Here is a 92,386-nt window from a genome sequence, read left to right as displayed (position 1 = left end):
AGCGACGAGCGGCAGCGCTCCGTGCAATGCGGGAACACGACATCTCGCAGCGCCGGGTCTGCCGTCTTGTTGGTGTCGATCCCAAAACTGTCAGGCGCGACCGTCCGCCGGACAATCCCGAGATCCGCAAGGAGATGAAGGCTATTGCGAACACGCGCCGCCGATTTGGCTACCGGCGGATCGGCGTGATGTTGGAACGCAAGGGAATGATCATGAATCACAAGAAGCTGTATCGACTCTATACGGAGGAAAAGCTTGGCGTCAGGCGACGACGGGGCCGCAAACGGGCCCGTGGGTCACGAACACCGATGCCTGAGGCCCTCAAGCCTGGTGAGCGCTGGTCGCTGGACTTCTTGTCCGACACGTTCGGGGCATCGCGCAGGTTCCGCATTCTGGCTGTGAACGATGATTGCTGCCGTGAGAACCTGTGCCTGATGGCCGACACCGGCATCTCAGGGGCGCGCGTCGCCCGGGAGTTAGATGCCCTTGTCCGCATCTATGGGAAACCCGCCAGCATTGTCAGTGACAATGGGACGGAGTTCACCAGTCGGGCGATCCTGAAATGGGCCAACGACAATGGCGTGGACTGGCATTACATCGACCCGGGCAAGCCGCAGCAGAATGCCTTTATCGAAAGCTTCAATGGCAGTTTGCGCGACGAGCTGCTGAACGAGGAGATGTTCGACAGCCTGGAGGATGCCCGCCGAAAACTGGCGCTCTGGCGTTACGACTACAACAACGTCAGGCCGCACTCATCTCTTGCGAACCAAACACCCGTAGAAGCGCGTCGAGCGCTTGAGAAATTTGAAGGCTCCGCGCCCGACGCGCTTGCCCAAACCGAAACCGAGGAATATGAAATCCGAACCCGCAAACTCTCGTTATGAACGCGGGAGCCTCGGGGGGCAGGTCACGAAAAAGCTCGGTTTTGCTAGAGAAAACGCGAAAGGGGTAGGATTCTGACCTTCCCTAGGAGGTACCAGAGGTCACGAATGGGAGTGCTTTTTCCAGTTGCGAAGTCTGTTTCCTATCGCTGTTCTGTGTCCTATCAGCACAGGCTTGGCGGTGCAGACCTCAACCTCTAGAACGGATAATGGTAAAGCAGGAAAGGTAAAAACGCGCCTTATTTTCAGGCGCTAAGCTCCAAGGCTTTTTCGAGGTTTGGAACATCTGTGTAATTTTTCTATCGAACAGAAACGTTTTCGGAAACTGACGTGATATTTCGAGTTTCGTTTCAACCTGATTTCGATGTTGGCGAAAGCCCGTCGAGTGCACGCTTTGTCCGCACCGCGGCCTACCAACCTTCGCTGCACCTCTCACAAGTTACTGCGTCTCACGCGGCGTCGCAGCGGTAGATGGCTGTGTGTCCAGGGCGAAGGGCAGACTTTGCAAAGTCTGCTTTCTGCGCATAGCCGCCGTTGCCCATGCGCCGTGATTGTCATGCGAACCTTCAAGAACCGTAGATGACTGCTGTCAGCCCAAAGTGACCGTTGCGAAGGGAGGCTGGCTCTCGTTGCCGCACATGCAAAAATCGCGTCTCGACTTCCCAGAACCGGACATTCAAGCTGTCAAACGTGGCTTTTTGCCCTCAATGTCGGCAGTGAGCCCAAATCGTCACTTTCGGAACGCGCGGCTCGACACCTGAATCGAGTTCCTAGACGGGTCTTTGGCATTGGCAAATTCATATCCGCCAGCCTTGTGGATCTTGCCAAAATCAAGCCCGTCACCCTTAGCAACTTCGCAAAAAGCCGCTACGTTCTCAACGTCGAAAACGAGCTTCACCAAAACCTGCCCTTCTTTCTGCTTGGCCGCTGCTGGATGCAAAAGCAATGATATACCTGAGGTTTGCGCCCTTAACTCAACGATGCGATCGCCTTCAGTCCGCAACACAGAGAAACCAAAGTGCTTGGCGTAAAATTGCACCATCTGATCGATCTTGCTTGTGTATATCACCAACCGCCCGAGTGATGTTTCCATTTTTGCGCCTTCGGAAAGTTCCGTGTCAGGAGATCTTAGCACGGCAGCGAGCAAGACGGCAGCTTCGTCCGCTCTGCCGACCTTGACTAATTGCCTCAGTACCGTGTTGGCGTGCTGGTGCGGAGAACGGCGGCTGTGAGCCCAGAGTGCACAAATCAAAAACCGCAGAAAACGATACAGGGATAAGTTAGGTTCCGAGTTTCTTGAGTTGTAACACGTCTGACGACGAGACGACCTCGACAGCCGTTCCAACTTTGAACCTCGCTATCTCATCGAGGAATGCATCAGCGATGCTAGCGTTTTGTTCCGCAGAATGATGCCGAGTTCCTTCACATGCCTTCATCCTTTCCTGCAGAAACTCAGATGTAACTGGACCTGTCGCGTTTTAGTGCCGCCCCAAGTGCTCGTTTAAGCCACCTTTCGTTCGAAGGCGACAGGGCTTTTCCAGCCCAGTGCTGAGTGACGGCGGCGTGGATTGTAGAACCCGTTTATGTATTCGAAGATCGCCATTTCAGCCTTCCGACGGGTCTCCCAAGGATGCCGCCAGATCAGTTCAGCTTTGATGGTCTTGAAGAACGTCTCGACGGCGGCGTTGTCGTAACAATTACCCTTACCGCTCATCGATACTTTGAAGCCGTTCTGGCGCAGGATTTTCTGGTAGTCATGGGAACAATATTGCGACCCGCGATCCGTATGATGGATGCAGCCTTTGGGCGGCTGCCGGAACGCGATGGCCATATTCAACGCCCGGATCGCCAAGTCGCGTTTCATCCGATTGCTCACGGCCCAGCCGATAACACGCCTTGAATGCAGATCGAGGATCACGGCCAGATACAGCCAGCCTTCGCGGGTCCAGACATAGCTGATATCCCCCGCCCACTTTTGATTTGGCAGGTCAGCTGAGAAGTTTCGATCCAGCAAGTTCGGCGCGATATTGAACTTGTGGTCACTGTCTGTCGTGACCTTGTGTTTGCGTGTTCTGACAACAGATATCCCGTTCTGGCGCATCAACCTGCCAACACGACGGTGGCCCACGTTCAAACCGATCTCCTTCAACTCTTCGGTCATTCGTGGGCGGCCATAGCTCCCCAAACTAAGCCGCGACTGCTCTTTGATATGAGCCAGCGTGACCAGATCAGATCGCTGCCTACGACTGGCTGGGCGACTGCGGAATGCGCGTAACCCGCGTGCGCTGACACCGACGACCTCGCACAACCGGGCGGCTGGAAAGCTGCCCCTGTGTTCTTCGACAAACCTAAATCTCATTGCTTTAGGCCCGCAAAGAACTGGGTGGCTTTTTTTAAGATCTCCCTCTCCTCCTTCAGGAGCCGGTTCTCCCGTCGAAGTCGATCATTCTCTTGAGCCAGGCTCAAATCCTCTTTGGAAACCACGTCTGTGTCTCGGTGTGCAGTGATCCATTTGTTCAACGTCGACATGCCAACACCCAGATCGTCAGCCACCTGCTTACGCGTCAGCCCACTGGTTAATGCGATGCGCACCGCATCTTGTCGAAATTCGTCTGTCCGTTTCAGTCCCATAGTTCATCTCCTTTGTTGCAGTAAATGCTATCAAAGGAGCGGCATCAAACCGTGACAGGTCCAAACTGATTTTCCTGTGTAAACCACGCCTGCCGCATCTGATACTTCGCCGGAACGTTCAGTCACAAGCTGGAAAATGTCCATTTGGGCAGGCAACACGAACTCACTTTTTGTCGTGAACTTGCCATCCCTCAAGGCGACTAAGGCTTTCTTGGTCATGCGTCGAAACTACCCTTCCATGATTACTTTGAGCGAATAGCTAGAGCTGTTGTAGCGTTTGCTGCATCCATATGCAAAGAAGGTCTGCTTTGTCCGCACTGCTGCCGTCCAACCCCAGAAAATCGCCGCACCTTGCATCAATGACCGCTTCTCACGCGGCACCGCAGCGGTCGAGGGCTGTGTTCCCAGGCCGAAAGGCGAACTTTGCAAAGGTCGCTAACTGCGCATAGCCGACGTAGCAGGGCTGCGCGGCTGGCGCCGATCCGTCCAGGTTGCGGATGACTGCTGTCAACCCTAAGCGGGCACTGACATGGCGTGCTTCGCTCTCATTGCTGCGTCTGCGAGATCTGAAGGTCAGTTTCCCGAAAGCAGACCTTCTGCGGTTTCAGGCTGCCCGATCGGATGCTGCGACGGCAGCTATACGCAGAGTGCGGCCTTGGCAATTTATTACAGATTTCCCGAAGCAGACATTAGGATAGGCATCGACGATGGTCGCTATGAGCTCATTGCGACCGGTGCCGCGCTTAATCTTAAAGGCCGATCAGTGTTGGAAAGCTGACTTCGATTGCACATTAAGACTGTTGCACTGAGCCTAGCCTTGCCGAAATCCAACGGTTTTGCCACTCTGCATTGGACCAACAGGATGGTCCTAACTTACGTCTGAGCTGTAAACTTGCCGATAAAATACACTGACATCTACCCGTCTGAACCACTACTCAACAGCGATGCCGTGGCCCGCCCTTCGGCTGCAGGACTTATGTCTGTGCGGTATTTCCAGGCCGCTCCGAACCAGATGCCTGAGGACGAATTTGACGAGCATCACGTGCTTCTGAACCTCAATCGAAATGTTCATCGCGTTCAGAATTGGCGAGATGGGGAACTACGCGATTTCATGTTTCACAAGGACGAGATCGTTGTGACGCCAGCGGGGATGCGGTCCGGTTGGCGGTGGCACGGCACGTCGGATGTGATCGTTATTACGCTGGACCCTGTCAAGGTTGCTCAATTTGCGCAATCCGAGCTGGGCATCTTGCTGGACCCTCAGCAATTTTGCGATTTGCCACAGTTTTCTGACCCCGACCTGTGTGCCGCCGGAGTCATTCTTCGTGATGCCCTGGAAACTGATGATATGTCTTCGGCGGTGATGTTTGAGGCGATGAGCCGCGTGTTTCTGGTCAAGCTGTTACAGAAATACGGGAAGCGCCGTGCGGAGGAGGTGGATTTGTCTGCGCGTTTCACGTCCCGGCATTACCAAAGTGTCCTGTTCTATATTCAGACCCGGCTGGATCGGACCATCACCGTTGATCAACTGGCTGCCGAGGCGGGGATGAGCTCGTCTCATTTTGCGCGCTTGTTCAAGGAAACGCTTGGCTCAACACCCATGCAATATGTCATGGCCTATCGGATCGAGCAGGCGATCAGGATGATGGAGGACACAGCACGCCCGCTGGGTGATATCGCGCTGGCCTGTGGGTTTGCGGATCAGGCGCACTTTACTCGCAGCTTCAAACAGGTGGTGGGGCAAACACCGCGGACGCATCGCGTGGCAAAACCCGCCTGAGCAGGATTCTACAAAAACGCGGCAGGCAGGTGCAATTTTTCCGAAAGAAAGCGGCGTATCTTTTGGGTCACCGGGCAAGACGCCCCCCAGATGCACCAACGGAGATACCGCCATGAAATCCCTTGCTCTGACCACGGCTGCCGCACTGATGGCCTCTACCGCTGTTATTGCTCAGGTCGAAACCCGCACCGTGACTTTCGAAAACGAAGGAGCGGTGCTTTCAGGCACGCTCTACCTGCCTGAAGACCGCGGCGAAGGCCCGCTGCCCACCGTGGTTGTGACCGGAGCTTGGACGTCCGTTCAGGAACAGATGCCAGCCAACTATGCTCGTGAAATGGCGGAACGTGGCTTTGCTGCCTTGACCTTTGATTTCCGCGGCTGGGGCAAGTCGGGCGACCTGCCGAACAACGTACGTTTCGTGGAAAGCCCCGAGGCCAAAACCTCTGACATCAAGGCCGCGTTTGAATTTGTCGCAACCCTGTCTGAGGTCGATGCGGATCACATTAACGGTCTGGGGATCTGTGCTTCGGCGGGCTATATGGTTGACGCTGTGGCGGATAACCCGCTGGTGGATCGCCTTGGTCTGGTAGCCCCGTGGCTGCACAACAAAGAGATCGCCGAATCCGTTTATGGCGGTAAAGAGGGCGTCGCGGGCCTGATCGAAATCTCTCATGCTGCCCAAGCCAAAGGGGGCGAGCTGATCCCAGCCGCTGGTCCCGAAGGTGCAGAAGGCGTGCTGATGCCCATTGGTGGCTACTACTTTGAGGTCGACCGTGGGGCGATCCCGGAATATGACAACAAGTGGAACAATGCAGGCTGGGAAGGCTGGCTGACCTATCATCCTGCTGACAATGCGCAGCGTTTGGACAAACCGCTGGCCATCGTTCACTCGGAAAGCGCCGCGATCCCGCAGGGGGTGCAGACCTTCCTGGCAGGCCTTGCCGGTGAGGCCACCGCACAGTGGCTGGAAGGCGTCACCCAGTTTGACTTCTACGACAACCCTGAGGATGTGGCCCGTGCTGCCGACACCGTGGCAAACCACTTCCGAAACGGCCTGAATGGCTGAACCAAACTGGTAAGTGCCGGGCCCAAAGGCCCGGCATCCCTTCACGGAGGACATCCGATGACCCGCATATTTCTCACAACTCTCGCAACCGCAAGCCTGATTGGAGGCATGGCCATGGCTGAAACACCCGAGGACAACATGAAAGTCGTCCAGGACTTCTTTGCTGCTTACGGTGCAAATGACCTAGACGGGATCGCAGCCGTCATGGATGAAAATGTGAAATGGCACATTCCCGGTCGCCACCCATTAAGCGGAACCAAGAAGGGTCGCGACGAGGTCCTAGCCTTTTTTGCCCAGCTGGGCCTGGCCGGTTTCCAAGCAGATCCGATTTATTTTGGTGCCGACGACACCCATGTGGTCGATATCTATCGGGGCTGGTCCAACGCAGATGGCAAGCCGAACGTCGATACGACCTGGGCGCTGGTTTACCGGATCGAGAATGGCAAGATCGTCGAGGCGACGAACCTCAGCGCCGATCAGGACGCCGCCAACACTTTCTTCTGGTCGCAATATCAGCTGGCCCCGGTGCCCGACCGTTTGGCGAACGAGTGAAGCGACTCTGCCATTCGATGAAAGGACACTGAAATGACTCCTAAACTTCTCATATCCTTCACAACCGCTACCCTGCTCGGAGGCACAGCCATGGCCGACATGATCTCCGCCGACACCGCCCAAAGCATTAGCCGAGCCATCACCGACATCGCCGCGGGAGCAGACCGTCACGATTGGACGCGCGTGCGTGACGCCTTTGCCGACAGCATCACCACCGACTACACCGGATTGTGGGGCGGCGATCCCGTGACTCAGCCCGCTGATGACCTAGTCGCGGGTTGGGCCGCCTTCCTACCCGGCTTCGAGATCACCCATCACGTGGTTACCAACCACACAATCTCCGAACTGACCGACGCAACAGCCAAGGCCGAAGCCGATTTCACCGCCACCCACCGGATCAAGGACGGGTTTTGGGTGCTGGGCGGGCGCTATAGCTATGATTTGGTGAAGGACGAGAATGACTGGAAAGTCACCTCAATGACCATGACACCGCTGAGGGAGACCGGCGACCGGTTCCTCGTTGCTTAAGCGGGCGAACGTGCTGCAGCGGCGAACTGAGCTTCAGCACAACACATGCCTGGAGCCCCCATTCTGGCAGGCCTCGTTGCCCATTGCTACTATGGCCGATTCGCCCCGCACCTCTCATCAATGACCGCTTCTAACGCGGCATCGCATCGATTACAGGCTGTGTTCCTGGGCCAAAAGACAGACTTTGCAAAGGGCTCTCTCTGCGCATAGCCGCCGCTTGTGCAAACCTCAGGGAATGCAGGCTCAGTTGTACATCTGGTGGAACTCTCGGCGAGCTTCAGCACGCTTTGCATCTAGGTAGTCAGCCAAGTCTTGAAGGTGGACACCCTTGGCAGATTTTTGACTGGCTTCAATCCGAACTAGAGGTAGGGCCAGTTGTCCTTCATTAATCTTTCTGATGAATTTGGGCAGTGTGAGGTGAGAAAAAAAGTCCTCCCGAACTTTGTCGGCAGGTATTACGGCCTGGCCGTTGTACTGGGCCATCAAGAAGAATGTGGTGTTCATTTTGGATTCCATCAAATGGGGGTGGGGTTTCGGGTTGGTCTCGGGGGTATTTGGAGTTGGGCTTGTTGAGGTTGTTGCGGATTGCGCCTGCAATCATCAGCCCATAATCTCGGTCTTCTGGCATCCGTGCTGCACGTGCTTCCGCCTCGATCCGTGTGGCCATTTCTTGGGCCGTTTCTTTCATGACAGCGCCTCTGGGAACTGTGTCCAACCGCTAAAATCCAGAACGCGACCAGCAGGTTTCTTGCCGACTTTGAAGGCCAGCATCGCTCCTGTCCCCCACGATCCGAGTTCGTCCGGGGCGCTGTGGTTTCCGCCGAGTTGTAGGCACGAGGTCGCGACCTTGCAGGTTTTTCCATAAAGATCGTCAATGACTTCTTGATCCTGATGAGGCTTCGCTTTGTGGGGGGGAGCGGTAGAGTGGGGCGATTTCGATATCATCCAATTGCGATATGGATTTCCACTCACCCCACTGTTTGAACAGGAAGGGGGTTTTAGCTGCCTTGCATTGGTCGCGCAGGGACTGGACCCATGCTGGGTGCATATGGCGCGCTTCTGGACCGCTCTCACCTCCGCAGGTCTGCCCAGTCTATTGCAAACAACGAAGGCATCCTTCATCGCTTGTGGATCTAGGGGAATGCCCCAGGCGGGCCGAGTCAGCGCAAAAACGGCGGCTAGATGGGATAGATTGTTGCCCGCAGTCGAGGGTTCTCGCGCTGCGCTTAGTTCTTTGGCAAACTGGACGGTGTCTGGGCTTTGGATTTCATTTCAGGGCATGCTCGCTATGTCGTATTCTCGGATAGAGCGAAGAACCTGTGCCTTGGTCTTTCCAATTTTCTTACTGCTTTCAGTTGTGTAGCGGTCAATTGCTGCGGCTAGGGTTCGATCTTTACTCTTGATTGCTGAGAGATCGTCACCGGCAGCTTTGATTTCTTTCATCCGCTTCTCATACCAAGCTGCTGCAGATGAGTGCTTGTCAAACGTGCGGGACTCTCGGTGTGCCCATTTACCGTTTCGTCTGATGTTTATTTGTGCGACATAGGCGGTGGAACCACTTTTGCGCTTTCGTTCAACTATCTGGGCCATATCTGAACAACATTTTGGGTCAATTTGAGCTACACATATTGTTCAAAAAGGAAAGAATGGGCAAAAACAAGCATAAATGCGCAACCATAAGGTGAGAGCTGCGGAGACCATTTTGATCATTAAGTCAGATAAAATAGATACTTACAGGTCTGCACGCCTATCCGTTGCTCCCATGATGGAATGGACTGATCGCCATTGTAGATACTTTCATCGGCTGCTCAGTCAGGAGGCGCTGTTGTATACAGAAATGGTGACAGCTCCAGCCCTGGTTCGGGGCCAGGCTCTGCATCTGCTTGAGTATAACGCCGAAGAACATCCTGTGGCTTTGCAACTGGGAGGGTCCGATCCTCAAGAGCTGGGGCTGGCCGCGCAGTTGGGCGGCGAGGCAGGCTATGATGAAATCAATCTCAACTGCGGCTGCCCCAGTGATCGGGTACAGTCTGGCGCCTTTGGTGCAGTCTTGATGCAAAGCCCGGACCTGGTGGCTGACTGTATCGCCGAAATGCGGGCCAAGGTTGCTGTAGAGGTCACGGTGAAGTGCCGCATAGGGGTGGATGAGCAGGAACCGCGCGAAATTCTGCCGGTTTTTTTGGAAAAAATTCGCGCGGCCGGCTGTCAGCGGGTTACGATACATGCGCGTAAAGCCTGGCTTAAGGGCCTGTCACCAAAAGAAAACCGCGATATTCCTCCGTTGGACTATGATCTTGTACATGAGATGAAACGCGCCTTTTGTGATATGCATATCTCGATCAATGGGGGGCTCGACACGCTGGATGCGGCGATTGCCCACTTGGAACAGGGGCTGGACGGGGTCATGGTGGGGCGCGCCGCCTACCATCAGCCCACCGATATTCTAGCTGCGGCTGATGTGCGGGTCTTTGGCACGGGCGCGCTGCGCGATCCCTGTGAGGTGGTTCTGCAGATGCTGCCCTACATCGAGGCTCAGATGGGGCAGGGGGCGCGGCTGCATCAAATCACCCGCCACATGTTGGGGCTGTTTGCAGGTCGCCCAGGGGCGCGGGCCTGGCGCCGTATGCTATCTGAAGGCGCAAGCCGTCCTGGCTCTGGCCCAGAGTTGGTGCTAGAGGCCATGCAGCAGGTACAAAATCCGCGCATAGCTGTCTGAAGTGATTTTGGGTGGCTCGTTCAGCAAGTCAACGTTTCAACCGAGCAGCGCGACCGCCGCGCCGCTTTGTCAGGTTGGCGGCCCGAGAAGGCAGTTCCTGCATCACCTCCAAGCGTTCTGCATTGGAGAGCCTTGACCACTGGGTGATTTCGTCTATGGAGCGATAGCAGCCGGTGCAGATGCGTGCCTCTGGATGGACGACGCAGATATTGATGCAGGGAGACTGGATTTCATCCCGCTGCCAAACCTCTTTACCATTGCTCTTAGTCATTCTTCAGGTGCCTCATTCGGTCAAGCGCTCCCTGTAGGATATAGGAGGCGGCGACATGGTCGATTAGCTCTGCGCGACGTTTGCGTGACGTATCTGCCTCTAAGAGAGCTCTTTCTGCGGCTACGGTGCTTAGTCGTTCGTCCCAGAACCCGATCGGCAGTTCGGTCAGTCGCGACAGGTTGCGGGCAAAGGCGCGGGTTTTCTGGCAACGCGGCCCTTCTGAGCCGTCCATATTGCGCGGTAGGCCAAGCACCAGCCCACCAATTTCGCGCTTTTTCACGATTTCAAACAGGTGGTCCGCATCCAGGGTGAATTTCTTGCGCCGGATGGTTTCCAGAGGCGTTGCCACCGTGCCCATCCGGTCCGAGATGGCAACGCCGACGGTTTTATCGCCAAAATCCAGGCCTGCCAGCGCGGTAAAGCCCGGAAGGGCGGCTGCGAAGTCCTCAAATTCGTCATATATCATGGCTCCAACCCCGCCATTGAAGCTGCAGCCTCAAGCTTCACCAACGCCTCGGCATCAGAGGCAAAACGGGTCTTGGCCTCGGTATAGATTGCCTTGGCACGCTCTTGTTCGCCCAAAACACCCAGAGCACCGATCAGCTGTGCCCATTCTGGCGCAGTGCCGCCTTCGGTGGCGAGACGGTCCGACAGGCGCGCGACCATGCCCTGGATCATCTCCTGACGCTCGTCCATCGTCATCTCTTGCGCGGCGGACAGATCTTCGGCACTGGGGCCGGCCAGAGCGGGACCTGCGGCATCTGGAGCCGCAGGGGGCGTGATTGGGTTGTAGTCAACACCGGCACGAAAAGCCATTTCTTCGATCTGTGCCTCGATTCCATCGATCCAGGGCGCGCCTTTGGGCCCCTGACGCAGCGTGTCCGCCCAAATTCTAAAGGCGATGTCTGGGCGATTGAGCTGCCCCTGCAGCAAACCATAATAATAGCGTGCCGGGCCATTGCGCGGATCCAGCTGCAGGGTTCCATCCAATAACTCTTCTGCTTCGGGTGAGACATATCCACCAGCGGCCATGATCATCAGCTCTGCCAATTCTCCGTAGTCCTGCGGTTCAAGATCACCACTCATGATGCGAATATAGTTTTCCTTGGCCTGATAGGCCGCGACGAAATTTCCAAGATTGGCCTCATGTTGTGCCAATAAGGCCTGCCCCTGTGCGTCATCGGGGCGTTGGCCCGCGGTTTGGCGCAATTGTTCCACCAAATCCGCATAGCCGGGCTCGATATCTGGATTTGTCTGCGCCGGAACCTTGCTTTCGGCCTCTGCCTGATTGGGGCGGGTTTGGGCATAAAGATCCGCGGCCTCGATCCGACTGGCCAGTCCCATATCGCCGTATCCGGGCGCTCCGAGAACTGCATAGAGCAACAAGGTGCCCCCGGTCAGCAGCGCCGCTGACAACAAGACTGTGACGCGGCTCAGTCCCCTGGGCTGGGTGCTGCCCGAATTTTGGTTTTGCAATTGCGCATCCGCAGCCAGAATGCGGCGTGAGACCTCGGTGCGTATTCTTTGCGCATCGGATTCATTAATCACGCCACGTTGCAGGTCCTTGTCCACGTCGCTCAACTGCTGGCGATAGACCCGCAGATCATAGGCTGCTGGGGGTTCTCCAACTGAGTGGGCCCGCAATAGGACCAGCCCCAACAGGGCGGTCATCGCCAGCGCTACAAAGGAAATCAGGATCCAGAATACCATGCTTACGTTGCCTCTTCGGTCACATATTTGGGCCGGGTCGCCGCTCACACCCGTCTACAGGGGCGCGGCAAAGGAAAAAAGGCCTAAGTCGCGACCTGCGCGCTCCTGTCCAATCAGGGTACGATTGGTCGCATGTCGCAAGAGTACAAAAATGCGACGATAAACGGCACCGTATCCGGTAGCCTGTAAGGCATACCTAACAACAGTCTCGAACCATCGGATTCGCCCATGAAACGCTATTCAGCCTTTGCTGTCGCGCGGGAAGCCCTGCGCTATCATACCGGATGGGAGCGCGCTTGGCGCTCGCCGGAACCGAAACGCCATTACGATGTGATCATCGTAGGGGCAGGCGGCCATGGTCTGGCCACCGCCTATTACCTTGGCAAGAATTTCGGCATTACCAATGTCGCAATTATCGAAAAGGGCTGGTTGGGGGGCGGCAATACCGGCCGGAACACCACCATTATCCGTTCAAACTATCTGCAGGATCCTTCTGCCGCGATCTACGAAAAGGCGCGCAGCCTGTATGAGACCATGAGCCAGGATCTGAACTACAACGTGATGTTCAGCCCCCGTGGCGTCATCATGCTGGCGCAGACCGAGCATGAGATCCGCGGCTACAAACGCACCGCCCATGCCAATGCGCTGCAGGGGGTTCAGACCGAATGGATCAGCCCCGAGCGGGTGAAAGAGATCGTGCCGATCATCAACCTGCATGGTCCGCGCTACCCGGTTCTGGGTGGTCTCTGGCAGGAGCGCGGCGGCACCGCCCGTCACGACGCTGTGGCCTGGGGCTATGCCCGTGCCTGTTCCGACATGGGCATGGACATCATCCAGCAATGCGAAGTCACCGGTGTGCGCACCGAAGGTGGCCGCGTTGCCGGGGTCGAGACCACCAAAGGCCCGATCGATTGTGACAAGCTGGGCATGGTTGTTGCGGGCAATGCCTCGCACCTGTCCGAGATGGCCGGCTTCCGCCTGCCGATGGAAAGCGTGGCGCTGCAGGCCCTGGTCTCTGAGCCGATCAAACCTTGCATGGATGTGGTTGTGATGGCCAATACCGTACACGGCTACATGTCCCAGTCCGACAAGGGCGAGATGGTCATTGGCGGCGGCACGGATGCGGCCAACAACTACACCCAGCGTGGCAGCTTCCATCATATCGAGGAAACCGTGCGGGCCCTGGTCGAGACTTTCCCGATGGTCAGCCGTCTGAAAATGCTGCGCCAGTGGGGCGGTATTGTCGATGTGACCGGAGACCGCTCGCCTCTGATCTCGAAAACGCCCGTTGGCAACTGCTTCATCAACGCAGGCTGGGGCACCGGCGGTTTCAAGGCCATCCCAGGATCCGGCTGGGCCATGGCCGAGTTGATGGCCACAGGCCATTCGCCGCTGACCGAGGAGTTCACGATCGACCGCTTCAAAGAAGGCAAGTTCATCGACGAGAGCGTCGCCGCTGGTGTGGCGCACTGACGCCGCAAAATTCGAAAGGACGGAGTAAGCACCATGCTGATCCTTGAATGCCCCTACTGCGGTGTAAAAGCCGAAGAAACCGAACTGGGTGCCGGTGGCGAAGCGCATCTGAAGCGCTATGGCCCTGGCTCGGACGACGACCAGTTCCACGATTACCTGTTCATGCGCGAAAACCCTAAGGGCGTGCATTTTGAACGCTGGCGTCATGCCAATGGCTGCGGCAAGTGGTTCCACGCTGCGCGCTGCACCATGACCATGGAGGTCTTTGGCACCTATGCGGCCCAGACCACTGAGCCACCGCAGGAGATCAAGGACAAGATCACCGCCAAACGCCCCGGCTGGAGCTGGCGCGAATTCTCGGATGCTGCAGAATGATCCGCCTCCCTGAAACCTTCGCCTTCACTTTGAAAGGTCTGAGCACATGAGCACGCGTCTCGCCAAACAGGGTCGGCTGATTGACCGGTCCAAACAGATCGACTTTACCTTCAACGGCAAGCGTATGCAGGGCTATGCCGGCGACAGCCTGGCCTCGGCCCTGCTGGCCAATGATCAGATGATGATGGGCCGCTCGTTCAAATATCACCGTCCCCGTGGTGTCGTTGCGGCGGGCTCGGAAGAGCCCAATGCGCTGATGCAGCTGGGCTCGGGTGATCGCTACGAGCCGAACCAGCGCGCCACCACCACCGAGTTGTTTTCAGGTCTGACCGCCAAGTCGCAGAACCATTGGCCCAGCCTTGAATTTGATGTGATGGCGATCAACAACAAGCTGAGCCGCTTCCTGACGGCTGGGTTTTACTACAAAATGTTCATCCACCCGCGACCGCTGTGGAAACATCTCTATGAGCCGATCATCCGCAAATCCGCCGGTCTGGGCGAAGCGCCGGACAATGAGCTGAAGGATCCTGACACCTACGAGCACTTTTACTTCTTTGCTGATGTGGTTGTTGTGGGCGGCGGTGTTGCAGGCCTGCAATCCGCCAAGGCCGCAGCTCTGAGCGGTGCCAAAGTCTTGGTGCTGGAGCAAAACAACCACTGGGGCGGACGTGCGCCCGTGGACGGCGGCACCATTGATGGCGATGCGCCTGAGGTCTGGATCGAAAAGACCCTGGACGCGCTGCGCGGCATGAAGAACGTCACTCTGCGCGATCGCTGCATGGCCTCGGGTGTCTATGACCACGGCTATGTGCTGGGCTATGAGCGCCTGACAGATCACGCACCAGGGCAGGGTGGCCCGCGCCACCGTCTGTGGCGGATCCGCACAAAACAGATCGTCACGGCGACCGGCGCGATTGAGCGTCCGCTGTCCTTTGCCGGCAATGATGTGCCGGGCGTGATGCTGGCGGCCTCGATGCGTGACTATGTGGTCAATTGGGGCGTGACCCCGGGCCAAAAGGTGGTGGTTGCCACCAACAATGACGATGCCTATCGCACCGCACTGTGCCTGCATGAGGCCGGCGTTGAAGTGGTGCGCGTGGTGGATGCCCGCGACACTGGCGGCGGTGCTCTGATGGAGGCCGTGCGCGAAAAAGGTATCCGGGTTGAGCTGGGCCGCGCCATTGCCCGTGTCAAAGATGGCCCGCGTGTGACAAAGGTGGCGATCTGCGCCCAAAACGGCGAAGGTGGCGCCCAGGAAGAGATTGATGCCGATGCGGTTGCGATGTCCGGCGGCTGGTCGCCGGTGGTGCACCTGTGGTCGCACTGCGGTGGTAAGTTGAACTGGGACAAGGAAAATGCCTTCTTCCGCCCCGATCCGGCGCGTCCCCCACTCGGCGACAATGGCGAAGGCTTTGTCATCGCAACCGGTTCTGCCAATGGCAATCTGGGCCTAGGAGCGGTGCTTGAGGATGCCGCCGTGGCTGGTGCCAAGGCGGCGGAGTGTGCTGGTTTCCCCGCCAAAGCCGTGGCTGCTGCCAAAGGCGAGTCTATGACTGAGGCTGCGATGGAACCTGTCTGGCTGATGCCTGCCAAGGCGGATATCAAGCTTCGGATGAAGACCTGGCTCGACTATCAGAACGACGTCAAAGTATCGGATGTGCAACTGGCCGCCCGCGAAGGCTATGAAAGCGTGGAGCATACCAAGCGCTATACCACGCTGGGCATGGCAACCGATCAGGGTAAGCTCAGCAACATCAACGGCCTGGCGATCCTTGCTGACAGCCTGAATTCGGAAATCCCGCAGGTCGGTACTACCACCTTCCGTCCACCCTATCACCCCATTTCGATGGGCGCGATTGGTGGCGAGGCCCGTGGCGAAATCTTCCAGCCGGTGCGCAAGACGCCGATCTATGACTGGAACGATGCCAATGGTGCGGATTGGGAGCCGGTTGGCCAGTGGCGCCGTCCGTTTGCCTATACCCGCAGCGGCGAGAGCCGTCATGACGCGGTGAACCGTGAGGTCAAGAACACCCGCGAAAATCTCGGGCTGCTCGACGCCTCGACCCTGGGCAAGCTGATCGTCAAGGGTCCGGATGCGGGCAAGTTCCTCGACATGATGTATACCAACATGATGTCGACCTTGAAGGTCGGCAAATGCCGCTATGGCTTGATGTGCAGCGAGAATGGATTTCTGTCCGATGATGGCGTTGTTGCTCGCATCGACGAGGACACCTGGCTGTGCCACACCACCACCGGCGGCGCTGATAGCATCCACGCTCATATGGAAGAGTGGCTGCAGACTGAATGGTGGGATTGGAAGGTCTATGTCGCCAATGTGACCGAGCAATATGCGCAGGTGGCAGTTGTTGGCCCCAAGGCCCGCAAGGTGCTGGAAAAGCTCAACGCACAGGCCGGTGGCGGCATGGATCTCAGCAAAGACGCGCTGCCCTTTATGGAGTGGCGTGACGGTCAGATCGGCGGCTTTGAAGCGCGCGCCTATCGGATCTCCTTCTCGGGGGAGCTGTCCTACGAGATCGCGGTTGCGGCCTCCGAAGGCCAGGCCTTTTGGGATGCGCTGATGGAAGCGGGTAAAGAGTTCAATGTCATGCCCTATGGCACTGAAACCCTGCACATTTTGCGGGCCGAGAAGGGCTTTATCATGATTGGGGATGAGACCGACGGGACCGTGATCCCACAGGATCTCAACCTGCAGTGGGCCCTGTCGAAGAAGAAAGAAGACTACCTGGGCAAGCGCGCGCACCTGCGTTCGCACATGGCAGACCCGGATCGGTGGAAACTGGTAGGTCTGGAAACCGTGGACGGATCAGTGCTACCGGACGGCGCCTACGCTAAGGGCAATGGCATCAATGCTAACGGCCAGCAAAACGTGATTGGCCGAGTGACCTCGACCTATTACTCGGCGACGCTGGGCCGTGGCATTGCCATGGGGCTGGTTAAACATGGACCGAAACGTATGGGCGAAGTGATCGAGTTCCCCGGAACCGATGGCAAGATCTTTAAGGCCAAGATCGTGGACCCGGTCTTTTATGACAAGGAAGGGGAGAAGCAGAATGTCTAATCCTGTCACCGCAACCAATGGCGCTGCCTTCACCGGTATCGCGACGGTCAAAGATGCAGGCCTGCAGGGGATGATTACCCTGCGCGGCGACCTCGCTTCCAAAACACTGCAGGCCGCTGTGAAAGCTGCTACCGGAGCCGAGGTGCCTGGCCAGCGTAAGGTGTCGCTGGCTGAGGGTGGCGCTGCTGCCTGGATGTCGCCGGATGAGCTGTTGTTGCTGGTTCCTTATGAGGAGGCCGTAGCCAAAACGGCAGAACTGGCAGAGGCGCTGAAGGGCGAACATGCCCTGGCCGCCAACGTGTCGGATGCGCGGTCTTTCTTCAGCATCACTGGTGAGGGCGCGCGGGAGGTTCTTGCCAAGATCGCTCCGGTGGATCTGTCACCCGAATCCTTTGCGCCAGGTGACTTTCGCCGTAGCAGGACAGCGCAGGTCGCCGCGGCCTTCTGGCTGCAGGAGGACGGCAGCTTCCGCGTGGTCTGCTTCCGCTCGGTTGGCGTCTATATGTTCAATCTCTTGTCCAACGCGGCGCATCCGCAATCTGCTGTGGGTGCTTATTGAGGGTCGCATTCGTTTTTAGGTTGAATTGCTGAATTTGTGAAACTAGGGTGCCCTCAAAGTGATTTTGAGGGCATTTTTCTGTGTGTCATTTGTATTTTTGCATTTGGTGGAATTGAAAAACGGCATTTTGGGTAGTGAAGGATTTTGATTTTGCGTTTTTCTAGACCAGTGTCACAGGCCGCAATGGTGGTGCTGTGTTTTGGTTTTTCTGCGCTGCCTGCTCTGGCAAAGGACATCCAAATCCGTTGTGAGATGACCGAGTTGTCCCAGGGAAAGCGGATCGTTGCCCCACTCAATCAGCACCCTTGGAGTTTGGATGTCTATCTTAACGAAGCACGAGAAGTAGTGCGCGTGCAGGGGCCTTTGACGCGGACCATTTCCAAAAATCCAATTATCGCAGTTGTGACCTCTCTAGAGGGCGGCAAGATCAAATTTCGTTGGACCATGCCCGACCTTCGAGCGGTGGAGCGCAGAATGTCAGGCTTTTACAAATTTCTGGCTTCGTTGAGCCTGACAAACAACAGGCTGATTTTACAGGTGAGTGATGATCGCCCTCATGGGACTAATCCGGCCTTTCTGACCGGAAACTGCCGCAGAGTTTGAAAAATAGAAAATGGGATATAAAATGAAACAGCTCAAAAATTTGGGCCTGGTGCTCGCGGCTGGACTTTTTGTTGGCGGTCAAGCCCATGCTGCAGACCGTATCATGTGCGAAATGACGGCGCATAGTAGTGACAACTTGGTGCCTCCAAAGGTGCTGTTCGAGTTTCGCGACAACCGCGGTTCGGCAATGGCCTATGATAGAACCATCCACCATGTATATGGAAAACCCATTGCTGCGGTGTTGGAAGAAACCGGAGCCTCTCGTTACACGATTTCCTGGACAGTCAAGAACCTGCCACTTCAAGGAAACACGACAACAAGCGCACAATACCTTGTGCGGCTGAATACGAAGACGATGAAGGCGACCTTGACGGCCTATCTGAATGGATACTTCAATGAGTCCCGTGGTACTGGCAAGTGTCAGCCGCTTTCTTAGGGCTGTTGTCTCGCATTGGCCCTGTTTTGGTGCCGATTTAGGCATTCATACCTGAACACCTGCGTTTTATCTACCTTTTCACTTTTGTGAAACTAGGTGTTGTGATAATCAACCTATGCGTGGGGTGGGGTATGCCAGCTCATCTCCTGCATGGGGGCCTTTGCTGGCGCCCCAGGGGTGTTTTGTGTAGTTTTGTGAGGAGCGTATGGCGGGGTCTCTCAACGTTTTGTTGCTTGCGGCCGCGGCTCTCCTTGGGGGGGCGTCCTCTGCCTCTGCCTCGGATACTTTCAGGTGCTCCTTGACACCGCTGAACCAGATCGGCTGGATCCCTGAACAGGTTTCTGTTCACTTTTTGGAGGGGCGAGCCTCTGCGGTGATCCACACATCTGAGGAAGGCAGTACAGTTCACGCGATTTTAAAACAGCGCAGCAAAGAAACCTACATGATGGATTGGACCCCAAGCCCTGCCTTGGCGGCAAAAGCCACTGAGCTGAGCAGCGAGCGCTACCGGGCGATCCTAAACCTGGGCAATTTGAAAGTATCGCTGCAGATACTGTCTGACATCTTTCCCGGTGCGTGGTCTCCGCGCGGGGCGGGTACTTGCATACGTCTTGACGGTACCCTGCCTTAGGTCTGTCTTTGCACGCGATACGGGGCATCAGTAACAGACCAGCGTGATGTCGTTCGGAGAGTTGTGAAGTTTCTATGGGAAATATTATGAAGTCATTTTTCACCGCAGCCATATTCGCGGTTGTTGCGCTGCCGGCCTTTGCAGGCACCCAGACCTACCATTGCAAATTTGGGGCCTCTGCGAACTCAAATTCGCGCCACTGGAAGGCAAACTTGGAGGATGTCCTGATTGAAGCGGACGAGGATCATTCCGAGTTCCGAGTCTTCAACAAGTATGTTGGCGTGAACAGCGCCCAGCCAGTTGCGGCAAAAACAAGAGACCTGAGGAATGGCAAACAGCGTCTGAACTGGAAAGTCACAGGCTTGCCGGGGAAAATGACGCGGACATTGGATGACTTTCCGGTCTCGGTAACTGATGTGAAGATCACCATAAAGTTTCGTATGGATTTTTCCAGGGGTTTTGAGGCGGTAGGTTACCAGCTGCGCATGCCAGGAGGGTCGTGGTGGCCGGAAAAAACCGGGCGATGTAGGTCTTTGGAAGGTAGCATCGAACGCTATATCAAGGTGAGGTCCTGAACAAGAAGGTTGGAAACTGAGTGAGTGCCCGCTCTTGGGTGAGGGTGTCGAACCCGGATGCCCTTCCGTTGTCCTCTAGGCAGGTGTCGTAAAAGGAGAGGCTGTCGGCCAGCTCCTGCATGCGTTGTCTGCGTGTGTCTGCATCCAGAAACGGCGCATGGGTGGACAGATACAGGGCGGGGCGGTGCTCTTTCAACCAGGGGATAAGGCTGGGGAGGACGTCAAATTCGGCGCCCTCGATATCCATCTTGACCAGAGAGACCCGGCTCAGATCTGCGGAACTGGCAAAATCCTCCCAGCCAAGGGTGACCACGTCCGAGCCATGTTCACCGTCATTCAAGAGGCTGGTCATACTGTCGCCTGCCTCGCCCCCAAAAGAGGCCATACGGGCCAGGCCGACGCCCTGGCTGAGCGCGACCGAGAAGGCCGACACATTTTGCACCTGGTTCAATTCCAGGTTCCAGGCAAGATGGCGAAAGGCAACCGGGTCGGGCTCAAAACAATAGACACGGCGCGCCTTGGCCGCCCCATATAGCACCGTGGGCCCAATCCAGGCACCAATATCCAGGTAGTCGTGATCCCGGTCTAAATGGGCATCCAGCACCGCAAATGTTTCCGGCTCCCACTGGCCAGAACAGGCCTTGCGCCAGAACTTGGAATGATAGGGATCCAGACGCAGGGGCAACCCGTTGAGCGCGTCGGCATAGTAGCCACGTGCCCGGTAGAACATCTTGCGTGCCGCAACCCAGCTCTTGGCGATCATTCCGAATTCCTTCATTTTTGCACATGGGACATGCGCGGTTTTATGGTCTTGGCTCTTGACCTGCCAAGCGTCGCGCCGCATGTATCTGCACAGGAACGCAACATTAATTTTGACAGGGGTCCATCATGGCTTTTGAACTTCCCGATCTTCCTTATGCACATGACGCGCTGGCCGCCAAGGGCATGTCGGCAGAAACTCTGGAATACCACCACGACCTGCACCACAAGGCCTATGTCGACAACGGCAACAAGCTGATCGCCGGCACCGAGTGGGACGGCAAGTCGATGGAAGAGATCATCAAGGGCACCTACGACGCCGCTTCCGTTGCCCAGAACGGTATCTTCAACAACATCTCCCAGCTGTGGAACCACAACCAGTTCTGGGAAATGATGGGCCCTGGCGACTACGCCATGCCCGGCGAGCTGGAAAAGGCTTTGGTTGAAAGCTTTGGCTCTGTTGATGAATTCAAATCGCAGTTCTCCGCCGCTGGTGCCGGTCAGTTCGGCTCTGGTTGGGCCTGGCTGGTGAAAAACGCAGACGGTTCCCTGGCCGTGACCAAGACCGAAAACGGTGTGAACCCGCTGTGCTTTGACCAGACCGCTCTCCTGGGTTGTGACGTTTGGGAGCACTCCTACTACATTGATTTCCGCAACAAACGCCCTGCCTACCTGTCGAACTTCCTCGACAATCTGGTCAACTGGGAAAACGTTGCTTCGCGTCTGGGCTAAGGTCCATCGTTTTCAATATCTTGAAACCCCGCCAGAACTGGCGGGTTTTTTTGTTTGAAAATTGGTTGCCGGAAGCGCAGAATTCAATCAAATTTGAAAAATCTACTTTTGATTGAGGGATTCTTATGCGCTTCGCTCTTTGCCTGATTATGCTCTTTTCACTAACCTCTTGCTCGGTTATCGAGCGTGAAGTCGGGTATCCCGGAGGGAACCTGGGCTATTTGGCGGATCGCAACACCTTGTTTGCCAAAGGGCAGGAACAGCGCGTGAACCGGTATCTGGTAAGTCTGGCACTGATCGCGCCGCTGGTAGCGGAAACTGCCCGCACTGGTACTGAGGCAAAGCTGTCTTCCTCTGCAATTGAGCTTCTTTATGGCAATATCGCTAAACTGAAAGCAGCGGCTTCCTTATGTAAATTCCCTGCCGGGCCGGTTTCAGAAGGGATCCAACCGAGCGATGTGGCCATAGATTGCAACGCTGAGATCTTGAAACAAAACACCAATACGGCGCTGAACTTTGAATCCTTGTCATATGACGTGGCCAAATCTTTGGGGGATGCACTGAAGCAGGCGTTCGATAATCTGGAAATCAAGGCAAATATCACACGCATTATTGCCCTGGATCCCTCAGAAATATTGCGGGCTGTGCTGGGCGCCCGCCGACTTATTCCGATCTTGATGGATTATCTCGCCACCTTTCGGGATGTCTCAATTGTCTTTGGTCAGTCTGTCGTGACTTCATGTGAGCAGAACCCAATTGCCGCCTGCGGCCCTGTTACCCAGAGTTTTGCGCGCCTGATCAACCGGCCTGCAGGCGAAAGCCTGGAGCAAGTTACGGCGCAAAGACCCATTTACGACATCTACTCCTCTTCCAAAGGAGCGATTTCTGCCGGGCTCGACTGGAAACTGGAGCAATGGCAGGTGGTGGCGCTGCTGCAGAATGTGAACCGCGCCTGCAGAAAGCTCGAGGCGATCGCTAAGGTGGATGACGATAACTTCACAGGCTGCTCAGTGGAGTGGGACAAAGTCACCGTAACCACAACTGCTCCAAGCGCGCAGAAAACCGTAAATGACGTTGACGGCGCCAGCTCGACCTTGCCCAAGGTCAATGCGCTGATCGCAGCCCATGGCTCCTAAGGGAGCGCACGAATAGCGCGCTCTCACCATCGCTGGAGGTTTTGGCCAGGATTACCTTTCGCCTGAGGCGTTTAGCAGGTTTTCGTGGTCTAAATTTAATCCGCCAGGGCTGCCAGCGCCTGTTCGGGTGTTTCGACCCAAATCAGGAAGTCTCCAAGGGAGGCATCGGCAAAACCCTGCGTCAACATGTGCTCCACCAGGTCGCGCAGTTTGTCCCAATAGCCCGCCACATTGAGAATGACGATAGGTTTGTTATGAAGGCCCAGCTGGCGCCAGGTCAGGGCCTCGAACAGTTCATCCAACGAGCCAGGGCCACCCGGTAGGACCACAACCGCATCGGCATTATACAGCATGACCTTCTTGCGTTCATGCATGGTTTCGGTGACCACATAGGTGGTGAGGTCGCTCTTGCCGACCTCGCGCCGCACCAGATGTTCGGGGATAACCCCAAAGGTCTCTCCACCGGCGTCCTGCGCGGCCCGCGCTACGACGCCCATCAGACCCACATCGCCAGCGCCATAGACCAGTCGCAAGCCGCGTGCTGCAAGCATCACGCCCAGGCTTTTGGCAGCGCTTTCATAGGCGGGCATTGCTCCGGAGCGGGATCCGCAATACACACAGACCGATTTTATGCTCATGGGATGGCCTTTCACTGAGTTTTCAAGGGGAAACACAACTGGTGTTTTGACCCTAGATAGCGCGATTGATAGGCTGCCTCAACCAGATGCGTGATGCGGTTTCAGCGGGAAACCTGTCTGGCATCGAAGGAAGGGAAAAGATGGCTGGGACAGGTGTGACAGGTGGGCTGAGTGGGATGGCTCTGGGAGGAGCTGTTGCCACGGTTGTGGTGATAGGCGGAGCAACCATGGCTTGGCTGGGCGTGTTTGACGGCAGTGAAGAGGATCGAACAACGCGAGAAGGGCCGGCCAATTCTGTTGCCATTTCCCCCTCAGCCAATCCGCCGGTGGTGATAGAAGGGGTTTCGCAGCAACCGGATCCTGTGGTGGCTGACAGCGAAGTGGTGAAGGCAGAGCCCGTGCCAGAACAGATTGAGCCGCCAGAACAGTCCGGTCAGCCGACCTCAGCATCTGACGAACCGGCGATCCCTGACACCACGACGCAGGCTGCCGCGCCCGACCCCGCAGGTGGAAGCGCAGTTGCCGTTCCAGAAACAGGGGAAGCAACTGACCTTGCCTCCTCAGCGGGGGAAACGCCGGCTAAGGAAACCGCCCTTACAGAAACAGCGCAGGCGGAAGGCGAAACTGCCGAGGCTGAAACCGAGACAGCGACCGCCTCCGTGGTGCAAGAGCCCGCAGAGGCTGATGCGACCGGGGGTTCCCCTGACAATCGAGCCGCAGAAACGGGCAATCCTGCCCAGCCGGCCGCGGCCCAGATCGCTGAAGACGCGGAGGCAGGGTCGCCGACGCAAGACGCGCCCGCTCCGGAAGCACTGGCCCAGGAAGAGACAGAGGCTGAAACAGCTGCCGAGGTGCCATTGTTTGAAGCCCCCCTACTGGATCTCGTGAGGGTTGGCCCAACGGGAGAAACAGTCATTGCTGGGCGCGCAACTGCGGGTGTGTTGGTGGAGGTGCTTCTGGATGGTGCGCCGATTGAGCAGGTCGAGGTCTCGGCAGGTGGAGACTTTGTTGCTTTTGCAGATCTGCCGCCCAGCCGTCAGCCGCGGGTGATCTCTTTGCGTGCATCTGCTCAGGGGCAGAACCTGCTGTCAGACAGCAGCTTTATTGTTGCGCCGGCAAACCCCGTTACCGCAGCTTCCGAGCCTGATGAAACAGAGCAGATCGCACAGGCGACAGAAGGGGGCGCGACAGGAGAGGGTGCCACTGATCTGAGCTCTTCGGAGGATCTGGCACAAACTGGCGAGTCGTCCAGTCAGGCTGCTACGGCGACAGTTGCCGATGGGGGGGGCACGGAGCAAGCGAATGCAGCGCAAAGCGCCCCGAATCCTGACGCGTCCCAGGCCGCTGAAATTACGCCTTCTGAAACCGAGATTGCGCAGGTGGCGGAGAGCACGCTGGCAACTGAACCAGAAACGCCAACAGCCAAGGCTCCGCAGGGTGTTGCGACGCAGGCACCGGATAGCGCGGCACCCGCTGCTATGTTGGTCGCACCTGAGACAGCGCTGACGGCGGATGCGACAACGGCAGTAGCACAGCCCGGTGCAACCACCCCGGGCGCGGTCGAAGAGATCACCGAAGCAGAGACCCAAACGGCGCCCCAGCCGCAACCCACGCAGGTGGCGGTTCTGCGCGCCGATGCCGATGGGATCACCCTGGTGCAGCCCATTGCGCAAAAGCCCCAGGGCAAGGTCGTGTTGGACACCATCAGCTATTCCGACAGTGGAGAGGTACAATTGGCAGGCCGCGCTGGTGCCTCCAGTAAGGTGCTGGTTTATTTGGATAACGCCCCTGCTGGGCAGTTTGTTGCCGCTCAGAATGGCAGCTGGGGAGGGCGTCTGCAGGCGGTGACACCGGGTGTCTATACGCTGCGCCTGGATGAGGTGAACGATTCAGGTAAGGTCCTCAGCCGCCTGGAAACCCCTTTCAAGCGCGAGGCACCAGAGGTTTTGCAGCCCCCTGCCTCAGAGGGTGCAGCAGGGGAAGGCGCGCCATTGGTGCGGGCTGTGACGGTGCAGGAAGGCGATACGCTTTGGGCGATCTCGCAGCAGCGTTATGGCAGTGGTTTCCTATATGTGCGAGTGTTTGAGGCCAATCAATCAGCCATCCGCGACCCGGATTTGATCTATCCTGGTCAGGTCTTTGCGCTGCCGGAATAACCTCCGAACACCATCGAACAAACGAGCCCTGCAAAGGCGCGTTTGTGTTGTTGCTACTGGCGGTGACGCCACCCGTCCCCTATCTGTGATGCATTAAGCCAGGAAAGCGCGCACAATGCCCCCAGCCGAGACTTCTATTGCCAGTGAGGAGCGTCGCTCTGGTCTGCGGACCCTGCGTCGCATGGGCCCCTATCTGTGGCCAAGCAAACATCTCTGGGTCAAACAACGGGTGGTGCTGGCCATTGCGGTTCTGGTCCTGGCTAAGCTGATCGCCGTCTATACACCTATGCTGTACAAAGGCGCGGTGGACAGTCTGGCAGCTGAGGGTGTCCCGCCATTGGCGTTGGGGGCCATTGGCCTGACCATCGCCTACGGTGTTGCCCGGATCCTCACCACTGGATTTCAGCAGCTGAGAGATGTGATCTTTGCCCCGGTGGGTCAGCGCGCCCTGCGGCATCTGGCTCTAGAGACCTTTACGCATATTCACCGCCTGTCCATGCGCTACCATATAACCCGCAAAACAGGCGGCCTGTCGCGGATCATCGAGCGCGGGGTCAAGGGCGTCGAGTTTCTTTTGCGGTTCATGCTATTCTCCATCGGCCCGCTGGTGCTGGAACTCACTCTGGTGGCCGTTGTCCTCACAGTGCTGTTTGACGCCTGGTACCTGGTGGCGGTTGTTGTGACCATCGGGCTCTATGTGTGGTTTACCTTTGCCATCACTGAATGGCGGGTCAAACTGCGCCGCGAGATGAACAAGCAGGACACGGATGCCAATCAGAAGGCAATCGACAGCCTGCTGAATTATGAGACGGTAAAATACTTTGGCGCTGAAAAACGCGAGGCAGAGCGTTATGATGGGGCGATGCGCGCCTATGCGCAGGCCGCGCTCAAGACCGCCTATTCCCTGGCATTTCTGAACTTTGGACAAAGCTTGTTCATCACAGCTGGCCTTGTGGCCGTGATGGTGATGGCGGCTATGGGTGTGCAGAACGGAGAGCTGACCGTTGGCGATTTTGTCATGGTCAACGCCTATATGATCCAGATTACCGTGCCGTTGAATTTCCTGGGCACAGTTTACCGTGAAATCCGCCAGAGTCTGGTCGACATGGGAGAGATGTTCGATCTGCTGGAACAACCCGCCGATGTCTCTGATGCGGATGCCGCCAAGGCGTTAAAGGTTTCCGGCGGAGAGATCAGGCTACAGGATGTGCGCTTTGGGTATGATAGCGACCGGGAGATCCTAAAGGGGGTCAATTTGGTGGCAGGGGCCGGACAAACGGTCGCTATTGTCGGCTCTACCGGGTCAGGGAAATCCACCATCGGTCGGCTGTTGTTTCGCTTCTATGATGTGACGGGCGGGGCACTGACCATTGATGGTCAGGATGTACGCCAGGTGACCCAAGAGAGTCTGCACGCCGCAATTGGGGTGGTGCCGCAGGATACGGTGCTGTTCAATGACACCATTCGATACAATATCGCCTATGGCCGCGATGGGGCCACCCCGGCGGAGGTAGAGCAGGCGGCGCGTGATGCTCAAATTCATGACTTCATCATCAGCTTGCCAGAGGGCTACGACACCCAGGTTGGGGAGCGCGGACTAAAGCTGTCGGGTGGCGAAAAACAGCGAGTGGGCATCGCCCGTACCTTGTTGAAAAATCCACCCATCCTCCTGCTGGACGAGGCAACATCGGCACTGGATACGGATACCGAGCAAGAGATCAAGGATGCACTGGAGCGCGCCGCGCAGGGGCGCACGGTCCTGACAATTGCGCACCGGCTCTCGACGGTAGCGGAGGCCGATACCATCGTCGTTCTGGAACAGGGCGAGGTGGTAGAGCAGGGCAGCCACGATGAACTCTTGGCTCGCGACGGGCGCTATGCGCATCTGTGGCACCGCCAGCAATCAGATGATCAATCGGCTGCTTGAGGTGAAATATTTGCCACCGCCTGACAGGCTGTAAGCCCAGGAAACACCTGTGACATACGAGGCATCTCGGTATGTTCTACGATCTGATTTGGGTTTTATGTGCCGGTCTTGTTCCGCTTTTGACGCTGCTGCGACTCCAGGTCTGGTGGGTGCGTGGACTTGAGTTTCCAGCGCTACAAATCACAGTGCTGACCTGTTTGGTTCTACTGGTTTACCCATTCATTTTTGGAGGGCAGGGGGCGCTAGATATGGCGGCAATCAGCGTCGCTGACGGTCTGTAGCATTCTGCAAGTGAGCCGTGTGATCCGATATACGCCACTGTTTCCAAAACAAATTCAAACAGCACGTCAATTACGGCCCAAGGATCAGTTGACGGTTTTGGTGGCCAATGTTTTGACGACGAACCGCTCGGTTGAAAGGGTGCTCGACCTCGTCCGGGCGCAAAAGCCAGACATTTTTCTAGCCGTTGAAACCGACGGCTGGTGGCAGGCGAAGCTGGATGGACTCTCGCCTGACTACCCCTACAGAGTGCAGCGGCCGCTGGACAATCTCTATGGCATGTCGCTGTTTTCGCGGCTTGAACTGCGCGATCCGCAGGTTTTGTATCTGGTGGAGGATAAGGTTCCATCCATACATGCGGGTGTTGTTTTGCCAAACGGGCATCTTCTCTCGTTACATTGCCTGCATCCTGCGCCTCCCAGTCCGACTGAAAACGAAACCTCTGTTGAACGGGATGGAGAGCTATTGCTGGTGGCAAAAACTCTGGATCCGCAGGCACAGTCCGTCGTGTTGGTGGGGGATCTGAACGATGTGCCCTGGTCGCAAACAATTAAGCTTTTGCAAAAGCTCGGAGGTCTTCTTGATCCGCGGGTCGGTCGGGGTTTCTTTAGCAGCTTTCATGCTGACTTCCCGCTGCTACGCTGGCCGCTGGATCAGGTATTTTGCACCAGCGACTTTACCTTGGTCTCGTTTGAACGGTTGGGACATGTCGGATCGGATCATTTCCCTATTCAGGCCTGTCTTCAGCACACACCCCGAGCCCAAGCGCTGCAGCGCGAACCGATGGCTAATGACAAGGATCTCCTGCGCGCGCAGACCAAGATTGAAAGCTCCGGAGCAGATGAACAGGCGCTTGGGCCTAAATCGGGCCCGCTGTGATGCGGCCAGCGCCGTCTATCTTCCTTTGTTGTCAGAGGTTTGTTTCTGCGTCATAGCTCGACATGTACCTCATGCATCCACAATTTTGGTGGGCGCGACAACATAAACACCACCACATCGGCCAGGTCATCGGGCTCGGTAAAGATATGGTTGGGCACTTCTTCTCCGGCCTTGGCAAACATCCCCGTATTGGTGCCACTTTGATAGAGCGCAGCAACCCGCACACCGGTTTCGGCCTCATCCTGTTTCAGCACATCGCTAAAGCCACGTACCCCGTATTTGGTAGCAGTATAAACCGATTGCCCTGCCTGGGCTACAACGCCGGATTTTGACACCACATTCAATATGGCCGCCTCATCGCCGTTTCGCAATGCGGGCAAAAAGGCCTGGGTCAATTGCATCAAACCGGTGAGATTGGTTTGCACCGTGGCAACTAGATCATCGGCAGGGATGCTCTCCAGTGGGCCAGCTTTGTGCCAGATGCCGGCATTATTGATCAGAATGTCGATCTCACCAAAGTCCGCCAGGATCTGCGCCGCAGTTGCGGCAATCGCCTTGGCGTCCATCAGGTCCATGGCATAGTTCCGCGCCTCTGCGGCCCCCTCTGACAGGGCTGTCTCACAGACAGTTTCCAGGCGGGCCTTATCGCGTCCCAGGATAGCCAGGCGGCAGCCCTGTGCGGCGAGTTTGAGGCAGATGTGTTTACCAATGCCATCACTGCCGCCTGTGACCACGACGGTTTTGTTCTTGAGCTTCATTACGTAGCCTTTTGTCCGGTTCCAGCAGGGAAGGGTGAAGGGGAAACCTATCACAGCTCGCGGCCGGAGACAGCGCAAAACGCGCCCTCCCCAGAGATGGCTGGCTCAAGAAAGGGCGCTGATTTTCTCCTAATTGCCTAGTGCAAGGCCTGCCCCGAAAGGGCGGTTGGTTCAGGTGAGTATGGGCTGGGCAAATAGGGGCTAGGCGAGTGGGCATGGCCCTTTTTGAGCGGATGTGGTCCGCTCCAGGCTTGGTTCATCCAGATTGCGGCAGGTACGGAGGCTTCAGAGGTAAACTCATCCTCATGGAGCGCAAGGCTGAGCTGTGCGGCGTCATGTTGCGCGGTGACGGTCAGATAACCACCAGGGTGTGCGGTTTTGGGGGTATCCAGCAAAAAGGCGGTGCGCCCCCAATGACCGTCGGAGTGCAGGCCGTTATCGACCTGGACGCCCGGGGCGAGCTGCATTTCAAAACTGACCAAGACCGCTTGGATCCGGCCCCGTTTCGAACAGCTGAGCTGAGCTGTTGTTCGCTGCGGGTCGATGCGGGGATTTGCAAAGTCAAAGTCAAACAGCTCAGTTGTGCCCCCCAGGGGTCGCAGAGCGCTGGTTGCAAAATCGCACGGCGTGATCTGTGCAACGCGCGCTAGCCTGTTAAAGGCTGTGAGATCAAACCCTTCAGCCTGCTGCGGTTGCCATTGATCGAGCAACTTCTGGCTTTCGACCAGTTGTGCCTTAAGAACACCGCGTTCCGGGATCGCACGGGCATTGGGCTTTGCCAGCCGCGCCATGGCATGGGTGAGAGTCGCCAGCGCGCCTTCACCCAGTAACACGGTATCGACAATCTCCGACAGGACCAGATCTGCGGGCTCTGGCATATCGACGCCAACAACGATGTCATGGGACCATTTTTGCAGCACTGTGATGCGCTCGCTCAGCCCATTGTCTTTGATCACCTGTTTGGCGGCCTGGGCGATCAGCGGTTGCTGCTCGCAGGTATAGACATGTTTCGCCCCAGCACGTGCCGCCAGCATCGCGGTCAGCCCGGCGCCGCAGCCGATATCCAGCACCACATCTCCGGGCTTGACCTTGGCCTTGATGGCCTTGGCATATGCGGCGTTGCGGGCCTGGTCTGCCAGCATCGGAAAGTGCCACCGGGGCACAAACATCTGATGGAGCCGTTCTTGAAGCACCTGTGCGGCATGGTGGTGCGGGTCCAGGGAAAGCGCTTCAGACAGCAGCTGTGATGTCCTCACCCCGCCATCGTTCAGAGGTTCCGATTTGGCGCGCTGCACGAGGCTTTCTGCCGCTGTCAGGGCCTGAGAATGTGAGAGACCTGCAGCAGAGTTTGGAGTTTTCAGCAACTTTTAATTTTCCCTATTTGAAGCAAATGCGACTGATTGGCATATTCGCGTGGCCGCTCTAAGAAATCGTAAAAGACAACGCGCATTCAGGTGGGGATTCAGGAAAATTCCGGCAAAGAAAAAGCGCCGTCGGAGGAGGTCCAACAGCGCTCTTATTGATTGGGTTCAGCAGAGAAGTCTGCGTTCAAATGGGGGCTGCCTTACTCCGCCGCGCGCAGGGCACCAGAGCCGGGTTTTACCTCCGAGGTCGCATCCGTTTCGACGTGGCTGGATTTGCCCAGCGGCTGCGCAGAGATCAAATCATCCCAGATGATTTCGCTGGTTGGCAGCTTGCGCGCTCTTTTCGCCAGTCGCATGTCCTGGGCAATCCGGCTAGAGCGACCGCCGCTTACGCGGGCAAGCAGACGTCCCATCCAGTTCAGGTAGGTCGAGAGCCAGACGCGGATAGCCAGCAGCGAGGGGGTTACCATCAGTGTGAGCACTGTCGCGATGCCGAGGCCAAAGACCACCGCTGTGGCCAGTTGCTTCCACCACAGCGCTGTGGGGCTGTCGATGGAATAACCACCACCAATAAAGTCCAGGCTGATACCAAACATCATCGGGGCCAGGCCTGCCATGGTGGTGACGGTGGTCAGCAGAACCGGACGGATCCGGGCCTCGGCGGTGCGAATGATCGCCTCGATCCGCGGCATGTGCTGGCTGAACTCCTGATAGGTATCGATCAGAACAATATTGTTGTTCACCACGATCCCTGCCAGAGCCACAATCCCGGTGCCTGTCATGATGATCGAAAACGGCTGTTGCATCACCATCATCCCGATCAGCACGCCAGTGGTGGACAGCACCACCGCCAGCAGCACCAGCACCGAGTTATAGAAGGAGTTGAACTGCGCCAGCAGGATCACGAACATCAGAGCCAGTGCCCCGGCAAAGGCCTTGGACAGGAAAGCGCCGGATTCGGCCTGCTCGTCCTGATCCCCAGTCCATTCCCAGTCCACCCGTGGATCCAGCGGGTTTGTCTCGAGCCATTCGGTTATTTTGGCGATGCGTTCGTTGGCGTTTACCAAAGAGACCTTGGCACCGCCATCGATGGCCTGCTGCACAGCTTCGCGGGTCTCAAAGGCAACATACTGGTAAATGGTGTATTCTTTGCCATTGGCATCCGTAACCACCTCGCCTTTGGGGGGCAGCCCATCGGGAATAGTCTTGATCAGTGCGAGGATGAGCTGACCTTCGCCATGGGGGTTATCAATCGACACACTATGCAGGCCGCTCTCGACATCCGCTTTGACATCATAGTAGCGCTCCTGGTCGACCCGGTTGATCTGCGCCAGTTTTGGCACAGGTTTGCGGGTGATGAAGTTTGACAGCGGGACCAAACCATCCGCGGTGCGCACTTTCAGATTGTCCAGGGTTGCCAGAACCCGATCTTCATCGGGCAGGCGGACGCGGATTTCGATTTCCTCATCAGAGCTGTCGACCCGCATGGTGTCCAACAAGATCCCGCGTGTTACCAGCTGCACCATAGCACCCACGGTGGCCACATCCGCGCCATAGCGACCGGCCTTTTCCACATCCACGTCGATCTGCCAGTCGATTCCGGGCAGGGGCAGGCTGTCTTCGACCAGGGTGAGCCCCGGGGTTGCGTCAAATTTGGCGCGCGCCGCGAGCGTTGAATTGGCCAGTGCTTCCCAGCTGTCGCCGCGTATCCGCAGATGCAATGGCTTGCCAGAGCCAGGACCCTGCTCCAGAGCATTGATCTCAACAAAAAATCCAGGGATTTTTGCCAGTTCGCTGTTCAGCTCTTCAATCACGGTGTTACCGTCAAACTTGGTCGCAGTGACTTCGCGTGTCAGCAGATCAAAGAACCAGGTCTCGGTCTGGGTGGGGCGATCCTCCCAGGGGATGATTTCGAACTGCACCTGACCCACGGTATCGGCCGGGGCCTGGTTGTTGCTGGGACCGCCAGTCGACAACCCGCCTTCGCCGGCAAAAGAGAAGACATTGATCACAGCCGGATGGGCCATGATGGCCTGTTCGGCCTGCTGTACCATCTGGTCTTGCTCATGCAGGCTGAGGTTACCACGAGCGCGGACATAGGCGGTGGCCTGTTCCGGTTCAGATTCTACAAAGAACTCCACGCCATAATTGTTTTCGCCAAACATGGTGAACACCGTGCTGATGCCAAAGGCGACGACGACTAGGGTAACCAGCGGCATTACCGGGTTGCCGGCAATGAATTTGATCACATAGCCAAAGGCGGTGTGATGATATCCCGCTTGAACGCTGCGTTCTTTGCGGGTGATTTTTGTGGCACCCAGAGTGATCGAGGCGGCAAAGGCCGCGACAATGAAGACCAGCCCACCAAAGGCGAGCCCCGCGAGGGGGGCGGTGCCCTCCGGCAAAAGGTAGCTTGGATTGAGCATCTGCATGGCGCCGACAAACATGCCCCAAAGGGCAGGGGGAACCAAAAGAGCCCGTAGCCACCAGGGCGCGACAGAGCGTAACCAGTTGGACGTGCCTTCAAACACGCGACTGATGCGCCCGGACAAGCCACCCATAACCGGCAGGTAGATCAGCGCCACCACCAAAGAGGCGGAGAGAACAAAGATCAGCGTGACCGGCAACATACCCATGAACTGACCGGGCACCCCAGGCCAGAACAGCATTGGCAGGAATGCACAGAGCGTGGTCGCAGTAGAGGAGACAATCGGCCAGAACATCCGCTGAGCTGCCTCAACATAGGCATGCATCGGGCCGGTGCCCTCTTTGATGCGTTTGTCAGCATATTCCACCACCACGATGGCCCCATCCACCAGCATCCCAACAGCCAGGATCAGGCCAAACATGACGATGTTTGAGATAGAGACCCCCATCACGGCCAGGAAGGCAAAGCAGAGCAGGAAAGAGGTAGGAATTGCAAAGCCCACGAGCAGGGCCGCGCGGCTGCCAAGGGAGGCCAGAACCACGATCATCACCAGCGCCACGGCTGTCAGAACCGAACCCTCCAGCTGGCTCACCATGGAGCCAACCACCCGGCTCTGGTCATTGGAGGTCCCCAGGGTCACAGAGGCTTTGAGCTCTGGCGGCCATTTGGTCTGGGCCTTGGCCAGGGTTTCTTTCACCAGATCTACCGTGTCGATCAGGTTAAAGCCTTTGCGCTTTACCACCTGCAAGGCGACGGTATCGTCCCCGTTGAAACGAGCGGTGCCTTCGCGGTCTTCAAAGGTGAAATTGATCTCTGCCAACTCACCCAAGGTTACGATGCGGTCGCCATTGGTTTTGACCGGCAGACCGTAGATATCGTTTACGTCATTGAAGGACGACGGGATCTTGACCGAAAAGGTCCCTTGTTCGGTTTCCACCTCACCTGCGGCAATCAACTGGTTGTTGTTTTGCACCACATTGATCAGCTCAACCGCTGTGATGTTGTAGGATTCCAGGCGCAGAGGGTCGATGATAACCTCGACCATCTCGTCGCGATTGCCGGCAATGCCGGCCTCCAGTACCGCGTCTAGCGCCTCAATCTCGTCCTGCAGATCCTTGGCGATACGGGCCATGGTGCGTTCCGGCACCGCGCCAGTCAGGTTGACGATCACAATGGGGAATTCAGAAAAGTTGATTTCCGTCAGCGAGTAGGTCTCGGCCCCGTCAGGGAACTCCGCCTCTGCCCGTGTCATGGCATCGCGCACATCCGCCATCACGGCGGTCTTGTCCCAGCCAAAGTCGAACTCCAGCGCCACACCCGCGTAGTTTTCCGCCGCGGTGGCACTCATCTTATCGAGCCCGTCGAGATCGGCCAGCTCGGTTTCCATGACCTTGACCAGCAGGCTTTCGGCATCTTCGGCTGAAATGCCGGGGAAAGAGACAGAGATGAAAAGGGCAGGGATTTCGATATCCGGCTCGCCCTCTTTGGGCAGGCTGGAATAGGCAAAGCCCCCAACCAAGATCGAAATCATGATGAAGGCGATAACCATTCGGGCGCGGTCTGCAGCCCAGGAGACGACGCCGATCATTGGGTGGCCTCATTCAGATAACTGGGAGCAACGGCGACACCGCTGGTGACAAAATCCTGTCCCGTGACAATAACATCTGCCTGTTCCGGCAGGCCTGCGACCCAAATTCCGTCGGCTTCGTCGCGCAGCAATTCAACCGCAGCAAAACCGGCTGTTTGGTCGGCATTGACGAGCCTGACGCCAAGCTGCCCGTCTTTGTTGAGAGTGAGCGCAGACTGCGGCAGCTTATGGGCTGTCGCCCCCTGAGCGGCAATTGCGATATCCGCTGTCTGCCCGTCGCGGATCGCGAGATCCGGGTTCGCAACGGTGATTTCCACCTCGAAGGTGCGGGTGGCCTGATCCGCAGAGCGGCTGACAAAGCTCACAACACCTTGGATCTGGGCGCCGGTGGCCAATTCCGCTTGTGCAGGGGACCCCAGACTGACGCGATTGACCTGGGTTTCTGGGACAAAGCCGACAACCTTGATCGTGTCGAGCTGAATCACTGTAGCGCAGTGGTCCCCGGGCAGAACCAGGCTACCGAGTTCCGCGCTGTCGCTTTCCAGCAATCCATCAAAGGGGGCGACAATGGTCAGGCGTTCAATTTCCTTTTGCGCGGCTCCAACAGCGGCAAGGGCTGCTTCGATCCCCGCTTTTGCGGTTTCCAGCCCACCCTTTGCGCTGGCCACGCCTGCCACTGCAGAGCGTTCTGTCGCTTTGGAGGCCGCCAGGCGGGTTTCAGAGGCATATCCGCCCTCCGAGAGTTTCTCGGCAGCGGTGAGATTGATGATTGCCTCGCTCAGTTTTGCGTTGGCCTCATCAAGGCGGGCCTCTGACACGGGCATATTAGCGCGGGCTTCGGTCAGCCGGGCCTGTGCTTCCAGCAACGCCGCCGGGCGGGTGCCGGGATCGAGGCGGCATAGGACGTCACCTTTTTGAACCTGCACCCCCTTGCGCAGAGGTTCAGAGATCACAGTAGAGGAGGTTTCAGCACGCAGATCAACCTCGCGCACTGCCTGGGTCATGCCGCGCAGGATCACCGCCCGGTCAAAAACCTGTGCTTGGCTATGGAGGGCAACCACTCCGATGCGATTTTCTGCCAGCAGCTCATCGGCGCCGGACTGGTCGGTGCTTTCTGCACCTGTTTCTGCAGGAGCTGATTGTGTAATGTCTTCTGCCCCTTCGCCACGGGCGAAAGCCAGCAGTGTTTCACGCTCGATGACTAGGAAATACAGCAGTAGGGTGACCAAAACGGCGGTTATAAGGGGGATCAGTTTCATCTCGGGCCTTTCAAAATCTTTTCGTTTGGTAAACGCAGGTGACCAAACACACCGGAGATCCCGCCAGATCTGCTGCGAATTGATAGTCGCGATCTAAGTATTGTCCACACTAAACGGAACAGTTCAGCTCAGATTTATTGGAAAAAAGTAGAGGTTTGCCTAAATTTCCCCTGCAATGGGGCACTTGGCTTGATGATGCAGGCAGGATATGAGGGGCGAAAGAGGAAATATCTGTCTCCCATCGCTGTGGCGGCGGGGATGGCACTTCGGGGACATATACCATGAGCGACACTGACAGCTTTATCGAAGAAGTTACAGAAGAGGTGCGTCGCGATCGTCTGTTCGTGATGCTGAAACGCTATGGCTGGATCGGGGGGCTGGCGGTTGTGTTGATCGTCGGGGGCGCTGCCTTTAGCGAATACAACAAGGCCAAGGATCTGGCCGCTGCTCAGACACTGGGGGATGAAATGATTGCTGCCCTCTCGTCTGATGAGGGGCAGCCCCGGGCGGAAGCTCTGAATGAAATTTCAGCCAAAACGCCTGGGGGTGCGGCTGTCTTGGCGATGCTACAGGCTGGTGCTCTGGCCGATGCGGGACAGCCAGAGGAGGCGGTTGCACGTCTGCAAACGGTTGCTCTGGATGGTGATTTGCCTTTGATCTACCGCCATATTGCCAGTTTCAAGGCCCTGGGCCTGCAGCAAGACAGCCTGAGTACCGCAGAGCGCCGGTTGCAGTTTGATGCTCTTGCCCAGCCCGGCGCGCCTCTGGCGTTGTTGGCCGCAGAGCAAATCGCGCTTTTGGATATCGAAGAAGGCAATGCTGAAGCGGCAATTGACCGCCTGAAAGCAATTGTAGAGGATGCAGGCGTCACTGCGGACTTGAAAGAACGGGCAACGCAAGTGATTGTGGCCTTGGGTGGGGCGCTGGACGAGGCTGTCGTCTCAGAAGGTTAACAACAACCGCAGTACCAACCTGCGGAAACAAGCATACTAATGGGTACGGGGCAGGGTCATGACGGCAGCTAATTCCTTTTCTTTGGTACGGATCTTGCTGTGCAGCAGCGCACTGGCAATGGGGCTTTCAGCCTGCAGCGAGCCAGAGGTGATTCTGCCTGGAAAGCGCGAAGCAATCAGGCCTGATAGTGAAATAGAAACGGTAAACCAGTCGGCGGCAATTTCATTGCCCAAGCAGGTTGCCAATGCGAACTGGTCACAAAGCCACGGCAATCCTTCCTACCGTACGGCGCATCCCGCGCTAAGTACCTCTCCAAGCCTGGCTTGGTCGGTGCCAATCGGCGCCGGTGACGGACGCAAGCAGCGGATCAACACGCGCCCTGTGGTGGCGGATGGTCGGATCTACACGCTGGACAGTGCGGCGCGGGTGTCCGCTGTCTCACCCTCGGGGCAGTTGTTGTGGAATAGCGATTTGGTTCCTTCGCGCGACGAAGAAGGGCAAGCGACTGGCGGTGGCATGGCCTATGCGGATGGGGTTCTTTATGTCTCCTCCGGTTTTGGCGTGCTGACTGCGCTGGACGCAACGAGTGGGAAACAGATCTGGCGTCAGGAACTGGATGCAACAGGATCCGGCGTTCCGACGGTGCGCGATGGGCTGATCTATCTGGTGGCCGGAGACGACACGGGTTGGGCAATTCATGCCAAAGACGGTCGCATCGCATGGCAGGTTGAAGGTACGCCAAGTGCTTCGAATGTTTTGGGCGCTCCGGCTCCTGTATTGACAAAGGACCTGGTGATTTTTGCCTTTGGTTCCGGTGACTTGGTCGCGACGTTCCGTCGGGGTGGGCTGCGCCGCTGGAGTGCCTCGGTTGCGGGGCAGCGTGTGGGCTCTACGCTGGCGCGGATTAGTGATGTTACTGGTGAGCCGGTTCTTGTGGGACAGCGCGCCTATGTTGGAAACCACTCTGGGCGGACCGTGGCCTTTGATACCTCCAATGGTGATCGGATCTGGACCGCGCAAGAGGGGGCGATTGGTCCGGTTTGGCCCGCAGGTAACAGCCTGTTTCAGATCAGTGACCGCAATCAACTGCTGCGGCTAGATGCAAAGAGTGGTGCGCTGATTTGGGCGGTTGATCTACCGGGATACCTGAAAGACAAGCCTGGTAAACGCGCTGCCGTTGTCGCCCATTACGGCCCAATTGTAGCGGGAGGGCAGGTGCTGATTGCCTCCAATGATGGGCAGCTGCGCCTGTTTGATCCGCGCGATGGCAGCCTGTCGCAGAGCATCGAAATCCCGGGCGGGGCGACCGCTGCACCGGTAATCGCTGGCAATACTCTTTACGTGGTGTCGAGCAAGGGCAACCTTCTCGCCTTCCGCTAATGCGCAATCGGCTCTAGCCGTGGCCGCATAGATGCGCTATTGGGCGCGTCTCAAACGCTGAAAGTTGGGTCCGATGTCATTTACCCTCGCTATCGTGGGCCGTCCAAATGTGGGCAAGTCCACCCTGTTCAATCGCCTTGTGGGCAAAAAGCTGGCGCTGGTTGATGACCAGCCTGGTGTGACGCGCGATCTGCGCGAAGGCGAGGCACGCCTTGGCGATCTTCGCTTTACCGTGATCGATACGGCGGGGCTGGAAGATGTCACCGACAACTCTCTTGAGGGGCGGATGCGGCGCTTGACCGAACGCGCAGTGGATATGGCAGATATCTGCCTGTTCATGATTGATGCGCGCACCGGGGTCACCCCGGTAGATGAAATGTTTGCCGAGATCCTGCGCCGCAAATCAGCCCATGTTATTCTCGCGGCTAACAAGGCCGAAGGCAACGCGGCCGATGCAGGCGTTCTTGAAGCCTATGGCCTGGGCTTGGGTGAACCTTTGCGCCTGTCCGGTGAACATGGTGAAGGCATGGCCGATCTGTTCTCGGAACTGGCGCCTCTGGCGGATCAGTTTGCTGAAGAGGCTGTGGATCACTCTCCCGTGGTGGACCTCGATCTGGATGAGGATGACGACTGGGACGAAGACAGTGCACCACCAGTGCCGGTGCCAACTCGCGAAAAGCCGCTACAGGTGGCCGTGGTTGGCCGCCCGAATGCAGGCAAGTCGACCCTGATCAACAAGATCCTCGGTGAGGACCGCCTGCTCACTGGGCCGGAGGCGGGGATTACCCGTGATGCAATTTCGTTGCAGATTGATTGGTCTGGCACACCGATGCGGATCTTTGACACTGCAGGCATGCGGAAAAAGGCCAAGGTCTTGGAAAAGCTCGAGAAACTGTCAGTTTCTGATGGGCTGCGAGCGGTGAAATTTGCTGAGGTCGTGGTGATCTTGCTGGACGCAGAGATCCCGTTTGAACAGCAAGACCTGCGGATTGCCGATCTGGCCGAGCGCGAAGGCCGGGCAGTCGTGGTTGCGGTCAACAAATGGGATGTCGAAGACAACAAACAGGAAAAACTCGCTGCACTGAAAGAGGCCTTTGGCCGTTTGCTGCCACAGCTGCGCGGCGCACCACTGGTGACGGTTTCCGCCAAAACCGGCAAGGGGCTGGATCGTCTGCATGCTGCCGTCATGCGCGCCTATGATGTTTGGAACCGCCGAATACCTACCGCGGCGCTGAACCGTTGGCTGACGGGCATGTTGGAGCAGCACCCGCCCCCCGCACCGCAGGGCAAGCGGATCAAGCTGCGCTATATGACCCAGGCTAAGACACGCCCCCCTGGCTTTGTGGTGATGTGCTCGCATCCAGATAAGATCCCTGCGAGCTATACGCGGTATCTGGTCAATGGGCTGCGGCAGGATTTTGACATGCCTGGCACGCCGATCCGCCTGACCATGCGCGGTCAAAACGATCAAAACCCCTTTAAGGGACGCAAAAAGGCACCGCCGTCCAAGTTGCGCAAACATATCTCAGGGCGACGGGTCTGACCACCGCGCCCGTTAGAACATGAAATGAATAGCCCTCTCTGCCCTGTGCAGTGGGGGTTTTCTTTTAAACGTATTTGCCAGCATTTTCCGATCTGGATTGATTGAAATTTGTAGGCTGCTTACCAAATTTTCTATTAACTTTGACCAATAGCCAGATCGACGTGGGATTGTGCCGATCAGCGGAGACGGTGTTTTGTTTTAATTTGGCCCTCCAGTATTCAAGAGGGTGTTACAGAGCCTACTTAGGATAATTATCATGGATCTAAGGCGCTATACCCGGCAATATGCTATTCAAGATAACCGATTGGCTTCATTAAGTTATTTCGGAACTTTTGCGGTCTATTTCCTGAGCCTCTATCTGGCCATCAGCTTTGTCGAGCGCTGGTATGTTTTGGTTCCAGTTGGGGTGATTTTCGCCTTCGCCTCGGTACGGCTTTATGTGTTGCAGCATGATATGGGGCACCATTCCCTCTTTGAGACCCGCCTGCAGAACGAAATTGCCGGGCATTTGGTCTCCCCGTTCACCTTTGCGCCCTTTGAGGTGATGAAGCAAAATCACAATCTGCATCATGCAAATATCGGCAATCTGGACCATCGTGAAACAGGTGAAATCCACACGATGACCCTGCAGGAATGGCACCACGCAGGGCTTTGGCAGAGGCTCTATTATCGCCTTTATCGCAACCCACTGATCCTCGTCCCGTTTGGTGCCGCCTTTACCTACTTCATCCGCTACCGCTGGCCGAAAAACAGCAGTCGGTTTGGGGCGCTGGGGGTGATTGCCCACAATCTTTCCATCGTGGCACTGCTTTGGCTGTTGTACCAGTTTTCAGGCTGGCTGGGGTTGACTGTCTGGTTTGGGTTTTCGTTTCTTGGCGGCATGATTGGCGTTTTTCTCGTTTATCTTCAACACAACTTCGAAGACACCTATTGGGACCGTCGCCCAGATCTTTTACCCGCCGAAGCGGCGCTTCAGGGGTCCTCCTGTTTGGATTTTGGGTGGCTGTTTGACTTTGCCGTTGCCAATATTACCCTGCATGACATCCATCATTTTAATGCCCGTATTCCCAGTTACCGCCTGCGCCAGTGCCATTACAATTTGCCTGCCGAATTTGCGCTTCGCCGGATAAAATTTGCTGAAGCTCTGGGCGCGCTGTCGCTAAAGCTCTGGGATGAAGACAAAAAGCGGCTTGTCCCCTTTCCTGCATAGCAATGTGCGTGCAATACTTCCTGTCACAAGAGGGCGCGCAGCACAGAAACACAAAGGAATGAGGTGGGAATGACGGATATTATCACACTGAACGGCGTAGGTCCTGCATTGGCTAAGACGTTAAAGGACCACGGGCTTCTCACGGTAGAGGCGGTTGCAGCGGCGCCATTGGAAGATCTGAAAGCCATTCCCGGGATCGGCGCAGCCCGCGCCATGCGCCTGAAACAGGCTGCGGCTGGGGAAGGTGTAGCTGTCGGGCCCGCAGGTTCTGCGAGATCCAAGCCAACGGCCCGCAGGCCTGCCAGGACCACAAAAGCTGGAGCGATCAAGAAACCGCTACCGGCGAAGTCAAAAGCTAAGGTTGAGGTTGAAAAACCTTCCAGCGACAAAGGGGGAGAGGCCAAAGGTTCCACGGTTTCTGAGACCGAGGAGGCCCTGAGCACGGCCTTGGCGGCTGCTGAGGCAGCGCGTAAAGCTGCGGAGCAAAAGGCGGCCAAGGCCAAGGCCAAAGCCAAGAAAGCGGCGCGTCAGGCAGAGGCCTTGATGGAAGAGTTTTCCAAGGCAAAAGAAAAAGCCCGCACCAAGGCCAAAAAGATGAAGGCCGAGGCGCGCCGCGCCATTGAGCGCGAAAAAGCGAAGGCCAAGGCGATCTTGGAAGAAATGGCGCAAAAAGCCAAAGAGCCGGAGAAGGTCAAAGAGAAGACAAAGGGTAAATTAGCGAAGTCCGCTTCCAAAGCTTCCAGCTCCAAATCCGGGGAAAAGAAAAAGGCGAAGAAGGCTGCAAAGAAATAAGGCTTTAGCCTTTGATCCGATGCAAAAAGGCGGCGCTCTCGTGGGAGCGCCGCCCTTTTTCTGTCAAGAACGGCTGTGCTGCCGTTTTGCAGTTCAGACCAGTTCGCCAGTGGCGGTCAGGGTCAGCTTGCCCTTCAGGTAGGGACCCAGAACCTCGGGCAGGGTGACAGAACCATCCGCTTGCTGGCCATTTTCCAGAACCGCAATCAGGCAGCGACCCACCGCCAGGCCAGATCCATTGAGGCTGTGCACGAACTCAGGCTTGCCACCATCGGCAGGGCGGAAACGCGCATTCATCCGGCGGGCCTGAAAGGCGCCGGTGGTGGAGACAGAGGAGATCTCACGGTAGGTGTTTTGCCCCGGCAGCCAGGCCTCAATATCAAAGGTACGCCGTGCACCAAAGCCCATGTCACCAGTGCAGAGCACCACGGTGCGGTAAGGAACGCCCAGCTTCTCCAGAAGTCCTTCGGCACAGCGCAGCATGCGCTTTTGCTCACTGTCGCTCTCATCCGGGTGGGTGATCGAAACCATCTCCACTTTTTCAAACTGGTGCTGGCGCAGCATGCCAGAGGTATCGCGCCCGGCCGATCCGGCCTCGGAGCGGAAGCACTGAGTATGGGCCGTCATGCGGATTGGCAAGTCAGAGGCCTCCAGGACGTCACCGGCCACGGAATAGGTCAGCGTTACCTCAGAGGTGGGGACCAGCCACCAGCCATTGGTGGTCTGATAGCTATCATCGCCGAATTTTGGCAGCTTATCTGTGCCATACATGGCCTCGTCGCGGACCAGAACCGGGGTCTGCACCTCGGTGAGGCCGTTTTCATCTACATGGGTATCTACCATGAACTGTGCCAGTGCGCGGTGAATGCGGGCAACCCCGCCTTTCAGAAAGACAAAGCGCGCGCCGGAGGTTTTGGCAGCGGTTTCAAAATCCATCGCCTGGGCCACGCCTGCGATCTCGAAATGCTCCTTGGCATCAAAATCCAGCTCACGCGGGGTGCCCCAGCGGTTCACTTCGACGTTGTCGTCTTCATCGGCGCCTTCGGGCACGTCTTCGGCTGGCAGATTGGCGATACGGGCCAGCATGTCGGTCTGCTTGGCGTCCAGCTCTTTGGCCTCGGTTTGCAGCGCCGCCACTTGTGCCTTTTTCTCAGCCACCTCGGCGCGCAGGCGCTCGAAGGTCTCAGTATCGCCCTTGGCCTTTGCGGCGCCAATTTCCTTGGCGGCCTTGTTCTGCGCGGCCTGCGCGGCCTCTGCCTCCTGGATCTTGGCGCGGCGCGCCTCGTCCAGGGCCAGAATGTCAGAGGACACGCCCGCATCCCCACGTCGCGCCAAAGCGGCGTCAAATGCAGCAGGATTTTCGCGGATTGCACGGATGTCATGCATGGTGTCGTCTCCTCGACGGTTTTTGAATCAATATGGAACCTATGCCGTAGGAGTAAAGAAAGAGGAAGGGGGCAGGGGCAAAAGCAAGCAAATGTTGTAGAGCGACCCACTCCTGACAGCTGTCGCGCCCGTGTCAGAGGGGCGAACGGTGGTGGCTGCGGGAACTCCCATGACCCTATTCTTCTGAATTGGGCTGAGGCGAGGTGAAGCCTTGCAGGGATTGCCGGTAATTCCGGCCAGCTTTTGAGGGGCAATAGTGGTGCTTGCCTTGCATTGGCGGGGTGCAGCGCATAGGTTCGCGGCAAATTCACGACGCCTCGCCAAGAGGGCGCCGTATAGACAGAAGGAAGACCCCCTTGGATATGAACCAGATTGGCCAGTTTCTCCCGCTCATCCTGATCTTTGCGATCATGTATTTCCTGTTGATCCGTCCGCAGCAGAAAAAGATGAAAGAGCACCAGACTATGGTCTCCAATGTGCGCCGTGGGGATCAGATTGTGACCCAGGGTGGCCTGATCGGCAAGATCGCCAAGGTCAAAGATGACAATGAAGTCGAAGTCGAACTGGCCGAAGGCGTCAAGGTGCGGGTGGTGAAATCCACCATTGCGCAGGTTCTGACCAAGACCGAGCCGGCAGCTTAATAGCCCCCTTTAACAAACTGAAAAGGCAGGGCAATGCTTCAAATTGATCTCTGGAAAAGGGTTCTCATTTGGCTGGTCTGTTTGACCGGCCTTTTGCTTGCCCTGCCAAATGGGTTTTACACCCGGGTGGAGCAGTCTAACGATGCTGCCGCCGAAATCATCGCCAAAGGCGACACGCCAGAGCGGCAGGCACTGGTCGAACAATGGCCGTCCTATCTGCCGTCTTCTCTGGTCAATCTTGGGCTTGATCTGCGTGGTGGTGCGCATCTTCTGGCAGAAGTGAAGGTCGAAGATGTCTATGGCGCCCGCATGGATGCGCTCTGGCCCGAGGTGCGTGACGCGCTACGTCCAGAACGCGCCACTGTTGGCAGTTTCCGCCGTCAGCAGGCACCCGAGGGGCAGATTCGCCTGAAGATCTCCAAGCCGGAAGGCATGGGGCGGGCGCTGGAAGTGGTGCGCGGCCTGGCAAACCCGATCACCAGCCTGACGGGCGCTGGGGCAAATGACATTGACGTCTCTGGCACCGGCGATCTGATCACCATCGAACTGTCCGAGGCCGAAAAACTGGCCTCAGATGATCGCACGGTGCGCCAGTCACTGGAAATCATTCGTCGCCGGATTGATGAGGTCGGCACCCGTGAGCCCACTATTCAACGCCAGGGCGCTGACCGGATCTTGATTCAGGTGCCTGGCATTGGCTCTGCGTCGGAGCTGAAAGCGATCATCGGCACCACAGCCCAGCTGACATTTAGTCCTGTTGTCGGTCGCGGATCTGATCCTGACGCACCTGCGGGTGTTGGCAACAAGGTGATCCCGTCGGTGGATGAGCCAGGTGCCTTTTACACTATTGAGGCTGCTCCTGTTGTGACCGGCGAAGAACTGGTCGATGCGCAGCCCTCATTTGACCAGAACGGCCGCCCGGCGGTGAACTTCCGCTTTAATACCTCGGGTGCGCGCAAATTTGGCGATTACACCGCGGAAAACATTGGTTCTCCCTTTGCCATCGTGCTGGATGATGAGGTGATTTCAGCCCCGGTGATCCAGTCGCATATCCCTGGTGGCTCTGGCATCATCACTGGTAACTTCACCATCGAAGAAAGCACCAATCTGGCGATCCTGCTGCGTGCGGGTGCTCTGCCGGCCGGGCTGGAGTTCCTGGAAGAGCGCACCATTGGTCCAGAGCTGGGTCAGGACAGTATTGATGCCGGCAAGATCGCTACCATTGTGGCCTTTGTCGGCGTGCTGGTCTTTATGGCGTTGAGCTATGGTCTGTTTGGTCTTTTTGCCAATGTGGCTTTGATCCTCAACGTGGCGCTGATCTTTGGCTTCCTCAGCCTCATTGGGGCAACGCTGACCCTGCCGGGGATTGCCGGTATCGTGTTGACGGTTGGTATGGCGGTGGACGCCAATGTGCTGATCTTTGAGCGGATCCGAGAGGAGATCAAATCCGGTCGTGGGCCTGCTCGCGCCATTGACGAGGGTTACTCCAAGGCGCTGAGCGCCATTCTGGACGCCAATATCACAACATTCATCACAGCCGTGATCCTGTTCGCAATGGGCTCTGGTCCGGTGCGGGGCTTTGCGATTACGCTGGGACTTGGCATTATGACCTCGGTCTTTACCGCGATCTTTGTCACCCGCCTGATGATTGTGATGTGGTTTGAACGTCGTCGTCCCAAAAAGATTGAGGTGTAATCATGCGGTTGAGACTTGTTCCTCAGGAAACCTCATTCGATTTTTTCAGTAAGTGGAAGATCTGGCTGGGTATCTCCGCCCTCATGATGGTTGTCGGACTGGTGTCCTTTGGCCTTCAGGGGCTGAACTTTGGCATCGACTTCCGCGGCGGCACAACTGTGCGGACCGAAAGCACAACGGCGATTGACGTGGGTCAATATCGCGAGGCCATTGCGCCAATGGAGCTAGGCGATATCTCGATCACCGAGGTGTTTGATCCGACCTTTGAAGAGGATCAGCATGTTGCTATGATCCGTATTCAGGCTCAGGCCAGTGGTGAGGCGATCTCTGGCGAGGTGATCGAAGAGTTGCAACAGGCATTGGATGCGGTGGCACCGGGCATCAAGTTTGTCTCGGTGGAATCCGTGGGCCCCAAGGTCTCTGGCGAGTTGGTGCAGACCGCGATCCTGGCCGTGGTGCTGGCGATTGGCGCGGTTCTTATCTACATTTGGCTGCGGTTTGAATGGCAATTTGCCCTGGGCGCGGTCGTGGCCTTGGTGCATGACGTTGTGCTGACCATCGGGATCTTTTCCGAGCTGCAGATCAAATTCGATCTGGCGATCATTGCAGCGCTGCTGACTATCGTAGGCTACTCGCTGAACGATACCGTTGTGGTGTTTGATCGGGTGCGTGAAAACCTGCGCCGCTACAAAAAGAAAGACCTGTCGGAGGTGTTGAACCTGTCGATCAATGAAACCCTCAGCCGGACGGTGATGACCTCGGTCACCACGCTGCTGGCGCTGGTCTCGCTCTATGTTTTGGGCGGCGATGTGATTCGCGGATTTGTCTTTGCGATGATCTGGGGTGTGATCGTCGGCACCTATTCTTCGGTCTTTGTCGCCTCCACCATTCTTTTGTGGCTGGGGGTTAAACGCGACTGGAGCAAGCAGGCCAATACCGCCGGCAATCAGTTTGGCAATATCGATGCCTGACAGGCGCAAACACAGCAGATAGCCGTGTAAAGACGAAGCTGCGGGGGGCACTCCGCAGCTTCATTTGTTTTGACAAGCCGATTGCGGCCATGGCAGGGATTGCCCCGACTTTGGGCGCGCGTCATGGCGCGTGAGGGGCAAACAATGATTGGACAGGGTATGCAGCTCAATGAGGTGACATTTAGTGAGGCTCGGCCTGTTGATGGCTATGGGCCGGGTTTCTTTCGCGTCGGTGGCGTGCTTCATAACGGCGCTCTTTTGGTGACGGCAACGAGGCTTAGCTCTTGGGGCGGTTATGAGGATAGCGCCAGCCTTATCGCACTTGTCGGTACGGTGGACGTGGTCTTTATTGGGACAGGAAGTGAAATCGCCCATATTCCAACCGCGCTGCGCCAAAAACTGGAAGAAGCGGGGCTCGGGGTGGAAGTGATGAATTCCCCAGCCGCCTGCAGAACCTATAATGTTTTACTCTCGGAGGGGCGCCGGATCGCGCTGGCGGTGTTGCCAGTCTGAGGCTTGCCCAGCTGATATTCCTCCACTTTTGCCAGCAAAGTTGCGCCATAAGTGTGGGAATTGACCTGCCGCAAGGCCAGAGCATGGGCTTTCGTACTTTTGTCCAAACGAACAATGAGATAAGCCTGTATTCATGTCACTGAATGTATCAGATCTGAGCATTGCCCGCGGGGGCTTGCCGGTGTTGGAGGGGATCAGTTTTGAACTGACCCGCGGCCAGGCTCTGATCCTGCGTGGCCCCAATGGTATTGGCAAGACAACCCTGTTGCGCACTATCGCCGGGCTGCAACCTCCGCTGGGGGGGACGGTTAGCTGCGGCGAAGATCAAATCGCCTATGCGGCCCATTCTGATGGGTTGAAATCCGCCCTGACTGTGGCAGAAAATTTGACCTTTTGGGCCAGCGTGTTCGGGGCGCAAAGCATCGAGCCCGCGCTGGAAGCCTATAACTTGGCCCCGCTGCGCGATCGCCCCGCAGGGGCGTTATCAGCCGGGCAGAAGCGGCGGTTGGGGCTGTCTCGCATGATGGTTACTGGACGGCCCATCTGGGTGATGGACGAACCCACTGTGAGCCTGGATCAGGCCTCAGTCACATTGTTTGCCAATTCGGTGCGCGGCCATTTGGATGCTGGCGGATCGGCGCTGATCGCCACTCATATTGATCTAGGCCTGGAGGCAACCGTGCTGGATGTTGGCCCCTATAAGGCGGCACCGCTGGAGTTTGACGATTTCGACGGGGGCTTTCTGTGATTGCGCTGTTGATGCGAGATCTGCGCTTGGCGGTGCGGGCAGGGGGTGGTTTTGGTTTGGGGCTGGCCTTTTTCCTGATTGTTACGGTCATGGTGCCGTTTTCAGTCGGACCTGAATCTGACCTTCTGTCGCGGATAGCGCCGGGGGTTTTGTGGCTGGGGGCGTTGCTGTCCTGTCTGTTGTCGCTGGATAGGCTGCTGGCGCTGGACTGGGAAGATGGCTCACTTGATCTGTTGGCCACGGCGCCCTTGCCGTTGGAGGCCGTGGTCACCATCAAGGCCCTGGCCCATTGGATCACCACGGGCTTGCCATTGGTGCTGGCCGCACCGTTTCTGGGCGTGCTACTGAATCTACCACTCGAAGGTTTCAAGTGGGTGGTGATCTCGTTGCTGCTTGGGACCCCTGCCTTGTCAGTGATCGGAACCTTTGGAGCGGCGCTGACGGTGGGGCTGAAACGCGGCGGTCTGTTGTTGTCACTTCTGGTTATGCCGCTTTATGTGCCGACGCTCATCTTTGGCGCTGAGGCGGCGCGGCGCGGCGCGATGAACATGGGGGTTGAGACACCTTTGCTGATGCTGGCGGGGATTTCTGCTGGCGTTATCGCGCTGATGCCCTTTGCCAGCGCTGCCGTCTTGCGTATCAATCTGCGCTAGCTATTTAGTAATCGAAACCACGGGAACAAGAGAGCCAATATGTCGATCTGGGAATATGCCAATCCACGAAAGTTCCTGCAGACCTCTGAACGGGTGATGCCGGTACTCTGGGTGAGCTCGGGCCTGCTGATGGCTGTGGGGCTGATCTGGGGCTTCTTTTTCACCCCGGATGACTATCGGCAGGGCTCCACCGTCAAGATCATCTTTTTGCATGTGCCCGCAGCCCTGATGGCGATCAACGCCTGGTTCATGATGTTGGTGGCCTCGCTGATCTGGGTGATCCGCCGCCACCATGTCAGCGCCCTGGCTGCCAAAGCTGCAGCACCGGTTGGCATTGTCATGACGCTGATTGCTCTGGCCACTGGCGCGATTTGGGGCCAGCCCATGTGGGGAACCTGGTGGGCTTGGGATCCGCGTCTGACCTCGTTCTTGGTGCTGTTCCTGTTCTACCTCGGCTACATCTCCCTCTGGGAAGCCATTGAGGATCCCGATACCGCTGCGGATCTCACATCGATCCTGTGTCTGGTGGGCACGGTCTTTGCGGTGCTCAGCCGTTATGCGGTGAATTTCTGGAACCAGGGTCTTCATCAGGGGGCCTCACTGTCTCTGGATGAAAAGGAAAACGTGGCCGATGCCTTTTCCAACCCTCTCTATGTCTGCATGGTAGGCTTTGGCCTGTTCTTTGTGGCCATGGTATTTTACCGGACCGGGACAGAAATCCGGGCCCGGCGGATCAAGGCGCTGATGGCGCGCGAACGGCAGGAGGCGTGATCATGGTGCCTGATCTTGGAAAATACAGCGACACGGTGCTGAGCGCCTATGCAGCCTCTCTGATATTGCTGGCGCTCTTGGTGGTACTCACCCTCTTGAGAGGGCGCCGGGTGCGCCGCGAAATGGACTCTATTGAGCAAAGGATGCGTCGGGATGGCTAAGTTTTCTCCTCTGATGGCCGTACCGATTGTCGTGTTTGCCAGCTTTGTTGGTCTGGCTGTCACCGGTATGTACCGGGACGATCCTGAAAGCCTGCCCTCCGCCCGCGAAGGCCAGCCTGCACCAGAAGTCGTACTCAGCGAGTTTTCCGGAAAAGAGCTGTTTGACGATTCCGATCTGCGCGATGGTGAGGTGAAACTGGTCAATTATTGGGCCAGCTGGTGTGCGCCTTGCCGGGTCGAGCACCCCAACCTTGAAGCCCTCTCGCAGGAGGGCATCAAGATCTACGGGGTAAATTACAAAGACCAGGAGGACAACGCCGCTTCTTTCCTTGAGGAGCTAGGGGATCCCTATGCCGCTATTGGTCGTGATGAAAAGGGCCGTATGGCGCTGGATTGGGGTGTCTATGGCGTGCCGGAGACCTATGTCATTGACGGTGATGGGAAGATCATCCTACGTTTTGCCGGCCCCATAACGCAGCGGGTGATTAAAAACACCCTGCGCCCAGCCCTGGAACAGGCCCGCGGCAACTAGGCCCGTCCGAGGCGGCGTCAGAACACTTGTTTAGAGCGATGCAATTGCAGGAGGTTTCCCTCTTTTGCGACGACTTCAGGAAAAGATAGAGAGGTCGAGATCGAGCCCCGTGCCCAACCAGATGCCGTGGTCGCGATGATCTTCTAGGTCATTTCCTGTTTCTGGATGGGCAAAGACGATAAGAGACCCACGATTGAGCGCTAGCCAGGGCAGCAGCTGGGCAAATTGCGCCGGGCTGGCGGCCAATTGGCAGGACCACATGGGGTGCGGCCCGACGCATCTCTCATGTACCCGCCCCATCTGGACGGCAAACTGCGCAGCGGCGCTTTCACAAAGGTTCTTTGCCAGTTCGAGGCGAGCGGCGTCGAAATAGACATGGGCGTGATAGCCCTGGATGCTGGAGATCTGTTTCATACCTTACATTATTTGGTGGTCTAACCCCGAACAATTGTGAAATTTTCAACAGTAAACCTGCGCGGTTAGTTTGCTTGGTGTCCCAAGATTCAACGTAGGGGCGAAACAAAATTTCCGTTAAACTTACGGCAATCTCTGTCTGCCAAAACTCCGGGGCGGCGTACATAAGCCCTTCGAGACGCCCAAGAGAGGAAAACTAGCAATGCGACAATGGCCAAATTTTAGAATGCTCTTGGTCGTGCTGGGCCTTTCTACGCAGTCGGTGCAGGCGTCTGACAATCTATCCAGTTGCCGGTTGCAGAATGATGTTGGCGACATAATTATGAATTCACAGGAATTTTTGAAATATTTGGAGACAGGATCTGGCGCCAATACGGTATTGCGGCTGGAGCGAAGTCTCAAGGATCCAGCGGTTTCCGGCCTGTTGCAGCGGCTAATAGACAATGGGCATAAAAATCTGGCCGCGCAGCTGCAGAGTTTTGTCAAGCAACAGCGGCAGTTGGTCTTTAGCCACGAAAAGTCGGGTCGCCGAACCACAGCCGCTACAGCTTTGGATATGCGCGTAAAAGGACAACTCAGCTCCCTGAGTAGGCGAAACACAGCCTTGCCTTGCCGCGCTCCAGCAGGAGCGGGAGGCCACAACTCTGTTAGTGGCCGCTCAGTGGCTCAGAGCCTTTTGGAAAGTGGTGTGTTGTATTTCTTTGGGATCATCCTCGTCGTTGGCGGAATGGCCGCTGGGGGCATGGCCTGGTGGAGTCAGGTCTCGATGCGGCGCGCCAAGCGCTATTCCTGCATGATCCCCTGCAGCGTAGTTGGTGCCAAAGGACGGCAAGCGGCAGTGATCGTGGATCTCAGCAGGGCGGGCGCGATTGTGGATCTGAAAAAGAGTATTGCCCAGGGCGAAGAGGTTGAGCTGAATTTTCTGGGCGAGACAGCCACCGGTCGTGTCGTGCGAAACAAGAACGGATCTATTACGCTGAATTTCCTTACCATGCTGAATACCGCAGTCATCGACAAGGCTCTATTTGATGAGCCGGAGACGGGGCTTGTCCTGGCGGGGAAATGATCTGGTTCACGTAGACCCGGTTTCTGCGTGACGGGCTTTCAAGAATGATTGATTGGCGAAAATTTCAGGGGCGGAGTAGACCAGAAGAGCATGATAGGAGAAAAATGTCATGAAACTCTTTCTGGCCCTTGCTACGGCCTTTCTTGTTGACGTCTCCGGCATTGCCCAGGCTGAGCAGACCAGTGACACCTTGTCCAAACCGGTGGTGGTGGAGCTTTTTACCTCACAAGGCTGCTCCTCCTGTCCGCCTGCTGATGCCTTGCTGAAGCAATTGGCGCAGCGACCAGATGTCATCGCTCTGGCGCTGCATGTGGACTATTGGGATTACATCGGCTGGAAAGATATCTTTGCCAGCCCGTTTAATACCAACAGGCAAAAGGGCTATGCCCAGGTCGCTGGGCGCAAAATGATTTACACGCCGCAGATGATCGTTATGGGGCAGCAAGATGTATCCGGCAGTGACGCAATGGGGCTGGCAAAAGCGATTTCTGCCTATCAGTCTGTGGCGCGGCCCGTTGCTCTGGATGTGCAGCACGAGAGCGGGCGCCTGACGGTGTCGGTTGCACCATTGCAACCCCTTCCTGAGACCCCAATTGTGATCCAGATGTTGGGCTATACTCCCTCGGACACCGTCAATATCACCCGCGGAGAGTTGGCTGGGCACGAAATCGAGTATTCCAATATCGTCAAGGATTTTCGCCAGGTTGCGATCTGGGACGGCCAACAGCCTGCCGAGTTTGAAACCGACTTTGATGAGACACGGCCTGCGGTGATCCTGGTGCAACAGGCGCCCTTTGGCGCGATCTTGGCCGCTGCCCGGACCCATTGAAGCCGCAGACTAAATCGTCGAAGACGAATTAAGATGTGGCCTTAGCAGCTTGACCGAAAAGGATAAGTGTCAGGAGTTTAACCCGTCTTCTGGTGAGGTCTCTCCAGACGGATCTGCTGCGGCCTCTGGCAGATAGGATTTCCAACGCCGGTGAATCCAGAACCATTGCCCCATATGGCGACGCACTACATTTTCAAGGTCGTCGCAAATCGCCTGTGTCATGGTCACAGGATCTGAGGCAGAGATTTCGTCACTCAGTGTGACCTCAAAATCCAAACCATTTTCCTGTCGGATCCCGTAAACAGGTATCAAGGCGGCATTATACTTGAGAGCTAGTTCCGCGGGTACAGTTGAGGTGACCGCCGGTTTGCCAAAGAAGTTTATCAGTTCACCGCCATGCACGTGGAGATCGGCAACAATTGCGATGGTACCGCCCTTTTTGAGGTGCCGCACCATTTCCACCATGCCCCGTTTGCCCTGTTCAAACATCGGAGTACCGATCTGGCTAATGGTGCGCACATAATGAGTATTGAAATAGGGATTTGCCATGCGCCGATACAGGGCGCCCATGGTAAACCCCCGCGAGATGAGCCCAGCGCGCGCCGCATCGTAGTTTCCAAAATGACCCGTGACCAGAATGACAGGGCGCCCAGCGGCGCGGGCCTCTTCCAGGGACTGCAGACCTGCACCGGTAATGGGTGCGGCCTTGGCGCGTTCGATAAAGGGGGCACCAGCATAGAGCTCGGCTATGGTTCGGCCTGCATTATCGCTGACCTCGCGGCATAGCTTTGCGACATCAGCCTCTGTCAGATCAGGGCAGGTTAGGGTGAGATTGTCACGGATTCTGCGGTCAAACCCCACCAGGGGACCCAGGGCACTCACCAACTTGCCGATTAGGGGAACGCGCCAGCGATACGGAACCAATCCTGCCAATCTAAGTATCCCGCGCAGAGCAATGTTTTCAGCAAAATAGGAGGCGCGTTGTCTGGCCGTCAGTTGCGATGGATCTAGGGGCATAGTGCAAGAGGCCTGCAGCGAATTTGATCAGAAGCAGATCATAACCTCTGGAGAAAAAAGGCACAACCACAGACCCTTTAGGACTGATTGACCTGCGACATAGATCGCCTATCGTTCTTGATTGACGCTTATTCTTCTTCCTCATCGGAAATCAGCTCGATCTCTCCGGTGGTGACCAGGTCGCGCATCGCAGAGACAATCAGACCAAAGGCCGCTTCGCCATCGCTGCGTTTGACCTTGCCGCGCTCCGCCACTTCTTCGCGAATGTTAGTCGCCATGCGGCTGGACATATTGTCGAGCAGGAAGTCATTGGTGGCAATGTCATCCTCATCTGTGGCAAAGGCGATGGCGGTGACCAGTTCTGGGATAGCAAGCACACGCATCAGTTTTGGAACATCAAGCGGCTGCATCCGTTGTGCCAGCAGCCCATAGGTGAAGATGGCTTTGCGCACATCTGTGGCAAAGTCTTCATCTTCTTCTTCAAGCGCAATAAGAACCTCTTCGCGCTTGGCTGCGGCGGCTTCGGTAAGAATGGCACCCACGCGTTGGCCTGGTGTGGTTTCAAAGGCGAGGTCTGGTCGTGCTTCGACCTGACCTGCCAGAGAAAGCCCAATGCGATCAACGGTATCGGGGGTGACATTACTGGTATGGCTTACTGCGTAGGTGATTTGACGTGCGACTTTGCCGGGCAGGTGAACCAGCATCTGCGCGGCCTTAGCGGTGTCCAGTTTCGACAGCAAAACGGCAGCAACTTCGATGCTTTCTGCTTCTGCAAGAGAGGCGAGATCTTCGGGGGGCAGGGCTTTTAGGCGCTCCCACGGATCCCCAAACTGGCGCACACCGGCTTCTTTACGCAGCCGACTTGCGGTTTGGCGGCTGATGCGACCATCCATAGCGGTCAATGCGCCAGCCAGACCATTGGGAAAGGTCAGGCCCACGTTGTCCAACATTTCTGCAAATTCAGAGGCTACGGCATAGAGTGTTTCGCGGTCAACAAGGCGCATTTTGCCCATCTGCTGAGTCAGTTCCATTTGCAACTCATCAGGCAGGTCTTCGATCGGAATATCGGCGCCTTCATTGAGCAAGAGGCGCACAACGATGGCAGCCTTGGCCTTACCGCTCAACTTTGGAACAGGCAAAGAGCTTCCGCCCATTCCAGCCGGAGCCGGAGCGGAGAAATCGCCCATCCCACCACCATCGGTGGTCATCGGTAGCGCCAACATATCGTCTTGCAGCATTCTAGCACCCTAGCCAAAAAGATTCTTTTTCGGTCAGGTCTAAACTATCCCACAAGCGGTAAAGAAAAGCTGAAGCTTAGTAGCTTGTTGTAACACCAGTTTCCAAAGCCTGACGCAATGAGGTTTCCGGCCAGGTACCAGCACCGCCGCGGGCGCGAATTTCTTTCCATTCCGCCAGGGCCAGGCCAAATTGACCTTCCTCGACAAAGCCTTGGGCCATGTAGGACCGTGCCAGCAGGTTATTGGGATCTTGGGCAATCGCTTGATCGTAGAAGGCCTTTGCCAGGGCAGAGTTGCCCAGTTTGCGATGGGTGAACCCCCAGTAGGTCAGCACCCGCGTATCCCCTTGGTCTGACATTGCAGACAGCACTGCCTGGGCGTCTTCGTTGCGGCCCGCATAAGCGAGTTCGCGTACCGCATCATACAACCCATCCTGATCCAGGGAAGATTGCTTTGGCCGTACGCAGCGTCCCTTTGCTTCGTCCCAGACCCGTTTGCCTTTGCAGGTTTTGGTTGTATCGCTGGGCGTGGGCGGGGTCATGGTATCGCTTCCGGCAGAGAATGCAGGAAGAGGGAGGGTCAGTGCTAAGGCAAGAACGAGGGAACGCATTAATCAACTCCGAAAAAAAGGGACTTTGCGCCAGTATAGCGCAGAACCTGGCGTTGTTTACAACTCTCGCCAAGCAGTTTGGTCACCTTGTCGTGAAAAGCCAGGCGGGACGCCAAAGAAAAAAGGCGCTCCTCCATCGGAGAAGCGCCAGATCATGTGTCAGGTTCTGATTAGCGGTTAGGCGCCAAAGACCCGCTTGAAGATCGTATCAACGTGCTTGGTGTGGTAGTCCATGTTGAATTTCTCTTCCACGCCATCGGTGCCCAGCGCGGCAACCACTTCGGCATCGGCCAGCAGCAGTTCGCGGAAATCAAGACGCTCTTCCCACACTTTCAAAGCATTGCGCTGTACCATGGAATAGGCGTCTTCACGCGAAACTCCAGCCTGTGTCAGGGCCAGAAGCACTCGCTGGCTCATCACCAGACCAGGGAATTTATTCATGTTGTCCAGCATGTTCTCAGGGAAGACCAGCATCTTATCGACAACGCCGGTGAGGCGCGCCAGGGCAAAGTCCAATGTGACGCAGCAGTCAGGACCAATGGCCCGTTCAACCGAGGAATGCGAGATGTCACGCTCGTGCCACAGAGCAACGTTCTCCATCGCCGGGATCACAGCGGAGCGCACCAGACGGGCCAGACCCGTGAGGTTTTCGGTCAGGACCGGGTTCTTCTTGTGTGGCATAGCCGAAGAGCCCTTTTGGCCCATGGAGAAGAACTCCGCGCCTTCCAGCACTTCGGTGCGCTGCATGTGGCGGATTTCGGTGGCGACGTTTTCGATCGACGATGCAATCACGCCAAGGGTGGCAAAGAACATCGCGTGACGGTCACGGGGGATCACCTGTGTCGAAATCGGTTCAGGGCTCAGGCCCAGCTGGGCACAGACATGTTCTTCAATAGCGGGGTCGATATTGGCGAAAGTACCAACCGCGCCCGAGATCGCACCGGTAGCGATTTCTTCCCGCGCCAGTTTCAGGCGCGCCATGTTCCTGTCCATTTCGGCGTAAAAGCGCGCAAAGGTCAGCCCCATGGTTGTGGGTTCGGCGTGAATGCCGTGGGAGCGACCAACACGTACGGTGTCTTTGTGCTCCAGCGCGCGTTTTTTCAGCGCCGCCAGCAGAGCTTCCATGTCTTTGATCAGGATGTCAGCCGAGCGCACCAACTGTACATTGAGGCAGGTGTCCAACACGTCGGAGGAGGTCATGCCCTGATGCACAAAGCGGGCTTCTTCCGAGCCCACATGTTCCGCCAGATGTGTCAGGAAGGCAATGACGTCATGTTTGGTGACGGCTTCGATTTCATCAATGCGGGCGACGTCGAATTCCACGTCTTTGGCTTTCCAGACAGCATCGGCGTTTTCGCGGGGGATAACGCCAATATTGGCCATGGCTTCGCAGGCATGGGCCTCGATCTCGTACCAGATCTTGAACTTGGTCTCGGGCGACCAAATGGCGACCATTTCGGGGCGGGAATAACGAGGGATCATTGGCGAAAGCACCTTTATGGGATTGTCCAGTTGATAGGGCGCGTCATACGGGAGGCGGGCCAATTGGGCAAGTCCGGGAAGGGCAATATGAAAAATGTCGCAGGATCTGGATGTCGGTTCCTGTGAAAAACTTCTCTCGACAAAGGGCGTTTAGATTTTCTCTTAGGGCGCACGAAAAGCGGCACCTGACTGCAGGTGCCGCTTTGTCATGTCGATACAGTCGGGGCGGGCTAGCTCTTGGTCATATGGGCAAGCATGTCGCGGTTGCGACAATAGCTCGGGGCTTCCTCAAGATGTCTGTTTGCTGCCTGCAGATCGGCACAGCCTGCTTGATTGCCACAGTGGCTGCAATTCAATACCGCCCGTCGAAATTTGCGGCCCTCGGCCTCTGGGTCTTTTGCCATGCTATCGGCAAGCTCAACACCCAGACGATCTGCCATACCTTCAACCAGATCGGTGCTTTGCCCGAGTTTCGAAAAAAGTCCCATGTATCTCTCCTCAAGTTGGACGGGAGTCCAGATTGTTGAGCGGAGGATGACATGGATCGTTTGGGCTAACTTTGATATGTATCAATACCATTTTGCCGCTGGCATGCACAAAGCGGGTAGGGGACCAGGGGTGGCGTCTTACGTACAAGCAACTCCTCACATCATGGTGTGTTCTTCTTCCAGCGTTGTCACCACTTTTGAACTGTGTTCGAGAGTACGGTGTACGGGGCATTTATCTGCAATCTCCAGAAGCCTGTCCCGCTGTTCTTCGCTCAAATTGCCGCAAATACGAATGGTGCGGATAAACTGGTCTATTTTGGCCGGGCCAGAGGGCAGCGCATCCTGGGCATGAACCTTGTCATGTGAGACATCGACGCTGACACTGTCCAAGGGCCAGGCTTTGCGGCGGGCATACATGCGAATGGTCATGGAGGTGCAAGCTCCAAGCCCTGCCGAGACAAATCCATAGGGCGACATGCCGCGATTGGTGCCGCCATAGGCCAGAGGTTCATCCGCGTAGGCGTGGTGATGAGGGCCCGACTGGATATCCTGCAAGAACCCCGCTGGATCGGCCTCGGTGATCCGCAACACGCCCTCGGGGGCGCCAGGGGGCGGCGCGGGAGGGGTGAGGTCAATATAGCGCCCAGCCCAGGCGGCGATCACTTCGGCTGCATATTCTGCATCGCGCGCCTTGCTGATCAGATGATCAGCCTCATCCAGGGTGACAAAGCTCTTGGGGTGTTTAGCGGTTGTGAAGATCTCGGCGGCATTGTCGACGCTGACAGTGTCATCCAGGGGCGCATGCATGACCAGCAGCGCGGCATTGAGTTCCTTGATCGCGGGAGTGAGTGCCTCCGCCTGGATATCTTCGACAAAATCGCGGCCAATCACAAAGGGACGTCCGCCCAGACAGACCTCGGCTTGGCCCTTGGACTGGATCTCAGGCAGGGCAGCATCAAAGTGATGTGAGACATGGCCAGGATCAAAGGGCGCGCCGAGGGTGACAACGCCTTTGATTGTTGGAATGCCGGCACGCGCTCGCAACACAGCGGCGCCGCCAAGGGAGTGCCCAATCAGGAGCGATGGGGCCATGTCGCGCCCTGCCAGATATTGAGCCGCTGCGATCAGGTCAGCAACATTGGAGCTGAAGGTGGTATTCGCAAACTCTCCTTCGGAATGGCCCAGCCCGGTGAAATCAAAGCGCAGCACAGCGATTCCCATAGAGGACAAGCGCCCAGCGATACGGCGCGCGGCGGGGATGTCTTTGGAACAGGTAAAGCAATGGGCAAAGAGAGCGGTTGCCAGCACCGGTCCAGAAGGTAGGTCAAGTCTGGCAGAAAGCGGCGCACCGGAGTGGCCGGGAAAAGAGATGCGTTCGGTTGCCATGGGGAAAGGCCTTGTTGCTAGGGGTGCCCTAGATTGCGCAGCCCATAGGCCTGGGGCAAGGCAACTGCAGGAAACGTCACGGGAAGGTGATGCAAAGAGACCAAAAAGTTGGCTCCTGACACGGGAAAATGGTCTCTGAGAGGCGGATGGTCTTGCTGGTCTGCCAATCGCAACCCGGTTTGGCCGCGGTGACGCCCTGTAGGGTTTGTCAGAATGTTCAGCATGAAACTGCCGAACCAGCGCATCTATCTGTGGGGGAGCAATTGCAGTTGCCTGTCTCTGCTCATATGGTCAGCCTTATGAAACAGATGCTTCTCTTTCCTGCTATGATCCTTGGCCTGAGTGTTCCGGCGGTGAGTTTGGCGCACCCCCATGTCTTTGTAGATACTGGCTTTGCCCTGGAATTTAACGAAGATAACCAGCTGGTTCGGATTAAGGTCACTTGGCAATATGATGAATTTTATTCACTTTTGATCACCGAGGACCTGTTTCTCGATAATGATGGAGACGGCAAACTCACCCCCGACGAAGCTCAGCGTCTGGTCGGGTTTGATACCAATTGGGATGAAGGATTTAACGGCGATCTTGAGATACGGGTTGATGGCAAACTCTTGGCGCTGTCTGGCCCCGAAAACCCCACCACGGATCTGCAGAACGGGCGTATTGTCAGCACGCATGTGCGTAAGCTGGAAGTGCCCGCGCCGATGCAGGGGGGACCCTTTTCTATCAAGGCCTTTGATCCCTCTTTTTACACTGCTTACGAGATCAAACTGCCCGTGACCCTTTCGGAGAACCTCCAGGGGCTGTGCCTGTTGGAACGGATCGAGCCAGATATTGTTGGAGGGTTGGCAATCATGCAGGCGCAACTTTTGCGTTTGGATGCCAATGCCGATCTGGAAGAAAATGACATTCCGCTGATGGGCGGAGAATTCGCCACCGAGATCCTGGTCACATGCCCCGCATCGTAAAGGCTCTGGCCCTGATCCTGGGCTGCATCTTGCTGTGCGTCATCATCTGGTGGCTGGCGCAAGGGATGCTTGCGCCTCTTGGGGATTGGGCCGCCGGGCATCAGCGCAGCTTTCAGAACCGAATTGCCGGATCCTTGCGGGCCCTGCGTGCAGGTGAGCCTGGTGCTATTATGGCGTTAATGCTGGTCTGTTTTGCCTATGGGTTTTTCCATGCAATCGGGCCAGGTCACGGTAAAGTTTTGGTTGGCGGCTACGGGCTGGCACGGAAAACGCCCTGGATACGGCTGGGCGGTGTGGCGCTCTTGTCCAGCCTTGGTCAGGCCGTAACTGCTGTTGTGCTTGTCTATGGCGCCATTACCCTGCTGCAGCTTGGTCGCGACAGTCTGATAGGTCTTGCAGAAAAAACAATGGCGCCCATCAGTTATGGGGCCATTGTTGCTATTGGGCTTTGGCTGCTGCTGCGGGGGGTGCGCAAGTTTTTGCGCCGCGCCGCGCCGCGCTCTGAGGTGCTACAGAGTAGTGAACATAACCATGACCATAGCCACGACCACGGCCACGATCATAACGCCTCTGAGGTCTGTAGCGAATGCGGTCATCGCCATGGCCCTAGCCTAGAGGAGGTCAGTGGATTGCAGACCTGGCGCGAGGCTGCGGTTTTGATCGGGGGCATCGCGGTAAGGCCTTGTACTGGCGCTCTTTTTGTTCTGGTTATTACCTGGCAGATGGGAATTGCCCTGGCCGGAATCGCTGGAGCATTTGCGATGGCGTTGGGGACTGCATTGGTGACCATTACGGTGGGTCTCGCTGCGATAGGCCTCCGCGGGGGGGCCTTGGCGGTCTTTGCCCGGTCGGGTCGCGCTGCGCAGTTCGTGCCGGTTCTTGAAATCTGCGCTGGGTTCCTTGTTGTTTTGGTGGCCTCTGGTCTCTTGATGCGCAGTCTTGGCTAGGGCATGAGGCCGCCATATGACGTGCGGTGCGCCTTGGCCGGATCTGGGGTGCTCAAATGGTGATCTCGGTAGTCAACTCAGCAAAAGGCCAGGCATGATACTGCAAGCTTCCATCCCCTATAACCCTTTACAAGCGCAGCCTCTGCCGGGGATTAAACCTCTGGAGCTGGCAGACTGGCTGCGACCGGATGAAGCCTGCAATGAGCAGCTTGCCTATCGGAGCACCCTGCTTGGCGAGAAGGGGGATACAGTCCTGCGGATGGATCCCGGCGCGCAACCGGCGGCGCAGGAGCTGCTGGAAGCTGTGCTCGACCATCGCTACGGCGCGGCGCGGGATCATGTGATCCGGCCGGATGGTGCGAGGGTCACGATCGACTGGCAAAATCCTCTGGCTACGTTGGGACAGATTTGTCAGGAAGATTTCTGTATTTTAGAACGTCGCGAAGGCTGCGCAGAGCATGTGCTGACTGGTGCGGTGCTGTGCTTTCCGGCCAGTTGGACACTGGCAGAAAAATTCATGCGGCCTCTTATCGGGATACATGATACCGTCGACAGCTATGACGACAGTATGGCCCGGCGGGTACAGCGTCTGTTTGATGGGGTGCAGGTTGGTCGGCCTCTCTGGCGGTTCAATGCGCTTTGGTATCACTCACCTGAGCTCTATGCGCCGCGCAGCGTGCACGATCCCCGAGACCAAAGTCACGGTGAAGACGCGCCCTACCTGCGGAGTGAAAAGCAAGTCATTCTGCGTTTGCCCAATAGTCGCTCAGTCGTGTTCTCGATCCACACATATATGGTGCATCGTGATGATGTGATGGCCCAATGGGGAGGGCAGGCACCGTCTCGCTAGATCTACGAGACGGTTAGGCTGCGGGGGGGGGGGCACTGTGAGGAAGCGCCCCAGTTGGCAGCGCCAGCCCTAAGGTGCCAACCTAGCCTTCGCCCATCGTGTATTGTTCAGGGCTTACTGCGGTAGCAAGACCCGGGCTGCCGCCTGCACCATACCTGAACCATGGAGGAACAAAACCACCATCCCCGTCAGTAAGGCGCGCACAGAGAGCACCAGATCGACGCTACGAAAGGCATTTGTGACCATCGAAAGCAGGCTCCGTGGCAGCGCCCAGATCCAGCTCAACCGGCTCTTACCAAAGACGGTATGGTAAGAGGCATGCGGGGCTGCAGCAAGGGAACTGCGGCCGGTCTTGCTGCGCGGTTTGATGCGCCGGGGCATGGTTTGGATCTCATCGCAATGCTGTTCCAGAACCGATGTTACCTCATCCGCAGACCCAAACCGGGCCTGTCCACGGGCGCGCTCAGCCTCGGCTTCGGCGCGGGCCTGATCAGCCATCCAGAGCCGTGTCGCCGCAGCGGACATCTTTGCGCTTGGCCTTTCGGTCGCCTGTGCCAGTGGGGTGTGGGGCTGCGGTTTCGCCTGCAGCGGTGAAGCCGCGTCGATGACCTGTTCCAGCAGCCCTTCGGCCGCCAAGGCATCCTCTGTCTCAGACTGGATCACCATGGCCGGGGAAGCCACCAGTTCTTCAGTGTTCTGAACTTCAGCACTGTCAAAGGCTCCGAGAAATTGTTTAGCCGTCAGGGGCTGGTTCGTCTCTTGCCAAAAGATGACCACGGGCTCCAGCGCCTCTGTTAGACGTTTCAGGATCATGGCAAGCATGATTTCACTGATTTCCTTGTCGCAGACTTCTGGGAAGCAGGGGATCATCGCCAACTCGATATAGGCTGCAGGGGCGGGCACACCGAGCGGCGTGCGCACGCCAAGCCGCAAGGGTATGCGACGCAGTCGCAGGCTGATCTGATATTGATCGCAGTCCAAGCCGATCCGATGCGGCTCGCGGGCATTTATTTGAACCGCCGGATGGCCGAATTCTTCCAGCGTATCCAGCAACTCGGTCAGTGCCAGTGTAAGTTTCTCTTCACTGCGGTGTTCAAACCCCAGCTTGCCTTTGTATTGCTCTACCTGTGCCACCGTCAGGGTCCTCCATTCGGGGTGCTCTGGGTCAACAATAGGAGGGGATCTGGCTCAAAAGTGAGGCGGGGAGAGACAATAGATGAATAAAAATTCAGATTCTACTATGTTGCTGTGAATTCATGAAAAAATTAATAAATATAATTTGTTAGGGTGTTTCTGGGCGTGGCGTTTGCAGAAAATGGGGCGATAAGAGGGCGTTCCACGGCCACTTTGATGCCGCATACCCTACAATTCTTGCCAAAGCGCAGTATTGTTCCAATCTGCAAAACAGGAGAGCATGCCCCCCATCGGCACATGCGCCGACAGGGGAGAACCTGCCAGACTATTTGTCGATTTGACGCCCCATGATGGCCAGGGACTGCTGATAGACAGTGGCTGCGTTCCACTCCTTGAGCACCCGGTAATTGGCCTCGCCTTCCTGATAGCCCTTGCCACGCTTCCAGCCGCGTTTTTGCAAATAGCGCGCGGTAGAGGCCAGGGCGTCTTCTAGGTCGTAGAAGTTGACGCGCCCGTCGCGATCCCAATCCACCCCGTATTTCAGCGCATTGCCAGGCAGAAATTGCGTATGACCCAGCTCGCCATGTTTCGCCCCAAGCGTGGCACTGGTAATGGCACCTTGGTCCACCAACTTAAGCGCGCCCAAAGCGTGGGGTTCAAAAAAGTCGGAGCGCCGACAATCATAGGTCAGCGTGACAATCGCGGAGACAATCTTGCTGTCGCCCATGTAGTTGCCAAAGGCGGTTTCCATGCCGTGAATGGCAATCAACACACCCGCCGGTACGCCATATTTGCGTTCCAGCGCTGCGTAGAAATCTGGGTTACGGGCTTTGCGTTTGCGGCCCTGAGCCACAATGGTGGCTGAACCGCGCAGTTGCATGAATTTTTCCAGGCTGTAGCGGAAGCTCTTTTGATTGCGATCTGCGGCGATGGTGCGATTGGCATATTGAGCCTGGGCCAGGGCCTCAAGACCGGGGGCTTTGACACCCGCGCGGCGGGCAGTTCTGGCAAAATCTGCCTTCCACGCATTAAACCCAGCAGAGGTATTGCCGCAGGGAGCAGCTAAGGCTGGCTGGGTAAGGCTGGAAACAGTAAGGGCAATGGCGGCGGCAAGGAAACGCATAAATCTGATCCTGAATACAAAAGTGGCAATTTGGGGCAGACTTTAGCGGTAGCTGCCAGCAATACGAACGGGAAAACTGCGATCACCCTCTCATTTCTGAGGCCCGCGCGCTCAGGCAAAGGCCTCTGCAGCAGATAGGGCCAAACCATCGGCCACGGCCGTCATCGCGTTACGGTTCTCAACCGTTGCATTGGGGCAGAGCTGGCGCTGCCCAGTTTCCAGAGAGGCAAGTAGCGAGGAGCCACCAACCATCACCAGCCGATCGATCCGATCTGGGCTGATATCTGCGGTAGCTAGGGTTTGCGCCGCGCATAGGGTGATCTGGGTCATCATGGCGGCAAGGCTTTGTTGCATCGACTGGGGGCAAAGCGGCGCCGCTAATCCACGCTCGAGAATTCGCAGATCAATCCGCGGATCAACAGCCTGTTCGACATTGGCCTGGATCTTGCCGCGTTCTACGGCAAAGGCCAGATCATGCCCAAGCTCATCTGCCAACACCGAGACAAGCCGGTTGAGCTTATTGGGTTCAACCGCGTATTTTGCCAATTCGCCCGCGGCGCGACGGCTGTCATGGGCATAAAGAAAGGGGATCATCTGCCAGGTGGCGAGATCATTGAACAAGCGGTTGGGCGCGGGCAGGGTCTCGGGGCCAAAGGCATTGCGGATTTGGCTGCCACGTCCCAAGAGCGGCATCACATGGTCGATGCTGATCTGACGGTCAAAATCGGTGCCACCAAGGCGCACCCCGTGAGAGGCTAGAATGTGCGTCTTCCCGGCACTGTCCTGCTCAAACAGAGTAAAATCCGAGGTGCCGCCGCCGATATCCACGATCAACCCCAGCCCAGGAGAGGGCGCAGCGGAGCGCACGGCTGCCTCTGGTTCATATAAAAAGCGCACATCCTCAAAGCCAGCCGCGAGGTAGCAATCCCGTAGGTCTATCTCAGCCTGGGCATCGCGCCCGGTGTCGGCGCTATGGAAGTGCACAGGGCGGCCCGACAGCGCATGTGTATAGGTTTGATGTGTCGCGGCCTCGGCCCGGGATTTCACCTCTGCCAGAAAACGCGCGATGATCTGGATGAAATCGGTGACTTCGCCATTGATCCGCCGCTCTTCGCGCAACAGCGGCGTGCCCAACAGGCTCTTGAGGGCACGCATGAACCGTCCCTCATCCCCATTGATCAGTGCGCGGGTCGCCGCGCGCCCGATGCGCATGGGCCGTTTGGGTTCAAAAAACACCGCTGTGGGCAGGGTGGTTTCACCGGGTTCCATATCAACCAGGAAGGGGCGATCCCCCATGGCGACCCCGGCGGCGGAGTTTGAGGTTCCAAAGTCGATACCTAATGTGTTGGGGTGCAAAGCAGGGGAGGTCATGGGGTGTCCAGTCAAACATTCGAACGCGCCCTCATATAGAGGGCTGAAAGCCATATCAAGGTCTGCGTTGCGAAAGTGGACCCTTACTGCGGCACCCAAAGTCTGAGTCGAAATCTGCCTGAAACCGATTGGATACCAGGTACACGAAGCCGCTAGTCGTCACGTCCTGGTTCACTTGGATCGCAGGAGAACAGAGCAATCTTATTGCCCTGTGGGTCACGCAGGTAGCTCACGTAAAAATTGGGTCCATAGGAGGCGCGAAAGCCTGGCGCCCCTTCGTCACTGCCGCCGGCGACAAGGGCTGCGGCGTGTAGGTCGCGGACCTGTTGTTGGGCGCGTGCCTCGAATGCGATCATCACTCCGTTGCCAGCAGAAGCCGGATATCCGTCAAAGGTAGGTTTCACATAAAAATCTGGCAAGGCAGGCGCCTGGCCCGGAGCGATGGGCAGGGAAAAGCTCAAACCTTCAGGACCTTCGGAGAGCCGGTATCCAAGTGCGGGCAGGAAGGCGGTGTAAAAACGTTTGGCGCTATCCAGGTCATCGGAGCCAACAGAAACATAGGCAATCATGACGAAAGTCCTTTCCAGGAATTGAAACAATGCCAGGGGGATGGGACCGTTGGCAGCGCCCCCGCAGATGCAAACGAGGCTGATCGTTTGTAATTCCAGCATTCCCTGTAGGATTGCCATTTTCGCATAGGCGCATGTGTATGCAAGTTCTGATTTTTCGCCCTGTGGAGGGCTCAGGCGGGCAGCAGATGTCACTCCGGGGACCCGATGGCGCTTTTGATAAATGAGAAAGACGCCCCAGTTTTAGATAGGAATATGTTTTACGGAATAGGGTGCCCAACGGTCCTTCCACGGACGTGCTTCCTCCAGCTCAAACGCCAGTTGGTAGAGCAGCCCGTCATTGCCTGTTGCAGCTTGGAACATCGATCCGATCGGTAAGCCACTGACAGGGTCCCAGTTCAATGGCACCGACATTGCGCAGTGTCCCGATACATTTGCTGAGGCAGTATACGATAGGCCGTGTTGCAAGAAATCAAGTACGGAATCGTTGACAAGGGTCTGTGGGGTCAGCGCATCGCCTTTGACGGATAGGAATGGCATCACCGGGCTGAGAAGAACGTCAATACCAGCAAACAGCTCAGCATAGGCAGCGGGCACTTTGGCAAGATAGGCCATCCCAGCGGCGGCAACGTCATCAGGTGTTTCAGCACCATAAGCAATCAGAGAAGCCGTGAAGGGATCAAGCAAGCCAGAGGCTGCGGCTGGGCTGCCAGAAATCGCCATGGCTTGATCATTGAACACGCCGAATTGCCCAAGAAATGCACCGTTATAGTGCTGGAAGAACTCGTCGTGGGAAATTGGAATCTCGGCTTCAGAAACCTGGTGTCCGAGGTCACGAAGAAGCTGAGCAGTGTTTTCCTGGGCCTTCGCCACTGGTGCTTCAACGGCGATGCCACCTTTGATCGCCGGAGCAAAGCCGATGCGCAGGCGGCGAGAGGATGGGCCGGAAATTACGCCCACTGGCGCGAAGGGGCCATTGGGATCCTCGGTATGAGCAAAGAGGGCGGCGCTATCCCGCACGGTCCGACTGAGGACTTGATTGGTTTTGACAGGTCCATGTTGGCCTCCGACTTCACCAGGCAGCATCCTGGCTCGGCTGGGCTTCATTCCAAAGATGCCCTGCACAGATGCGGGCAGGCGGTTCGACCCGCCGCCGTCGGTTCCATGCGCCATGGGAACAATGCCGGCGGCAACGGCCGCACCTGAGCCGCCACTGGACCCGAGTGTTGAGAGCGACAGGTCCCAGGGGTTTCGAGAGAGACCAAAGGCCGTGTTGTTCGTGATGACCCCAAGTTGCGCAAATTCAGGTACATTGGTCATTCCGACGATGTTCATCCCCGCAGCCTCGACCCCATCGATATACATGACGTTTTCTGCCGGGATGTTGGTCATCAGCATGCGCGAACCATCAGTGCGGCGAACACCACCCACATCGATCATGTCTTTGATGAGGATTGGAACGCCTGCAAAAGTTGTGTCAGCCGCAATGGCTTCAGCGCGATCATAGGCCCGTTCGTAGCTTCGGGTGTTCATCACATTGATGATCGGTTCCATCGCCTCTATGCGCCGTATGGTGATTTCCACCGCCTCACGCGCTGAGATCTCGCGGGTCTTTATCAAATCGGCCATACCAAGGGCGTCATAGTCGATAAACTCGTCAACAACTCTAGGCGAAGCGGATGCTGATGTGAGCGCCAGAGGGGAGACTGCGGTCGCCACTGTGGCTGTTGATGATTTGAGAAAGTCGCGTCGGGAGAACGTCAATTGCTGTTCCTCGATCTGAGAGAATGCAGGCAGTATTGCTAGAACTTTCACTGGCAGACAAGCCCGCAGATGCAGAAAGGGCGCCCGGATGGGGCGCCCTTTCGTATTCAGCTAAATCGCGAAGGATTAGCAGCTGTAGTACATGCCATACTCAACAGGGTGTGGCGTGTGCTCATAGGTCTGAACTTCTTCCATTTTCAGCTCGATATAGCCTTCGATCTGATCTTTGGTGAAGACGTCACCTTGCAGCAGGAAGTCATGATCCGCTTCCAGGCATTCCAGAGCTTCGCGCAGGCTGCCACAAACGGTTGGGATATCGGCCAGCTCTTCGGCGGGCAGGTCATAGAGGTTCTTGTCCATGGCCTCACCGGGGTCGATCTTGTTCTTGATACCGTCAAGACCAGCCATCAGCAGCGCTGCAAAGCACAGGTAGGGGTTTGCAGCCGGATCGGGGAAACGGGCTTCTACGCGCTTGGCTTTGGGGCTTTCGGTCCATGGGATACGGACGCAGCCAGAGCGGTTACGAGCAGAGTAAGCACGCAGAACGGGTGCTTCAAAGCCAGGGATCAATCGCTTGTAGCTGTTGGTCGATGGGTTGGTGAAAGCATTCAACGTCTTGGCGTGCTTCAGTACACCGCCGATGAAGTAGAGGGCTTCATCGGACAGGTCGGCATATTTGTCGCCAGCAAAGAGTGGTTTGCCATCTTTCCAGATCGACATGTTCACGTGCATGCCGGTGCCGTTGTCGCCGTAGATAGGCTTGGGCATGAAGGTGGCGGATTTGCCGTAGGCGTGGGCCACGTTGTGGATCACGTACTTGTATTTCTGCAGCTCGTCGGCCTGTTTGGTTAGGCTGTCAAAGATCAGGCCCAATTCGTGCTGACAAGAGGCAACCTCGTGGTGGTGCTTGTCCACTTTCATGCCCAAACGCTTCATGGTCGACAGCATTTCGGAGCGCAGGTCCTGGGATTCATCGGTGGGGTTTACCGGGAAGTAACCACCTTTGAGTCCAGGACGGTGGCCCATGTTGCCCATTTCATACTCGGTGTCGGTGTTCCAGGAGGCGTCTGTTGCGTCGACCTCATAAGAAACCTTGTTGATCGAGTTGGAATAGCGCACGTCGTCGAACAGGAAGAATTCTGCTTCTGGGCCCATGTAAGCCACATCACCGATGCCGGAAGACTTCAGGTAAGCTTCGGCTTTTTCCGCGGTGCCGCGTGGGTCACGCTCATAGGATTCACCGGTGTCGGGCTCAACGATTGAGCAGTGAATGCATACGGTTTTTTCTGCGTAGAACGGATCTACATAGGCAGAAGTGGTGTCAGGGATCAGTTTCATGTCGGAGTTTTCGATCGACTTCCAGCCGGCAATCGACGAGCCGTCGAACATGAAGCCCTCTTCGAGGAAATCTTCGTCAACAAGATCCACGTCCACGGTGACGTGCTGCAGCTTGCCGCGCACATCTGTGAAGCGAATGTCGACATAAGCCGCTTCTTCGTCTTTGATCATCTGGAGAACTGCGTCTGTGCTCATTCCCTTGGTCCTTCTGATTTTAATGTCAGGTAATTCTGTTTAAAGCGCGTCTGTGCCGGACTCGCCGGTGCGGATACGGATGGCTTGTTCGACGGGAGAGACAAAAATCTTACCGTCGCCAATCTTGTCGGTTTTAGCAGCATCAATGATGGCTTCAATGGCAGCATCGACCTGATCGGCCTCCAGTACCACTTCGATTTTCACCTTGGGCAGAAAGTCGACGACATACTCCGCACCGCGGTAAAGCTCTGTATGGCCCTTTTGACGGCCAAACCCTTTGACTTCAATGACGGAGAGGCCTTGGACGCCGACGTCCTGTAGCGCTTCCTTCACCTCGTCCAGTTTGAACGGCTTGATGATGGCTTCGATCTTTTTCATCCCTGGGCTCCTCACAACCTTGTCGAAGCCTCTCAGATCATTTCTTAATGGTGGGGACAATGCGCTGTGCTGTCTCAGGCGCGGCAAGGGGGATGATTTGACCTACTGTGATTAATAAGTAGGCACAGTGCATTAAAAATAGGCGAAAATGAATCGATAGAAATTCGGAACACAAAAGCAACGGAAAGGAGACCCTTGTTATGGACCTGTTAACGGCTGCCCAGATGCGGGCCATTGAACAGGCTGCCATCGACTCGGGGGAGGTTACAGGCCTGGAGTTGATGGAGCGCGCGGGGCAGGGGGTGGTGGAAGCCATTTTTGAGGAATGGCCTGAGCTTGCCGGGCAGGTTATCGAAAAGGAGGGGGGCGCTGCCCCCGATCCTGCGGATCTCCCCCCGGAATATTTCTGGAAAAGTGAAAGAGGAGATTTCGCCTCGGCGCGCTGTTGTTCTTTGCGGGCCAGGTAACAACGGCGGCGACGGATTTGTTGTGGCCCGTCTGCTGCAGGCCAAGGGTTGGGAGGTAGAGGTGTTTCTCTATGGTGATCCGGTGAAATTGCCGCTGGACGCAAAGGTGAACTATGACCGCTGGTTGGCGCTGGGAGGTGTTTTCGAGCTCAATGACGCGGCCATTGATGGCTACTGGGAGGACCATCCTGACACCAAAATAGCAATTGATGCGGTGTTTGGAACAGGGCTGACGCGGCCGTTCACGGATCTTGCTAAGGTGCAGCTGGAGTTGAATTATTGGCAGGCAGCCTCCAGGCGCAATGGGGCGCCAAAAGTTGTCTCCATCGATATACCCAGCGGGGTTTGCTCAGACAGTGGTCAATATCTCGGCAGTGATCAAGACAACCCCTTCGACTACGGCGTTATGTCCAATCTGACGGTGAGTTTTCATCGTGAGAAACTGGGACACAGGCTTTCTGGCGGCGCAGTTGGTTCCGGCAAAGTCATACGGAAATCTATCGGCATACCCCATCAAGGCAGTCCGAACAGTACGGTGAGCCTGATCGAAACACTTGACACTAGTGTTCTTAAAGCCGGCAGCCACAAATACACTCACGGTCACGCGCTGGTTCTGTCTGGCGGACATGGTAAGACCGGAGCGGCGCGACTGGCCGCACGCGGGGCTTTGCGTATTGGCGCGGGTTTGGTGACCCTGGGTTCGCCGCGCTCTGCTATGCATGAAAACGCTGCGCAGCTGACCGCAATCATGTTGCACCAGATTGATGGCGCCCATGGGGTTTCCGAGCTGCTGGAAGATGAGCGCCTTAACGCGATTTGTCTGGGGCCAGGGTTGGGACGTGGATTGGATACCCAGGCGGTCGTGGTTGCCACCTTGAAGGCGCGCCGGGCCACGGTTTTGGATGCGGATGCCCTGACCCGATTTGAGCGAGATCCGCAGGTGCTGTTTGATCTGCTTCATGAAAACTGCGTGCTTACCCCGCATGGGGGAGAGTTTGCCAAGCTGTTTCCGGATTTGGCAGAGCGGCTGTCCGCCGTGGCGGATAGGGGACCGGCCTATTCCAAGGTGGATGCCACACGAGAGGCAGCCGCGCGTGCGGGCTGTATCGTGTTGTTCAAGGGGGCGGATACGGTGATTGCAGCCCCCGATGGGCGCTGTTCGGTGAATTCTGCGCAGTATGAGCGGACAGCGCCGTGGTTGGCGACCGCCGGGGCGGGGGATGTCTTGGCCGGGATAATCACGGGGCTCTTGGCGCGTAGGTTTTCCCCCATGCAAGCGGCAGAGATGGGAGCTTGGCTGCATGTGGAATGTGCCCGGGAGTATGGTCCCGGCCTGATCGCAGAAGACCTGCCGGAGCAACTCCCCTCTGTGTTGCGTCGGTTCCTTTCATGCTGATAGACAGAGAGCGCCCAGCGCTGCGCAAGCGGCTCAGCTCGGAATCCGCAGCTTTTTGGGCCGCTGCTTTGTTTGGGAACCGGCGCTTAAGGCGCAGGGCAGGGGTGCCATCGCTTGCTTTGCACTCTTGTTGCGCGCCCTTGCCTAGATCCTGATAGGAGGCGATCACGGTTCCCGCTTTGACCCGCTGTCCGCAGCTGCAGCTTGGTCCGCAGCCCCTTACCGCCGCTCGAACCTATGCATATAGCCTGATGACGCGCATGACGAAGAAGTGCGCTCAGGTCATTGTCCTCAGGCGCCACGCCGCACGGTATGCGCACAAGCTTTAGAACCTGGGTCCAAGACAGTGATGCTGCAAGTTATGATGTTGCAGAAACTGCCTTGGCGCACATCATCGGTGGTAAGGTTGAGCGAGCCTATGCCCGGTCTGATCTGTTGGATCGCCGCCGAATCTTGATGCAGAAGTGGGCGGACTTTGTAACGGGCGCCGAAGCAAAAGTAGTGCCATTGCAGCGGCGAAAGTAAGCCGGTTCGCCTACTGTTTTGGAGTCCGTAGACCACCTAACACTTGCGGCCATACGGCAGGTCTCAGCTGTGGTTTCAACGGGTCGTCGCAACACTCTAGTCTTTTTGGAAGGATGGAGTGTTAGGCATGAAGTATCGGACGCGGACATTTTACACTGATAATCAGAAGTCGGAGATGTGGGATCGCTGGCAGAGTGGAGAGTCGATGAGATACATCCGTGTACATGCCGCAGGCACGAAAGCTGGGGCCAAAACCCTCGAAGTTGACATCCGGCTCGACTGGGCCTTTCAGGATGTCTTAGCGCTCACTGAAGTGCGTTTTGCGCGCAAATGATCAAAATAAAGGTTTTATCAAGCTCTTTTTGGCATCACCCAGGGCGCCCTCTCTTTTGTGCCCATGCCAGGATCGAATGATATGGAAGGTACAGAGGTCGCCTCAGATAAGGACCCGGTGATGTTTAAGATTCAAAAGCTCCCCCTCTCAGCAAAGCTCCCAATGATCATGGTGGCGCTGACAGCGACCTTTCTCGTTACTGTTGCCTTTCTGATTTATTCGATGGCCGAAAAGAGCATTCGAAAGAACATCTATACGGCACATGAAATTGAGGCCAAGGCCGGCGCTCAGGCGCTGGAATTCCTGATATCTTCCGCCCATTCCAACCTGGCGAGCCAGGCGGCCCAGCCAACAGTTTTCCGGGCGGTCAGCAATTTCACCCGTGTCATCGGCATGATCGAAGAACCTGACCCGATTGCCTATCTCAAACGGGTCTATGGAAGCGAAAACCCCAATCCGGTTGATCAACGCGCACAGCTTGTCGATCCCGGTGATGGATCCTATTACAGCCAGTCCCATGCCAGCTATCACCCGACCTTCCAGCGCACGGTTGATTTGAACGGCTACGAAGATCTCTATCTTTTCGATATGGAAGGGCTGCTGATCTACTCTGTCAAAAAAATGGATGACTATGCCAATAGTTTTGCCACCGGAGATCTGGCCGAAACCGGACTGGGCCAACTGTTCGCTGAGGCTCTGGTCGCGGAGCCGGGCCATGTGGTGCACTCGGATTTCACCCTATATGGGCTGGGCGGCGATGTGCCCTCTGCTTTTCTGGCGACCCCGGTACTCAACAAACGGCAAAAAACCGTTGGCGTGATTGCCGTGCGTCTGGGCAGTGCTGGGGTGGTACAGGCCCTGACAAAAAACCTGCAAGATCTGGAAAGCCAGAATATCTATCTGGTCAGCCCTGATGGATTGGCACGCAGCCCTTCGGCGCTGGGGGATAGCTTTGGCGTATTGGATACCCTGCCGGATGTGCCGCAAATACAGGCCGCCCGTAACGCAGAAACGGCACGCTTTGATGGGGTGCCAGCCATGGCAGGGGGCAGTGCAACTGCCCTGGTACTGCCGCTTGATCTGCCCGGATTTTCGTGGTCGCTGGTTATGGAAACCGACGAAGTCGCGGCCTTCGCAGAGCTGAACCAAATTCGCCTGCTTGCAATGGCAGTGATTGGCACCTCTGTGTTGATTGCGATTGTGGTTTCCCTGTTTGCCGCGCGCCGGGTGACGATCCCCATTCTGGCTCTGCGCCAGGCCACTAATGCCTTGGCCGATGATGATTATGACATCGATATCACCGGGAAATCTCGCAGTGATGAACTAGGTGATTTGGCCCGCAGCTTGGACAGTTTCCGTGATAAGCTAAAGCAGGCCGATGAGGCCGCAGTTCGCGAGGTGCAAGCAGCCCAGCAAACTGCGGCAGTGGTTGAGCAGACCAGCCGAGCTTTGTCGCAGCTTCAGGCTGGCAACCTCGCCTGTGATATTCAGGCCCCCTTTGCGGACAGCTATGAAACACTGCGCGAAAACTTCAACAAGAGCCTTGTAAACCTGCGTGATTCCATGGGCGAAGTCGTCAGCGCCTCTGAACATGTCGGCAAGTTCTCGCAGGAGCAAAGTGCTGCGGCCAATGAAATGGCGCATCGCACCGAAAGCCAGGCTGCTACCTTGGAACAGACCGCCTCGGCGTTGCGGGGTTTGACCACCAATATTGGAACCACAGCAGAGCAGGCTGCACAGATGGACAAGGCTATGGGCCGAACCCGTACCCAGGCCGAGGGCAGTACTAAGGTTGTGACGGCAGCGGTGAATGCTATGGATCAAATCCAGGAGACCTCGAATGAGATTTCGAAGATTATCAACATGATCGACGATATCGCCTTTCAAACCAACCTGTTGGCGCTGAATGCCGGGGTGGAGGCCGCGCGGGCGGGTCACTCTGGGGCGGGGTTTGCTGTAGTAGCCTCTGAAGTGCGTGCACTGGCACTACGGACCTCAACAGCCGCCGGTCAAATCCAGGAGCTGACCTCAGCCAGCGAGGCTCATATCGCAAACGGTGTCGATATGGTGGGTCAGGCCGGAAATGCCTTATCCGGCATCATCGGGAGTGTGGGCGAAGTCTCTGGTCTTGTGAGCGAAATCGCAGAAGGGGTGCGCAAGCAATCCAAGGGTTTGGGGGAAATCAATGGCTCGATGGAAGTCCTGGATGGGGTCACCCAGCAAAATGCCGCCATGGCGGAAGAGACTTCTGCCTCCAGCCAGCTGTTGCAGCAGGAAGCGACAAGCCTATCCGGAATTGTCGGGCGCTTTGAACTTGGGCAGGACATTCTGTCAGTAGGTAGTGCAGAAGGCCAGGACGAAGGTTGGGAAACCCAGCCAGACTGTGAGGATATCGCGAATTGGGATCAGAAGCAGTCAGCCTAGCTACCATGCAGCCGTACATCGTGTTGCTACGTTCCCCAATGACCGTTCCTCACGCAGCGTCACAGCATCTTCGGGCTGAGACCCCTATCCGCTCGCCCCGCTGGCCCTTTGGTCGCGACACCTTTTACAAGATGGTCCGTGCAGGTCGAATTGCGAAGCATCACCCTTACCCCGGCTCTCGTCCAGTCTATTCAGTCGACCAAATCGATGGTCTCTATACAAATTCAAGCGAGAACCATAGTGGGGGCCAAAACCCCGCAGGGTGAGATTTGTTCAATGTTTTCAAGGAATATTTGGTGCGGGTGAAGGGACTCGAACCCCCACGCCTCGCGGCGCCAGAACCTAAATCTGGTGCGTCTACCAATTCCGCCACACCCGCACGTTTCGCAAATCACTTGTTGCGTGCGGCGGTGGATAGCAAAGGTTTGATCAGGATGCGAGCGCTAATTTCGTCAAAATCAAAACAATGTAACATTGCACCGAATTGCGAACAGGTGGCGCTTTATTTGGGGCAAGAGCCTAGATGAGCGGACCGGTCCAGGGCCTCTTTGTGGAGGGGGTAACAAGATTTGCAAAAGCACGCGTAGGGGAAGGGCGCCCAAATAAGCGAAGGCACTGAATGAGAACAGAAGATTCGGTCTATAAGCGGGCTGAACAGGTAACTCAGCGGAGGGCCGGGGGGGGGGCGAGAGTGTAAGCCGCCGGGGAAGGCTGTCGACCGGAGGGGTCTTATGTTGGGCGTGCCTTGGGGGCAGGGGCCGCTTACCTGTGCGGGGCGGCCCGGACGTTGCCTTCTGCCTTTTCCAATGGCACTTTGACGTCAAAAATTGGCGGTTTAGACCAAGGGGCTGAAGATGCATCGCTCGACACTCTATATTCGAAATGCTGGCTTCGGAGATATGTTGCAGCAGATCAATATATTTTTCCATCTCTCTGACGTGTTTTCGTTTAGTCCGCGAGTGTTTTTGTCGCGACCACAGAGACGAAACAGTCTGAATGGGTACACATTTTTTGATGATATCGGATATACAAGCCTTTTCGACCCAAAGCCCGAAATAAGCCGGGAGCGCGCAGACAGTCTTGCTCAAATTTCCACAACAGTAGAGCCGGCCTATCGATTTGATGCGCGGTGTTACAATAACCCAAAACTAGAGGAGGTTCTGGCGGAGAGAGAGGACCAGATACACCCAGGCTGCGGGGGCTCGCTTCTCAGAGCAAAATGTATTCTGAGGTTTCCAAACGCAAAATTGCCCAAAATCATATTGTTTTACATGTCAGGAGAGGAGATGTTGCACAGGTCTTAGCTGATGATTTTCCAGGAGTTTTTGACCCACTGACAGTTGCCGGGAAAATCATACACTGCAATGGTGTCTTTGACGAAGATGGTTTGAAAAAGGCGCTACCTTTGGGCAACCGGCGTAGGTTTGCGACCACGCGTTCCTACCTGGATGCATTGTACATGGTGAAAAAGCGGGAAGGCGTCGAGAGCCATATTCTCGTATCCGACGGGTTCGCGAAGATGTCTCGTGTTCTAGTCTCCAAAAAACCTGATTTTCTTGTTGATAGGTCTGTTTCGGCTGATGCGCTTGAAAAAGAGCTGGAAGAGGACCTGCGCCCTTTAATGTGTGGCGCAAGAAAATGTATCATTGGAGAGAATAATGCATCTTTTTATGAAACCGTCTTTGCTGCTTTGTCCTCAAAAATAATCATTTCTCAATCAGCTGGATTTTTGCGAGAACTCTCTTTGCTGTTTGACCTGGATATAGAAATAGTCTGCCCGGAGTTATTGCCAACAGGGTGATGTCCTGTCCTTTGCGCCGCCTATGTTCGAGGAGGCTGCGCATATTGGGGCTCTTTGGGTGAAACGGTTGTCAAGACGACCGGCGTCACTGTCCGGCAGAGGTCATCTTTCTAACACCGATTACGCAATGAAAAAGGGCTGGCAAATCGCCAACCCTTTCGAGTGTTGAAAATCAATAGTTCTGAAGTTTGATGCCCTCAGAACGGGATCTCATCGTCATCGATATTGTGCGAGGGGCCGCTGTTGCCGCCGCCAAAGCCGCCACCCTGTTGCGAGCCACTATCGTAGCCACCGCCGCCACCGCCGCCATAGCCGCTGTCTTGCCCACCGCCAAAGCCACCACCGGAACCGCCGCCTTCGCCGCGTCCGTCGAGCATGGTCAAAGTGGAGCCGAACCCTTGCAGGACCACCTCGGTGGAATAGCGATCATTGCCGCTTTGATCCTGCCATTTGCGGGTCTGTAGCTGGCCTTCGATATATACTTTGGAGCCTTTGCGCAGATACTGTTCTGCGACACGCACAAGACCTTCGTTGAAGATTGCAACTGAATGCCATTCGGTACGCTCACGGCGCTCGCCCGTGTTGCGGTCTTTCCAGTTCTCCGAGGTTGCTATGCGCAGATTGCAGACTTTGCCACCGTTTTGAAACGACCGTACTTCAGGGTCGCGCCCCAGGTTGCCGATGAGAATGACTTTGTTGACTGAGCCGGCCATTGGGGTCCGTCCTTATTTCTTATCTTTGGTTGTGTTGCGCGGTTCAGACCGGAGGTGAGCCGAATCCCAGCCGCGAGGTTGCGGCCACAGTATAGACCTGGGCACGGCGTGGAAAGCTCTCCTCTGGTCAGAATGTGATGGGGTCGCTGTGGTCTTGCCTATTGGGGGCGGGGCTTTGCGGCTGCGGGCGGCACTGCGGTATCAGCGTTAAATTGCCACTTGGCCGTGTGGCGTCAGGCCTCGTGTGAAGCTGTTTGCTTTCATTTGATGTAAATCCAGCTATAGTCCGCTCTGAACTCAGCAAGGGCGACGAGGTGAGGGGCGCGATGCGGTTACTGACAATAGGTTTTTTTAGCGGCTGCGTTGGTCTTGGTTGCACCTGGGCGACCGTGGCACAGGCCGATATGTTCAGCACCAAAAGCAGGCGTGACCTGTTTTCTTCGCATACGCGGGTATTGGATACACGCGCAGCGCAGCAATATGAAGACTCCGCGCGTCTGCGCCCGGATGCGGTGCCCAGTGCCTCTTCGATCAGTCCGCGATACACAGGAAAATATCGGGGCGAATACCTGGTCATGGCCCGTGAGGCCGCGCGAAAACATGGGGTCCCAGAGGATTTGTTCCTGCGACTGGTCCAGCAAGAAAGCAACTGGGACCCAAATGCAGAGTCGCACAAAGGCGCATTGGGATTGGCACAGTTGATGCCTGCCACAGCCCGTCGGCTTGGGGTTGATCCCACTGTTCCAAAGCAAAACCTCGAAGGTGGCGCGCGCTATCTATCCAAGCAGTTTAGAAAGTTTGGATCCTGGCGTCTGGCATTGGCCGCCTATAATGCTGGGCCACAGGCGGTGCGCAAATATGGTGGCGTGCCTCCCTATGAAGAGACACAAAACTACGTTGCCAAAATCTGGGGCAGCTGATCTGCGAGTGTTTCTCTCCTGATGATGTACTCCAGGCCCTTTTTGCGCCGGATCGGGAACCAAAAGGTCACGGCCGGCTGGGGCGTTAAATGTTTGGTAATCTCCCTTAATGCCTTGTTAACTTCCTGAGTTTGCCATTAATCAGCCTTAATATTTTATGAAGGTGCCTGCGATTTCAGGAGGAATTCAAGTGACCAGCAGAAGCTTTGACGACCGGCTCGAACGCATTCAATGGGTACCCGGAGCGGTGCCATCACAAGAAGTGATTGATAGCGTCCTGGGGGGACGGCGTGGCCTGGCAAAGGCCCGCAGCGTCGGGGCGACACTGATGGGAGCTATTTCGGGAATTTGCATCGGCTTTGGAATCAAGGGGATGACACTCGTTGGGTCTCCTTGGGGGCCAGATACCGGCATGGTGGGCATTGTCGGGGGCAGCCTGTCTCTGTTTGGCCTGTCTGTATCAGTGATCCTGGCGATCTATGCTGCGCTGCGCAGCCGTAGGCATCCCTGGCTGATGCAATTTGCCTCGATGAATCTTCTGATGATCGTGGTCTTGCTGCTGAGTTGACCACAAATCTCTTGGTTTGGCGCTGACATCGCATCCGCTGTGGGAGTGGGGGGGGTATTCCTGATTTTTTTCATCGGGAATTGCGCTAAATCAAGGTTCGCATTATGGGTTTCCGGGACTTACAGGCACAGCCGTTTTCCCGGAGCCCATGATGCAGTTTCCCAGCCCGTCCCAATTGACCCTCTCTAGCCTCTGTGCTTGGGCCGTTCTCACTGCAGCCTGCCCGGTTCAGGCTGAGCCTTTGGGGTTGGAGAAACTGGGTGAAGCCCTGTTTCACGACGAAAACCTGTCGATGAACCGTACACAATCCTGTGCCAGCTGCCATAGCCCTGCGCAGGGTTTCAGTGACCCTCGTCGGTCTGCAGAGGGGGCCTTTTCCCTCGGAGATGATGGCGATTCACTGGGTAACCGGAATGCACCAACTGCCTCTTATGCAGCCTTTATCCCGCCTTTTCACCAGAATTCAGGAGCTATGTGGATCGGGGGCTTGTTTTGGGACGGGCGTGCAAACAGTCTGGAAGAGCAAGCCGGTGGCCCACCGCTCAATCCCGTTGAAATGGGAATGCCAGATAAGGCGGCCTTGGTTCAACGCCTGCGTGACAATCCGGCCTATGTCGAGCGTTTCGCATCTCTCTTTGCACCAGATGTTCTGCAGGATGATGAGCGCGGCTTTGAGGCGATGACCCAGGCTATTGCCGCCTTTGAACGCAGCGAGGAACTCGCGCCTTTTAGCAGCAAGTATGATCGCTACCTTGCTGGCAAAGAAGACCTTTCCAAAGAAGAGGAGCTGGGGCGGACCCTGTTCTTTTCCGAACAATTTACCAATTGCAACCTGTGCCACCAACTCCGCAGTAGCCCCATGGGGACACAAGAGACCTTTAGCGATTACAGCTACCACAATATAGGGGTGCCCAGAAATCCGGCGATCAGCCTTGAGGCTGGAATGCCAGCGGATTTTATTGATGAGGGGCTGCTGGCCAATCCACAGGTGAGCGATCCTGCCCAGCGCGGCAAGTTCCGCACCCCAACTCTACGCAATGTCGCTGTCACTGGTCCCTATATGCACAACGGTGTGTTTCAGGACCTGCGCACCGTGGTGCTGTTTTACAATCGCTACAACAGCAAGACCGAGGCTGCGCAGATCAACCCTGAAACTGGCAAGCCCTGGGGGGCAGCTCCAGTGCCTGAAACTCTCTCAGTTCCGGAACTTACCCATGGACCCGCGTTAGATGCACGGCGCGTGGACGCCTTGGTGGCTTTCCTCAAGACCCTAACGGACGCACGCTACGAACCTCTCTTGGAAGAGGAGTGAAACCATAGGTGTCCTGCGCGTAGGGAGGCGCTTTGCAGACCTATTCCGCCGCGACCTTGATTACCGGTTGCATACGTTGCAGGGTTTCATCGCTGAGATGGCACTTGATCTGATGCCCAGGTTCCAGACTGCGTGTCGGCGGCACCTCCCGATCACACAGCCCGCCTGGTACTTCACTCTTCCAGCGGCAGCGCGTCTGGAAAGGACAGCCAGAAGGCGGATCCATTGCTGAGGGGATATCGCCCTCCAAAACGATATGCTCCTTCTCAATCGAGGTATCGGCGATGGGCACCGCGCTGAGCAGGGCTTCGGTATAGGGGTGATAGGGGGGCGAGAAGACCTGATCGGTATCGCCCAGTTCAACAACATGCCCCAGATACATCACCATCACCCGATCGCTGAGGTAGCGCACGATGGACAGATCATGGCTGATAAATAGCAGGGTGGTTTTCTCGCTGCGCTGGATCTCCATCAGCAGATCTGTCACAGCCGCCTGGACCGAGACATCTAGAGCAGAGACGGGCTCATCCGCCACCACGATCCGCGCGCCGCCAGAAAAGGCCCGCGCGATGCCCACCCGTTGCTTTTGTCCACCCGACAGCTGCCGCGGCATGCGATCGGCAAAAGCCCTTGGGAGTTTTACCAAGTCCAGCAGTTCAAGCATGCGCTGTTTGCGGTCCTGATCAGAGTCCCCTATGTCAAAAATCTCCAGGGCCCGAATGATCTGGCGCCCCACCGTCATTGACGGGTTCAGCGTATCAAAGGGGTTCTGGAATACCATCTGCACATCCGAAACCGTCCGGGTGTCTCGGGCCTCGATGGCCGTCTGTTCAATATTCTGGCCATCCAGTAGAATTTCGCCCTCGGTGGCGGTCTCTAGTCCCATCAGAACCTTGGCAAAGGTGGATTTGCCGCAGCCTGACTCGCCGACAATCGCCAGGGTCTCGGACTCTCGCGCTTCAAAACTCAAGGTCTCATTGGCCTTGACCACCTTCTTGGTTCCACCGCCAAACAGCGCATTGGCAGCCACCTCGTAATACTTCTTCAGATTGTCGATCTTAAGAACCACCTCACCAGGTTTGGTTTTTTCTTTCTGTTCGCCAACGACAATCGGCGCAGCCCAGTCTATCTCCTTGTAACGTAAGCAGCGGGTGGCATGGCGGTCATTCCCAGCCACATCCTCCATGTCAATTTGGCCCTGATCACAGCGCCCTGATTGAAAATAGTCGCAGCGCGGGCCAAAATTACAGCCCGTGGGGCGTTCGTGTGGCAGCGGGAAATTTCCGGGAATAGCTACCAATGGGTGGGCGTTTTTATCGGCGCCCGGCAGCGGGATAGAGCGAAACAGCGCCTGGGTATAGGGGTGCTGCATTTCATCAAACACATCCGCAATCGAGCCTCGTTCAACCGCCTCGCCAGAATACATTACGCAAAGCCGGTCACAGGTCTCCAGGATCAGACCAAGATTATGGCTGATAAACAGCATTGAGGTGCCGTATTTCTTGCCCAGGTCCCTGACCAGCTCAACCACGGCGGCCTCGACCGTCACATCCAGCGCCGTTGTCGGCTCGTCCAGGATCAACAGCGATGGCTTGGACATCAAGGCCATGGCAATGACAATACGCTGTTGTTGCCCGCCAGACAGCTGGTGCGGATAGCTGTTCAGCATCCGCTCAGGGTCGGGCAAGCGTACATCCGTAACAACTTCCAGAGCCCGCGCATAGGCCACCTTCTCGCTGACGCCCTCGTGGATCATCGGCACTTCCATCAACTGGCGCCCGATTTTCATTGCGGGGTTGAGGCTGGCCATTGGCTCTTGATAGATCATGGCAATCTCATTGCCACGAACATCCCTAAGCTCCTCAGGGCTCATCTGCGCCAAATCGCGACCCTTGAACTTGATCGATCCGCCAACGATGCGACCGTTCTTGCCAAGATCTTGCATCACCCCCAGCGCCACGGTGGACTTCCCGCAGCCCGATTCCCCAACCAGCCCCACGGCCTCACCGGGCTGAACCGAGACTGAAAAATCCATGACCGCCGGTATTTCCCGCAACCGCGTAAAGAAGGAGATCGACAGCTTATCAATCTCCAGAACTGGCCCATCATGTTGTGACAGCTTGTTCATCATTTTATCTCCCTGTTGAGAGCCAGAAAGGTCTCCCTTTCGTTTGGCCTCAAATATCCCGGGGTCCGGGGGCTGGCCCCCGGCGCCGCCAGTATGGATTAGTCCTTCAGGCTCTCTTCACGCAGCCCATCCGCTAGTAGATTGAGACCCAAAACCATGCTCAGCAGTGCGAAAGCAGGGGGGAGGGCAGGGTGCAGATAGATCGCCAATAGCTTGCGCCCTTCATTGATAGTCGAGCCCCAATCCGGGCTTTCCGGCGGCAGGCCTAGACCAAAAAATCCCAGCGTTCCCAAAAGGATGGTGGTGTAACCGATGCGCAGGCAGAAGTCGACGATCAGCGGCCCGCGTGCATTTGGCAGCACTTCCCAGAGCATAATGTACCAGGGACGCTCCCCCCGGGTTTGGGCCGCCGCCACATAGTCGCGGGTTTTGATATCCATGGTCAGCCCGCGCACGATACGAAATACCGTGGGAGAGTTCACAAAAACCACCGAAACAAAGACCACCAGGATACCGCCTGGAATATCAATCCGGTCCAAAGCTGTGGGTAAGATATCCACTTTGGAGCCAGGAGCATTTACCACCATCAGATAGAGCGCCAGCATCGGCAGCAAGACCACTGCAAGCCAGAGATAGTTCTTCTGAGGCTGGGTGCGGTAACGCGCATTGATCAGCACAAAGAAAAAGATCAGCGGGAAGGCAAACAGCACAACAGCCATAAACTGGGGCAGGCCAGTCTGTACGATCTCGGGTGTGACCAAAAGATAAAACAGCAGGATTACCGGAAAAGCCAGAATCAGGTTTGCCAAGAAGGACAAGAACGTGTCGAGCTTTCCGCCGAAATACCCGGCAGGTAGACCAAGGGTGATGCCAACCATAAAGGCAAAAACTGTTGCCAAGGGGGCAATTTTGACCACTTCCCAGGCGCCTTTGACCATACGGCTGAAAACGTCGCGGGCCAGGTTGTCGCCACCCAGTAGATACCAAAGGAAATCACCATCCTCTGGGCTGCGCAGCGGCGTGCCGGGGACTTTGTTTTTCAGGCCTGACAGCTGCGCCAGTGGATCATGGGTTATGATCATGTCAACTGCGCCAAAGAAACCAGTGAAAACCCAGAACATCACCAGCGCAAACCCGATCATGCCGATGGGGCTGTCAAACAGCTTGCCATAAAGGCCCAGCTTGCGTTTGAAGAGGATCGACAGGGTGAAAAGCAGCACCAGGGCGATCCAGACTGGCAATAACCGCTGGGCCATAGCCCCGATGATGCCAGCGCCTGTGCCCATCACAATGCCAAGCAACAAATAAACCGCGACTAGGGCGGATGTTGCAAGAAAGGCAGCCTTGACCGCCAATGCCGCCAGCACTAGGGGGCCGGAACTGAGGCTGGCGCTACCGCCGGTGACATTAATTGCGCGGTTTTCCGGCAGCACAGCGCTTAGTACGATCCAAACCAGAACCGAGAGGGCGAGAAGCCCCAGCGCGAAGAATAGAAGAGGGTCGAGGAAGGCGATGTTGCCGGTCCAGCTGAGGGGATCCATGTCTGTCTCCTTCCGTTATGTGATGCGAATGCGTGGGTTCAAGAAGACATAGCCGATGTCAGAAATCAGCTGCGTGATCAGAACGACAAGGACAGATACAACAGAAACGCCCAGCAAAAGCTCGATGTCGTTGTTGCCCGCCGCCTGCACCAGCGTCCAGCCAAAGCCCTTGTAGTTGAACAGGGTCTCGACGATCACCACGCCGTTCAGGAGCCACGGGAACTGCAGCATGATCACCGTGAAGGGCGCGATCAGCGCATTACGCAGGGCATGTTTCAATACGATTTTGGGAAAGCTCACGCCTTTGAGCCGCGCGGTGCGGATATACTGCGCCGTCATCACCTCGGTCATCGAGGCCCGCGTCATCCGCGCGATATAACCCATACCATAAAGGGCGATGGTCAGTACCGGCAGCAGGAAGTTCTCCAGATTGGGGCTGTCCATCGCGCTGGTCGCGGTGCCTTTGAACCACTTCAGCCCAACGGCGGAGGAGGAAAAAATGGCGATGAACAAGACACCCGAGACATATTCCGGGGTCGCCGTCGTGGTGATGGCAACGGTGGATAGTGTTCGGTCGGTGGCGGATCCTTCCTTCATCCCCGCCAAAACGCCGAGGATGAGCGCCGAGGGCACCATGACAAGCATCACCCAAAACATCAGTATCGCCGTGAGCGACAGGCGGGTCGCAACAATAGAGCTGACTTCGTCCTTAAAGACAGAGGAGTAGCCCCAGTAGCCTTGCAGAATACCACAGAACCGGGGGGCATCCTTTGGATCCATGCCCGGCGTGATGCAGCGGCCCGTGATGGTGCCATCCTCGGCCTGATGCTGGTAGGAGGGCGCCAAGCCAACCCATTCGAGGTATTTCTTTGGTGTGGACTGCAAGTAGCCGCCCTTTTCCAGCCAACTGGCAACGGCTTCGTCCGACATGCGGAAATTGCCTTGGGTTTTGGCTAGTTTTTCTAGGTTCGGATAGAGATTTGTCATGAAGAACACGACAAATGTCAGACACAGAGCGGTCAGAATCATGATCCCGACGCGTCTGAGGATAAACAGTCCCATGGATGCCCCCGTTGGTGGCTATGCGCTCGGTTCTTTACCTGTGCTTGTGCCTAGGTTGCCGGTGCGCTTTTGCTGGGCGCGGTTGCGCCCTGTCTTTGGCTGTGGTTTTCGGGTCCAGCAAAAATGGGCCGCGCGAGTGCCGCACGGCCCAAATAGATTAACTTAGGCTTTTAGGGCCCATTTGTAGATCTGCGGCAGGTCCGCGATATGTTTGTCAACACCGACCAGAGTATCCCGGTGATGGCGCATTGCGGTGCGCCAATAGGGCTGGATGGTGACGCCTTCGTCAATCATGATGGCCTGCAGTTTGCCCATTACTTCGCGGCGTTTGTCCGCATCAGCGATCGAGTTTGCCTCGGCAAGCAGTGCGTCGAACTCAGCGTTGGCAAATCCGCTTTCGTTCCAGGCTTCGCCGGAGCGATAGGCCAGGGCCAGAACCTGCGTACCCAGTGGGCGGTGGTTCCAGTTGGTCGAGGAGAACGGATATTTCGCCCAGTCGTTCCAGAAGGTCGAGCCGGGCAGAATGGTCCGCTTGACGTTGATACCGGCGTCGCGCAACTGGGCAGCCACCGCATCTGTGGTGTTGCGACGCCAGTCGTCGTCGATCGACAGCAGCTCGTGCTCGTAGTCGCCCATGCCCGCTTCGTCCATCAACGCCTTGGCTTTGGCAGGATCAAAGGGCATCCGGGTGACGCTTGGGTCATGCTCTGGGTGCATCGGGCCGACATGGCTGTTGTCGGCGGGAATACCATAGCCAGACATGCCCAGTTCCAGGCAAACGTTATTATCCACTGCCATAGCCAGGGCCTGACGGACCCGCTTGTCGCCATAGGGTTTCATGCCGTCCACTTCGGCCAGCTGGTTGGGCCGGATGACGATGGTAAAGCCCGATGGGATTTCCGACTGGGTCAGGCCGATTGCGGAGAAGATATCCACATATTCACCGACAGATTCCCAATTCATGTCGATCTCTTCGGCTTCAAACGCGGCCAGGAAAGCAGCCGGGTCGGTGCCGTAATCGATGAATTCGATCCGGTCCAGGTGACCGCCCATGCCTGCGCCGTAGCCCCACCAGTCATGGCCTTCGTTGCGCACCAAGACGCCTTTGACGCCCACTTCCATGCTTTCGGGCAGCATGTAGCCAGTGCCAATAGGATTATCGAGCATGGTCGCCGCATCATGGCTGGCATGGGTGATCGCTGCCGGGTAGTCGGCCATGCCGGGAATGATGGTGATATCAGGCGTCTGGGTTTTCAGCAAAACAGTGTGGCTATCGATAACGGTAATCGCACCCTCAGCAGCCTTACCAGTTGCCTCATCAATCAGGGAAGCCATGCGGCCGGCCATCGAGTTGCCTTCGACGCTCTTGTCGCACCAACCGGCGATATTGCGCGCCACGTCTTCGGCGGTGAAGTCGTCACCGTTATTCCATTTGACGCCCTTGCGGACATTCAGAGTGTACTCGGTAGCATCGTCATTGGCGCTCCAGCTTTCCAGCAGCATGGGACCAAAAGAGCCGTCGCTGTTGTATTCAACCAGGTATTCCAGCCAACCGGCGGTGAATGTGGCGATCTGGGTCCAGTCATAGGTGCGGGGATCTTTGAGCGCGCGTACTTCCATCTGCATGCGCAGGGTGCCGCCCTTTTGAGCATGTCCTGCCGCTTGCGCTGGTGCGGACAAACCGATCAGCCCATAGGCTGCGGCTGCGCTGACACCCAGGCCAGTGGCGCGGGTGAGAAACTCGCGTCGGTCCAGTTTGCCTTCAATCACTTCGCGGGCATGCATTTTTGCAGCCCAGTGTGTGGTCACATCTGTAGTGGAATCTTGGGTCATTCGAGTCTCCCTTTGGCGCACCGCTGGGGATGTATACCCCATCTGGACATTGCCAGTTTCTTTCTGAGCTCACCGCCAGAAAGGGTGCTGTTGTGGCTTGCTGCCTTGTGATGCCTTCATTCCGCCCTAGTTCTGAGGGTAGGTCAATGCATAGAATCGGCGATAATGGTATTAAAAGCGACATTTTTGGTGTCGGGTTTGAATTATCTGCCTGAGGTTCGCGGATAACTAGGCACTTGTGCCTAGTGCTGTTCGCCCCTAGGGCGAATCGAGCTGGTATTCTGAGTTCAAAGGCCTGTTGGATCGGTGGAAAACACCGAACGCAGTCTGCCGGGCCAAAGGGGATTCGTTGGAAACGCCTTCACATTCGCAGACTTAAAGACGCAGATCTCGGCGAAACAGTATTGAGAGCAGCTGGCGCTCCTCATTGTCGCTTGCGAGAGGATCTTCGCAGGGTGCTGGGGGTTTGGCCGGTGTGCTGGGTGATAAAACGGGTGAAATAGGCTGGGCTGCCAAAGCCAATCTGGTCCGCGATATCCCGCATCGGCATATCCGAAAAGGCCAGAAGGCAACGCGCTGCATAGAGCTGACGTTCTGTGAGTAAGGCGGCTGCGGTTTTGCCGGTTTCTGATTTGCAGACACGCGTCAAATGGGTTGGCGTAACATTCAGCGCTGCGGCATGATCCGCCATGGTGGTGCGCGCGTTATAAAACTCACTGACACGCTGGCAATAGGACTGCGAGAGACGCCGAGCTGCAGAGGGTCGTTCGGGAGGGAGCGGGCCCGATGGCGGGAGGCGCCGCAGCTGGATGCTGATCAGCTCACTGTAGGATTGCAATGCCCGGCGCCATAGTGCGGGGTGGCCGGATTGTTCCTGAACCATAGCTTCCAGCAGCGTGTTCAGCCGTGCTTGCTCGCGGGCGTCAGAGATTTTCAGATGCAGCGGCTTATCCGGGGTCGCAACCGGGGCTGAGACGGGGATTCTAAGGGCCTGGCCTATGCATTGGCGGCCAAATTCAACGGACCACAGCGATCTTGCGGGGAAGAACAATGCACTATGGGTGCTAAACCCACGTTGATTGCCATCCATGAGCATACGCCCCTGGCCACGGGTGATCCAGATCAACATATGCTCGCCGCGGTCGTGAGGAAGTTCGGTTTGCCAAGCGCCATATGATACCAACTGAGAAAGAGGGATTACCTGGATTTCTTCGTTGGGATTAGGATCAAAGGGCATGCAGAGGAAATAACTTCATCAACTGGTTCAATTAAATACAAACAGCGCATGAATTTTTGATTCGGGCAAGTATTGCGAAAATTGTATCTATCTTACGGATCTTTTTTGTTTGTGGTCAGAGGTTCAGGCTCGCACTCTGTTCCCATCGGATAGGAGCGTGAATGGCCTTTCTTGGAGTTCTCCGCTGACCCAGTCTATCAATTACAAATTGTTGCGGCTTACAGTTTATGAATCTTACAGGGTGCTGGATTCAATTCTCACCCAGTGTTTCATTCTGGAGCGAAACCAACTGCGTTGTCGTTTGGCATAGCGGCGCGTGGCGATTGCGGCTTGTTCGCGTGCTTCCTCAAGCGTGAGACTTCCTGTGATATAGCCCATCAGTTCGGGAACACCGATGGCCTTGCAGGCGGGAAGGGCTGGATCGTAGCGGTCTCGCATCGCCTCAACCTCCTCGAGGGCACCCTGTTCTATCATTTGATCAAAGCGGCGGCGTATCCGCGGCTCCAACCAGTCTTTTGGACTGTGCATCACCAATGAGTTGCAGGTTTCAATGGGCAAAATGGGGGCAGGGGTATCATCTTGCCATTCAGCCAGTGACTGCCCTGTTGACTGCAAAACCTCCCATGCGCGCTGGACTCTGGCGCGGTTGTTCAAATCTATACGCCCGGCGGTCTGCGGGTCGAGTTGGGCGAGAAGAACTGCAAGCGAAAGGGAATCACCTTGGGTGCGAATCTCTGCGGGGGGCGGGGGGATTTCTGCCAGACCTTCCGTTAGGGTTGAGAAATAGAGCCCGGTGCCACCAACGATAATGGGGCGTTCAGGACCATCGAGCAGCGGTTTGACCTCGCGCAGCCAGTGACCGGCTGAATACTGTGCATCATATTTAACATGGCCATAGAGATGATGGGGCAGGCTGTTCTCTTCTGCCGTTGAAGGGCGAGCGGTGACCACTCGCCAGCAGTCATAGATCTGACTGGCATCTGCATTGACGATCACACCACCTTGTTTTTGTGCGATTTCCATGGCCAAAGCCGACTTACCGGAAGCCGTTGGACCTGCCAGAAGGACAGGCTTGTCAGGGTCAAGATCAGGCAGTTGCATGAAGGTTCCGTCCAGAGGTTAGCGCATTTGGGCCAGAGGCAGGTGAGAAGCAGATCAGAAACAACGAGGAAAGCGGCTGAGCCGCATTGAAACCCGTCGCATTTTGCTTCATTTTGCCGCGCAAACTAACCCCCTCATCTGCCGGAGCGCAACATGCCCCTTGATCTTGAAACGCTGGAGACTATCCCAGACGCTACCTATAACCGTGTCATGCTGAAAATCTCTGGTGAGGCATTGATGGGCGACCAGGGGTTTGGTCTCAATCCTCCCACTGTTCAGCGCATCGCACGCGAAGTGAAGTCCGTGCATGATATGGGCGTTGAGATCTGCATGGTGATCGGCGGCGGCAATATCTTCCGGGGGCTGTCCGGAGCAGCCCAGGGGATGGAGCGTACCACCGCCGATTACATGGGGATGCTGGCTACGGTCATGAACGCCTTGGCCATGCAAAGCGCCTTGGAAGATCTGGGCGTTTTCTGTCGGGTGATATCTGCCATCCCAATGGATCAAGTCTGTGAGCCCTATATCCGTCGTCGTGCGGTGCGCCACCTTGAAAAAAAGCGGGTCTGCATTTTTGCCGCAGGCACTGGGAACCCCTATTTTACCACCGATACCGCGGCCACGCTGCGCGCCAATGAAATGGGCTGTCAGGTGATCTTTAAGGGCACCAAAGTTGATGGGGTTTATGATAAAGACCCTGAAAAACATGCTGATGCCAAGCGCTATGACAGTGTCAGCTTTGATGATGTTCTGGCAAAGCGGCTTGGGGTGATGGATGCCTCGGCGATTGCTCTGGCGCGGGACAACAACCTCCCGATCATCGTGTTCTCTCTGGATGAACCAGGTGGGTTCCGTGGTATTCTGGCAGGCGAAGGAACCTATACCAAGGTGCAGGGCTAAACCCTGAGGGCTTGCAGGTTTTCCGCTCTAAAAACGAGTTTTGCGCTGTCATATTGCTGATACCTTGATGGCTTAAAGACGGGCTAGGCATCGTTCACAGGATGTGAAAACCGGGAGAATTTTTCTACCTCGGGGGTGCCATGGTCCCCCCTGGACCCCAATATCATATCTGCGCGTGATGGCCCGCCATCGCGCGCAATTTCGTTTCAGTGCTCGGCGCAATCGGCAGCTGCACCGACCTCCTGTGCCCAGCCATGAAGGGCGAAATCCCTCTTATGATCGCTATACAATGACGGACCAATGGCTTATGAGCAGATAAAACACTGCCTCAAGTCAGGGGAGAGAGTAGAATGTCTGACGATTTCGAACTGGATACCGACGATCTGAAACGCCGCATGGATGGCGCGATGGCGAATCTAAAAACTGAATTTGCCTCTTTGCGCACCGGTCGCGCATCGGGCGCCATGCTGGAACCGGTGATGGTTGAGGCCTATGGCTCGATGACGCCGATCAACCAGGTTGGCACAGTGAACGTGCCAGAACCACGTATGGTGACCATCAATGTCTGGGATAAGGGCCTGGTGGGGCCGGTGGAAAAGGCTATCCGTAATTCTGGCCTGGGTATTAACCCGCAGCTCAACGGTACCATCATCATGCTGCCTATTCCCGAACTTAACGAAGAGCGCCGTCGCGAGCTGGGTAAGGTTGCGGGCCAATATGCTGAACATTGCCGGGTCTCAATCCGCAATGTGCGCCGCGACGGTATGGATCAGATCAAAAAGGCTAAGTCCGACGGTATGTCCGAAGACGACCAGAAGTTCTGGGAGTCTGAAGTGCAGGATCTAACGGATGCGATGATCAAGTCTGTTGATGATGCGCTTGAGCACAAGCAGGCAGAAATCATGCAGGTCTGATCCGCTATATGCCTTCTGATCCCAATACCAATACTGACTGTGGCGCCCCAGAAGAGCAGGTCTCTTCAGGCCCGCGGCACGTTGCTATAATCATGGATGGCAATGGCCGTTGGGCTCAGGCGCGGGGCAGGCCTCGCCTGTTTGGCCATCATGCCGGTGCGCGCCGCGTGCGCGAAGTGGTTGAATGCTGCCCACGTTTTGGGGTCAAGTATCTGACCATCTTTGCCTTCTCTACCGAGAATTGGAAGCGGACCCAGGTTGAGATTTCTGGGTTGATGAGCCTGTTTCGCCGCTACATTTCCAAAGAAATGAAGGCCCTAGCGGCGCAGAATGTGCGGGTGCGCTTTATTGGCGATCGTCTGCGTCTGGATGCAAAGCTGGTCCAACTGATGGATGAGCTGGAGCATGAAACCAAGGGCAACGACGGCATCCACTTGACCATTGCTCTTAACTATGGCGGTCGTGATGAGGTTGCCCGTGCCACCAAACGACTGGCTCAGGATGTCGCCTCTGGACAGCTGCGTCCCGAAGATGTCAACGAAGAGACTTTGCCGCGCTATCTGGACACACATGTGTTGCCTGACCCTGATCTGGTGATCCGCACCAGCGGTGAAGCACGGATTTCCAATTTTCTGCTCTGGCAGTCGGCCTATGCGGAATATGAGTTTATCGATACGCTCTGGCCTGATTTTACCGCTGAGGAACTGGGCCGCCTGTGTCTTAAATTTGGTGCTCGAGAGCGCCGCTTTGGCGCGGTTTCGCCATGACGTCACCACATGCAAATGAGCCAGGCACCAAGGGCCGCTGGGGAGATCTGATGCCCCGCATCATATCGGCTTTGGTTATGGTTGCAGTGGGACTTGGGGCGATCTGGGCCGGAGGGCTGGTCTTTACTCTGGTGATTGCTCTGTGCTGTGGCGGCATGGTCTGGGAGTTGAGCCAGATGTTGGCACCCCGTCGACCTGACACAGCGCTCCAACTGGGGTTCGCGACAGCTGGCGCCGTTTTTGTTGCCACTTTTCTGCCGACTTGGCTGGGTGTAATCCTGCTGCTGGTGCCGGTTGTACAAGGGTGGGTTTTTGTTTCCAAACCCGCCAAGCTGCGGTTTGCTTTCTTTGCGCTTTGGGTTGGACTTGCTGGTTATAGTTTCGTCTGGATGCGGCTTTCCTTGGGGGCGGATTGGCTGATCTGGTTGGCCGTTGTTGTGGTTGCGACCGATGTGGCCGGATATTTCGCAGGAAAAACCATCGGAGGGCCAAAGCTCTGGCCGCGCATCAGCCCGAAAAAGACTTGGTCCGGCACCTCTGCGGGCTGGATTGCCGCTGCGCTGGTTGGCGCTGGGGCGGCACCCCTATTCGATATGGGATTTGCTATGGTCTTGGCCTCGGTACTGGTTTCGATGGCCAGTCAGGCGGGGGATGTGGCGGAAAGCGCTTTGAAGCGCCAGACTGGGGTTAAGGATTCCAGCGGGCTTATTCCTGGGCATGGTGGCTTGTTGGATCGCTTTGACGGGATGTTGGGCGCTGCTGCGATGTTCCTGTTTCTCTACACCTTCCTGGGATAGTCTGAGAGCCAGCAGATGCGGAAAATTTCTATATTTGGGGCCACGGGCTCAATTGGTCAAAGCACTATTGACCTCATCAAACGCGCGCCTTCAGCCTATGAAGTGGTGGCACTGACAGGGGGGCGCAACATTGCCCAACTGTCCGCAGATGCCATTACCCTGGGTGCAGAGCTGGCAGTTACCGCCTATGAGGATCAGCTCCCTGCTTTGCAGGAGGCTCTTGCCGGCAGCGGGGTTGAGGCGGCGGCCGGGCAGGCGGCCTTGATCGAGGCTGCAACGCGCCCTGCGGACTGGATTATGTCAGCTATTGTCGGGGTTGCGGGCCTGGCACCGGGGCTCAAGGCGCTGGAGCATGGCACTACGCTGGCGCTGGCTAATAAGGAATCCCTGGTCTGCGCGGGTGAGCTGTTGCTGGAAACGGCCAAACAATATGGTGCGCGCCTGCTGCCCGTGGACAGCGAGCATTCGGCTGTGTTTCAGGGGCTTGTGGGCGAAGACATCTCGGCGGTGGAGCGCATTGTCATAACCGCCTCTGGTGGGGCATTTCGGGACTGGCCTTTGGAAGACCTGAAGCAGGCCACGCTGGCGCAGGCCTCATCGCATCCCAATTGGGACATGGGGCAACGGATCACCATTGATAGCGCGTCTATGTTCAACAAAGCGCTGGAAGTCATTGAAACACGGGAATACTTTGGCGTGGAACCGGAGCAGATCGAAGTGTTGGTTCATCCTGAATCTCTGGTGCATGCACTGGTGGGCT

The 92,386-nt window shown here is 56.6% G+C and carries 85 protein-coding genes, 1 tRNA gene and 2 pseudogenes (1 of these 88 only partly in view); 50 read left to right on the top strand and 38 right to left on the bottom strand.

Features of this window, described 5'->3' with window-relative positions:
- On the top strand, nt 1-884 hold an 884-nt coding region (locus MED193_RS05195), incomplete at its 5' end, for an IS3-like element ISRosp2 family transposase (RefSeq protein ID WP_083790455.1).
- A gap of 727 nt (nt 885-1,611) precedes the next feature.
- Here the strand turns inward: MED193_RS05195 and MED193_RS05190 are convergent.
- The 3 genes from MED193_RS05190 to MED193_RS22875 form a co-directional block, all read right to left on the bottom strand.
- Nucleotides 1,612-1,974 carry a VOC family protein gene (locus MED193_RS05190; protein ID WP_039965919.1) on the bottom strand — a complete coding sequence of 121 codons (363 nt, stop codon included), beginning with the start codon at nt 1,972-1,974 and terminating at the stop codon, nt 1,612-1,614.
- Nucleotides 1,975-2,382: 408 nt separating this feature from the next.
- Nucleotides 2,383-3,512, bottom strand: a protein-coding gene (locus MED193_RS05185) for an IS3-like element ISRosp1 family transposase (RefSeq protein ID WP_085978289.1) whose coding sequence is annotated in 2 segments (ribosomal slippage) — nt 2,383-3,281 and nt 3,281-3,512 — 1,131 coding nt in all. Because the reading frame shifts where the segments join, the coding sequence is not laid out codon by codon here.
- Nucleotides 3,513-3,542: 30 nt separating this feature from the next.
- Entirely contained in the window at nt 3,543-3,731 is a 189-nt protein-coding gene (locus MED193_RS22875; RefSeq protein WP_009808601.1) for a hypothetical protein, read from the bottom strand.
- 757 nt (nt 3,732-4,488) lie between these two features.
- On the opposite strand from MED193_RS22875, the gene MED193_RS05170 reads away from it, so the two are divergent.
- Genes MED193_RS05170 through MED193_RS05155 form a run of 4 tightly spaced genes read left to right on the top strand, consistent with a single transcriptional unit; the run spans nt 4,489 to nt 7,438 of the window.
- Nucleotides 4,489-5,292: an AraC family transcriptional regulator gene (locus MED193_RS05170; protein WP_009808600.1), complete on the top strand. Its 804-nt coding sequence runs from the start codon at nt 4,489-4,491 to the stop codon at nt 5,290-5,292.
- Entirely contained in the window at nt 5,183-6,358 is a 1,176-nt protein-coding gene (locus tag MED193_RS05165) for an alpha/beta hydrolase (protein ID WP_368072268.1), read from the top strand. The genes MED193_RS05170 and MED193_RS05165 overlap by 110 nt, the downstream gene beginning before the upstream one ends.
- A 57-nt stretch (nt 6,359-6,415) precedes the next feature.
- Complete coding sequence (locus tag MED193_RS05160; RefSeq protein WP_009808598.1) at nt 6,416-6,910, top strand: nuclear transport factor 2 family protein; 495 nt, start codon at nt 6,416-6,418, stop codon at nt 6,908-6,910.
- Between the two features lie 33 nt (nt 6,911-6,943).
- Nucleotides 6,944-7,438: a nuclear transport factor 2 family protein gene (locus tag MED193_RS05155; protein ID WP_039965914.1), complete on the top strand. Its 495-nt coding sequence runs from the start codon at nt 6,944-6,946 to the stop codon at nt 7,436-7,438.
- A gap of 243 nt (nt 7,439-7,681) precedes the next feature.
- Here MED193_RS05155 and MED193_RS05150 read toward each other — a convergent pair whose 3' ends face one another.
- The 3 genes and pseudogenes from MED193_RS05150 to MED193_RS22870 all read right to left on the bottom strand — a co-directional run bounded on the left by MED193_RS05150 (nt 7,682) and on the right by MED193_RS22870 (nt 8,881).
- The gene (locus MED193_RS05150) at nt 7,682-7,942 is read right to left on the bottom strand and encodes a pyocin activator PrtN family protein (protein WP_039965911.1); all 261 of its coding nucleotides are present in this window, start codon (nt 7,940-7,942) and stop codon (nt 7,682-7,684) included.
- A 367-nt stretch (nt 7,943-8,309) separates the two neighbouring features.
- Nucleotides 8,310-8,507, bottom strand: a pseudogene (locus MED193_RS22540) (DUF5131 family protein); the annotation flags it as partial.
- Between the two features lie 203 nt (nt 8,508-8,710).
- Nucleotides 8,711-8,881: a hypothetical protein gene (locus MED193_RS22870; RefSeq protein ID WP_157041283.1), complete on the bottom strand. Its 171-nt coding sequence runs from the start codon at nt 8,879-8,881 to the stop codon at nt 8,711-8,713.
- Nucleotides 8,882-9,143: 262 nt separating this feature from the next.
- On the opposite strand from MED193_RS22870, the gene dusA reads away from it, so the two are divergent.
- Nucleotides 9,144-10,154 (top strand): tRNA dihydrouridine(20/20a) synthase DusA, encoded by a 1,011-nt coding sequence (gene dusA, locus MED193_RS05135; protein ID WP_039966672.1) that lies wholly within the window; start codon nt 9,144-9,146, stop codon nt 10,152-10,154.
- Nucleotides 10,155-10,182: 28 nt separating this feature from the next.
- Here the strand turns inward: dusA and MED193_RS05130 are convergent, their stop codons facing one another.
- The 3 genes from MED193_RS05130 to ccmI are packed head-to-tail and all read right to left on the bottom strand — an operon-like array spanning nt 10,183 to nt 12,135.
- Nucleotides 10,183-10,425 carry a DUF1289 domain-containing protein gene (locus MED193_RS05130; RefSeq protein ID WP_009808593.1) on the bottom strand — a complete coding sequence of 81 codons (243 nt, stop codon included), beginning with the start codon at nt 10,423-10,425 and terminating at the stop codon, nt 10,183-10,185.
- Nucleotides 10,418-10,891, bottom strand: coding sequence for a Holliday junction resolvase RuvX (ruvX, locus tag MED193_RS05125; RefSeq protein WP_009808592.1), 474 nt, complete (start codon nt 10,889-10,891; stop codon nt 10,418-10,420). Before ruvX ends, MED193_RS05130 begins: the two co-directional genes overlap by 8 nt.
- On the bottom strand, nt 10,888-12,135 hold the full coding sequence (gene ccmI, locus MED193_RS05120; protein WP_009808591.1) for a c-type cytochrome biogenesis protein CcmI: 1,248 nt from the start codon (nt 12,133-12,135) through the stop codon (nt 10,888-10,890). Before ccmI ends, ruvX begins: the two co-directional genes overlap by 4 nt.
- Nucleotides 12,136-12,363: 228 nt before the next feature.
- Between ccmI and MED193_RS05115 the strand changes: the two genes are divergently transcribed.
- The 8 genes from MED193_RS05115 to MED193_RS05080 all read left to right on the top strand — a co-directional run bounded on the left by MED193_RS05115 (nt 12,364) and on the right by MED193_RS05080 (nt 19,866).
- The gene (locus MED193_RS05115) at nt 12,364-13,608 is read left to right on the top strand and encodes a sarcosine oxidase subunit beta family protein (protein ID WP_009808590.1); all 1,245 of its coding nucleotides are present in this window, start codon (nt 12,364-12,366) and stop codon (nt 13,606-13,608) included.
- Between the two features lie 33 nt (nt 13,609-13,641).
- Nucleotides 13,642-13,983, top strand: coding sequence for a sarcosine oxidase subunit delta (locus tag MED193_RS05110; protein ID WP_009808589.1), 342 nt, complete (start codon nt 13,642-13,644; stop codon nt 13,981-13,983).
- 46 nt (nt 13,984-14,029) lie between these two features.
- A complete protein-coding gene (locus MED193_RS05105; RefSeq protein WP_009808588.1) occupies nt 14,030-17,062 on the top strand; it encodes a sarcosine oxidase subunit alpha family protein in 3,033 nt (1,010 codons plus the stop codon).
- The gene (locus MED193_RS05100; protein WP_009808587.1) at nt 17,055-17,621 is read left to right on the top strand and encodes a sarcosine oxidase subunit gamma; all 567 of its coding nucleotides are present in this window, start codon (nt 17,055-17,057) and stop codon (nt 17,619-17,621) included. The genes MED193_RS05105 and MED193_RS05100 overlap by 8 nt, the downstream gene beginning before the upstream one ends.
- Nucleotides 17,622-17,771: 150 nt before the next feature.
- Complete coding sequence (locus MED193_RS05095; RefSeq protein ID WP_157041281.1) at nt 17,772-18,224, top strand: hypothetical protein; 453 nt, start codon at nt 17,772-17,774, stop codon at nt 18,222-18,224.
- A 22-nt stretch (nt 18,225-18,246) separates the two neighbouring features.
- Complete coding sequence (locus tag MED193_RS05090; protein ID WP_157041279.1) at nt 18,247-18,660, top strand: hypothetical protein; 414 nt, start codon at nt 18,247-18,249, stop codon at nt 18,658-18,660.
- A gap of 298 nt (nt 18,661-18,958) precedes the next feature.
- A complete protein-coding gene (locus MED193_RS05085) occupies nt 18,959-19,291 on the top strand; it encodes a hypothetical protein (protein WP_157041277.1) in 333 nt (110 codons plus the stop codon).
- A 74-nt stretch (nt 19,292-19,365) separates the two neighbouring features.
- Nucleotides 19,366-19,866, top strand: coding sequence for a hypothetical protein (locus MED193_RS05080; protein ID WP_157041275.1), 501 nt, complete (start codon nt 19,366-19,368; stop codon nt 19,864-19,866).
- On the opposite strand, the gene MED193_RS05075 is transcribed toward MED193_RS05080, so the two are convergent.
- Nucleotides 19,850-20,629, bottom strand: coding sequence for an FkbM family methyltransferase (locus MED193_RS05075; protein WP_254655432.1), 780 nt, complete (start codon nt 20,627-20,629; stop codon nt 19,850-19,852). The two genes, MED193_RS05080 and MED193_RS05075, sit on opposite strands and share 17 nt — an antisense overlap.
- Nucleotides 20,630-20,754: 125 nt before the next feature.
- On the opposite strand from MED193_RS05075, the gene MED193_RS05070 reads away from it, so the two are divergent.
- Nucleotides 20,755-21,357, top strand: a complete 603-nt coding sequence (locus MED193_RS05070) for a superoxide dismutase (protein WP_009808581.1) — start codon at nt 20,755-20,757, stop codon at nt 21,355-21,357.
- A gap of 125 nt (nt 21,358-21,482) precedes the next feature.
- Nucleotides 21,483-22,493 (top strand): hypothetical protein, encoded by a 1,011-nt coding sequence (locus MED193_RS05065; protein ID WP_009808579.1) that lies wholly within the window; start codon nt 21,483-21,485, stop codon nt 22,491-22,493.
- Between the two features lie 95 nt (nt 22,494-22,588).
- Here the strand turns inward: MED193_RS05065 and MED193_RS05060 are convergent, their stop codons facing one another.
- Nucleotides 22,589-23,131 carry a TIGR00730 family Rossman fold protein gene (locus MED193_RS05060; protein WP_039965907.1) on the bottom strand — a complete coding sequence of 181 codons (543 nt, stop codon included), beginning with the start codon at nt 23,129-23,131 and terminating at the stop codon, nt 22,589-22,591.
- Between the two features lie 140 nt (nt 23,132-23,271).
- Here MED193_RS05060 and MED193_RS22255 point away from each other — a divergent pair, with 140 nt between their 5' ends.
- From MED193_RS22255 to MED193_RS05045, 3 genes are all read left to right on the top strand, one after another.
- Nucleotides 23,272-25,287, top strand: a complete 2,016-nt coding sequence (locus tag MED193_RS22255; RefSeq protein ID WP_157041273.1) for a LysM peptidoglycan-binding domain-containing protein — start codon at nt 23,272-23,274, stop codon at nt 25,285-25,287.
- Nucleotides 25,288-25,402: 115 nt separating this feature from the next.
- On the top strand, nt 25,403-27,214 hold the full coding sequence (locus MED193_RS05050; protein WP_009808576.1) for an ABC transporter ATP-binding protein/permease: 1,812 nt from the start codon (nt 25,403-25,405) through the stop codon (nt 27,212-27,214).
- Nucleotides 27,215-27,505: 291 nt separating this feature from the next.
- Nucleotides 27,506-28,372, top strand: coding sequence for an endonuclease/exonuclease/phosphatase family protein (locus MED193_RS05045; RefSeq protein ID WP_198133853.1), 867 nt, complete (start codon nt 27,506-27,508; stop codon nt 28,370-28,372).
- Between the two features lie 50 nt (nt 28,373-28,422).
- Here MED193_RS05045 and MED193_RS05040 read toward each other — a convergent pair whose 3' ends face one another.
- The 4 genes from MED193_RS05040 to MED193_RS05025 all read right to left on the bottom strand — a co-directional run bounded on the left by MED193_RS05040 (nt 28,423) and on the right by MED193_RS05025 (nt 35,769).
- Nucleotides 28,423-29,130 (bottom strand): SDR family oxidoreductase, encoded by a 708-nt coding sequence (locus tag MED193_RS05040; RefSeq protein WP_009808573.1) that lies wholly within the window; start codon nt 29,128-29,130, stop codon nt 28,423-28,425.
- A gap of 137 nt (nt 29,131-29,267) precedes the next feature.
- Nucleotides 29,268-30,494: a 50S ribosomal protein L11 methyltransferase gene (locus MED193_RS05035; RefSeq protein ID WP_009808572.1), complete on the bottom strand. Its 1,227-nt coding sequence runs from the start codon at nt 30,492-30,494 to the stop codon at nt 29,268-29,270.
- Nucleotides 30,495-30,694: 200 nt separating this feature from the next.
- A complete protein-coding gene (locus MED193_RS05030; protein ID WP_009808571.1) occupies nt 30,695-34,510 on the bottom strand; it encodes an efflux RND transporter permease subunit in 3,816 nt (1,271 codons plus the stop codon).
- Nucleotides 34,507-35,769 carry an efflux RND transporter periplasmic adaptor subunit gene (locus MED193_RS05025; RefSeq protein WP_009808570.1) on the bottom strand — a complete coding sequence of 421 codons (1,263 nt, stop codon included), beginning with the start codon at nt 35,767-35,769 and terminating at the stop codon, nt 34,507-34,509. Before MED193_RS05025 ends, MED193_RS05030 begins: the two co-directional genes overlap by 4 nt.
- A gap of 281 nt (nt 35,770-36,050) precedes the next feature.
- On the opposite strand from MED193_RS05025, the gene MED193_RS05020 reads away from it, so the two are divergent.
- The 5 genes from MED193_RS05020 (at nt 36,051) to MED193_RS05000 (ending at nt 41,648) form a co-directional block, all read left to right on the top strand.
- Nucleotides 36,051-36,722, top strand: coding sequence for a hypothetical protein (locus MED193_RS05020; protein WP_009808569.1), 672 nt, complete (start codon nt 36,051-36,053; stop codon nt 36,720-36,722).
- Nucleotides 36,723-36,780: 58 nt separating this feature from the next.
- A complete protein-coding gene (locus MED193_RS05015; protein WP_039965903.1) occupies nt 36,781-38,103 on the top strand; it encodes a PQQ-like beta-propeller repeat protein in 1,323 nt (440 codons plus the stop codon).
- Nucleotides 38,104-38,176: 73 nt separating this feature from the next.
- Nucleotides 38,177-39,646, top strand: coding sequence for a ribosome biogenesis GTPase Der (gene der, locus MED193_RS05010; RefSeq protein WP_009808566.1), 1,470 nt, complete (start codon nt 38,177-38,179; stop codon nt 39,644-39,646).
- A 256-nt stretch (nt 39,647-39,902) separates the two neighbouring features.
- The gene (locus tag MED193_RS05005) at nt 39,903-40,856 is read left to right on the top strand and encodes a fatty acid desaturase (protein WP_009808565.1); all 954 of its coding nucleotides are present in this window, start codon (nt 39,903-39,905) and stop codon (nt 40,854-40,856) included.
- Nucleotides 40,857-40,925: 69 nt separating this feature from the next.
- Nucleotides 40,926-41,648: a helix-hairpin-helix domain-containing protein gene (locus tag MED193_RS05000; protein WP_009808564.1), complete on the top strand. Its 723-nt coding sequence runs from the start codon at nt 40,926-40,928 to the stop codon at nt 41,646-41,648.
- Between the two features lie 93 nt (nt 41,649-41,741).
- On the opposite strand, the gene serS is transcribed toward MED193_RS05000, so the two are convergent.
- Nucleotides 41,742-43,034 (bottom strand): serine--tRNA ligase, encoded by a 1,293-nt coding sequence (serS, locus tag MED193_RS04995; RefSeq protein ID WP_009808563.1) that lies wholly within the window; start codon nt 43,032-43,034, stop codon nt 41,742-41,744.
- Nucleotides 43,035-43,396: 362 nt separating this feature from the next.
- On the opposite strand from serS, the gene yajC reads away from it, so the two are divergent.
- From yajC to MED193_RS04950, 9 genes are all read left to right on the top strand, one after another.
- Nucleotides 43,397-43,675 (top strand): preprotein translocase subunit YajC, encoded by a 279-nt coding sequence (yajC, locus tag MED193_RS04990; RefSeq protein ID WP_009808562.1) that lies wholly within the window; start codon nt 43,397-43,399, stop codon nt 43,673-43,675.
- Nucleotides 43,676-43,708: 33 nt separating this feature from the next.
- Entirely contained in the window at nt 43,709-45,370 is a 1,662-nt protein-coding gene (secD, locus tag MED193_RS04985) for a protein translocase subunit SecD (protein WP_009808561.1), read from the top strand.
- Nucleotides 45,371-45,372: 2 nt separating this feature from the next.
- Nucleotides 45,373-46,341: a protein translocase subunit SecF gene (gene secF, locus MED193_RS04980; protein WP_009808560.1), complete on the top strand. Its 969-nt coding sequence runs from the start codon at nt 45,373-45,375 to the stop codon at nt 46,339-46,341.
- Between the two features lie 159 nt (nt 46,342-46,500).
- A complete protein-coding gene (locus MED193_RS04975; protein ID WP_039966664.1) occupies nt 46,501-46,854 on the top strand; it encodes an Mth938-like domain-containing protein in 354 nt (117 codons plus the stop codon).
- A gap of 133 nt (nt 46,855-46,987) precedes the next feature.
- Nucleotides 46,988-47,602: a heme ABC exporter ATP-binding protein CcmA gene (ccmA, locus tag MED193_RS04970; RefSeq protein WP_009808558.1), complete on the top strand. Its 615-nt coding sequence runs from the start codon at nt 46,988-46,990 to the stop codon at nt 47,600-47,602.
- Nucleotides 47,599-48,255, top strand: a complete 657-nt coding sequence (ccmB, locus tag MED193_RS04965; protein ID WP_009808557.1) for a heme exporter protein CcmB — start codon at nt 47,599-47,601, stop codon at nt 48,253-48,255. The genes ccmA and ccmB overlap by 4 nt, the downstream gene beginning before the upstream one ends.
- A gap of 39 nt (nt 48,256-48,294) precedes the next feature.
- Entirely contained in the window at nt 48,295-49,026 is a 732-nt protein-coding gene (locus MED193_RS04960) for a heme ABC transporter permease (protein ID WP_009808556.1), read from the top strand.
- A gap of 2 nt (nt 49,027-49,028) precedes the next feature.
- Nucleotides 49,029-49,187, top strand: a complete 159-nt coding sequence (gene ccmD / locus MED193_RS04955; protein WP_009808555.1) for a heme exporter protein CcmD — start codon at nt 49,029-49,031, stop codon at nt 49,185-49,187.
- Complete coding sequence (locus MED193_RS04950; RefSeq protein ID WP_009808554.1) at nt 49,180-49,719, top strand: DsbE family thiol:disulfide interchange protein; 540 nt, start codon at nt 49,180-49,182, stop codon at nt 49,717-49,719. Before ccmD ends, MED193_RS04950 begins: the two co-directional genes overlap by 8 nt.
- Before the next feature lie 75 nt (nt 49,720-49,794).
- On the opposite strand, the gene MED193_RS04945 is transcribed toward MED193_RS04950, so the two are convergent.
- Nucleotides 49,795-50,133: a DOPA 4,5-dioxygenase family protein gene (locus tag MED193_RS04945; protein WP_009808553.1), complete on the bottom strand. Its 339-nt coding sequence runs from the start codon at nt 50,131-50,133 to the stop codon at nt 49,795-49,797.
- A gap of 688 nt (nt 50,134-50,821) precedes the next feature.
- Here MED193_RS04945 and MED193_RS23050 point away from each other — a divergent pair.
- Together MED193_RS23050 and MED193_RS04935 are read left to right on the top strand one after the other, a co-directional pair.
- Nucleotides 50,822-51,199, top strand: coding sequence for a PilZ domain-containing protein (locus MED193_RS23050; protein ID WP_198133852.1), 378 nt, complete (start codon nt 50,822-50,824; stop codon nt 51,197-51,199).
- 109 nt (nt 51,200-51,308) lie between these two features.
- Nucleotides 51,309-52,028, top strand: a complete 720-nt coding sequence (locus MED193_RS04935) for a thioredoxin family protein (RefSeq protein WP_009808550.1) — start codon at nt 51,309-51,311, stop codon at nt 52,026-52,028.
- A gap of 69 nt (nt 52,029-52,097) precedes the next feature.
- Here the strand turns inward: MED193_RS04935 and MED193_RS04930 are convergent, their stop codons facing one another.
- The 6 genes from MED193_RS04930 to MED193_RS04905 all read right to left on the bottom strand — a co-directional run bounded on the left by MED193_RS04930 (nt 52,098) and on the right by MED193_RS04905 (nt 58,249).
- The gene (locus MED193_RS04930) at nt 52,098-53,045 is read right to left on the bottom strand and encodes a lysophospholipid acyltransferase family protein (RefSeq protein ID WP_009808549.1); all 948 of its coding nucleotides are present in this window, start codon (nt 53,043-53,045) and stop codon (nt 52,098-52,100) included.
- Between the two features lie 128 nt (nt 53,046-53,173).
- Nucleotides 53,174-54,283 carry a flagellar motor switch protein FliG gene (locus tag MED193_RS04925; RefSeq protein ID WP_009808548.1) on the bottom strand — a complete coding sequence of 370 codons (1,110 nt, stop codon included), beginning with the start codon at nt 54,281-54,283 and terminating at the stop codon, nt 53,174-53,176.
- Between the two features lie 76 nt (nt 54,284-54,359).
- Complete coding sequence (locus MED193_RS04920) at nt 54,360-54,893, bottom strand: hypothetical protein (RefSeq protein ID WP_039965899.1); 534 nt, start codon at nt 54,891-54,893, stop codon at nt 54,360-54,362.
- Between the two features lie 177 nt (nt 54,894-55,070).
- Nucleotides 55,071-56,375, bottom strand: a complete 1,305-nt coding sequence (purB, locus tag MED193_RS04915) for an adenylosuccinate lyase (protein ID WP_009808545.1) — start codon at nt 56,373-56,375, stop codon at nt 55,071-55,073.
- A 230-nt stretch (nt 56,376-56,605) separates the two neighbouring features.
- Entirely contained in the window at nt 56,606-56,863 is a 258-nt protein-coding gene (locus MED193_RS04910; RefSeq protein WP_009808544.1) for a DUF6455 family protein, read from the bottom strand.
- Between the two features lie 156 nt (nt 56,864-57,019).
- Complete coding sequence (locus MED193_RS04905) at nt 57,020-58,249, bottom strand: bifunctional alpha/beta hydrolase/OsmC family protein (RefSeq protein WP_009808543.1); 1,230 nt, start codon at nt 58,247-58,249, stop codon at nt 57,020-57,022.
- Between the two features lie 299 nt (nt 58,250-58,548).
- Between MED193_RS04905 and MED193_RS04900 the strand changes: the two genes are divergently transcribed.
- From MED193_RS04900 to MED193_RS04890, 3 genes are all read left to right on the top strand, one after another.
- A complete protein-coding gene (locus MED193_RS04900; protein ID WP_039966663.1) occupies nt 58,549-59,217 on the top strand; it encodes a DUF1007 family protein in 669 nt (222 codons plus the stop codon).
- A complete protein-coding gene (locus MED193_RS04895; protein ID WP_009808541.1) occupies nt 59,202-60,164 on the top strand; it encodes a nickel/cobalt transporter in 963 nt (320 codons plus the stop codon). The genes MED193_RS04900 and MED193_RS04895 overlap by 16 nt, the downstream gene beginning before the upstream one ends.
- 94 nt (nt 60,165-60,258) lie before the next feature.
- Nucleotides 60,259-61,014 carry a DUF3445 domain-containing protein gene (locus MED193_RS04890; RefSeq protein ID WP_009808540.1) on the top strand — a complete coding sequence of 252 codons (756 nt, stop codon included), beginning with the start codon at nt 60,259-60,261 and terminating at the stop codon, nt 61,012-61,014.
- A gap of 114 nt (nt 61,015-61,128) precedes the next feature.
- Here MED193_RS04890 and MED193_RS22245 read toward each other — a convergent pair whose 3' ends face one another.
- From MED193_RS22245 to MED193_RS04855, 7 genes are all read right to left on the bottom strand, one after another.
- A complete protein-coding gene (locus MED193_RS22245) occupies nt 61,129-62,148 on the bottom strand; it encodes a hypothetical protein (RefSeq protein WP_009808539.1) in 1,020 nt (339 codons plus the stop codon).
- A gap of 325 nt (nt 62,149-62,473) precedes the next feature.
- The gene (locus tag MED193_RS04880) at nt 62,474-63,271 is read right to left on the bottom strand and encodes a lytic transglycosylase domain-containing protein (RefSeq protein ID WP_009808538.1); all 798 of its coding nucleotides are present in this window, start codon (nt 63,269-63,271) and stop codon (nt 62,474-62,476) included.
- Nucleotides 63,272-63,382: 111 nt separating this feature from the next.
- The gene (locus tag MED193_RS04875) at nt 63,383-64,642 is read right to left on the bottom strand and encodes an Hsp70 family protein (RefSeq protein ID WP_039965897.1); all 1,260 of its coding nucleotides are present in this window, start codon (nt 64,640-64,642) and stop codon (nt 63,383-63,385) included.
- A 152-nt stretch (nt 64,643-64,794) separates the two neighbouring features.
- A complete protein-coding gene (locus MED193_RS04870) occupies nt 64,795-65,211 on the bottom strand; it encodes a VOC family protein (RefSeq protein WP_039966660.1) in 417 nt (138 codons plus the stop codon).
- A 243-nt stretch (nt 65,212-65,454) separates the two neighbouring features.
- Nucleotides 65,455-66,840, bottom strand: a complete 1,386-nt coding sequence (locus tag MED193_RS04865; protein WP_009808535.1) for an amidase — start codon at nt 66,838-66,840, stop codon at nt 65,455-65,457.
- A gap of 261 nt (nt 66,841-67,101) precedes the next feature.
- Nucleotides 67,102-68,508, bottom strand: coding sequence for a type I glutamate--ammonia ligase (gene glnA, locus MED193_RS04860; protein ID WP_009808534.1), 1,407 nt, complete (start codon nt 68,506-68,508; stop codon nt 67,102-67,104).
- A 39-nt stretch (nt 68,509-68,547) separates the two neighbouring features.
- A complete protein-coding gene (locus MED193_RS04855) occupies nt 68,548-68,886 on the bottom strand; it encodes a P-II family nitrogen regulator (RefSeq protein WP_009808533.1) in 339 nt (112 codons plus the stop codon).
- A 200-nt stretch (nt 68,887-69,086) separates the two neighbouring features.
- Between MED193_RS04855 and MED193_RS04850 the strand changes: the two are divergent.
- The 3 genes and pseudogenes from MED193_RS04850 to MED193_RS04835 all read left to right on the top strand — a co-directional run bounded on the left by MED193_RS04850 (nt 69,087) and on the right by MED193_RS04835 (nt 74,032).
- Nucleotides 69,087-70,749: pseudogene (locus MED193_RS04850) on the top strand (NAD(P)H-hydrate dehydratase).
- 730 nt (nt 70,750-71,479) lie between these two features.
- A complete protein-coding gene (locus MED193_RS23320; RefSeq protein ID WP_302621665.1) occupies nt 71,480-71,608 on the top strand; it encodes a hypothetical protein in 129 nt (42 codons plus the stop codon).
- 120 nt (nt 71,609-71,728) lie between these two features.
- Nucleotides 71,729-74,032, top strand: a complete 2,304-nt coding sequence (locus tag MED193_RS04835) for a methyl-accepting chemotaxis protein (protein ID WP_050757626.1) — start codon at nt 71,729-71,731, stop codon at nt 74,030-74,032.
- Between the two features lie 294 nt (nt 74,033-74,326).
- Here the strand turns inward: MED193_RS04835 and MED193_RS04830 are convergent.
- Nucleotides 74,327-74,411, bottom strand: a tRNA-Leu gene (locus MED193_RS04830).
- 840 nt (nt 74,412-75,251) lie between these two features.
- On the opposite strand from MED193_RS04830, the gene MED193_RS04825 reads away from it, so the two are divergent.
- Nucleotides 75,252-75,833, top strand: coding sequence for a hypothetical protein (locus MED193_RS04825; RefSeq protein WP_009808527.1), 582 nt, complete (start codon nt 75,252-75,254; stop codon nt 75,831-75,833).
- Between the two features lie 197 nt (nt 75,834-76,030).
- On the opposite strand, the gene ssb is transcribed toward MED193_RS04825, so the two are convergent.
- Entirely contained in the window at nt 76,031-76,546 is a 516-nt protein-coding gene (ssb, locus tag MED193_RS04820; protein ID WP_009808526.1) for a single-stranded DNA-binding protein, read from the bottom strand.
- 404 nt (nt 76,547-76,950) lie between these two features.
- Here ssb and MED193_RS04815 point away from each other — a divergent pair, with 404 nt between their 5' ends.
- The 3 genes from MED193_RS04815 to MED193_RS04805 all read left to right on the top strand — a co-directional run bounded on the left by MED193_RS04815 (nt 76,951) and on the right by MED193_RS04805 (nt 79,346).
- Complete coding sequence (locus tag MED193_RS04815; RefSeq protein ID WP_254655488.1) at nt 76,951-77,466, top strand: lytic transglycosylase domain-containing protein; 516 nt, start codon at nt 76,951-76,953, stop codon at nt 77,464-77,466.
- Between the two features lie 190 nt (nt 77,467-77,656).
- Entirely contained in the window at nt 77,657-78,034 is a 378-nt protein-coding gene (locus MED193_RS04810) for a hypothetical protein (protein WP_009808524.1), read from the top strand.
- A gap of 151 nt (nt 78,035-78,185) precedes the next feature.
- On the top strand, nt 78,186-79,346 hold the full coding sequence (locus MED193_RS04805) for a cytochrome-c peroxidase (RefSeq protein ID WP_157041269.1): 1,161 nt from the start codon (nt 78,186-78,188) through the stop codon (nt 79,344-79,346).
- A gap of 40 nt (nt 79,347-79,386) precedes the next feature.
- On the opposite strand, the gene MED193_RS04800 is transcribed toward MED193_RS04805, so the two are convergent.
- The 6 genes from MED193_RS04800 to miaA form a co-directional block, all read right to left on the bottom strand.
- Nucleotides 79,387-81,474 carry an ABC transporter ATP-binding protein gene (locus tag MED193_RS04800; protein WP_009808522.1) on the bottom strand — a complete coding sequence of 696 codons (2,088 nt, stop codon included), beginning with the start codon at nt 81,472-81,474 and terminating at the stop codon, nt 79,387-79,389.
- A gap of 98 nt (nt 81,475-81,572) precedes the next feature.
- Entirely contained in the window at nt 81,573-83,015 is a 1,443-nt protein-coding gene (locus MED193_RS04795; RefSeq protein WP_009808521.1) for an ABC transporter permease, read from the bottom strand.
- A gap of 15 nt (nt 83,016-83,030) precedes the next feature.
- Complete coding sequence (locus tag MED193_RS04790; RefSeq protein ID WP_009808520.1) at nt 83,031-84,077, bottom strand: ABC transporter permease; 1,047 nt, start codon at nt 84,075-84,077, stop codon at nt 83,031-83,033.
- A gap of 162 nt (nt 84,078-84,239) precedes the next feature.
- Entirely contained in the window at nt 84,240-85,910 is a 1,671-nt protein-coding gene (locus tag MED193_RS04785) for an ABC transporter substrate-binding protein (protein ID WP_009808519.1), read from the bottom strand.
- Between the two features lie 424 nt (nt 85,911-86,334).
- Nucleotides 86,335-87,039 carry a helix-turn-helix transcriptional regulator gene (locus MED193_RS04780; RefSeq protein ID WP_368072267.1) on the bottom strand — a complete coding sequence of 235 codons (705 nt, stop codon included), beginning with the start codon at nt 87,037-87,039 and terminating at the stop codon, nt 86,335-86,337.
- A 342-nt stretch (nt 87,040-87,381) separates the two neighbouring features.
- A complete protein-coding gene (gene miaA / locus MED193_RS04775) occupies nt 87,382-88,248 on the bottom strand; it encodes a tRNA (adenosine(37)-N6)-dimethylallyltransferase MiaA (RefSeq protein WP_009808517.1) in 867 nt (288 codons plus the stop codon).
- A gap of 153 nt (nt 88,249-88,401) precedes the next feature.
- Between miaA and pyrH the strand changes: the two genes are divergently transcribed.
- The 5 genes from pyrH to dxr all read left to right on the top strand — a co-directional run.
- Entirely contained in the window at nt 88,402-89,148 is a 747-nt protein-coding gene (gene pyrH / locus MED193_RS04770) for a UMP kinase (RefSeq protein ID WP_009808516.1), read from the top strand.
- Nucleotides 89,149-89,498: 350 nt separating this feature from the next.
- The gene (gene frr / locus MED193_RS04765; protein ID WP_009808515.1) at nt 89,499-90,062 is read left to right on the top strand and encodes a ribosome recycling factor; all 564 of its coding nucleotides are present in this window, start codon (nt 89,499-89,501) and stop codon (nt 90,060-90,062) included.
- 8 nt (nt 90,063-90,070) lie between these two features.
- Nucleotides 90,071-90,829 (top strand): isoprenyl transferase, encoded by a 759-nt coding sequence (locus tag MED193_RS04760; protein WP_009808514.1) that lies wholly within the window; start codon nt 90,071-90,073, stop codon nt 90,827-90,829.
- 50 nt (nt 90,830-90,879) lie between these two features.
- Nucleotides 90,880-91,626, top strand: a complete 747-nt coding sequence (locus MED193_RS04755) for a phosphatidate cytidylyltransferase (RefSeq protein WP_039966658.1) — start codon at nt 90,880-90,882, stop codon at nt 91,624-91,626.
- Between the two features lie 15 nt (nt 91,627-91,641).
- Nucleotides 91,642-92,386, top strand: the 5' portion of a protein-coding gene (gene dxr / locus MED193_RS04750; protein WP_009808512.1) for a 1-deoxy-D-xylulose-5-phosphate reductoisomerase. The gene runs 428 nt beyond the window's last position; the window shows 745 of its 1,173 coding nt (coding positions 1-745); it begins with the start codon at nt 91,642-91,644; its stop codon lies beyond the right edge, outside the window.

The organism is Roseobacter sp. MED193, from assembly GCF_000152965.1.
Lineage (GTDB): Bacteria > Pseudomonadota > Alphaproteobacteria > Rhodobacterales > Rhodobacteraceae > Pseudophaeobacter.
This window is presented reverse-complemented; position numbering and strand designations above follow the sequence as displayed.

Excerpts from the sequence above, each read along its gene's own strand:
- MED193_RS05100 (WP_009808587.1), top strand. The coding sequence starts at position 17,055 with ATGTCTAATCCTGTCACCGCAACCAATGGCGCTGCCTTCACCGGTATC.
- MED193_RS22875 (WP_009808601.1), bottom strand. The coding sequence starts at position 3,731 with ATGACCAAGAAAGCCTTAGTCGCCTTGAGGGATGGCAAGTTCACGACA.
- MED193_RS04960 (WP_009808556.1), top strand. The coding sequence starts at position 48,295 with ATGTCGATCTGGGAATATGCCAATCCACGAAAGTTCCTGCAGACCTCT.
- MED193_RS04945 (WP_009808553.1), bottom strand. The coding sequence starts at position 50,133 with ATGAAACAGATCTCCAGCATCCAGGGCTATCACGCCCATGTCTATTTC.
- MED193_RS22870 (WP_157041283.1), bottom strand. The coding sequence starts at position 8,881 with ATGAAAGAAATCAAAGCTGCCGGTGACGATCTCTCAGCAATCAAGAGT.
- MED193_RS04795 (WP_009808521.1), bottom strand. The coding sequence starts at position 83,015 with ATGGATCCCCTCAGCTGGACCGGCAACATCGCCTTCCTCGACCCTCTT.
- MED193_RS05065 (WP_009808579.1), top strand. The coding sequence starts at position 21,483 with ATGCGCTTCGCTCTTTGCCTGATTATGCTCTTTTCACTAACCTCTTGC.
- MED193_RS04910 (WP_009808544.1), bottom strand. The coding sequence starts at position 56,863 with ATGGGACTTTTTTCGAAACTCGGGCAAAGCACCGATCTGGTTGAAGGT.
- MED193_RS05090 (WP_157041279.1), top strand. The coding sequence starts at position 18,247 with ATGAAACAGCTCAAAAATTTGGGCCTGGTGCTCGCGGCTGGACTTTTT.
- MED193_RS05075 (WP_254655432.1), bottom strand. The coding sequence starts at position 20,629 with ATGATCGCCAAGAGCTGGGTTGCGGCACGCAAGATGTTCTACCGGGCA.
- purB (WP_009808545.1), bottom strand. The coding sequence starts at position 56,375 with ATGATCCCTCGTTATTCCCGCCCCGAAATGGTCGCCATTTGGTCGCCC.
- MED193_RS04890 (WP_009808540.1), top strand. The coding sequence starts at position 60,259 with ATGATACTGCAAGCTTCCATCCCCTATAACCCTTTACAAGCGCAGCCT.
- MED193_RS05070 (WP_009808581.1), top strand. The coding sequence starts at position 20,755 with ATGGCTTTTGAACTTCCCGATCTTCCTTATGCACATGACGCGCTGGCC.
- MED193_RS04975 (WP_039966664.1), top strand. The coding sequence starts at position 46,501 with ATGCAGCTCAATGAGGTGACATTTAGTGAGGCTCGGCCTGTTGATGGC.
- frr (WP_009808515.1), top strand. The coding sequence starts at position 89,499 with ATGTCTGACGATTTCGAACTGGATACCGACGATCTGAAACGCCGCATG.
- MED193_RS04950 (WP_009808554.1), top strand. The coding sequence starts at position 49,180 with ATGGCTAAGTTTTCTCCTCTGATGGCCGTACCGATTGTCGTGTTTGCC.
- MED193_RS04825 (WP_009808527.1), top strand. The coding sequence starts at position 75,252 with ATGTATTCTGAGGTTTCCAAACGCAAAATTGCCCAAAATCATATTGTT.
- MED193_RS05015 (WP_039965903.1), top strand. The coding sequence starts at position 36,781 with ATGACGGCAGCTAATTCCTTTTCTTTGGTACGGATCTTGCTGTGCAGC.
- MED193_RS04930 (WP_009808549.1), bottom strand. The coding sequence starts at position 53,045 with ATGCCCCTAGATCCATCGCAACTGACGGCCAGACAACGCGCCTCCTAT.
- ccmA (WP_009808558.1), top strand. The coding sequence starts at position 46,988 with ATGTCACTGAATGTATCAGATCTGAGCATTGCCCGCGGGGGCTTGCCG.
- MED193_RS04865 (WP_009808535.1), bottom strand. The coding sequence starts at position 66,840 with ATGGCCGATTTGATAAAGACCCGCGAGATCTCAGCGCGTGAGGCGGTG.
- MED193_RS05080 (WP_157041275.1), top strand. The coding sequence starts at position 19,366 with ATGGGAAATATTATGAAGTCATTTTTCACCGCAGCCATATTCGCGGTT.
- MED193_RS04800 (WP_009808522.1), bottom strand. The coding sequence starts at position 81,474 with ATGAACAAGCTGTCACAACATGATGGGCCAGTTCTGGAGATTGATAAG.
- pyrH (WP_009808516.1), top strand. The coding sequence starts at position 88,402 with ATGCCCCTTGATCTTGAAACGCTGGAGACTATCCCAGACGCTACCTAT.
- MED193_RS05030 (WP_009808571.1), bottom strand. The coding sequence starts at position 34,510 with ATGATCGGCGTCGTCTCCTGGGCTGCAGACCGCGCCCGAATGGTTATC.
- MED193_RS04900 (WP_039966663.1), top strand. The coding sequence starts at position 58,549 with ATGAAACAGATGCTTCTCTTTCCTGCTATGATCCTTGGCCTGAGTGTT.
- MED193_RS05150 (WP_039965911.1), bottom strand. The coding sequence starts at position 7,942 with ATGAACACCACATTCTTCTTGATGGCCCAGTACAACGGCCAGGCCGTA.
- MED193_RS22255 (WP_157041273.1), top strand. The coding sequence starts at position 23,272 with ATGGCTGGGACAGGTGTGACAGGTGGGCTGAGTGGGATGGCTCTGGGA.
- MED193_RS04880 (WP_009808538.1), bottom strand. The coding sequence starts at position 63,271 with ATGCGTTTCCTTGCCGCCGCCATTGCCCTTACTGTTTCCAGCCTTACC.
- MED193_RS04785 (WP_009808519.1), bottom strand. The coding sequence starts at position 85,910 with ATGACCCAAGATTCCACTACAGATGTGACCACACACTGGGCTGCAAAA.
- MED193_RS05110 (WP_009808589.1), top strand. The coding sequence starts at position 13,642 with ATGCTGATCCTTGAATGCCCCTACTGCGGTGTAAAAGCCGAAGAAACC.
- MED193_RS05130 (WP_009808593.1), bottom strand. The coding sequence starts at position 10,425 with ATGACTAAGAGCAATGGTAAAGAGGTTTGGCAGCGGGATGAAATCCAG.
- MED193_RS05060 (WP_039965907.1), bottom strand. The coding sequence starts at position 23,131 with ATGAGCATAAAATCGGTCTGTGTGTATTGCGGATCCCGCTCCGGAGCA.
- MED193_RS04875 (WP_039965897.1), bottom strand. The coding sequence starts at position 64,642 with ATGACCTCCCCTGCTTTGCACCCCAACACATTAGGTATCGACTTTGGA.
- der (WP_009808566.1), top strand. The coding sequence starts at position 38,177 with ATGTCATTTACCCTCGCTATCGTGGGCCGTCCAAATGTGGGCAAGTCC.
- MED193_RS04835 (WP_050757626.1), top strand. The coding sequence starts at position 71,729 with ATGTTTAAGATTCAAAAGCTCCCCCTCTCAGCAAAGCTCCCAATGATC.
- MED193_RS05115 (WP_009808590.1), top strand. The coding sequence starts at position 12,364 with ATGAAACGCTATTCAGCCTTTGCTGTCGCGCGGGAAGCCCTGCGCTAT.
- MED193_RS05170 (WP_009808600.1), top strand. The coding sequence starts at position 4,489 with ATGTCTGTGCGGTATTTCCAGGCCGCTCCGAACCAGATGCCTGAGGAC.
- miaA (WP_009808517.1), bottom strand. The coding sequence starts at position 88,248 with ATGCAACTGCCTGATCTTGACCCTGACAAGCCTGTCCTTCTGGCAGGT.
- MED193_RS05160 (WP_009808598.1), top strand. The coding sequence starts at position 6,416 with ATGACCCGCATATTTCTCACAACTCTCGCAACCGCAAGCCTGATTGGA.
- serS (WP_009808563.1), bottom strand. The coding sequence starts at position 43,034 with ATGCATGACATCCGTGCAATCCGCGAAAATCCTGCTGCATTTGACGCC.
- glnA (WP_009808534.1), bottom strand. The coding sequence starts at position 68,508 with ATGAGCACAGACGCAGTTCTCCAGATGATCAAAGACGAAGAAGCGGCT.
- ccmD (WP_009808555.1), top strand. The coding sequence starts at position 49,029 with ATGGTGCCTGATCTTGGAAAATACAGCGACACGGTGCTGAGCGCCTAT.
- MED193_RS04895 (WP_009808541.1), top strand. The coding sequence starts at position 59,202 with ATGCCCCGCATCGTAAAGGCTCTGGCCCTGATCCTGGGCTGCATCTTG.
- MED193_RS04815 (WP_254655488.1), top strand. The coding sequence starts at position 76,951 with ATGTTCAGCACCAAAAGCAGGCGTGACCTGTTTTCTTCGCATACGCGG.
- MED193_RS05155 (WP_039965914.1), top strand. The coding sequence starts at position 6,944 with ATGACTCCTAAACTTCTCATATCCTTCACAACCGCTACCCTGCTCGGA.
- MED193_RS05050 (WP_009808576.1), top strand. The coding sequence starts at position 25,403 with ATGCCCCCAGCCGAGACTTCTATTGCCAGTGAGGAGCGTCGCTCTGGT.
- MED193_RS04790 (WP_009808520.1), bottom strand. The coding sequence starts at position 84,077 with ATGGGACTGTTTATCCTCAGACGCGTCGGGATCATGATTCTGACCGCT.
- MED193_RS04760 (WP_009808514.1), top strand. The coding sequence starts at position 90,071 with ATGCCTTCTGATCCCAATACCAATACTGACTGTGGCGCCCCAGAAGAG.
- MED193_RS05190 (WP_039965919.1), bottom strand. The coding sequence starts at position 1,974 with ATGGAAACATCACTCGGGCGGTTGGTGATATACACAAGCAAGATCGAT.
- MED193_RS04805 (WP_157041269.1), top strand. The coding sequence starts at position 78,186 with ATGCAGTTTCCCAGCCCGTCCCAATTGACCCTCTCTAGCCTCTGTGCT.
- MED193_RS04935 (WP_009808550.1), top strand. The coding sequence starts at position 51,309 with ATGAAACTCTTTCTGGCCCTTGCTACGGCCTTTCTTGTTGACGTCTCC.
- MED193_RS04755 (WP_039966658.1), top strand. The coding sequence starts at position 90,880 with ATGCCCCGCATCATATCGGCTTTGGTTATGGTTGCAGTGGGACTTGGG.
- ruvX (WP_009808592.1), bottom strand. The coding sequence starts at position 10,891 with ATGATATATGACGAATTTGAGGACTTCGCAGCCGCCCTTCCGGGCTTT.
- MED193_RS04870 (WP_039966660.1), bottom strand. The coding sequence starts at position 65,211 with ATGATTGCCTATGTTTCTGTTGGCTCCGATGACCTGGATAGCGCCAAA.
- MED193_RS04780 (WP_368072267.1), bottom strand. The coding sequence starts at position 87,039 with ATGTTGATCTGGATCACCCGTGGCCAGGGGCGTATGCTCATGGATGGC.
- MED193_RS05000 (WP_009808564.1), top strand. The coding sequence starts at position 40,926 with ATGACGGATATTATCACACTGAACGGCGTAGGTCCTGCATTGGCTAAG.
- MED193_RS04905 (WP_009808543.1), bottom strand. The coding sequence starts at position 58,249 with ATGGCAACCGAACGCATCTCTTTTCCCGGCCACTCCGGTGCGCCGCTT.
- MED193_RS04925 (WP_009808548.1), bottom strand. The coding sequence starts at position 54,283 with ATGCTGCAAGACGATATGTTGGCGCTACCGATGACCACCGATGGTGGT.
- MED193_RS05105 (WP_009808588.1), top strand. The coding sequence starts at position 14,030 with ATGAGCACGCGTCTCGCCAAACAGGGTCGGCTGATTGACCGGTCCAAA.
- secF (WP_009808560.1), top strand. The coding sequence starts at position 45,373 with ATGCGGTTGAGACTTGTTCCTCAGGAAACCTCATTCGATTTTTTCAGT.
- ccmI (WP_009808591.1), bottom strand. The coding sequence starts at position 12,135 with ATGGTATTCTGGATCCTGATTTCCTTTGTAGCGCTGGCGATGACCGCC.
- MED193_RS04855 (WP_009808533.1), bottom strand. The coding sequence starts at position 68,886 with ATGAAAAAGATCGAAGCCATCATCAAGCCGTTCAAACTGGACGAGGTG.
- MED193_RS05025 (WP_009808570.1), bottom strand. The coding sequence starts at position 35,769 with ATGAAACTGATCCCCCTTATAACCGCCGTTTTGGTCACCCTACTGCTG.
- ssb (WP_009808526.1), bottom strand. The coding sequence starts at position 76,546 with ATGGCCGGCTCAGTCAACAAAGTCATTCTCATCGGCAACCTGGGGCGC.
- yajC (WP_009808562.1), top strand. The coding sequence starts at position 43,397 with ATGAACCAGATTGGCCAGTTTCTCCCGCTCATCCTGATCTTTGCGATC.
- MED193_RS05020 (WP_009808569.1), top strand. The coding sequence starts at position 36,051 with ATGAGCGACACTGACAGCTTTATCGAAGAAGTTACAGAAGAGGTGCGT.
- secD (WP_009808561.1), top strand. The coding sequence starts at position 43,709 with ATGCTTCAAATTGATCTCTGGAAAAGGGTTCTCATTTGGCTGGTCTGT.
- MED193_RS04920 (WP_039965899.1), bottom strand. The coding sequence starts at position 54,893 with ATGCGTTCCCTCGTTCTTGCCTTAGCACTGACCCTCCCTCTTCCTGCA.
- MED193_RS05040 (WP_009808573.1), bottom strand. The coding sequence starts at position 29,130 with ATGAAGCTCAAGAACAAAACCGTCGTGGTCACAGGCGGCAGTGATGGC.
- MED193_RS05005 (WP_009808565.1), top strand. The coding sequence starts at position 39,903 with ATGGATCTAAGGCGCTATACCCGGCAATATGCTATTCAAGATAACCGA.
- MED193_RS23320 (WP_302621665.1), top strand. The coding sequence starts at position 71,480 with ATGAGATACATCCGTGTACATGCCGCAGGCACGAAAGCTGGGGCCAAA.